The 91,229-nt window shown below is 72.4% G+C and carries 88 protein-coding genes and 1 pseudogene; 53 read left to right on the top strand and 36 right to left on the bottom strand.

Annotated elements, in window-relative coordinates:
* Window positions 1-129: 129 nt before the first annotated feature.
* The 7 genes from ABZX75_RS25285 to ABZX75_RS25315 form a co-directional block, all read right to left on the bottom strand.
* Window positions 130-1,113 (bottom strand): ABC transporter substrate-binding protein, encoded by a 984-nt coding sequence (locus tag ABZX75_RS25285; RefSeq protein WP_355414279.1) that lies wholly within the window; start codon window positions 1,111-1,113, stop codon window positions 130-132.
* Window position 1,114: 1 nt separating this feature from the next.
* Window positions 1,115-3,184: an ABC transporter permease subunit gene (locus tag ABZX75_RS25290; RefSeq protein ID WP_355414281.1), complete on the bottom strand. Its 2,070-nt coding sequence runs from the start codon at window positions 3,182-3,184 to the stop codon at window positions 1,115-1,117.
* Between the two features lie 52 nt (window positions 3,185-3,236).
* Complete coding sequence (locus tag ABZX75_RS25295; RefSeq protein WP_355414283.1) at window positions 3,237-4,403, bottom strand: glycine betaine/L-proline ABC transporter ATP-binding protein; 1,167 nt, start codon at window positions 4,401-4,403, stop codon at window positions 3,237-3,239.
* Window positions 4,400-6,013 carry a GMC oxidoreductase gene (locus ABZX75_RS25300; protein ID WP_355414285.1) on the bottom strand — a complete coding sequence of 538 codons (1,614 nt, stop codon included), beginning with the start codon at window positions 6,011-6,013 and terminating at the stop codon, window positions 4,400-4,402. The genes ABZX75_RS25295 and ABZX75_RS25300 overlap by 4 nt, the downstream gene beginning before the upstream one ends.
* A gap of 14 nt (window positions 6,014-6,027) precedes the next feature.
* Window positions 6,028-7,512 carry an aldehyde dehydrogenase family protein gene (locus ABZX75_RS25305; protein WP_355414287.1) on the bottom strand — a complete coding sequence of 495 codons (1,485 nt, stop codon included), beginning with the start codon at window positions 7,510-7,512 and terminating at the stop codon, window positions 6,028-6,030.
* A gap of 259 nt (window positions 7,513-7,771) precedes the next feature.
* Entirely contained in the window at window positions 7,772-9,226 is a 1,455-nt protein-coding gene (locus tag ABZX75_RS25310; RefSeq protein WP_355414289.1) for a glycoside hydrolase family 16 protein, read from the bottom strand.
* Window positions 9,227-9,561: 335 nt separating this feature from the next.
* Window positions 9,562-9,780 (bottom strand): hypothetical protein, encoded by a 219-nt coding sequence (locus ABZX75_RS25315; protein WP_355414291.1) that lies wholly within the window; start codon window positions 9,778-9,780, stop codon window positions 9,562-9,564.
* Between the two features lie 305 nt (window positions 9,781-10,085).
* On the opposite strand from ABZX75_RS25315, the gene ABZX75_RS25320 reads away from it, so the two are divergent.
* On the top strand, window positions 10,086-10,295 hold the full coding sequence (locus ABZX75_RS25320) for an acyl-CoA carboxylase subunit epsilon (protein WP_355414293.1): 210 nt from the start codon (window positions 10,086-10,088) through the stop codon (window positions 10,293-10,295).
* A 239-nt stretch (window positions 10,296-10,534) separates the two neighbouring features.
* Here the strand turns inward: ABZX75_RS25320 and ABZX75_RS25325 are convergent, their stop codons facing one another.
* Entirely contained in the window at window positions 10,535-12,166 is a 1,632-nt protein-coding gene (locus ABZX75_RS25325; protein WP_355414295.1) for an FAD-dependent monooxygenase, read from the bottom strand.
* Between the two features lie 289 nt (window positions 12,167-12,455).
* Here ABZX75_RS25325 and ABZX75_RS25330 point away from each other — a divergent pair, with 289 nt between their 5' ends.
* The 9 genes from ABZX75_RS25330 (at window position 12,456) to ABZX75_RS25370 (ending at window position 19,639) form a co-directional block, all read left to right on the top strand.
* Window positions 12,456-13,553 carry a SchA/CurD-like domain-containing protein gene (locus ABZX75_RS25330; protein ID WP_355414297.1) on the top strand — a complete coding sequence of 366 codons (1,098 nt, stop codon included), beginning with the start codon at window positions 12,456-12,458 and terminating at the stop codon, window positions 13,551-13,553.
* Window positions 13,554-13,720: 167 nt separating this feature from the next.
* Entirely contained in the window at window positions 13,721-14,164 is a 444-nt protein-coding gene (locus tag ABZX75_RS25335) for a cupin domain-containing protein (protein ID WP_355414299.1), read from the top strand.
* Entirely contained in the window at window positions 14,161-15,432 is a 1,272-nt protein-coding gene (locus tag ABZX75_RS25340; protein ID WP_355414301.1) for a beta-ketoacyl-[acyl-carrier-protein] synthase family protein, read from the top strand. Before ABZX75_RS25335 ends, ABZX75_RS25340 begins: the two co-directional genes overlap by 4 nt.
* Entirely contained in the window at window positions 15,429-16,667 is a 1,239-nt protein-coding gene (locus ABZX75_RS25345; RefSeq protein ID WP_355414303.1) for a beta-ketoacyl synthase N-terminal-like domain-containing protein, read from the top strand. Before ABZX75_RS25340 ends, ABZX75_RS25345 begins: the two co-directional genes overlap by 4 nt.
* A gap of 30 nt (window positions 16,668-16,697) precedes the next feature.
* The gene (locus ABZX75_RS25350) at window positions 16,698-16,952 is read left to right on the top strand and encodes an acyl carrier protein (RefSeq protein ID WP_355414305.1); all 255 of its coding nucleotides are present in this window, start codon (window positions 16,698-16,700) and stop codon (window positions 16,950-16,952) included.
* 1 nt (window position 16,953) lies between these two features.
* The gene (locus ABZX75_RS25355) at window positions 16,954-17,433 is read left to right on the top strand and encodes an SRPBCC family protein (protein ID WP_355414307.1); all 480 of its coding nucleotides are present in this window, start codon (window positions 16,954-16,956) and stop codon (window positions 17,431-17,433) included.
* A gap of 30 nt (window positions 17,434-17,463) precedes the next feature.
* Window positions 17,464-17,796 (top strand): TcmI family type II polyketide cyclase, encoded by a 333-nt coding sequence (locus ABZX75_RS25360; RefSeq protein WP_355414309.1) that lies wholly within the window; start codon window positions 17,464-17,466, stop codon window positions 17,794-17,796.
* A 204-nt stretch (window positions 17,797-18,000) separates the two neighbouring features.
* Window positions 18,001-18,939 (top strand): MurR/RpiR family transcriptional regulator, encoded by a 939-nt coding sequence (locus ABZX75_RS25365; RefSeq protein WP_355414311.1) that lies wholly within the window; start codon window positions 18,001-18,003, stop codon window positions 18,937-18,939.
* Window positions 18,940-19,252: 313 nt separating this feature from the next.
* Window positions 19,253-19,639: a hypothetical protein gene (locus ABZX75_RS25370; RefSeq protein ID WP_355414446.1), complete on the top strand. Its 387-nt coding sequence runs from the start codon at window positions 19,253-19,255 to the stop codon at window positions 19,637-19,639.
* An 18-nt stretch (window positions 19,640-19,657) separates the two neighbouring features.
* On the opposite strand, the gene ABZX75_RS25375 is transcribed toward ABZX75_RS25370, so the two are convergent.
* Entirely contained in the window at window positions 19,658-20,032 is a 375-nt protein-coding gene (locus ABZX75_RS25375) for a toxin Doc (protein WP_355414313.1), read from the bottom strand.
* A gap of 336 nt (window positions 20,033-20,368) precedes the next feature.
* On the opposite strand from ABZX75_RS25375, the gene ABZX75_RS25380 reads away from it, so the two are divergent.
* Window positions 20,369-20,878: a hypothetical protein gene (locus ABZX75_RS25380; RefSeq protein ID WP_355414315.1), complete on the top strand. Its 510-nt coding sequence runs from the start codon at window positions 20,369-20,371 to the stop codon at window positions 20,876-20,878.
* A gap of 167 nt (window positions 20,879-21,045) precedes the next feature.
* The gene (locus ABZX75_RS25385) at window positions 21,046-21,294 is read left to right on the top strand and encodes a hypothetical protein (RefSeq protein ID WP_355414317.1); all 249 of its coding nucleotides are present in this window, start codon (window positions 21,046-21,048) and stop codon (window positions 21,292-21,294) included.
* A gap of 3 nt (window positions 21,295-21,297) precedes the next feature.
* Here the strand turns inward: ABZX75_RS25385 and ABZX75_RS25390 are convergent, their stop codons facing one another.
* From ABZX75_RS25390 to ABZX75_RS25410, 5 genes are all read right to left on the bottom strand, one after another.
* A complete protein-coding gene (locus tag ABZX75_RS25390) occupies window positions 21,298-23,178 on the bottom strand; it encodes an ABC transporter ATP-binding protein (RefSeq protein ID WP_355414319.1) in 1,881 nt (626 codons plus the stop codon).
* The gene (locus ABZX75_RS25395; protein WP_355414321.1) at window positions 23,175-23,717 is read right to left on the bottom strand and encodes a hypothetical protein; all 543 of its coding nucleotides are present in this window, start codon (window positions 23,715-23,717) and stop codon (window positions 23,175-23,177) included. Before ABZX75_RS25395 ends, ABZX75_RS25390 begins: the two co-directional genes overlap by 4 nt.
* The gene (locus ABZX75_RS25400; protein WP_355414323.1) at window positions 23,705-24,274 is read right to left on the bottom strand and encodes a S26 family signal peptidase; all 570 of its coding nucleotides are present in this window, start codon (window positions 24,272-24,274) and stop codon (window positions 23,705-23,707) included. Before ABZX75_RS25400 ends, ABZX75_RS25395 begins: the two co-directional genes overlap by 13 nt.
* On the bottom strand, window positions 24,271-24,819 hold the full coding sequence (locus ABZX75_RS25405) for a MauE/DoxX family redox-associated membrane protein (protein WP_355414325.1): 549 nt from the start codon (window positions 24,817-24,819) through the stop codon (window positions 24,271-24,273). The genes ABZX75_RS25400 and ABZX75_RS25405 overlap by 4 nt, the downstream gene beginning before the upstream one ends.
* Before the next feature lie 86 nt (window positions 24,820-24,905).
* The gene (locus ABZX75_RS25410) at window positions 24,906-25,121 is read right to left on the bottom strand and encodes a hypothetical protein (RefSeq protein ID WP_355414327.1); all 216 of its coding nucleotides are present in this window, start codon (window positions 25,119-25,121) and stop codon (window positions 24,906-24,908) included.
* 330 nt (window positions 25,122-25,451) lie between these two features.
* On the opposite strand from ABZX75_RS25410, the gene ABZX75_RS25415 reads away from it, so the two are divergent.
* From ABZX75_RS25415 to ABZX75_RS25430, 4 genes are all read left to right on the top strand, one after another.
* Complete coding sequence (locus tag ABZX75_RS25415; RefSeq protein WP_355414329.1) at window positions 25,452-26,519, top strand: RICIN domain-containing protein; 1,068 nt, start codon at window positions 25,452-25,454, stop codon at window positions 26,517-26,519.
* A gap of 266 nt (window positions 26,520-26,785) precedes the next feature.
* Entirely contained in the window at window positions 26,786-27,232 is a 447-nt protein-coding gene (locus ABZX75_RS25420) for a hypothetical protein (RefSeq protein ID WP_355414331.1), read from the top strand.
* A gap of 281 nt (window positions 27,233-27,513) precedes the next feature.
* Window positions 27,514-27,708, top strand: coding sequence for a hypothetical protein (locus ABZX75_RS25425; RefSeq protein WP_355414333.1), 195 nt, complete (start codon window positions 27,514-27,516; stop codon window positions 27,706-27,708).
* A gap of 155 nt (window positions 27,709-27,863) precedes the next feature.
* Entirely contained in the window at window positions 27,864-29,012 is a 1,149-nt protein-coding gene (locus tag ABZX75_RS25430; RefSeq protein WP_355414335.1) for a hypothetical protein, read from the top strand.
* A 71-nt stretch (window positions 29,013-29,083) separates the two neighbouring features.
* On the opposite strand, the gene cutA is transcribed toward ABZX75_RS25430, so the two are convergent.
* Both cutA and ABZX75_RS25440 read right to left on the bottom strand, forming a co-directional pair.
* Complete coding sequence (gene cutA / locus ABZX75_RS25435) at window positions 29,084-29,410, bottom strand: divalent-cation tolerance protein CutA (protein WP_355414337.1); 327 nt, start codon at window positions 29,408-29,410, stop codon at window positions 29,084-29,086.
* Window positions 29,411-29,463: 53 nt separating this feature from the next.
* On the bottom strand, window positions 29,464-30,099 hold the full coding sequence (locus ABZX75_RS25440; protein WP_355414339.1) for a LysE family transporter: 636 nt from the start codon (window positions 30,097-30,099) through the stop codon (window positions 29,464-29,466).
* A gap of 414 nt (window positions 30,100-30,513) precedes the next feature.
* On the opposite strand from ABZX75_RS25440, the gene ABZX75_RS25445 reads away from it, so the two are divergent.
* Window positions 30,514-31,824, top strand: coding sequence for an SH3 domain-containing protein (locus ABZX75_RS25445; RefSeq protein WP_355414341.1), 1,311 nt, complete (start codon window positions 30,514-30,516; stop codon window positions 31,822-31,824).
* A gap of 53 nt (window positions 31,825-31,877) precedes the next feature.
* Here ABZX75_RS25445 and ABZX75_RS25450 read toward each other — a convergent pair whose 3' ends face one another.
* Window positions 31,878-33,677, bottom strand: coding sequence for a Stealth CR1 domain-containing protein (locus tag ABZX75_RS25450; protein WP_355414343.1), 1,800 nt, complete (start codon window positions 33,675-33,677; stop codon window positions 31,878-31,880).
* A 257-nt stretch (window positions 33,678-33,934) separates the two neighbouring features.
* Here ABZX75_RS25450 and ABZX75_RS25455 point away from each other — a divergent pair, with 257 nt between their 5' ends.
* A complete protein-coding gene (locus ABZX75_RS25455) occupies window positions 33,935-34,642 on the top strand; it encodes a ribonuclease H (protein ID WP_355414345.1) in 708 nt (235 codons plus the stop codon).
* Between the two features lie 31 nt (window positions 34,643-34,673).
* Here the strand turns inward: ABZX75_RS25455 and ABZX75_RS25460 are convergent, their stop codons facing one another.
* A complete protein-coding gene (locus ABZX75_RS25460) occupies window positions 34,674-35,651 on the bottom strand; it encodes an endonuclease/exonuclease/phosphatase family protein (protein ID WP_355414347.1) in 978 nt (325 codons plus the stop codon).
* A gap of 157 nt (window positions 35,652-35,808) precedes the next feature.
* Window positions 35,809-37,080: a DUF1343 domain-containing protein gene (locus ABZX75_RS25465; protein ID WP_355414349.1), complete on the bottom strand. Its 1,272-nt coding sequence runs from the start codon at window positions 37,078-37,080 to the stop codon at window positions 35,809-35,811.
* Window positions 37,081-37,314: 234 nt separating this feature from the next.
* Here ABZX75_RS25465 and ABZX75_RS25470 point away from each other — a divergent pair, with 234 nt between their 5' ends.
* From ABZX75_RS25470 to ABZX75_RS25485, 4 genes are all read left to right on the top strand, one after another.
* The gene (locus ABZX75_RS25470) at window positions 37,315-37,488 is read left to right on the top strand and encodes a hypothetical protein (protein WP_355414351.1); all 174 of its coding nucleotides are present in this window, start codon (window positions 37,315-37,317) and stop codon (window positions 37,486-37,488) included.
* Between the two features lie 38 nt (window positions 37,489-37,526).
* Window positions 37,527-38,342 carry an alpha/beta hydrolase gene (locus ABZX75_RS25475; RefSeq protein WP_355414353.1) on the top strand — a complete coding sequence of 272 codons (816 nt, stop codon included), beginning with the start codon at window positions 37,527-37,529 and terminating at the stop codon, window positions 38,340-38,342.
* Between the two features lie 52 nt (window positions 38,343-38,394).
* Complete coding sequence (locus ABZX75_RS25480) at window positions 38,395-38,520, top strand: hypothetical protein (protein WP_355414355.1); 126 nt, start codon at window positions 38,395-38,397, stop codon at window positions 38,518-38,520.
* 96 nt (window positions 38,521-38,616) lie between these two features.
* Window positions 38,617-39,621, top strand: coding sequence for an AraC family transcriptional regulator (locus tag ABZX75_RS25485; protein WP_355414357.1), 1,005 nt, complete (start codon window positions 38,617-38,619; stop codon window positions 39,619-39,621).
* Between the two features lie 344 nt (window positions 39,622-39,965).
* Here ABZX75_RS25485 and ABZX75_RS25490 read toward each other — a convergent pair whose 3' ends face one another.
* Entirely contained in the window at window positions 39,966-42,059 is a 2,094-nt protein-coding gene (locus ABZX75_RS25490) for a SpoIIE family protein phosphatase (protein WP_355414359.1), read from the bottom strand.
* 222 nt (window positions 42,060-42,281) lie between these two features.
* Here ABZX75_RS25490 and ABZX75_RS25495 point away from each other — a divergent pair, with 222 nt between their 5' ends.
* From ABZX75_RS25495 to ABZX75_RS25520, 6 genes and pseudogenes are all read left to right on the top strand, one after another.
* Window positions 42,282-43,067, top strand: a complete 786-nt coding sequence (locus ABZX75_RS25495) for a DeoR/GlpR family DNA-binding transcription regulator (RefSeq protein ID WP_355414361.1) — start codon at window positions 42,282-42,284, stop codon at window positions 43,065-43,067.
* 394 nt (window positions 43,068-43,461) lie between these two features.
* Entirely contained in the window at window positions 43,462-44,394 is a 933-nt protein-coding gene (gene bla / locus ABZX75_RS25500) for a class A beta-lactamase (protein WP_355414363.1), read from the top strand.
* A 79-nt stretch (window positions 44,395-44,473) separates the two neighbouring features.
* Complete coding sequence (locus ABZX75_RS25505; protein WP_355414365.1) at window positions 44,474-45,142, top strand: 1,4-alpha-glucan branching protein; 669 nt, start codon at window positions 44,474-44,476, stop codon at window positions 45,140-45,142.
* A gap of 217 nt (window positions 45,143-45,359) precedes the next feature.
* On the top strand, window positions 45,360-45,524 hold the full coding sequence (locus ABZX75_RS25510) for a hypothetical protein (protein ID WP_355414367.1): 165 nt from the start codon (window positions 45,360-45,362) through the stop codon (window positions 45,522-45,524).
* Window positions 45,521-46,099 carry a sigma-70 family RNA polymerase sigma factor gene (locus tag ABZX75_RS25515; protein ID WP_355414369.1) on the top strand — a complete coding sequence of 193 codons (579 nt, stop codon included), beginning with the start codon at window positions 45,521-45,523 and terminating at the stop codon, window positions 46,097-46,099. Before ABZX75_RS25510 ends, ABZX75_RS25515 begins: the two co-directional genes overlap by 4 nt.
* Before the next feature lie 920 nt (window positions 46,100-47,019).
* Window positions 47,020-47,736: pseudogene (locus tag ABZX75_RS25520) on the top strand (IclR family transcriptional regulator C-terminal domain-containing protein); the annotation flags it as partial.
* A gap of 203 nt (window positions 47,737-47,939) precedes the next feature.
* On the opposite strand, the gene ABZX75_RS25525 reads toward ABZX75_RS25520, so the two are convergent.
* The 5 genes from ABZX75_RS25525 to fusA form a co-directional block, all read right to left on the bottom strand.
* Entirely contained in the window at window positions 47,940-49,616 is a 1,677-nt protein-coding gene (locus ABZX75_RS25525) for an SDR family oxidoreductase (RefSeq protein WP_355414371.1), read from the bottom strand.
* Window positions 49,617-49,788: 172 nt separating this feature from the next.
* Complete coding sequence (locus ABZX75_RS25530; protein WP_355414373.1) at window positions 49,789-51,369, bottom strand: NAD(P)/FAD-dependent oxidoreductase; 1,581 nt, start codon at window positions 51,367-51,369, stop codon at window positions 49,789-49,791.
* Window positions 51,356-51,811 carry an SRPBCC family protein gene (locus ABZX75_RS25535; protein WP_355414376.1) on the bottom strand — a complete coding sequence of 152 codons (456 nt, stop codon included), beginning with the start codon at window positions 51,809-51,811 and terminating at the stop codon, window positions 51,356-51,358. Before ABZX75_RS25535 ends, ABZX75_RS25530 begins: the two co-directional genes overlap by 14 nt.
* Before the next feature lie 53 nt (window positions 51,812-51,864).
* Window positions 51,865-52,878, bottom strand: coding sequence for an SDR family NAD(P)-dependent oxidoreductase (locus ABZX75_RS25540; RefSeq protein WP_355414378.1), 1,014 nt, complete (start codon window positions 52,876-52,878; stop codon window positions 51,865-51,867).
* Window positions 52,879-53,030: 152 nt separating this feature from the next.
* Window positions 53,031-55,103, bottom strand: a complete 2,073-nt coding sequence (gene fusA, locus ABZX75_RS25545; RefSeq protein ID WP_355414380.1) for an elongation factor G — start codon at window positions 55,101-55,103, stop codon at window positions 53,031-53,033.
* 664 nt (window positions 55,104-55,767) lie between these two features.
* Between fusA and ABZX75_RS25550 the strand changes: the two genes are divergently transcribed.
* Both ABZX75_RS25550 and ABZX75_RS25555 read left to right on the top strand, forming a co-directional pair.
* Window positions 55,768-56,259 carry a hypothetical protein gene (locus ABZX75_RS25550; RefSeq protein ID WP_355414382.1) on the top strand — a complete coding sequence of 164 codons (492 nt, stop codon included), beginning with the start codon at window positions 55,768-55,770 and terminating at the stop codon, window positions 56,257-56,259.
* A gap of 306 nt (window positions 56,260-56,565) precedes the next feature.
* Window positions 56,566-56,751: a chaplin gene (locus ABZX75_RS25555; protein WP_355414384.1), complete on the top strand. Its 186-nt coding sequence runs from the start codon at window positions 56,566-56,568 to the stop codon at window positions 56,749-56,751.
* Between the two features lie 76 nt (window positions 56,752-56,827).
* Here the strand turns inward: ABZX75_RS25555 and ABZX75_RS25560 are convergent, their stop codons facing one another.
* A complete protein-coding gene (locus tag ABZX75_RS25560; RefSeq protein ID WP_355414386.1) occupies window positions 56,828-57,352 on the bottom strand; it encodes a GNAT family N-acetyltransferase in 525 nt (174 codons plus the stop codon).
* 225 nt (window positions 57,353-57,577) lie between these two features.
* On the opposite strand from ABZX75_RS25560, the gene ABZX75_RS25565 reads away from it, so the two are divergent.
* From ABZX75_RS25565 to ABZX75_RS25575, 3 genes are all read left to right on the top strand, one after another.
* Entirely contained in the window at window positions 57,578-58,378 is an 801-nt protein-coding gene (locus tag ABZX75_RS25565) for a UdgX family uracil-DNA binding protein (protein ID WP_355414448.1), read from the top strand.
* A 23-nt stretch (window positions 58,379-58,401) separates the two neighbouring features.
* Window positions 58,402-59,649: an FUSC family protein gene (locus ABZX75_RS25570; protein ID WP_355414388.1), complete on the top strand. Its 1,248-nt coding sequence runs from the start codon at window positions 58,402-58,404 to the stop codon at window positions 59,647-59,649.
* A gap of 248 nt (window positions 59,650-59,897) precedes the next feature.
* Entirely contained in the window at window positions 59,898-60,317 is a 420-nt protein-coding gene (locus ABZX75_RS25575; RefSeq protein WP_355414390.1) for a CBS domain-containing protein, read from the top strand.
* 73 nt (window positions 60,318-60,390) lie between these two features.
* On the opposite strand, the gene ABZX75_RS25580 is transcribed toward ABZX75_RS25575, so the two are convergent.
* A complete protein-coding gene (locus tag ABZX75_RS25580) occupies window positions 60,391-60,924 on the bottom strand; it encodes a hypothetical protein (RefSeq protein ID WP_355414392.1) in 534 nt (177 codons plus the stop codon).
* A gap of 212 nt (window positions 60,925-61,136) precedes the next feature.
* On the opposite strand from ABZX75_RS25580, the gene ABZX75_RS25585 reads away from it, so the two are divergent.
* Complete coding sequence (locus ABZX75_RS25585; protein WP_355414394.1) at window positions 61,137-61,703, top strand: hemerythrin domain-containing protein; 567 nt, start codon at window positions 61,137-61,139, stop codon at window positions 61,701-61,703.
* A gap of 126 nt (window positions 61,704-61,829) precedes the next feature.
* Here ABZX75_RS25585 and ABZX75_RS25590 read toward each other — a convergent pair whose 3' ends face one another.
* Window positions 61,830-62,342 (bottom strand): DUF6098 family protein, encoded by a 513-nt coding sequence (locus tag ABZX75_RS25590; protein WP_355414396.1) that lies wholly within the window; start codon window positions 62,340-62,342, stop codon window positions 61,830-61,832.
* A gap of 173 nt (window positions 62,343-62,515) precedes the next feature.
* Window positions 62,516-63,397: an oxygenase MpaB family protein gene (locus ABZX75_RS25595; RefSeq protein ID WP_355414398.1), complete on the bottom strand. Its 882-nt coding sequence runs from the start codon at window positions 63,395-63,397 to the stop codon at window positions 62,516-62,518.
* A gap of 98 nt (window positions 63,398-63,495) precedes the next feature.
* On the opposite strand from ABZX75_RS25595, the gene ABZX75_RS25600 reads away from it, so the two are divergent.
* From ABZX75_RS25600 to ABZX75_RS25650, 11 genes are all read left to right on the top strand, one after another.
* Complete coding sequence (locus ABZX75_RS25600) at window positions 63,496-64,344, top strand: SDR family oxidoreductase (protein WP_355414400.1); 849 nt, start codon at window positions 63,496-63,498, stop codon at window positions 64,342-64,344.
* A 291-nt stretch (window positions 64,345-64,635) separates the two neighbouring features.
* Window positions 64,636-65,598 (top strand): NAD-dependent epimerase/dehydratase family protein, encoded by a 963-nt coding sequence (locus ABZX75_RS25605; RefSeq protein ID WP_355414450.1) that lies wholly within the window; start codon window positions 64,636-64,638, stop codon window positions 65,596-65,598.
* An 85-nt stretch (window positions 65,599-65,683) separates the two neighbouring features.
* Window positions 65,684-67,348, top strand: a complete 1,665-nt coding sequence (locus ABZX75_RS25610) for a carbamoyltransferase C-terminal domain-containing protein (protein ID WP_355414402.1) — start codon at window positions 65,684-65,686, stop codon at window positions 67,346-67,348.
* Window positions 67,345-68,427 carry a glycosyltransferase gene (locus ABZX75_RS25615; RefSeq protein ID WP_355414404.1) on the top strand — a complete coding sequence of 361 codons (1,083 nt, stop codon included), beginning with the start codon at window positions 67,345-67,347 and terminating at the stop codon, window positions 68,425-68,427. Before ABZX75_RS25610 ends, ABZX75_RS25615 begins: the two co-directional genes overlap by 4 nt.
* The gene (locus ABZX75_RS25620; protein ID WP_355414406.1) at window positions 68,424-69,113 is read left to right on the top strand and encodes an HAD-IIIA family hydrolase; all 690 of its coding nucleotides are present in this window, start codon (window positions 68,424-68,426) and stop codon (window positions 69,111-69,113) included. The genes ABZX75_RS25615 and ABZX75_RS25620 overlap by 4 nt, the downstream gene beginning before the upstream one ends.
* Window positions 69,110-70,189 carry a glycosyltransferase family 9 protein gene (locus ABZX75_RS25625; RefSeq protein ID WP_355414408.1) on the top strand — a complete coding sequence of 360 codons (1,080 nt, stop codon included), beginning with the start codon at window positions 69,110-69,112 and terminating at the stop codon, window positions 70,187-70,189. The genes ABZX75_RS25620 and ABZX75_RS25625 overlap by 4 nt, the downstream gene beginning before the upstream one ends.
* On the top strand, window positions 70,186-71,151 hold the full coding sequence (locus tag ABZX75_RS25630) for a glycosyltransferase (protein ID WP_355414410.1): 966 nt from the start codon (window positions 70,186-70,188) through the stop codon (window positions 71,149-71,151). Before ABZX75_RS25625 ends, ABZX75_RS25630 begins: the two co-directional genes overlap by 4 nt.
* Window positions 71,148-72,389, top strand: a complete 1,242-nt coding sequence (locus tag ABZX75_RS25635) for a glycosyltransferase (RefSeq protein ID WP_355414412.1) — start codon at window positions 71,148-71,150, stop codon at window positions 72,387-72,389. The genes ABZX75_RS25630 and ABZX75_RS25635 overlap by 4 nt, the downstream gene beginning before the upstream one ends.
* A gap of 142 nt (window positions 72,390-72,531) precedes the next feature.
* Entirely contained in the window at window positions 72,532-73,164 is a 633-nt protein-coding gene (locus tag ABZX75_RS25640) for an SIS domain-containing protein (RefSeq protein ID WP_355414414.1), read from the top strand.
* On the top strand, window positions 73,161-74,549 hold the full coding sequence (rfaE2, locus tag ABZX75_RS25645; protein WP_355414416.1) for a D-glycero-beta-D-manno-heptose 1-phosphate adenylyltransferase: 1,389 nt from the start codon (window positions 73,161-73,163) through the stop codon (window positions 74,547-74,549). Before ABZX75_RS25640 ends, rfaE2 begins: the two co-directional genes overlap by 4 nt.
* A 35-nt stretch (window positions 74,550-74,584) precedes the next feature.
* A complete protein-coding gene (locus ABZX75_RS25650) occupies window positions 74,585-75,730 on the top strand; it encodes a glycosyltransferase family 9 protein (RefSeq protein WP_355414452.1) in 1,146 nt (381 codons plus the stop codon).
* On the opposite strand, the gene ABZX75_RS25655 is transcribed toward ABZX75_RS25650, so the two are convergent.
* Together ABZX75_RS25655 and ABZX75_RS25660 are read right to left on the bottom strand one after the other, a co-directional pair.
* Window positions 75,659-77,137 (bottom strand): MFS transporter, encoded by a 1,479-nt coding sequence (locus ABZX75_RS25655; RefSeq protein ID WP_355414418.1) that lies wholly within the window; start codon window positions 77,135-77,137, stop codon window positions 75,659-75,661. The genes ABZX75_RS25650 and ABZX75_RS25655 overlap by 72 nt on opposite strands.
* 361 nt (window positions 77,138-77,498) lie before the next feature.
* Window positions 77,499-78,626 (bottom strand): YihY/virulence factor BrkB family protein, encoded by a 1,128-nt coding sequence (locus ABZX75_RS25660; RefSeq protein WP_355414420.1) that lies wholly within the window; start codon window positions 78,624-78,626, stop codon window positions 77,499-77,501.
* A 106-nt stretch (window positions 78,627-78,732) separates the two neighbouring features.
* Here ABZX75_RS25660 and ABZX75_RS25665 point away from each other — a divergent pair, with 106 nt between their 5' ends.
* The 3 genes from ABZX75_RS25665 (at window position 78,733) to ABZX75_RS25675 (ending at window position 83,006) form a co-directional block, all read left to right on the top strand.
* Window positions 78,733-79,557, top strand: coding sequence for an NAD(P)-dependent oxidoreductase (locus ABZX75_RS25665; protein WP_355414422.1), 825 nt, complete (start codon window positions 78,733-78,735; stop codon window positions 79,555-79,557).
* A 180-nt stretch (window positions 79,558-79,737) separates the two neighbouring features.
* Window positions 79,738-81,939 (top strand): glycogen debranching N-terminal domain-containing protein, encoded by a 2,202-nt coding sequence (locus ABZX75_RS25670; protein WP_355414424.1) that lies wholly within the window; start codon window positions 79,738-79,740, stop codon window positions 81,937-81,939.
* A gap of 8 nt (window positions 81,940-81,947) precedes the next feature.
* Window positions 81,948-83,006, top strand: coding sequence for a glycosyltransferase family 4 protein (locus ABZX75_RS25675; protein WP_355414426.1), 1,059 nt, complete (start codon window positions 81,948-81,950; stop codon window positions 83,004-83,006).
* A gap of 90 nt (window positions 83,007-83,096) precedes the next feature.
* Here ABZX75_RS25675 and ABZX75_RS25680 read toward each other — a convergent pair whose 3' ends face one another.
* On the bottom strand, window positions 83,097-84,755 hold the full coding sequence (locus tag ABZX75_RS25680; RefSeq protein ID WP_355414454.1) for a catalase: 1,659 nt from the start codon (window positions 84,753-84,755) through the stop codon (window positions 83,097-83,099).
* Between the two features lie 198 nt (window positions 84,756-84,953).
* Here ABZX75_RS25680 and ABZX75_RS25685 point away from each other — a divergent pair, with 198 nt between their 5' ends.
* Both ABZX75_RS25685 and ABZX75_RS25690 read left to right on the top strand, forming a co-directional pair.
* Window positions 84,954-85,217 carry a hypothetical protein gene (locus tag ABZX75_RS25685; protein WP_355414428.1) on the top strand — a complete coding sequence of 88 codons (264 nt, stop codon included), beginning with the start codon at window positions 84,954-84,956 and terminating at the stop codon, window positions 85,215-85,217.
* A gap of 12 nt (window positions 85,218-85,229) precedes the next feature.
* Window positions 85,230-85,481 carry a hypothetical protein gene (locus tag ABZX75_RS25690; RefSeq protein WP_355414430.1) on the top strand — a complete coding sequence of 84 codons (252 nt, stop codon included), beginning with the start codon at window positions 85,230-85,232 and terminating at the stop codon, window positions 85,479-85,481.
* A 100-nt stretch (window positions 85,482-85,581) separates the two neighbouring features.
* Here ABZX75_RS25690 and ABZX75_RS25695 read toward each other — a convergent pair whose 3' ends face one another.
* The 4 genes from ABZX75_RS25695 to ABZX75_RS25710 all read right to left on the bottom strand — a co-directional run bounded on the left by ABZX75_RS25695 (window position 85,582) and on the right by ABZX75_RS25710 (window position 88,108).
* Window positions 85,582-86,253 (bottom strand): DUF3618 domain-containing protein, encoded by a 672-nt coding sequence (locus ABZX75_RS25695; protein ID WP_355414432.1) that lies wholly within the window; start codon window positions 86,251-86,253, stop codon window positions 85,582-85,584.
* Complete coding sequence (locus tag ABZX75_RS25700; protein WP_355414434.1) at window positions 86,229-86,699, bottom strand: phage holin family protein; 471 nt, start codon at window positions 86,697-86,699, stop codon at window positions 86,229-86,231. Before ABZX75_RS25700 ends, ABZX75_RS25695 begins: the two co-directional genes overlap by 25 nt.
* A gap of 3 nt (window positions 86,700-86,702) precedes the next feature.
* Window positions 86,703-87,494 carry a hypothetical protein gene (locus ABZX75_RS25705; RefSeq protein ID WP_355414436.1) on the bottom strand — a complete coding sequence of 264 codons (792 nt, stop codon included), beginning with the start codon at window positions 87,492-87,494 and terminating at the stop codon, window positions 86,703-86,705.
* Window positions 87,495-87,667: 173 nt separating this feature from the next.
* Complete coding sequence (locus ABZX75_RS25710; RefSeq protein ID WP_355414438.1) at window positions 87,668-88,108, bottom strand: DUF4383 domain-containing protein; 441 nt, start codon at window positions 88,106-88,108, stop codon at window positions 87,668-87,670.
* 280 nt (window positions 88,109-88,388) lie between these two features.
* Between ABZX75_RS25710 and ABZX75_RS25715 the strand changes: the two genes are divergently transcribed.
* The 3 genes from ABZX75_RS25715 to ABZX75_RS25725 form a co-directional block, all read left to right on the top strand.
* Complete coding sequence (locus ABZX75_RS25715) at window positions 88,389-89,477, top strand: polyprenyl synthetase family protein (RefSeq protein WP_355414440.1); 1,089 nt, start codon at window positions 88,389-88,391, stop codon at window positions 89,475-89,477.
* A gap of 110 nt (window positions 89,478-89,587) precedes the next feature.
* Window positions 89,588-90,016 carry an Hsp20/alpha crystallin family protein gene (locus ABZX75_RS25720; RefSeq protein ID WP_355414442.1) on the top strand — a complete coding sequence of 143 codons (429 nt, stop codon included), beginning with the start codon at window positions 89,588-89,590 and terminating at the stop codon, window positions 90,014-90,016.
* Window positions 90,017-90,122: 106 nt separating this feature from the next.
* Window positions 90,123-91,229: Hsp70 family protein (locus tag ABZX75_RS25725; RefSeq protein ID WP_355414444.1), on the top strand; the 1,107-nt coding region annotated here is incomplete at its 3' end.

A 91,229-nucleotide genomic window follows, 5' to 3' on the forward strand; every position in this document is an offset into this window, starting at 1 on the left:
CGCCGGCGCCAGCGCCCCACCCCCCAGACCGCGCCCCCCCCCCCACGACCGGGGGCGCCCCGCCCCATGCTGGTGCGAGCGGCCCCGGTTCTTCCGGTGCGAGCGGCAGGCGTCAGCGCGGGCGGCGGATCAGCGCGTCCACGGCTTCCACACCTGCTCGTTGCGCTCCACCCACCGCTTCGCCGCCTGCTCCGGAGGCAGCTTCTCCTCGGCGATCATCAGGGCCACCTCGTTCTGCTCCTCGACGCTCCAGTGGAACTTCTTCAGCAAGGCGGCCGCCTTGCCGCCCCGCTGCGCGAAGCGCGTGTTCAGATACTTCTGGAGCGGTGTGTGGGGATAGGCGCAGGCCACCTTCTCCGCGTCGGCGTCGCACCCCTCCCGGTACTCGGGAAGCGCCACCTCCGTCATCGGGACCCGCTCGAACAGCCACTGGGGCTTGTACCAGTAGGTCAGGAAGGGCTTGCGCTCCTTCGCGAACTGCTTGATCTGGGTGATCTGCGCAGCCTCGGAGCCCGCGAAGACCACCTCGAAGTCCAGGCCCAGGTTCTTCACCAGCGCCTTGTCGTTCGTGACGTACGAGGGGGAGCCGTCCAGCAGCTGGCCCTTGCCGCGGCTCTCGGCGGTACGCAGCTGGTCCGCGTACTTGTCGAGGTTCTTCCAGTCGGTGACGTCCGGATGCGCTTCGGCGAAGTACGTCGGCACGAACCAGCCGATGTGGCCGGTCACGCCCAGGTCGCCGCCCGGGGTGATGGTCTTCTTGTCCTGGACGTACCGCTTCTCCTGCTCCGGGTGGCCCCAGTCCTCCAGGATCGCGTCGACCCGGCCCTGGCTGAGCGCGTCCCACGCGGGGACCTCGTCCACCTGGACCGTGTCGACGCGATAGCCCAGCTCGTGTTCCAGCAGGTAGGCGGCGACGGCGGTGTTCGCCTGGGCGCCCACCCAGGACTGGACGGAGAGGGTGACGGTCTTCGCGCCCTGCGCGGCGGCGTACGGGGAGGACTGGCGGGTCATGTCGGCCGCGCCGCAGCCGCTGAGGGCGGCGAGGGAGGTCGCGGCGGCGAGCGCGGCGACGACGCGTCGGCCCCGGCCTCGCCCGTGGTGTCGTACCGGCATGTCAGGCCTCCTTCGCTGGCTGGGTGACGCGGTCGAGCATCAGGCCGAGGCACACGATCGCCGCGCCGGCCACCAGCCCCGTGGCCAGGTCGCCCTGGGCGAGGCCGAGGACGACGTCGTAGCCGAGAGCACCGCCGCCGACCAGACCGCCGATGATGACGACGGCGAGGACCAGCACCACCGCCTGGTTCACGGCGAGCAGCAACGCGGGGCGGGCGAGCGGAAGCTGGACCTGGCGCAGCTGCTGCGAGCCGGTGGCGCCGAGGGAGCGGGCCGACTCCAGGGCCGCCGGATTCACCCCGCGCAGGCCCTCGGTGGTGATGCGGACCACGGCGGGCAGCGCGTACACGACGGCGGCGGCCGCGGCCGGCCCGCGACCGACGCCGAACAGCGCGACCACCGGGATGAGATAGACGAACTGGGGCATGGTCTGGCACACGTCGAGCACCGGGCGCAGCAGATGCTGCGCGCGGGCGCTGCGGGCGGCGCCGACGGCGATCGCGAAACCCAGTACGAGGGTGACGGCGACGGCGGCCAGCACCTGCGAGAGCGTGTCGAGGGAGGGTTCCCACACGCCGAGGACACCGATGGCGGCCAGGGCGAGCACGGCGGTCAGCGCGGTACGCCAGGTGCCGGCGAGGAGACCGAGCGCGCCGACCACGATCAGGAGCAGCCACCAGGGCGTGGCCTGCAGCCCGGAGCGCAGAGGGTCGAGGACCCAGCCGGTGAAGCGGGCCGCCCAGTCGGCGGTGCCGCCGACGACGGGTACTCCGGAGTAGAGGTGGTCGGTCATCCAGGCGACCGCCCGGTTGACGGGCTCGGCGATCGGCACGGTCCAGGACTCGGGCCACAGGGAGGTGCCCGCGATCCGGCCCGCGACGGCGGCGGCGACGGCCGCGAGGACGGTGAGCACGCGCCCGTACCAGCCGGCGAACACCCGGCGCAGCACGGACCGTTCGGCCGAGGGGACCGGGGCGGCCCCCAGCCGGGTGCCTGCCGCGTCGGCGGTGCGGTCGAGGACCACCGCGAGCAGCACGATGGGGATGCCGGCGGCGAGCGCCGCACCGACGTCGACCGAGGCGAGGGCCTGGTAGACCCGGTCGCCGAGGCCGCCCGCGCCGATCACCGAGGCGATGACGGCCATGGACAGCGCCATCATGACGGCCTGGTTGACGCCGAGCAGGAGCTGCCGGCGGGCCAGCGGCAGCCGCGCGGTGAGGAGGCGCTGGCGTCCGGTCGCGCCGAGCGAGGCCGCGGCCTCCAGCACCCCCGGGTCGGCCTGGCGCAGGCCGAGCGCGGTGAGCCGGGCCATCGGCGGAGCCGCGTACACGACGGTGGCGAGGACGGCTGCTGGCACGCCGATGCCGAAGACCAGCACCATCGGCAGCAGATAGGCGAAGGCGGGCAGCACCTGCATGGTGTCGAGCACCGGGCGCAGCGCGCGGCCAGCCCGCGGCGACAGCCCGGCGGCCAGACCCAGCAGGGCGCCGAGCGCGACGGAGGCGGCGACGGCTACGACCATCAGTGCGAGGGTCTGCATCGTCGGTACCCACATGCCGAGCAGCCCGCACGCGGCGAACGCGGCGACGCAGGTCGCGGCGAGCCGCATGCCCGCCAGGCGCCAGGCGACCAGGCCGGCCAGGGCGGTGACGCCGATCCAGCCGGCGGCGAGCAGGACGAGGTACACCGCGCGGACGGACGTCACCACGACGTTGCTGACATGTCCGAAGAAGTAGAGGAAGAGAGGGTGGCCGTCGCGGTTCTCGATGATCCAGTCGCCGGCCCGGCCGAGCGGCCCGGACAGGTCGACGGTCAAGGATGCGGGCCAGGTGCCGGCGCCGGGGAAGACGACCGCGAGCGGGACGAGCAGCACGGCGGCGACGGCGAGGGGCAGGAGCCGGCGGCCGACGCGGTGGCGCAGCGGCAGGGCCTTCGGACGACGGAGGCCGGGCGAGCCGGCGGCGGCGGACCGCGGGCCCTGGGGCCGTTCACCCGCGCCTGGCCGCTCGGGCTGTTCGGGCCGGCCCCGCCGTTCGGGCTCGCGTACGGGTGTGGTGGTCGTCGTGGTCATCCGCACCACCTCCCGGTTCCGGGGACAGGGGCAGTGCGGAGGGCTCGGCGCGTCATGCCGCCACCCCCCGGCCGACCGCGGCCGGAAGGCCGGCCACGACGGCGAGCAGCCCCGCGTCGTCGACGACCCCGAGGCACCGGCCGTCGTCGACGATCCGCGCCGGGCCGCCGCTGCGGGCGACGGCCTCGATGGCTTCCACCACGGTGGCCCCGGGGGCGAGCGCCGGGCCCTGGTCGGCCTCGCCGGCCGCGGCGGGGCGCATCGCGCTGCGTACGGTGAGCACCTGCTCGCGCGGCACGTCACGGACGAAGTCCCGTACATACGCGTCGGCGGGCGAGCCCACGATCTCCTCAGGGGTGCCGAGCTGCACGATCCGGCCGTCGCGCATCAGCGCGATGCGGTCGCCGAGGCGCAGCGCCTCGGACAGGTCGTGGGTGATGAAGACCATCGTGCGGCCCTCGTCGTGGTGGAGTCGGGCCACCTCGTCCTGCATCTCGCGGCGGATCAGCGGGTCGAGTGCGCTGAAGGGCTCGTCGAACAGCAGCACTTCCGGGTCGGCCGCCAGGGCGCGGGCGAGGCCGACGCGCTGCTGCTGGCCGCCGGACAGCTGTCCTGGCCGACGGTCCTCCAGGCCTTCGAGGCCGACCTTGACGACCATCTCGGCCGCCCTGGCGCGCCGGTCGGTGCGGCTCATGCCCTGGATCTCCAGACCGTAGGCAACGTTGTCCAGAACGGTGCGGTGCGGCAGCAGTCCGAAGTGCTGGAAGACCATGGCGGCGCGGTGGCGGCGCAAGGCGCGAAGCCGGGCCGGATCCATGGCGAGCACGTCCTCGCCATCGATGGAGAGGGATCCGGCCGTGGGCTCGATGAGCCGGGTCAGGCAGCGGACCAGGGTGGACTTGCCCGAGCCGGACAGGCCCATGACGACGAAGACCTCGCCCTTGCGGACGTCGAAGGTGACGTCGCGGACGGCGGCGGTGCAGCCGGTCCGCTCGCGCAGTTCGGCGGCGGGCAACGCGGCGAGCTCGGAGCCCGGGACCCGGGCGGCCTTGCGCCGGGGGCCGAAGACCTTCCACAGGCCCTCGACGGAGAAGACAGGGGTGCCGACGGAGCCGGGGCTGCTGCCGGAGTCGGGGGTGTCGCGGGAGTCCACGGCGCCGGGGGAGCCGAGGCCGCCGCCAGGGCCGGGCATGCCGGAGACGGTGGGCGTGGCGTTCACCGGGCCTCGCCTCGCAGCAGCTCGGCGGCCTTCTCGCCGACCATGAGTACTCCGATCATCGGGTTGACCGCGGGCATCGTCGGGAAGACGGAGGCGTCGGCGATGCGCAGGCCGTCGAGACCGCGAACCTTCAAGTCCGGTGCCACAACGGCCCTTTCGTCGTCGCCGGCGCCCATCTTGCAGGTGCCGGCGGGGTGGTAGACGGTGTGCGCCACCGAACGGGCGTAGGTGCTCAGCGCCTCGTCGTCGGTGATCTCGGGGCCGGGACAGACCTCGCGCCGCAGCCATCCGGCCAGCGGCTCGGTGGCGGCGATCTCGCGGGCCAGCTTGATTCCGTCCACCAGGGTCCGGCCGTCGTAGTCGTCCTCGTCCGTGAAGTACCGGAAGTCGAGGGCGGGTTTGGCCTCCGGGTCGGCGCTGGTGAGGTAGAGGCGGCCGCGGCTGCGCGGCTTGGGGATGTTGGGGGTCATCGAGACGCCGTGGGCGGGGCGTTCGTAGCCGAGCCGCTCCGGGTTGTCCGTGAAGGGGATCTGGTAGAAGTGGAACATCAGGTCGGGCCCCGGGGAGTCGGGGTCGCGCCGGACGAACAGCCCCGCGTCGCTGTCCATCGCCGAGTTCTCGGGGATCGGGCCGTTGGTCTCCCAGACGATCACCGACTCGGGGTGGTCGAGGAGGTTCTCGCCGACCCCCGGCAGGTCGTGGACCACCGGGATGCCCAGGGCCTCCAAGTCCCGGCGAGGGCCTATGCCGGAGTGCAGCAGCAGCCGCGGGGTGTCGACCGCGCCCGCGCACAGCAGCACCTCGCGGCGGGCCCTGACCAGTGACCGCGTGCCGTCCTTGGCCCGGACGCGCACGCCGCGCGCCCGGGTGCCCTCCAGTTCCAGGCGGTACGCCCAGGTCTCCAGCAGCAGCTTCAGGTTCGGCCGCTCGTCCATGACCGGGTGGAGGTACGCCACCGAGGCCGACGAACGCTTGTTGTCCTCCGGGTGGTAGGCGAGGTCGAAGAACCCGGCGCCCTCGTGGAACGGCTTCCGGTTGAAGCCCTCGACGCGGGGCACGCCCAGCGCGCTCTGGGCCGCGTCCACGAAGTCGCGGGCGATGGCGTTGCGGTCGGCCTCGTCCACCGGCACGATGTTGTTGAGGAGCCGGTCGAAGTACGGGTCCATGGCCGCCGCGTGCCAGCCCTCGGCGCCCGCCTCCGACCACTCGTCCCAGTCGGACGGCAGCGGCTTGAAGGCGATGAGGGTGTTGTGCGAGGAGCAGCCGCCCAGTACGCGGGCCCGGCTGTGCCTGATGTGGGAATTGCCGCGCGGCTGCTCGGTGGTGGGGTAGTCGTAGTCGAGCTCCCCGCCGAGCAGGCCCATCCAGCGGCGCAGGGTGAGGACGTCGGGGCGGTCGACGTCGCTGGGCCCGCCCTCGATGACGGCGACGGTGACGTCCGGGTCCTCGGTGAGGCGGGAAGCGATCACGGAGCCGGCGGTGCCGCCGCCGACCACGACGTAGTCGTACTCCTGTGACTGCTCCGGCTCCCCGGCCTGCCCCCGGGCGGGGGCGGGGTCATGGTCGTCTGCGGTGTGCGTGGGGGTGTGATGGTGCGTGGGGGTGGTCATGTCTCTCCTGCCCCTCAGCCCGCGAACCAGCGCACGGGGCGCGGAGCGAGGTTCTGGTACACGTGCTTGGTCTCTCGGTACTCGGCCAGACCCGACGGGCCGAGCTCGCGCCCGATGCCGGACTTTCCGAAGCCGCCCCACTCCGCCTGCGGCAGGTAGGGGTGGAAGTCGTTGATCCATACGGTGCCGTGGCGCAGCCGCCCGGCTACCCGCCGGGCACGGCCCTGATCCGCCGTCCAGACGGCGCCGGCCAGCCCGTACTCGGTGTCGTTGGCGAGCGCGACGGCCTCGTCCTCGGTACGGAAGGTCTCGACGGTCAGGACCGGTCCGAAGACCTCTTCGCGCACGACCCGCATGCGGCGGTGGCAGCGGTCGAGCACGGTGGGGCGGTAGAAGTAGCCGGGGCCCGCGGGCCGTTCGCCGCCGGCCCGCAGCACGGCGCCCTCGGTGAGCGCGGAGGCGACGTACGACTCCGTCCGCGCGAGCTGGGCGGCCGAGACCAGCGGGCCGCACTCGACGCCGGGGTCGGTGCCGCGGCCGAGGCGGATCTTCTCGGCGCGCCGGGAGAGTTCGGCGACGAACCGCTCGCGCAGCGACTCCTCGATGATCAGCCGCGAACCGGCCGAGCACACCTGCCCGCTGTGCATGAAGGCGGCGTTGAGCGCCTGGTCGACGGTGGTGTCGAACCCTTCCTCGGTGGCGCAGGCGTCGGCGAACACCACGTTGGGGTTCTTGCCGCCGAGTTCGAGGGCGACCTTCTTCACCGTGTCGGCGGCCGCGCGCATGACCTTCGTACCGCTGGCGAGCCCACCGGTGAAGGAGACCAGGTCGACATCGGGGTGGGCGGCGAGGCGGGCGCCGACCGGATCGCCAGGACCGGTGACCAGATTGGCGACTCCGGCGGGTAGCCCCGCCTCCACCAGCAGCTCGACGAGGGCCACCGTGGTCAGCGGAGTGATCTCGCTCGGCTTGACGACGAAGGTGTTGCCCGCCGCCAGGGCCGGGGCGATCTTCCAGCTGGCCTGGAGCATCGGGTAGTTCCACGGGGTGATCAGGGCGCACACCCCGACCGGCTCATGGACGACGACGCTGTGGATGTCGGGGGATCCCGCGTCCACGACCCGGCCGGCGCCCTCACCGGTGACGAGGTCGGCGAAGTAGCGGAAGGCGTCGCTGACGCAGTCCACGTCCACGCGGCCCTCTTCGAGCGTCTTGCCCGCGTCCCGGCTCTCCAGGAGGCCGATGCGCTCGCGGTCACGCTGGAGCAGGTCCGCCGTGCGGCGCAGCAGTGCGGCCCGCTCGGCGACCGGGGTGCCCGGCCACTCCCCGCCGTCGAAGGCGGCGCGTGCGGCGCTGACGGCCGCGTCGGTGTCGGCGGTGCCGCCCTCGGCGACCACGGCGAGGACGGTGGCGTCCGCCGGATCCACGATCTCCCTGGTGGCTCCTGAGACCGCGGACCTCCACGTCCCGGCTGTGTGAATGGTTTGTCGCTCCGACATGACGCGCTGTACCTCCGGTTCCGCACCGCGGCGGACCCGCGGTGATCTGGCAAGGCCCGCTCATGCCCCGTCCCCCGGCACTCATGTCCCTTCCGTCACCCGAAGTGACCGGAGTCACGCGGGGCGACGGGCGGCGGCCGGTGGACGGGCCCCGCCCGGAGGTACCGGGCGGGGCCCGTCGGCGGGTCACGTCGATGAGCGCGGTGTGGAACGTCGGGGAGCGCGGTGTGGAACGTCGGTGAGCGCCCGGCCCGGTCCGTCAGTGGCCGAATGCGAACCAGTTGACGTTCACGTAGTCGGCGGGCTGGCCGCTGGTGAAGGTCAGGTAGACGTCGTGCGTGCCCGTGAGCGGGTCGATGTTGACCGGGATCGTCCGCCAGCTCTGCCAGCCGCCCGTGTCGGCGACGGAGAAGCTGCCGACCGGTGGGCCGGTCCGGCTGTCGAGCCGGACCTCGACCAGTCCGCTGACCCCGCTCGTGGCGCCGCCGGCGACGCGAGCGTAGAACTGCTTCGCGGCGCGGGGACCGAAGTCGACGCCCCTGTAGACGGCCCAGTCGCCGTTGCGGATCGCCGTCAGGTTCTGGCCGCCGCCCGTGTCCGTGGTGGTCTCCTTGGCCACCCCCGCCTGGTCGTCGTACGACTCGGCCTCGATCGCGGAGTACGCGTCACGGTTGCCGGCCGGCGGGGTGCTGGGAGGCGTCGTCGGCGGGGGAGTGGTCGGCGGACGAGTGGTGGGCGGACGAGTGGTGGGCGGGGCGGTGCCTCCGGTCGAGGTGAGTACGGACACGTAGTCGACCACCATGGGGTGGCCGGGCTGGGTGCCCGCGTCGGGTCCGCCGCCGAAGGCCGCCGGGAACTCACCGCCCATGGCGACGTTCAGGATGATGAAGTAACCGTGGTTCGTGGCATTGGCCCAGGTGGTGGCGTCCACCTGACTCGCCCGGACCGTGTGGTAGTTGAGCCCGTCGACGGAGAAGCGCATCTCCTCCACCTCGGTGGACCGGTCCCACTCCACGGCGTAGGTGTGGAAGCCGCCCTGGCAGCTGGTGCCCGGGCAGACGTGCTGACCGCCGATGCCGGACTTCTCGTTGCAGGGGCCGCCCGGGCTGGTGCCGCAGTGCATGGTGGACCAGACGTTGTTGATGCCCTGGACGTTCTCCAGGATGTCGAGCTCCCCGACAGCGGGCCAGTTCCACCAGTTGCCGCGGTACGGGGCTCCCAGCATCCAGAACGCGGGCCAGTAGCCCTTGGCCGCCGCACCCGTGACGTTCGGCATCTGGATGCGTGCCTCGGTGCGTAAGGTGCCGCCCGCAGGGGGCTGGAAGTCGGCCCGCTTGGTCTCGATGCGGCCGGAGGTCCAGTTGCCCGCGGCGTCCCGCCTCGGTGTGATGCGCAGGTTTCCCGCGCCGTCGAGCGAGACGTTGGCGGCGTCGGCGGTCATCGTCTCGATCTCGCCGGTGCCGAAGTTGGCGGGCCCGCCGGGGTAGCTCGTACCGGTGGTGTACTGCCAGTTCGCGGTGTTCACGCCGGATCCCGCCGCCCCGCTGAAGTCGTCCAGGAAGACCTGGGACCAGCCGGGCGGAACCGGGGGAGCCGCGGCGTTGGCGGGCAGGGTGACGGCCGCGGCGGCGGCCGCCACCACGGCCGCCGTGCCGAGCGCGGCCATGACGGCCCGCCGGGCGGTCTGACGTTTTGTGCCGGATGTCTCACGCATGGGTGCCCTCTCTGAGGCGCCGTGGAGCGGCGCGGTACGGGGGAAGAGCCAGTGAGTCTCACCGTCTTGAGAGCGCTCTCACGCAGCGCCGATCGACACTGTGCTCCCCACCCCCGCAGGCGTCAAGACATGGAGCCGGGAAAGGGCTGCGGGGCAGCGGGAGTTCACTCGTTGAAGGGCGGGGCGGTTCAGGTGCGGGGGTGCGGCTGCGCCGCTGCGGGTCACCCGGCCACGTGAGGGCGACCCGGGACCGCGCTGGTCACCGCGCGATGATCGGCGCCGGGCGATGATCGGCGCCGCACGCGGCTCACCCGTACGGCCCAACCTCCTGTGCTTCAACCCCGCGGGCCCAGGACCTCTTCCGCGCCGGGCAGGTCGTGGACGTCGGCCGCCGTCCCGGTCAGCGGCAACAGCCCTTCGAGCGGGCACAGTACGGGCGTCTCGTGATCGACCTCCCACTGCCCGGCCCTGTTCCGCCCGGCGTGGTCCCTGGTGCAGACCGCGTACAGGTGGCTGGAACAGCCCCGGCACACCAGGGGCCGGTGGCCGCTCACGGACGGCCCGGTGGCGGTGCGGGGGCGGAAGGGGCGCGGCAGGCCGAACCGCGCCCGCCGCCCCGCGCGGACGGAAGGCGCAGCGGCGGCCTCCCCGGAATGCCGGTTCCGCCGGGCGCTTGTAGCGTCGGTCGCGTCAGGAGTCCTGGTGACCCGACAAGGGTCCGCCGGCCGGTTCGCAGGCACGGGCCACGTCCCGTCAGCGCGCCGAGCCACCCGCGTGCAGCCCGCGTCATCGCCGCGTCGGTCCGACCCTCGCGCGATCGGGCGCATGCGGCGCAGCCCCCGTACGAGAGGCCGTGCCGATGTCGAACGATGTCCCCATAGCGAGCCTGCTGCGTGTCGAGAAGGGCGTGGCCGCCCCCGAGGAACTGGCGGCGATCGCGGTCGTGGTCGCCTGCTACGCGGGCCGGACCACCGGGAAGGCCGCCAAGGGCGCCGGTTCCGCACTCCACCGCCGACGACCCGGATGGCGTAACCCGGGCTGCTGGGCCGGTTGCTGGGCCTGCCGCTGAGTCGGCCGCTGGGCCCGCCGTTGAGCCCGCCGTTGAGCCGGCCGTTGAGCCGGCCGTTGAGCCGGCCGTTGAGCCGGCCGTTGAGCCGGCCGTTGAGCCGGCCGCTGAGCCGGCCGCTGAGTCGCCCGCTGAGTCGCCCGCTGAGTCGGCCGGTGACGCTGCGGCCGAGTCCGCCCGGCCTGCCGCTGAGTCCCTTCCGCCGGCCGCACGCACGGCCGGCGGAAGGGGTCGTGAAGCGGTCACGCCCGGCGCAGCACCGTCGAGAGGACGTCGAGGAGCACTGCCTCGGGATCGGCCACCGCGTCCTCGGACCGCCACGCCACGAATCCGTCCGGCCGTACGAGCACCGCGCCCCCGGCCGTCATCGCGTGGACCTCGGTCCAGTCGGCGTCGCCCTCCGGAATCAGGTCGGCGTCCTGGGCGCGGCCGATGGTGTAGGCGTCCAGTCGCGCCGACAGCCGCCGCGCCACCTGCCGCGCCGCCTCCTGCCACGGTGTCCCGTGGCCGCTGAGCAGTACGAACGACCGCTCGTAGAGGTCAAGCGTGGAGATCCGCGCACCGGCCCTGGTCACCCACATGTGCGGCGCCCGGGTACCGGTGTCGCCCTTCAGGCGCAGCGCCTCCGGGATGACGGGCCGCCCGGGCTCGCCGCCGAGGACCGCGCCGCGCGGGTAGCAGTAGCCCATCGCCGTGGTGAGGACCCCGCTGCCCGGGCCGCCGCCCATGGTGGGGGGCGGCACGTAGCCGGGGTGGCTGTGTTCGGCCGAACGGGCGGAAGCGCGCTCGCTCGTGGCCCGGGCCACCGGCAGCCGCTCGGCCTCGTAGGTGTCGAGCAGCTCGACTCCGGCGGAGCCGTCCAGCACGGCCGCGATCTTCCAGGCCAGGTTGTGCGCGTCCTGGATGCCGGTGTTGGAGCCGAACGCGCCGGTGGGGGCCATCTCATGGGCCGCGTCACCCACCAGGAAGACCCTGCCGACCGAGTACTGCTCGGCGACCCGCTCCGCCGCGTGCCAGGGCGCCGTGCCGCCGATCTCGACGTCCAGGTCGGGTACGCCGATCGCCTCGCGGATCTGCGCCGCGCAGCGCTCGTCGGTGAAGTCCTCCAGGGTCTCGCCCGTCTCCGGGTGCCAGGGGGCGTGGAAGACCCACTGCGTTTCGTTGTCGACGGGAAGCAGCGCCCCGTCGGCGCCCGGGCGCATCAGGTAGCAGACGATGAAGCGCAGGTCGCCCAGGAGCTCGGTGAGCCGCTCGGAGCGGAAGGTGATGCTCACGTTGTGGAACAGTTCGCCGTTGCCGGTCTGGGGAATGCGCAACGCCTCCCGGACGGGGCTGCGCGGGCCGTCGGCGGCGATCAGGAAGTCCGCGCGGACGGTGAGGTGCTCACCGGTGTCGCGGTTCTTCACCAGGGCGCTCACGCCCGTGGCGTCCTGGTCGAAACTCATCAGTTCGGTGGAGAAGCGGACGTCGGCGCCCTGCGCGCCGCTCTGCGCGGCCAGCACCGGCTCGATGTTGTTCTGGCTGCACAGGCACCAGCCGGTCGGGCTGAGCCGGGCGATCGCCCCGGACGGGTCGACCGCCTTGACGAGCCAGTTGTGCTCGCCTCCGATGAGCGACTCCGTCTGAAGAATGCCCTGATTGGCCTCAAGCGCGGAGGCTTCCTTCCGGATGGCGGGCTCGGCGCCCGCCGTCCGGAAGAGTTCCATGGTCCGGGCGTTGATTCCCCGTCCGCGAGGGTGGACGGAGGTACCGGCGTGCTTCTCGACCAGCAGGTGCCTGATGCCGTGACGGCTCAGGAACAACGAGGTGGACAGGCCCACGAGGGAGCCGCCCACGACGAGAACCGGTACGCGAACATCGGCTTTGTCTTCCATCAGCTGCGGGCTCCTGTTTCCTGTGGGGGGCAGTGCACTCTCTATGCCCCCGATCGACGACGAGGCCCGGGCGAGTCGCCCGTTGTCACCCGCTTGATCCTGACATGTAGCGGTACGTCCCCGTCCGGATGACGATGAGCGACAGCGGCTCCCCCTGAGATGCGCCGGCCTGCCGTTCCCGACCGAGGCGGCCGCCGGGCCCGGGCGGACGCCACCGATGACGGACGAGGGGTGCCGTGAGCGACGGAGCTCGCGACGGATCTCCACCCCCTCACGAAGGAGTGAGCAGATGACAACCACCCTGTCCGAACGGGTGTCGCAGTCGGCCTTCGACGGCTCCATGCTCCGGGTCGTGCTGCTGATGGACCTCCACGAGGGGACCCAGCAGCGGTTCTTCGAGGCATACGAACAACTCCGCCACGACATCGCGTCGGTCCCGGGCCACATCAGCGACCAGCTGTGCCAGTCCTTCGAGAACCCCTCGCAGTGGCTCATCACCAGCGAGTGGGAGAGCGCCCCGCAGTACCTCGCCTGGGTCAACAGCGAACACCACGCCGAACAGGTGAAGCCGCTGGGTGCCTGCGCCCGCACCATGCGCCCCCTCAAGTTCACGGTGCTGCGGGAGACCGGCCGGGGTTACGACCACGCGGCCCGCCCGTCTATGGCGCGGCTCCAGCCCTCGCCCCGCCTGGGCGCGGGCATCGTCCGCCACGCCCTGACCTTCACGGTCAAACCGGGCAGCGAGAAGGAGGTCGCGTCCATCCTCTCCAGCTACGCCTCCCCGGCGGCCAGAGTCGACGACCACACGCGGCTCTGCCGTACGTCGCTCTTCATGCACGGCAACCGGGTCGTACGGACGGTGGAGGTCCAGGGCGACCTGATGGCGGCGCTGCGCCACGTCTCCGAGCAGCCCGAAGTACGGGCCGTGGAAGAGGCCATCAACCCGTACCTGGAGCAGGACCGGAACCTGAACGACCCCGAGTCCGCCCGGATGTTCTTCATGCGCGCCGCACTCCCGGCCGTCCACCACATCGCCGCGCCGGAACCGGAATCCGACGATGTGAAGCGGCACGCGCTGTTCTACCCGGCCAGGCCCGGCTGCGGCCCCGCGCTCGCCAAGTTCCTGGCACGGCAGGACGAGGCCGCCGCGCACCGCCCGGCGAGCATCGTGCGCAGCAGCAGCATCTTCCAGCGCGACGACATCGTCGTCCGCCTCATCGACGTCCGCGGCCCGCTCGACGCGGAGCCCGCGGCGGCCTTCGGGGTCGAAGGACCGCGCAAGGCGGCGGTGCTGGAGCGGCTGATGGCCGGAGCCGGCCGACCGGCCCGCGTCGCGGACCACGCCATGAAGCTGATCACCGACCGTCGGGCACCGGCACCGTCCTGAGCTCGCACCGTCCCGAGCTCGCACCGTCGCGAGCTCGCGCTGAGCCGGCGCAGTGCTCGCACCGCGCGGCCCTGATCCGCTCCGGCACCACCCCAGCCACCCCAGCCACCCCCCAGCCACTCCACCAGCCCCGTCCAGGCTCCCCACACGCCAGGAGGAAACCCGCCATGACCCAACATCGCCCACGCATCGTGGACCTCAGCGAGACCCAGCCCAACCGCAGGCGCGGAGGCGATCTGAGGGCCGTGCTCACCCCGACCTCGGTGGGCTCCACCAGCGGTTTCATGGGTCTGGCCGTCATGGCCCCCGGTGAGTCCATCGCCGAGCACTACCACCCGTACTCCGAGGAGTTCGTGTACGTGGTCAGCGGGCGGCTGGAGGTCGACCTCGACGGCGAGGCCCACCCGCTGCGCACCGACCAGGGACTGCTGGTCCCCCTCAACGTGCGCCACCGGTTCCGCAACGTCGGGGACACCGAGGCCCGCATGGTCTTCCACCTCGGCCCGCTCGCCCCGCGGCCGGAGCTCGGCCACGTCGACACCGAAGAGGCCCCGCACCCGGAGAGCACGGGATGGGACCGGCCGCCGGACCGCACGGGGGTGGTCTCGTGACCCGCCGGCGAGTGGCGGTCACCGGAGTCGGCGTCGTCGCGCCCGGTGGGATCGGAGTCCGCGCCTTCTGGGACCTGCTGGCGAACGGCCGTACGGCGACACGCGGGATCACCCTCTTCGACCCGACGGGTTTCCGCTCCCGGATAGCCGCGGAGGTCGACTTCGACCCCGCCGCGCACGGCCTCGGCCCGGACGACACAGCCCGGGCGGACCGGTACATCCAGTTCGCCCTGGTCGCAGCCCGGGAGGCCGTACGCGACGCCGGTCTCGACCTCTCCACGGACGAGGCGTGGCGGACCGGTGTCTCCCTCGGCACGGCCGTGGGCGGTACCACCCGCCTGGAGCACGACTACGTCGCCGTGAGCCAGTCCGGCGCCTGGTGGGACGTCGACCACCGGCTCGCCGGACCGTATCTGCACCGGGCGTTCACGCCCGCCACCCTCGCCTCCGCCGTGGCGGAGCAGACGGGTGCGCGCGGCCCGGTGCAGACCGTCTCCACCGGCTGCACCTCGGGACTCGACGCCATCGGGTACGCCGCCCATTCCATCGAGGAGGGCCGGATGGACATCTGCATCGCCGGCGCCTCGGATTCACCCGTGTCGCCCATCACCGTGGCCTGCTTCGACGCCATCAAGGCGACCTCGCCGAACAACGACGACCCGGCCCACGCATCGAGGCCGTTCGACGCCGACCGGGACGGGTTCGTCCTCGGCGAGGGCGGCGCCGTCCTCGTACTCGAAGAGCTGGAACACGCCCGCGCCCGCGGTGCGACCGTCTACTGCGAGATCGGCGGCTACGCCACCTTCGGCAACGCCCACCACATGACCGGGCTGACCGCCGAGGGCCTGGAGATGGCCCGGGCCATCGAAACCGCTCTCGCCCAGGCCCGGGTCGGCGCGGACGAGATCGACTACGTCAACGCGCACGGCTCCGGGACCAAGCAGAACGACCGCCATGAGACCGCGGCGGTCAAGCGGGTCCTGGGCGAGCACGCCTACAAGACGCCGATGACCTCCATCAAGTCGATGGTGGGGCACTCCCTCGGCGCCATCGGCGCCATCGAGCTGGCGGCCTGCGTGCTCGCGATGACCCATCAGGTCGTGCCGCCGACGGCGAACTACGAGACCCCCGACCCCGAGTGCGACCTGGACTACGTCCCGCGCACCGCCCGCAGCCGCAAGCTGCGCCACGTGCTCTCGGTCGGCAGCGGCTTCGGCGGATTCCAGTCCGCCGTCGTCATGACCCGGCCGAAGGAGGAGGTCACATGACCAGCCGTACGGTCATCACGGGCATCGGGGTCGTCGCGCCCAACGGCATCGGCGCCGACGCCTTCTGGAAGGCGACCCAGTCCGGCCTCAGCGTCCTGGACCGCGTCACCCGCCCGGGCTGCGAGCATCTGCCGCTGCGCGTCGCGGGCGAGGTACGGGGCTTCGACCCGGGCACGATGGTCGAGGACCGCTTCCTCGTCCAGACGGACCGCTTCAGCCACCACGCCCTCGCCGCGGCCGACCTCGCCCTGCAAGACGCCCGGCTCGGCCGGGCCGACTACGAGGGCGACCCCTTCTCCGTGGGGGTCGTCACCGCGGCCGGATCCGGCGGCGGCGAATTCGGACAGCGCGAGCTGCAACGGCTGTGGGAACAAGGCCCCCGCTACGTCGGCCCCTACCAGTCCATCGCCTGGTTCTACGCCGCGAGCACCGGCCAGATCTCCATCCGCCGCGGGCTGAAGGGCCCGTGTGCCGTCGTCGCCAGCGACGAGGCCGGTGGCCTCGACGCCTTCGCGCACGCCGCCCGGGCGATCCGCCAGGGCAGCCGGGCGATGCTGGTCGGGGCGACGGAGGCGCCCCTCGCGCCGTACTCAGTCGTCTGCCAGCTCGGGTACGAGGGGCTGAGCACCGGGGACGACCCCGAGCGCGCCTACCGGCCCTTCACCGACAAGGCCTGCGGGTTCGTCCCCGCGGAGGGCGGCGCGATGTTCCTCGTCGAGGACGAGACCGAGGCCCACCGCCGTGGCGCCACGGTACGCGCCGTACTCGCCGGCCACACCGCCACCTTCACCGGCACCATACGGCGGGACGAGTCCGGGGAAGGGCTGGCCCACGCGATCCGCGGTGCGCTCCGGGAAGCCGGGTGCGCCCCCGAGGAGATCGACGTGGTCTTCGCCGATGCCCTCGGCACCCCGGAGTCCGACGCGGCCGAGGCGCGTGCCATCGCCGACGCCCTCGGCGGACACGGGCGGAAGGTACCGGTGACGGCGCCCAAGACCGGCACCGGCAGGGCGTACTGCGCGGCGCCCGCCCTCGACACCGCGGCGGCGGTCCTGGCACTGGAGCACGGCACCGTCCCGCCGACTCCGAACGTCTTCGACGTGTGCCATGACCTCGACGTGGTGACCGGCAGCGCCCGCTCCGCGGAGCTGCGCACCGCGCTCGTACTGAGCCGCGGCCGGATGGGCTCGAACTCCGCGCTCGTCCTGCGCAAAGGCCCCCCGGTGCCCCTGTAGCAGTCCCCTCGTAGGAAGAGAGAAGCCACCATGTCGGACCGACTGACCATGGAGGAGCTGGCCGCCCTGATGAAGAGCGCCGGCATCACCGTCGACCCCGCCGAGATGGCGAACCGTCCGGAATCCGCCTTCGACGACTACGGCCTCGATTCGCTGGGCCTGCTCGGCATCGTCGGGGAGCTGGAGAACCGGCGCGGCCGGGCACTGCCGGCCGACGCCGACCGCTGCAAGACCCCCCGAGAGTTCCTCGACCTCGTCAACAACAGCCTCATGACAGGAGCCTGAGATGCCAGGACACACCGAGAACGAGATCACCGTCAACGCGCCCGTGGACGTCGTGTGGGACATGACCAACGACCTTCCGAACTGGCCACAGCTGTTCAGTGAGTACGCGTCGGTGGAGATCCTCGCGCAGGAGGGGGACACCACCCGGTTCCGCCTGACCATGCACCCCGACGAGAACGGCACGGTGTGGAGCTGGGTCTCGGAGCGGACCACCGACCGCCCGGCCCTGACGGTACGGGCGCGGCGGGTCGAGACCGGCCCCTTCGCGCACATGGACATCCACTGGCAGTACTTCGAAGTTCCCGGCGGCACCCGGATGAAGTGGACGCAGGACTTCGCGATGAAGCCGGACGCGCCGGTCGACGACGCGTGGATGACCGACAACATCAACCGCAACTCCAAGGTCCAGATGGCCCTCATCCGGGACAAGATCGAGCAGCGCGAGCGCGAGAACCGCGCCCCCGCGGTCAGCCGTATCTGACACGAAAGGCAAGCACCCCGGAGGCACCACATGCACCGCGCTCTGATCGTCGCCCGTATGGCGCCCGGATCGGCACCGAACGTCGCCGACCTCTTCGCCGCCTCGGATGCGGGGGAGCTCCCGCACCTGGTCGGGGTCACCCGCCGCAGCCTGTTCCAGTTCGGCGACGTGTACCTCCACCTCATCGATTCCGACAGGCCACCGGGACCCGCCATCGCGCAGGTCACCGACCACCCGGCCTTCCGGGACCTCAGCGACCGGCTCACCGCGTACATCAGCCCGCACGACCCGGACACCTGGCGCAGTCCGCAGGACGCGATGGCCCACGAGTTCTACCGCTGGGAGAGGCCCGGCAAGGGGTGACCCGAGCGGCCCGGCCGGGACCCGCACACGGTGTGTGCGGGTCCCGCCGCGCGTCCGGCCCGGTGTCCGGCCCCGTGTCCGGCGCGGCATCCGGCGCGGCGTCCGGTCCGCGTTCGCGCCGCCGAGAGCGTCGCCGGACCGGCCGGTCGGCCACATGGGGTGAGCTATGTTTGAACACGAGTGACATGAGAAGGAGGCCCTCCGGTGTCATCGGGGCAGCAGGCACGCGCCCAGGCGGCCGCGATCACGCCGAGCGGGCAACCGTCGGATCCGGGCAGTGCCCCGGTCGACAAGCTCCTCGCGCCGGCCGACCGGCTCCTCGCCCTCTTCGACGGCCACCGGCTGTCCCCGGGGCAGCGGCGCATCGCCCAGTACCTGATCGACCACCTCACCGAGGCCGCGTTCCTCTCGATCACCGAGCTCGCCGAACGGGTCGGCGTGAGCCAGCCCTCCGTGACCCGCTTCGCCGCGTCCCTGGGCTTCAGCGGCTACCCGGCCCTGCGGGAGGTGCTCCAGCCGATCGCGCTGAGCGCGGTCGCCGGCTCCCCGGACAGCCGTGAGGAGATCCGCCGCAACGAGCTCCAGACGGCGGTCGACGCCGAGATCGAGAACCTGGAGAAGGTACGCCGGCTGCTCGCCGACACCAACCAGGTGCTGGACATCGGCCGCGAGCTGGCCGCCTCGGTGCCGCTGACCGTTCTCGGACTGCGCATCTCGGTCTCCCTGGCGGAGTACTTCGCCTACGCGGCCCGGCGCATCCACCCCGACGTACGCCTGGTGACCCGCGGCGGCAGCGTGGCCTACGACGCGCTGCTGCAGTCCCGGGCGGCGGGCGGCACCTGGGTCCTGGCCTTCGCCATGCCGCGGCACGCCAAGGAGACCCTGGCCGCCCTCCGAGCGGCCCGCAGTACGGGGCTGCGCGTCGTACTGATCACGGATCCGACACTCGGGCCGCTGGTCGACGAGGCGGACGTGTCGCTCACCGCGGGTACCGGCTCACGCCTCGTGTTCGACTCCTACGCGGCCCCCGGAATGCTGTCCGCGGCTCTGCTGCAGGCCATGGCCGACGCGGACCCCGAACGGACTCAGGCGCGGCTCGAGGGGTACGAGCAGGTCGCCGACCAGCACGGCTTCTTCCTGTAGGGCGGCGCTGACCCGGCCCACCGGAGGGACGCATTCAGTTTTCTCGCGCATGAAATTTTTCATGCGCTTGCGTACTGGACGGTATATATGTTTACTGGCGGCGGCGCTCCGGGTCCACCAGATGCCAGGGAGGGCGATCCCCACGCCCTCCCAGAACAGACACGCGGCGCGATGCTCCTCCTCACGTCGCGGCCGCGTGTCGAGTCCGGCTTTCGGATCCGCTGAGCGCCCATGGCGGCCTCGGTCAACCCCTGGGCCGAGGCCGCCCCAGCACGTCTCGATCAGAGTTCGACACCACTCGGAAGTGACGAGAATGCCGCAGACGGCCCCCATCACGCGCAGCCCGGACTGGCCCTTGCAGGTCAAGCCGCCCGGCACTCACGACTGGGAACGCACGGCCACGCGCTGGCTGCGGGACCTGCTCCCGGCGCGCTACGGCGGCTACTTGACGCTGACCCGCCATCACGTGCTCCTCTCCCGGCACGTACAGCTCCAGTTGCAGCACGAGATGCGGGCCGTGCGCGTGGCGTTGCAGACCAGCCGGGCCGAACTGCCCATGCTGGGCGTGGCCGAGTCCGTCATCGAGAACGCGATCAGGATGTACGCCGTGGAGCTCGAACAGCTCAGCCGCCTGGCCCGCGGCGTCCGGCTCGTCTCGGACGCGCTTCTGGCCGACACCCCGGCCCCGCGCAGGCGCTGACGCCGGCCTGGGCCGTCGCTACGCGGACCGCCAGGAGCGCAGGCGGTCCGCCACGTCGAAGACGGTGAGGCGCAGCAGGCGGATGTCGGTGATGAGCTCGCGCCACTGCTCGTAGGGCGCGTCCACGGATTGGCCGCAAGCCTCGATGTAGGCGACGGCGACTCCGTAGGCGAAGTACTCGTTGGAGGCGGGGAGCGGGCGGAGCAGGACGATCGCGTCGAGGAGGGCGGCCGCGCGCCAGTAGGCGTCGGGGTTGTCCACCTGGAGGCTGGGGGTGTTCACCCGGTGCCGCGTGACGGCGGCGGCCAGCGCGGAGTGGTCGGCCACCTCCACGTCCTTGAACAGGGCTTCCTGTCGCTCCAACAGCCAGCGGTGGTCGATGTGCAGTTCCACGCGGGCCTCACACCGCCCGGGCGCCGGTGCGCGCGGGCCCGGCCTCGTTCTGCCCAGCGGCGGCGAGCCGTTGGCGGACGTCGGTGTCGACCTCGGCGGTGGTGGTGTCAGCCATGCTCCGAGTATGCGGGCCCGCGCGCGGCCCGGGTGGCTGTTCGCCGGACCCGGGCGTGGGTGCCCGCTGTTCGGCCGGCGCGGGGGCCGCGCGTGCGGCCCGGCCCTCCCGCTCCGTGGTCCCTAGGATCACCTTCCGGTATCGCGCTGCCACAGGGGGTTCCGTAGCGGAGCCTTTGCCTCCTACGGTCTGTGCAGCACAGTTCCGGATCAGGAGGCAGCGTGACGCGGGAGCTCGACATCGATCAGCTGGTGACGGCGATGAAGGCGGTCGACGAAGCAGGCCGGCTCTTCGAGGAGGCACTCGCCGTGTACGAAGGACGCGGCCTCAAGCGCACCAACGACGACTTCAAGGTCGCGGGCGGAGCCGTCCAGACGCTCCAGGGCGCCGAGGAGATGGCACTCGGTACCCGCAGGTTCCTCGCGGAACTGGCACTGGTCGTGGGCTACGCGACCGCCGGCATAGAGGGTCGCGCGAGCGGGAAGCTGGCGATGGCCCGGTCGGGATTCATCGGCATCGCGGGCGGCGGCTCCCGGATGGCCCGCCCGCTGCTGGAGCCGACCCTGCGGGGGCTGCGTCTCCTCCTGGACGTCGACCTCTTCGAGCCCGGCTTCAAGGCGAAGATCGAGGAGGTCGTACGGGCCGAGAAGGCCACCTACCCCGATCCCTCGATGTTCCGCGTCCCGGGATCCGTCGACGCCGCCTTCCCGGTCACCGGCCGGACGCCCTGAGCTCTTGCGCACACGCGGGCCGCGGTCACAGGTCCCTGGGAACATCGGAGAACCCAGGGACCTGGTGTCACTTCGCTGACCGGACGGTTCAACGACGGCCGTGAGCGGCGGTCACGGGTACGAGCTCCCGGGGTGCCGGGTCCGCCCCCGGGGGCGAGTCTGGTGGTATGCGTCATGCGCCAGTCGTCGTGCACCGGATCTACCCGTCGGGAGGCCGGCAGGTGACCCTGCGGACCGCGAGCGGAGAGGAGTCCCTCGGTCTGGCCCACTCGGACGAGGACGTCATCGAGTTCCTGCGGCGGGCCGGGATGCCCGACCCCGACGACGTGGTCCTCGGCGACACGGCGCTGGTGGAGTGGGACACCGACGTACCTCACGTGTACATGGCCGATCCGCCGACCGACGACCTGCCGTGACGGTCACGCCCGGTATCCGCGGGCCTGCAAGGCGAACAGACGGGCGTACGTGCCGTTGCTTTCGAGGAGATCGGCGTGAGTGCCCTCCTCGACGATCCGGCCCTCGGACAGGACGACGATCCGGTCCGCTTCACGGACCGCGCCGAGGCGGTGGGAGATGAGCAGGCTGGTCCTGTCCTTGCGGTACTCCGCGAGCCGCCGGTGGATGTCGTACTCGGCCTCGGCGTCGAGGCCCGAGCTCGGCTCGTCCAGGATGAGGAGGTCCGGGTCCGTGCGCAGGAACGCCCGGGCGAGGGCGACACGCTGCCACTGCCCGCCCGACAGCAGCGCTCCCGTCTCGTCGCCGTCCTCGTGGGTGTCCGCGAAGAGCCTGCTCAGCAGCGTGTCGTAGCCCCGCGGCAGTTCCGTGAGCACGGTGTCGATGTCCGCGGTCCGGGCGGCCGCCTGCAGGCGGGGGCGGTCGTCCATGGCCCGTACGTCACCTATGGCGATGTTCTCGGCGGCGGTGAGGTCGTACTCCATGTAGTCCTGGAACACGGCGCCGAGCCGACGACGCAGCTCGGCCACGGGAACGCGGCGGATGTCCACACCGTCCCAGAGCACGGCACCGCGGGTCGGGTCGTAGAACCGGCACAGCAGTTTGACGAGGGTGCTCTTTCCCGCGCCGTTGTGCCCTACGAGGGCCACCGCCTCGCCGTGCGGAAGGCGGAGGTCGACTCCGCGCAGGACCCACGGATGGTCCTCGTCGTAGCGGAACCACACATCTCGGAACTCGATGCCGCGGCGCAGCGCGGGCAGAGCCGCCAGGGGTGCACCGGCCGGAGCGGGTGTATGGGCGGGGGCGGGTGTACCGGCCGGGGCGGGCAGATCCGGGGCGGGCAGATCCGGGGCGGCCCCGACGACCGCGATGTAGTGGCGCACGATGATCAGCAGATGGTGGAGCGAGGCCAGTGACCGGACCAGGGTGCCCAGCGAGCCCTGCACTCCGGCGACCGCCGCGACGAACAGCGCGACATCGCCGACCGTCAGCTCACCCCGCCGGGCGGCGAGCGCCGCCCACACCAGGCCGGCGCCGCAGACGACGGCGCCCAGCAGCGCCAGCCCGCCCTGGGTCAGCAGCTCGCGCCGGTCCACGGTGCGCCGCTCGGCATCGGCGGTGCGGCGCGCGGTGAGCATGCGCTCGAGCAGGAAGCCGCCCGCGCCGAAGAGCCGGAGCTCCTTCGCGGCGTCCAGGCTGGAGAGCAGCATCTCGTAGAAGCCCTCCCGCCGCGCGGCGGCGCTGGTCCGCCAGTCGCCGAGCGCCCGGCGGCGTGACAACCGCAGCTCGGCCGCGAGGAGCGGCACCACACACAGGATGAGGATCGCGGTCATCGTCGGGCTCAGTACATGCAGCGCGACGATGAAGCCGCCGGCGGTGAGCGCGCCGCCGATGATGCCGAGCAGGGCCTCCACCACACCACCGATGGCCTGGCTGCCCGCCGACTGGGCCACTCGCAGCCGGTCCTGGAAGGCGGGATTCTCCAGCCGGGACAGTCCGGCGAAGGAGTTCACCGCGGTGTAGAGGCGGCCCACGGCGGCGAAGGCCGCCGCACGGTCCAGCTGGTTGCCGACGTACGCGGTCAGCGGGGTCACCACCGCGGCGACGAGCCCCAGGGCGGCCAGCCCGACGGCGAGACCGAGCAGGGCGGCGCCGCCCGCCCCGGCCAGCCGGTTCAGGATCAGCCTGGTCAGCCAGGCCACCGCGACCGGCACGCCGGAGCCGGCCGTGGTGAGTACGGCCAGCGCCAGCATGCTGCCGGGCGCCGCGCGCCACGCGAGCGCGAGGGACGTCCGCAGCGCGGGCGGATCGTGAGGACCGGTGCGCAAGGGTGTCCGGTCGGTCACGATCCGACCTGAACGCGGTCCGTCCTGCGGGGCAGGGTGCGGCCGCTGCGCGCGACGACTCCGTCGGCCCCCATCTCGACGTAGGCGGGCAGGCCGGTCACCGCGAACGCCTCCGTCAGTTCGTCGCCGTCGCGGACCACGACCACCCGCGCCACGGGGGAGAGCCGCTCCAGGTACTCCTCCAGCGCGCCGGCGTCCTCCTTCGGGTCCTCCTCGATGACGGCCAGCAGCCGGTCGGGACCGTACGCGGCGGCCCGCTCGGCCACCAGCGGCAGCAGCTCCTCGCAGGCGGCGCACCAGGGGGCGAGGAACATGACCGTCATCCCCTCCGGCACGGCCTCCAGGGACAGCGGCCGGCCCGTCGTGTCGATCGCGCGGAACGGCGCCACCACGTCGCCCGCCTGCACGACCGTACGGACGTCGGGCCGCTTGGAAGGGGCCTCCGCCTGCCGCAGGCGCCGGATCACGCCGTAGACCAGCACCAGATCGAGCAGGCAGAGGAGCCCGACGAGTACGACTCCCGCGGTCAGATACGCCATTGCGGTACGTCCTTTCCGTGTCGGTGGATCGCGTTGCGGTCCCGGTGCTCCGGGTCCGGCTGTGAGGTGGTGCGCGGCATGCGGCGGACGACGGCGCCGACGATCTGATCGGCCCGGAAGTAGCCGCAGAACCGGGAGTCCAGGCTTTCGGCCGGGTTGTCGCCGAGAAGAACGACCCGGCCCGGGGGCACCCGTTCCTCCGGGAGACCGGCGAGGGCGGGCGCGCCCTCGCGCGGCAACGGGTCTCCGGCCACCGCCGCCGCGCGCTTGATCAGCAGGCGGTGGCCCCGTACGCGGCCGCCCCAACGTCCGTCCTGCGGCGGTACGGCGACCACCAGCCGTCCCGCCCGGATCGCGTGCAGCGGAGTACGCCGGACGAGGACGCGGTCGCCGTCGGCGAGCGTCGGGTTCATGCTGGCGCCGGCCACCGTCACGACCACGTACCTGCGGTGGAGCGTGAGGGCGACGGAGGCAGCGGCGGCCACGGCGGCGACGGCGGCGACGGCGACGGGGGCGGCGGGGGCGGCAGTGAGGCGGGTGCCACCCGGCCGGGTCATCGGGTCTCCTCGGCGGGAGCGGACGCGAAGACTCCCGCCAGCTGGTCGAGCGTGATGGTGACCAGGGCCAGCAGCGCCGCCACGCCGGCCGACAGCAGCAGGGCCGCGGCCGGATCCGCCACGGCCCGGTCGGGTGCGGCCAGGTGCGCGCAGAACCCGGTCAGCGCCACGAGGCCGAGGAGGGCGTTGCGCACCACGTGCCGGTGGGCGACGGGCCCGCTTCCGGAGCCGAAGCAGTGGCAGGAAGTGCTCACCCCGTGGCGCAGCACTCCGACGAGGCCCGCTGTGAACGCCGACAGCAGGAGGGCGCTCAGCGCGAAGCCCACCACGGCGGTCGCCGGGACGGCCAGCGCGGCCACGGTGACCGCCTCGGCCGTCACCACCGAGGCCGCCACGGGCTTGCGCAGACCCCGCAGTGCGGGGGCGAGCTGTCCCACCGCGGCGCGGAACTCCAGGAAGGCGACCCGTCCGCGCACCTTGCCGGCGAAGGAGAAGAAGAAGACGAGGCCGAGCAGAATCCGGCCCGTGTCGATCACATAGACCATCGGGAGTGCAGCCCTCTCAGCCGGGAGGTCCGTATCCGGCGCGGCGCTCGCCGCGCCGGATACGGGAGACTCGGTTCAGGGGTCGGTCAGGCGCAGGACCGACCGGAGTAGCTGCAGCTGCCCGGGCAGCAGGAGCGGAACCGGTCGTTACAGGGGTCCACCTCGTGGCGGCGGTGCCGGTTGGTCCCACAGGCGTTCTTCTGGCAGTAGTCGAACTGCCAGCAGCTGACGGCCGAGGCGGTCGCCTTGGGAGCCAGTGTGTCCAGCAGACGGTCACAGACCGACTGGAGTCGGGTACGCATACGTGTTCCTCCTCGTGGAGTGGGCGTGCGTCAAGGGGAGCGAGTGGGCCTGGCGGCGAAGGCGCCGGACCGGCCGTTCCTCACGGCACCAGACGCTTGCACGGCCACCGGGTCCTCGCGACGCGTCCGCCGTGTCCCGGACGGCACGTCCCCTGTCCCGCCTGGTCGGTGGCTGTCCGGGACACCGGCACCCGGTCCGTGAACGGCGGGACGGGAAGGGAAAACGACGAGAAAACGCGCGAGAAGGCGTAATGCGAACTTGTGAGCGGTCGGGTGGCGAGCGAGAGTTCCGCTGCGGGACTCGGGCGGGCAGGGTGCGTTGGAGGGGCGATGAGTGACGACACGGAGCGCGGGCGCGTGGTGAGACCGGGTGACGCAACCTCGGCGGCCGAGTTCGTCGAGGCGCTGCGAGGCCTCAAACAGCTCTCGGGGCTGAGTCTGCGTCAGATCGAGGAGCGGGGCGCCGAATGGGGGCTCCAGCTGTCCCGTAGCACCGTCGCCGCCGTCCTGGCTCGCGAGACGCTGCCCCGGCCGGACGTGGTCGACGCCTTCCTCAAGGTCTGCCTCGACGGGCCGCCCGAGGCGCAGGGCGTGCACGAGGCGCACGAGGAGTGGATGGCGGCGTACCGCGCCCTCGCCGCGGCCGCCCCCGAGAGCCCGGCCCACGTCGTGGCCGATCGGGAGGCCGGCCGACGACGACTCGGCCGGTGGTCCTCCGGCCGCCGGACCACCGGCCGTTGGAGCTTCACCTGGTGGCGCCGCAACGCCCGCCTGGCCGTGCCCGGGGCCGTACTCGCACTGGCCGGCGTCCTCCTCCTGGTCCAGCAGGTCGTACCGCCGCGCACCGACGCCGGTTCGCGGCTCTCCGACGTGTGGAACGGTTCCCCGACCCGTGCGGCGAGCCCGCCGGCCGGAGCCGCGGACGCCTCCGGCGCCATGAGCGGGGCGGCGGAGCAGGTTCCCCGGGGCGATGTGCGGATACGGACCGCGCGCACGGGTCTGTGCCTGTCCGAGCGGGCGGAAGGAGACGGCACCGTCTTCCTTGACGACTGCGCGGTCGCGTCACCACCGGTCGCGGTGGCCCCGGCCGCGAAGGGCACGTTCTCCGTCACAACCAAACACCCGGTCCACGGCATGGGCTGCATGGGGATCGTCAGCGCTTCGAAGGACGAAGGGGCGCGAGCCGGAAACGACTACTGCACCCCGCACGACTGGATCGAATTCCGGATCGAGCGGGCGGCGGGCGGGGGGCCGAATCGCTTCCGCATCATGCCCACCCACACCGGCATGTGCCTGACCGTCGCGGCCGAGGAGGCCCGCCTGCGCACTCCGGTCCAGCAGTCGGCCTGCCGGCCGGGAGCAGAAGAACAGATCTTCCTCATCGACCCTTCGCCGTGAGGAGTACGGGACGTCCGCCTACGCCCCGTACCCGGACGGGCTGCCGCGGCAGCTGCTCCTCACTTCGGGCGGTGTGACCGCACCCGGCCGAGCCGCAGGGCGTTCCCGGGAGCTCTGCCCGGTGAGCTTTCGCCCGACAACGAGGGAACGCCCGCCGCCCCGAGGCGTGATGGCCGCCGCCGGATCGGTACCCCCGCCGCCTGCGCCCGCAGCGCTGGCACTAGAGTCCCCTACTTGTTCGATTCACTGGTGAGGCGGGGGCATAGATGAGCGCGCAACTGCGGGAGACCGCAGACGAGTTGGCTGACGTACTGTGGCGGGAGCACACCGTGTACCGCGACCGCTCGGGCGGTGTCGTCATCCGGGGCGAACACGTCCAGCGCTGGATCAGCCTGGCCACCGGCGCCGGCCGGGACGAGGTCCTGCTGCGCGCCGGCCGGATTCTCGACGGCGGGACGACCGCCCCGGCCCGGTCGGAGGCGGTCGCCCGCCTGTCCGCCGGTACGAGCGAGCTGGCGACGGTCTGCCGCCGCCTACTCGCCGAGACCGCACCGGGGCCTTCCGCCCCGGCGCCGGCCCGGCCCAAGAGCCCGCGCCGCCGCCGCACCGCCCGCCGCACCGGCCGGCACACCAGCCTCCGCTCCTGGCTGGTCGTCGCCTGCGTCCTGGGGATCGTCGCCCTGTACGTCTCCAGCCTGGTGGGCGTGCTGTAAGGAACGTCCGCACAACGCCGCCCCGCGGCGGGCGGCTCAGTACGCGCCGTCGAGGCCGGCCGTCGCGGGGCGGGCGCGGAAGCATGGCGGAGATGACCGCGAACGTGAAGTTCGACGGTCAGGGAGAGGACCCCGCAAGATCCGCATCGGCGCGCCCCGGGGGCGGGCTCGGGTGAAAGGCGCGCCTCATGCCCTTCGGCGCGCGCCAGCAACCCGGCAGCGCCACGATGGAGGGACAGGCCGTCCCTCGCAGGCCGTGGAGATCACCATGAGCACGCACAATGGCGACGGCGGAGCCGCTGCGGACCATGGAGCCGGAGACCATCCTGTCCACGCATCTGCCTCCGGCGGCCGGCCTGACCTCGCGGTTCATCGACATGCTCGGCTCGGTGCCGGGCCTCGACCCCTTCGTGGGACCGGACCAGGAGGCGCTGGAACTGATGCTGGCGGGCTTCGAGCCGGGAGCCCCCGCGTAGTCGGAGCCGAGGAACCGAGGAACCGAGGAGCCTCCGGCCCCTGGCCGGCACTTCACCATGCGCTGCCCCACCTCCGCCGTCCGCCGCCAGCCGTCCATCCGCCTCTGCGGCAGCGTAGGTTGTCTCCTCAACGATCTTTCCGAGAGGGGAACACGATGGGGAACTTCGGTACGGGGCCGGTCAGCCGGAGGGGTCTCATACGGCTCGGCGGCGGCGCCGCGGCCGGTCTGGTGCTGGGAGGTGTCGGCGCCTCGGCGGCGCGGGCCGCCACCACTCTGACGGATGGGACCGCACTCGCGACGGCACTGCCCGTGTCGAAGGCCTTCGACCTGAGCGACGGGGCGAGTGCCCTGTTCATGCACGAGCAGGCGTGGTGTCCCACGGTGATGCAATGCGCGGGCTTCGACCACATCAACAAGCACTGGTACGTCTCCCAGGTCATGTACAACCCCGCCGACGGGGTGTCGTACGACACGCGCAAGCTTGAGGGCGACATCGCCATCACCAAGCTGAGCGAGGACGGTTCGACCAAGCTGGGGCGGATGTATCTGCGCGGGTTCGGGCACGGTGCCCAGATCGGCATCGAGGCGACGGCGGCGGGGGCCGCCCCCTACATCTGGATCGAGTACGACTCCGAGCCGAACTCGAAGAACGCGGGGTTCGGCACCAAGCTGTGCCGGATCAAGTACGCGGGAGCTCCTGCCGGCGCGTCGCCGCGCAGCTTCCACTGGGATGACGCGGCCGACCGTACGGCCATGAACTTCAAGGACCGTACGCCCGATCCGCTCAAGCTTCCGGGTGCCGGGACCACGCTGACGTCGCCGCGGCCGGTCGTCGACATGCAACACCGCCGACTGCTGGTGCGTTTTAATCGCAACGAGCAGCTCCAGTGCGCGGTCTGGGACCTGGACACCGCGGTCGGCGCCCCGCTGGGCGCGCCGCTGCACCACTTCGCCGATCTGCCGACGCCGAAGCCGGCGTACGACAGGCAGGGCTTCTGCCTGTACGGCTCCTACATGTACATGCTGGAGGGCACGGAGTACACCGACGGCGGGCCGACCGACACGACGGATGTCGGCACCACCTACATCACCCGGGTCGACCTGAACACGGGCGTCTACGAGCGCTTCCTCACGCGCGCCCTGAAGAGCCTCGTACACCGGGAGCCGGAGGGCATGAACATCATGCTGGTCCCCGCCCCGGCCCGCCCCGGGAGCTTCCTGCCCCGGCTCACCTTCGGCTTCGCCTCGGGCGTGTCGGGCGACCGCCGGGTGAACATCGCCTACAAGGACGCTCTGGTCTGAGCCGGAAACGCCGCCGGGCGCCCGGGCAGCGCAGGGGCCGCGGGTGTCCGGCGCTCCTCCCCCCATGGCGTTCAGTCCTGGACGGTTTCGGCGCTCACCCAGTCCAAGTACGCGGCGCTGCCGGTGGCCAGGGGAACGCCGACGATCTCGGGGGTGTCGTAGTCGTGGTGCTCGGTGATGAACCGCGACAGCCGGTCGGACAGACCGGCCCGGGTCTTGAAGTCGATCCGCCACTCGCTCCCGCTGCGGACCTCCCCCTCCCACCAGTACACCGAGCTGACGGGGTACACCTGCGCGCAGGCCGCCAGGCGCTCGCGCACCACGTCCGCCGCCAGCGTCCGAGCCTTCTCCTCGACGTCATGGGTCGTGGTCACCACGATGAAGTCACCGTTCGTCATGCCGCAGAGCGTAGACGCGTCGACGCCTGCGGGGACCGGACGGCCGGCCCTTCTCATGGCGCCGATACGAGCAGATGAGCGGCGAGTACGGCGATCAGCGCGCTGGAGGCCACGGCGGTGACCAGGCGTCCCCGCCTGCCGGTCAGCATCCGGCCCAGCAGCGCCCCGCCACCGGCGAGGAGCAGCTGCCAGCTGGCCGATGCGGCGAAGGCCGCCAGCACGAACACGAGCTGCTCCAGGAGGTCCGGAGCCGCCGCCGTGCTCTGGCCGCCGAGCACGAGCGCCGCGAAGTAGATCACGGTCATCGGGTTCATCATCGTGATCCCGAGCAGGGCCGCGTAGGCGCGTGCGGGGCTCGGCGGGACTTCGCCGGTCCGTTCTTCCGCCGGCCGGGCGCGGTACTGCCTGAGGGCGGTCACGCCGCCGCGGACCGCCAGCGCGATGAGCACCAGGGCCGAGACCCACCGCAGCGGAACCATGACCGGTTCGATCGCGGGGGCGAGCGTGGATCCTCCCAGCGCGGCGATCAACGCGTAGAGGCCATCTGCGGTCGCGACGCCCAGTGCGGCGCAGGCACCGATCCGCAGAGACGTCCGGGCCGTCAGGGCCACCAGGTAGGTCCCTACCGCTCCCACGGGCACGGCGATGCCGTATCCGGCCAGGAGGCCGGCGACCAGGGCGGTGATCACGAGCGCTTGAGCGTCGGCCTTCGCGGTCGGCCGGGCTGCTGCTGGACCGGCGCCGTCGAGTCGGTGGAGGTCGGCAGCGGCGCAAGGGCGGTAGTCGTGGTCATGGGCAGATCCTCCGGGCATCGCGGCTGCCCGGACAACTCAATTACGGACCGGCTGTTCGCCCGGAAACGGTGGGGCTCCCGGGTCCCTCACGGTCACCGGCGGCCCGTACGAGCAGAACTGACGCGCAGTCCGTTGCCGGCGGCGGGCGGCCGTCCCGGGCGCCGTGCCCGGCAACCGAGTGACGCTGATCGCGTGGTGCCCACCGCTGCCGCTCTTGATCGGCTTTAACTGGTGCGGACTTCTCGTCCACCGGCTGACCGCGAACCGCGGCCGCATGCCGGTTCCGCCTTCCCTTGCGGAGGAACACCCTTGCCATCATTCCGCTGCACGCCCGCGGCCCTTGTCGTCGCGGCCGTCACCGCGACCTGTCTGGTGCCTGCCGCACCGGCCCTGGCCGACTCGGCGAACATCCGGTTCTCCCAGCCCTACGTGCCCTCGATCGCGCCCGGCCGGACAGGCCGGATCATGATCGTTGCAGACAACGGGCCGGACAGGGCCATCAGCTCCACCTTCCGGGTCACCGCGCCGGAGCGGACGAGCTTTCCGGAGGCCCGCTTCTACTGGAACAGCGATCGTGCCTCCGTGGCGTGTACCCGGTCGGCCGACGCGCGTCGGCTGACCTGTGACGCCGGGACCCGCGCCGGCTTCTCCTTCCCGGCGAACGCGCAGACGCGGCTGGGAGTGACGCTGCGGGTGGACGCGGACGCGCCGGAGGGCACGACGCTGGACGGCGGCGAGTGGGCGATCGGGACCGGCCCGGTCGCGCTGTTCGCGGTCGCCACCCCGGTCACCGGCCCCAGGGGCGACGACGGCCGCCCGGGGAAGCCCGGCCACCACGGAAAGCCCGGCCGGCCCGGGCCCAAGGGCGACAAGGGAGACCGGGGCGAGAAGGGCGACCGCGGTGACCGCGGCGACCGCGGGCCCCAGGGCGAGCGCGGCGACACCGGCCCGGCGGGACCCGCAGGGCCCCGGGGTCCGCAGGGTCCGGAAGGCCCCGAGGGTCCCCAGGGCCCGTCCGGAGGTCCCAAGGGCGACAAGGGCGACCGCGGTGACCGCGGGCCCGCCGGGCCCAAGGGTGACCGCGGCGACCGCGGTCCCCGGGGCACGAAGGGCGATCGCGGACAGGTCGGACCGAGGGGCCCGCAGGGCCCCAGGGGCGACCGGGGACCCGCGGGCGGCCCGCCCGGACCCCAGGGGCCTCAGGGCCCGCGGGGACCTCAGGGTGACCGCGGACCCGCCGGCGGCCCGGCCGGACCTCAGGGGCCTCAGGGTGACCGCGGGCCCGCCGGGCCGCAGGGACCCCGTGGACCCCAGGGCCCCAAGGGAGACACCGGCACGCCGGGCGGGTGCAAGAAGTGCGGCGGCCACCACACGCCGAAGAAGGCACTGAAGGCCCGGATCCTCTCCTCGGGCCACGGCCACGGGCTGAGCATCCGCTCCGGGCCCGGCACGAACTACCAGAAGACCGGGAAGGCCAAGAACGGCACCCTGGTCCGGTTGCAGTGCAAGGTCAACGGCCAGAGCGTCGACGGCAACTCGATCTGGTACAAGCTCGCCGACGGCCGCGGCTGGATCACCGCCCGCTACGCGCAGAACCTCAACCGCGTGCCGTTCTGCTGACCCACCGCATGACGAAGGCCCCCGCAGCCGTGACGGCCGCGGGGGCCTTCGCGTCATGCGTCCGCGCCCCCGCCGAACTCCGCCCCCGCCCTCCCCTTTTCGTAGGGGGACGGCACAGGGAAGTACGCCTCCAGGAACGCGGTGACCGCGCGCTGCTGCTCCTGCGCCGAGAGCGCGGTGCCCGCGTCGTCGGCGAGGCAGAACGCGTCGGCGGCGCGTTCGTGGACCAGGTCCGGCAGCCGCTCGATCTCCTCCCTCCGATCGGTGGCGACGTACACATGGTTCAGCTCGCCCTCGACGGCCCGGCCTTCGGCGAGGGCCAGGTGGGCGGCGAGGGTGACCGGGGCGAGGTCCGTGGCGCTACGGAAGACCGAGCGCCCCGTAGCGTCGAGCCGGCCCGGCAGGCTCTCCTCGACGCGGGTGTACAGCGCGCGGCTCAGCGGGTACGGCGCGTGCGCGAGAATCCGCGGGTACGTGCGTCCGGCAGCCTCCTCGACGGCCTGCCGGGTGGTCCGCTGTGAGGCGGTGAAGACGTCGTCATCGGATTCCGGAACGCTCGGCGGCACGGCGCGCCGGTCGTGGAAGACCTTGGGCAGGCCGGAGGGCAGGAAGTAGTTCTGCGGCTGCTGCGGCCGGCCGAGGAAGATGTCGTCGTTGAAATAGAGGAAGTGCTCGGCCAGGCCCGGGATGCGGTGGAGCCGGCTCTCGATGGCGTGCGAGTTGAAGACGGGCAGGGCGCCGGGGGCGCCGAAGAGGTCCCGGTGGTCCACGACCGTGATGCGGGGATGGGCGGTGGCCAGCCAGTGCGGGGTCTGGTCGTCGGTGACGAGGAAGACGTGCCGGATCCAGGGCGCGTGCGCGGCGATGGAGCGCAGGCAGTAGCGGAGCTCGCCCCGGTCGCGGTAGCGGTGCTCCGCGCGGTCCACGGCCTGTGAGCCCGAACGGTCCACGGCGGCCGCGGCCAGGTCGCGGCGCCGACGCCAGGCCGGGTCGCTCGAATCCACCCACGTGATCACGGCGTCGATGGGGAAGTCGATGTCGTCGGGGAACCGGCCGGCGAGGGCGTCGACCACGGGATAGTCGCGCTCGCCGACGCGCTCGGTGGCGGTGGTGGCCGCGAGGGAGGGCACCCACCAGCCGTACGGTGTCTCGCGCAGAGACGCGACGCCGCCCGTCCCCGAGTCGGACGGGGCCCAGAATTCCAGGTCGCAGCCGAGCTCCGGGCCGTAGTGCAGGGTGCGGCCGGAGGTCACGACCCGCTGGTAGAGGCGGATGCCCTTGACCTTGACGTGGGCGTGCTCCTCGTCGGCCGGAGCGGCGTCCGGCCGACGCTCTGTCTCCTTGGCGGCGACGGCTTCCGGCAGCGTCTCGGCGAGTACGTCGCCCAGGTCGCCGCCGTCGCCCAGCAGCCGGGCGTAGACCGGCAGACCGGCGAAGGCGGTCGCGCACGCCTTGAGGGCGTGCCGGCGGTCGCCCGGAGCGATCGCCACCCGGTGGACAGGACCGCCGTCGGGGACGAGACCGTAGGCGATGCCGGCGGCCTCCAGCGCCTCGGCGGCCGCCCGCAGGTTCCCCTCCCGGGCACCGGCCGGCAGCAGGTCGTCCCGGACCAGGGCGAGGCGGCCGCGGTGGCGGACCACGCCGGGCAGGGTCTCCAGCAGTTCGTCCTCGCGGGACTCGCGGGACGCAACGCACCTGCGGTTCCTCGCCCGCTCGGCCGGAGCCCCCTTTTCCCGGAGCCGTTCGCTCTGCGGCGGTCCCGGTTGCGACGGCACCCCGGAGGGGCGGTGGAGCGCGGCGCGGGCCATGCGGCGCAGTGCGGCGGGAAGCGGGATGCGGGAAAGACGCGGCATGCTGTCTGTCACCTCACGAGACGGTGCCGTGCTGAGGCACCCGGGTGACGGAACACAGGTGTGACCCGGTGGGCAGGGTGCGGATGCCGATTTTCACCCTAGCCTTGCCTGCCGTTCATCTCCCACGTAAGTGTGCGACGTCACCGGATCGAGGGAAGGCATGATCGAGGGCATCGACGGCGCGGGGGCTCCTCGGAGGGCGCCGCGAGGTGGCGGCCGGGGGATCCGGGCACGGTTTCGTGGGGCATGATCGGGGGATGTCAGAACGCATCATTGCCGCCTGTGACGGAGCGGCGAAGGGTAACCCGGGCCCGGCCGGATGGGCGTGGGTCATCGCCGATTCCGAGGGACGTCCCGAGCGTTGGGAAGCCGGTCCGCTGGGACGGGCCACCAACAACGTCGGGGAGCTGACCGCTCTCCAGCGCCTGCTGGAGGCGGTCGCTCCCGGGACGGCCATGCAGGTACGGATGGACTCCCAGTACGCGATGAAGGCCGTCACGCAATGGCTTCCCAACTGGAAGCGCAACGGATGGAAGACCGCCTCCGGACAGCCCGTCGCCAACCGGGAACTCGTCGAGGGGATCGACCGACTGCTGACGGAGCGCGAAGTGACGTTCCTCTACGTCCCGGCACACCGCGAGGACGGCGACCACCTGAACGCCATCGCCGACCAGGCCGCCAGCGACGCCGCCCTCACCCAGCAGCCCGCCGGCACGGCCCTGGGGACCCCGGAGATTCCGGTACCGGCCCCGGTCCGCAGCGCGCCGTCGCGCCAGAAGTCCGGTACGCGGGGGAAGGCGGCGTCCGGGGCGCCGGCCGGCGGTGCCCGAGCCATCAAGGCGAAGTTCCCCGGCACCTGCCCGTGCGGTCAGGCGTACGCGGCCGGTGACTTGATCACCAAGAACGGGAACCGCTGGGGTCACCAGGCCTGCGCGGCCTCCGTGCCCGAGGTCCCCGCGACGTAGCGGCGGCCGGGGCTCGCACCGTGAGCGGCGTTCATGAGGAGCCGAACCGGATGCGGGCCACGATCGGCAGGTGGTCGCTGCCGGTGGCGGGCAGGGTCCGGACGTCGCCGACGGTCGCCGCGCGGGTCATGATCTGGTCGATCCGGGAGACGGGGAAGGCCGCGGGCCAACTGAAGGCGAAACCCCGTTCCGGCGAGTTCAGCCGCGAGGTGAGCGGAGCCAGCCCGCGGTCGTCCACCGTGCTGTTGAGGTCCCCCAGCAGGATCACCCGGTCCACCTTCTCGGCAGCGATGGCGGCGCCCAGGAGCCCGGCGCTTTCGTCCCGCCAAGCGGAATCGAAGCCGCTCCACCGGATGCGGACCGAGGGCAGGTGGGCGACGTACACCGCGATCTCACCCCGTGGCGCAAGCACGCCGGCCCGCAGCCCGCGGCTCCAGCCCGCGCCGATCCCTTCCGGCTTGATGTCCAGCCGCCGGACGTCCGTCAGCGGATGTTTCGACCAGAGTCCGACCGTGCCTTCGACCGCGTGGTACGGGTAGTCCGCGGCCAGGGTCGTCTCGTAGACGGGCAGCGCTGAGGGTGTGAGCTCCTCCAGTGCGAGGAGTTCCGGTGCGGCTTCGATCAGGGCACGCGCGGTGCCGGCGGGGTCGGCGTTCTCGTCACTGACGTTGTGCTGGAGCGCGGTCACGTCGTGTGGGCCGCGTCCGTCCGGGAGGAGCAGCCCGCCGAAGACGTACGCCCAGACGGCGGCCGGCAGCAGCAGGGCCACCAGCGCGGTGCGCGAGCGGCGTACCAGGGCCAGGACGAGCAGGACCGGGACGGCGAGGCCGAGCCAGGGCAGGAAGGCCTCCAGCAGGCTGCCGAGGCGGCCCGCGGTGTTGGGCACGGCGGAGTGGAACGCCAGCAGGCACGCGGTGAGCACGGCCGACGACGCGAGTACCCGCCCCCGTGCCCAGCCGGACCACCCGCTCCTCGGCTCCCGCGCGGCATCGCCGTTCTCCCGCTCCATCCCGCCCCACCCATCTGTCTCGGACCCGTCCTCGTCCCGCAGACATGAGCACGACGCTGTCCGATACGACGCACGACAGGGTGGTCGGGTTCCCTCCCGGGAGCCCGGGACCGGGAGGAACACGCTGCCGCCCCGGACCGCGTCGGCCTCCCGCCCGTCAGCCGTAGAGGAGGTGCGCGCGGCGGACGGTGTCGAAGGCGGCCAGCTCGTCCTGCCAGGAAGCGGTGATGTCGTCGAGGCCGGCGCCCTTGTCGATCATGGTGCGCAGGCGGTCGGATCCCGAGAGTTTGTCGATGAAGTGGTCGGGCCGCCAGGCGAAGTCCTTCCAGGTCGCCTTGGCGGTGACGAGGAGGGCGACGGCGGTGCGTACGGGGTCGTAGGCGGTGCGGTCGTGGACGTGGATCTGGAGTCCGCCGACGATCTTGCCGCTGTACTTGGAGAAGGTGGGCTTGTAGTACGCCTCGCGGAAGTGTGCCCCGGGAAGGCCGAGGCTGTTGGCGGCGGCGGCCCAGCGGCCGTCGACGCCCGGGGCGCCGAGGAGTTCGAAGGGCTGGACGGTGCCGCGGCCCTCGGACATGTTGGTGCCTTCGAAGAGACAGGTCCCCGAGTAGACGAGGGCGGTCGCGGGGGTGGCCATGTTCGGGCTCGGCGGGACCCACGGCAGGCCGGTGGAATCGTAGAAGTCGCGGCGCCGCCAGCCCGTGAGGGGCACGACCTCCAGCTCGACGCGGCGGCCGGCGGCGCCGGGGAGGAACTGCTCGTTGAAGAGCAGCGCGAGCTCGCCGGGCGTCATCCCGTGGGCTTGCGCGATCGGTTCGCGGCCGACGAAGGTGGCGTACTTCTTGTTCAGGACCGGGCCCAGGGCGCGCAGACCGGCGACGGGGTTGGGCCGGTCGAGGACGACGAACCGGCGTCCGGCCATCGCGGCCGCGACCATGGCGTCGTAGAGGGTCCACGTGCAGGTGTAGAAACGGGCCCCGCAGTCCTGGAAGTCGTAGACGACCGTGTCGACCCCCGACCGCTCGATCACCTCCGCCAGCACCTTGCCGCTGCGCAGGTACGTGTCGAAAACGGGCAGACCGGTGGGTGCGTCGGTGGTGTCGCCTTCGGAGAGACCGGCCTGCGGGGTGCCGCGGTAGCCGTGCTCGCCGGTGAAGATGGCGGTCACCTTCACCCGCTCGTCGCCGTGCATCACGTCGACGATCCCCTTGCAGTCGCGGGTGACGCCGCTCATGTTCGTCAACACACCGACCCGCTGGCCCGCCAGGGCGCGGTACCCGTCCGCGGCGAGCCGCTCGAAGCCCGGACGCACCGGTGTAGCCGCCCGGTGATGGCCGGCCGGATCGGCGGCGGCCGCCGGTGCCGCGGGCAGCGCTGCGGCGACGGTGGCCGCGGCAGAGGTGGTGAGGAAAGCCCTCCGAGAAGTCATGAGTACGCAACGTAGCCACTGCGTACGGTGTGTCGTCGCGGTGACACGCCAGCCGTCGCGCCGTCGCGCCGACGCCGGGCCGCGCGTGCCCGGACCTGCCGGACCGTGTCGTGGTCGGCGGGAAGAGGGCATGGTCTGGTGTGTACTTGCGGGTACTGCAGCCGGATGGTGCCGGATTTGATAGTTCTGGACTATCTGGTGTGCGAACGCTTCCTGGAGAAAAGGACACCGGCCATGTTTGATCTCTTCCGGTCGGAGACCGTCATCTGCTCCTTCTGCAAAGCCAGACCCGAGGACGGAGGCGTCCGGACCCTCTGGGTCGAACAGGGTTCGGTCTCGGTCACCTGGCACACCGCGGCCTGCCCGCATTCCATCGCCGACCGGATCCTGGCCCAGGACAAGACCTGAAGGGGTCCGCGCACGGGTGCCGAGAGGAGCGCGCGGCCATGAGGACCCTGGGCACGCACGCCGTCGTGGAAGGCCGCTTCCGCCATCGCCGGGCCGAGCTGGTGTACGACGACGCCGGTGCGGGGCCCCTCGCCCTGTACGCGCACGGCGGGTTCGTCAGCCAGGCCGCCGAGGACCGGATGGGCCTGTTCGACTGGGCGCCGGTCCTGGACGCGGGGCGGCGCCTGGTCCGCTACGACGCCCGGGCGCACGGCCGGTCCACCGGCGAGCCCGTGGACACCGACTACACGTACGGCTCACTCGCCGACGATCTGCTGGCCCTCCTCGATCACCTGGGCGCCGTCGCGCCCGTCGACGCGATGGGTGCGTCGATGGGATGCGGCACCGTCCTGCACGCCGCCGTCCGGGCGCCCGACCGGTTCTCCCGGCTGGTCCTGCTCATCCCGCCCACGGCGTGGACGACGCGCGGAGCGTACGCGCGGACCAACAGGGCGTCAGCTGACACCATCGAACGAGAAGGAGCCGGCGCCTGGCTTGCCGCCAAGGGGAAGCAGCCGCCCCCCGCGGTCGTGGCCGATGTCCCGCCGGTCCCGCCGACGCCCCCCGAGCGGGTCCTCCCGTCCCTCCTGCGCGGCCTGGCACGCTCCGACCTGCCCCCGCCCGCCGAGATCGCCGCGCTGCGCCGGCCCGCGTTGATCCTGGCGTGGCCGGATGACCCGGGCCACCCCCTGTCGACGGCTGCCACGCTGGCCGAGTCGCTGCCGGACGCCGAGTTGCACGTCTCGCGCACGCGCGCCGACATCCTCACGTGGGGGGAACGCATCGCGCGGTTCGTGACCCGGCCCGGGTCCTGACGACCACGGCAACCGATTTGCGGTGCGTCAACACAGTAGGATAAGCAAGGGCGTGCGAGGAGATGGCCACGGCCGCGCCGTACGGATGCCCGTCCCACGGGACGATCCGCTCGCCACACTCGCGGCCCCGCACGAACGGCTTGCCGACCACCGCGAGACGGCCCGCGACGCGTTCTGACGAGGACGAGACCGGGACCCGGATGCTCGGGAGATGGGCTCGGCTCTCGACATGCTCGGTCCGAAGAAGCCGTAGCCCGGCGTGAGGTACATGCACATGTCTGACACCAGCACAGTCGGTCCGCAGGAGGCGACGGGGGACCGGGGCCTCCTCTTCCGGGGCAGCGACGTCGAAGAGCTGCACCACCTGATCAGCACGCGGTTCGCCCCTAACCGGCTGTCGGTCCTGGCCGACCACGCGCTCAACGGCCGGTTCCGCTGCTCCCATGAAGGGGCGCTCGGCCTGTACGAGTTGGGGTACGGCGCCGAGGTCGAAGTCATGCCCGGCGCGCCGCTGGATTTCTACAACATCCATGTTCCGCTCGCGGGCGACGGCGCCGTCACCGTGAACGGCAAGACGCTCTCCTCCCCGCTCAGCATCGTGGGACCGGGGCAGCAGCTGTCGATGCGCTGGAACGAGGACAGTGTGAACCGGGTCCTCGTCATTCCGCGCCGGTTGGTCGACGAGGCCCTTTCCGTCCGGCTCGGCGACGTGCCGCGAAGGCCCCTGGACTTCGCCCCCGTCCTCGATGGCCGGGCGGAGCCGGTGAAGGCGTGGCTGGGTGTGGTGAAGCACTTCGCCGAGTTCGCCGGCTCCGGCCTCGCCGCCTGTTCACCGCTGGCGGTACGGCACTTCGAGCAGCTCGTCGTCAACGGCCTGCTGGACGCACAACCCCACGTACTCAGCGACGCGGTGGCAGGCCACGGCCCCGCGGCCCTGCCGGCCGCCGTACGCCGCGCCGCGGACTTCTGCGCCGAACACGCCGGGGAACCCATATCGGTAGCCGATATGGCGCAGGCCGCCCGGGTGAGCGTACGGAGCCTGAGAGAGGGCTTCCGCTCACACCTGAACACCACGCCCTTGGCGTATCTGCGCGGTGTGCGGCTCGACCGCGCCCGCCGTGACCTCCTCGCGACCGCCGACGGCCGTACGTCGCAGACCGTCACCGATGTCGCCCTGCGCTGGGGCTTCACCCACCTGGGCCGATTCACCGGCCATTACAGCGAGGCCTACGGGGAGACCCCCTCGCAGACGATGCGCAACGCCCGCCGAGACCAGTGAAGCCGAAGCCCCGGCCGCCCCGCTATCCGGAAAAGGGTCCGCACTCCGCCGAAAATGGATAGCCGCAGGGCTCACGTCGAGGACATGCTGTGGTCCGGCCGGCCCGGAACGTCCGCCGAGAGCGCGCACGCGCCGAGCGGCGGCCCGGATTCCGGGCGGCGACGCCGGCAGGATCGCATGGCGGGCAGCCACGGGGGTGCCTCCCGCAGCGGTCCCGGGTCCGAGGACCCTCGGCGTACGCGAGGGTCGACGGGCCGGCCACGTCGTCGGCCCCCGACGCACCCTCCCGCGGACCACGTACGACCGTGGCCCGCCGGGAGGGGCCGGGCGGCGGCCCGGGGACCTCAGGGTTCGTCCCGCGCATGGGCGCGGGCGATGAGAAGGGCTACGTCGTCGTGGGTGTCGGGGCGGCGCAGCGCGGCCAGCAGGAGCTCGCAGGTGTCCTCGAGCGTGCGGCTCGGTCCGGCCAGCAGGTCGGTGAGGGTCTCCAGGCGCGTGTCGATGTCCTGGTCGCGGGTTTCGATCAGGCCGTCCGTGTAGAGGACGAGGTCGTCGCCGAGGCCGAGGGTGAAGGTCGTGGTGGTGAACGGGCCGCCCACGCCCAGCGGCGTACCGGTGGGCAGGTCCAGGAGCTGGGGGTGATGGCCCGGGCGGACGAGGACGGGCGGCATGTGACCGGCCAGCGAGATCCGGCAGTGGCGGGTGTGCGGATCGTAGAGGGCGTACACACAGGTGGCCATGGCATCGCCGAGGTCGGCGGTGGCCGTGTCGAGATGGGTCAGGACGGTTGCCGGTTCGAGGTCGAGACGGGCCAGGGCGCGGACGGTGGCGCGCAACTGCCCCATGGTGGCGGCGGCGTTGATGCCGCTGCCCATCACGTCGCCGACGACGAGCACGGTGCGGTCACCGTCCAGGGGGATGACGTCGAACCAGTCGCCTCCGGCCTCGTCGTCTCCGGTGGCCGGCTGGTAGCGGTAGGCGATGTCCATGCCGGCGGTGGCGGCCGGCTGCTGCGGCAGAAGGTGGCGCTGCAGGGTCACCGCCGACTGGCGCTGCTTCTGGTACCAGCGCGCGTTGTCGATGCAGACGGCGGCGCGCGCGGCGAGTTCGGAGGCGAGCAGGACGTCGTCACGGTTGAAGGGCGCCTGGTTGCGGGCGCGTTTGAGGTCGAGGGTGCCCAGGACCTCGCCGCGCGCGATCAGGGGGACGGCGAGGTACGAGTGGACGCCGGCTTCGAGGAGCAGGCGCGCGGCCTCGTCGTCGCGGGCGATCCGGGGGAGGTCCTCGGGGCGTACGTGGGAGAGGCGGACGGGTACGGCTGAACGGGCGCACTGGGTGACCAGGCGCGTCGGTCCGTACATGGCGACCTCGCCCACGGGGTCCGCGGCCTGCTCGGCAGGTGTGCGGTAGGCCGCCTTGACCGCAAGCGCACGGAAGCGCACCGCGCCGCCATCCGTGTTCTCACCGGGTCTGGGGCCGGCCAGGACGGTGTCGAGGACGTCGACGGCCGCGATGTCGGCGACTTCGGGGACCGCGATGTCGGCGAGTTCCCGGGCGGTGACGTAGAGATCGAGCGTGGTGCCGATCCGGACCGAGGCGTCCGCGATCAGGGACAGGCGCCTGCGCGCCTGCGCGGCGGAGAGGGCCGCGTGGTGCTGCTCGGTGACGTCCACGACGGAGACGGCCAGCCCGATGACGTGGTGGGCCTGGTCCTCCAGTCGGTACAGCGAGACGAGCCAGGCATGGTCTCGGTCGGCGCTCGCGTGCGTGCGGCCGGTCGTGAACGTGTCCAGGGCGGGCTCGCCGGTGGTCAGGACCTCGTGCATCCGCGCCTCGATGCCGGCGCTGTCCAGGAAGGGCAGGACTTCGCCGATCCTGTGGCCGAGGTGCTGCTCGGCGGGCACGCCGTTGATGCGCTCCAGAGCCGGATTGACCAGGATGTAGCGCAGCTCCGTGTCGAGGACCGCGAGACCGATCGGTGACTGGTCCACCAGGCGCATCGACAGGGCGAGGTCACGCTCGACGCGCCGTAGCGTGGCCTCCTCGGACGCCAGGCCAAGGGCGAACTGGCGACCGTTCTCGGCCTCCAGTCGCATGTTGCGGAACTCCACGGACACGGTTCGGCCGTCCCGGTGCCGGACCGGGAACACCCCCGCCCAGGTCTCGCCGCCGGACATCACCTGGGAGAACAGCCTCAGGACCACATCGCGGTGCTCGTCGCTGACCAGCAGAGAGGCCGCGTAGCGGCCCAGCGCCTCCCGGGAGGTGTAGCCGAAGAGCTGCTGGGCCTGGGGGCTCCACAACCGGATGCTGCCCTCGGCGTCCAGGACGACCGCCGCCACCCCCAGCACATCGAGCAGGCCACCGGCCTGAACCGAGGGATCCACCGGCCCGACCGGTGCCCCTGCCGCGGCTCGGAATGCCTCCGCATCCGCCATCCCTGGCCCTCCTGCACAGTCACCGCGTGTGAGCAGCCGGCCCACACCGGGCCGGACCGACCGACGCCTCCCCTCATCGTCTGCCCAGGACACCGTCACGTCGACATGACAGGCCCGAAGGTCGCACCCCGGGGCCGGGACCGGGGGACGGCGCGAGACTTCACGACTCCCTTACTTCACATGAATCTGTTCATTCGAACAGTGATGTGTTAGAAATCGGGTATGGGAGTAGCGAATCGTCTCGATCTCACGCTGCGGCTGGTGCAGGGCCCCGGCCGCGTTTCCGTGGCCGAGCTGGCGCGGCGGCTCGGTGTGTCGGAGATGACGGTGCGGCGTGATCTTGACGAGCTGGAGCGCCAAGGCGTGGTGAAACGGGTACGGGGCGGCGCCGTCGCCACGCGATCGCGCGAGGAGGAAGCCGGGTTCGCGGTGCGCGTGGGATGGCAGGCGGCCACGAAGGACCGCCTGGGCCGCGCCGTCGCCGAGTTGGTGGAGCCAGGGTCGACCGTGCTGCTCGACGCGGGCACCACGACGCTGGCCGTGGCCGAGCATCTGGTGGCCCGTGCACCGTTGACGGTGGCGGTCCTCAGTTTGCAGTGCGCCGTGCGGCTGGCCGACCGGCCCGGGATCCGGCTGCTGGTGGTCGGCGGTCAAACCCGCTCCGGCGAGGGGTCCCTGGTCGGACCGCTGACCGCGCGGACGCTGGAGGCCATGGCGTTCGACGTGTACGTCATGTCGATCGGAGGCGTCCAGGCCCAGCACGGATGGTCGGAATTCTCCCTGGACGACGGTGCGGTGAAGCAGTTGGGCATCGCCCAGTCCTCACGGACGATCGCGGTGGCCGACGCCACCAAACTCGGGGTGCGCGCCTTCAGCCAGGTCGCCGGACTGGGAGCCGTGGACACCTTCGTCACCGACACCGCGGCCGACGACAGCGGTACGCACCCCAGTGGGCCGGAGACGTTGTCGGCCCTGCGCGATGCCGGCGTCGACATCGTCCTGACCTGAGCCTGAGCCTGAGCCTGAGCCTGAGCCTGAGCCTGGGCCTGGGCCTGGGCCTGGGCGTGAGACCGAGCCTGAGACCGAGCCCTCGTACGGAGTGATCTTGTGCATGCTGTCCCGCACCCGCCCTCCTCGGCGACCACGTCGCGGACGTCTGCGCCGCAGGGGGACCCGCTCCACGATGCCTACGTGGCGAAGATCAATGCGGCGGTCGCCGCCGGCCGGGACGACCTCGTCGCCGAACTCGCCGCCGCTTATGAGCGCGAGGCCGGCGGACGCACCCGGCCGCCGTAGGCCTCGGTGTGTCGTAAACGTCCTAGGCCAGCACCGTTCGAGTGAACCGACCGGACCGTGTCGTGCGTCTTCGGCCGCGTACACCCCGACGACGAGGAGAGAGATCTTGAAGACCGCAGGAGTACGCCACACCCGCCGCGCCGTCCTGGCCATCGGCGCCGCAGCGGCTGTGACCGCTGCCGCACCGGGGGCCGCGTCAGCGGCGTCAGCGGGCGCAGTGGGCTCAGCGCCGGGCGCGGGCGACATCGCCGGTCGGCTGGCGGCCCTCGAAAGGGAACACGCCGCCCGCGTCGGGGTGTTCGCCCTCGACACGGCGACCGGCCGCACGCTGCTCCACCGGGCGGACGAGCGCTTTCCGATGTGCTCCGTGTTCAAGACGCTCGCGGCGGCAGCGGTCCTGCGCGACCTCGACCACGACGGCGAGTTCCTCGCCCGGCGCATCCGGTACAGCGAAAAGACCGTCAAGCGCTCGGGCTACGCCCCGATGGCCGGCCTGCCCGAGAACCTCGCACACGGGATGACCGTCGCGGAACTGTGCTCGGCCGCCATCTCCTACAGTGACAACGCCGCGGCGAACCTGCTGCTGCGGGAGTTGGGAGGCCCGACGTCCATCACCGCGTTCTGCCGCTCGATCGGGGACGGCGCCACCCGCCTCGACCGGTGGGAGCCCAAGCTGAACTCCGCGGAACCGGAACGGGAGACCGACACCACGAACCCCCGCGCCATCGGCCAGACCTACGCCCGGCTCGTCCTCGGAGACGTACTGGAACCGGGGGACCGGGACCGGCTGACGGGGTGGCTGCTGGCCAACACCACCAGCGACGAGAGGCTCCGCAAGGGCCTTCCGGCGGACTGGAGCGTCGCGGACAAGACCGGCGGCGGGTCGTACGGAACCAATAACAACGTGGGCATCGCCTGGCCACCCCACCGCCCGCCGATCGTGCTGGCCGTCCTGACGACCAAGTACGTCCCCGACGCGGCGGCGGACGACCCGCTGGTCGCGGAAACCGCCCGGCTCGTGGCGGCGGCGCTGACCTGACCGCGACTGTTCACCGGGGGCGGGGCAACGCGGGTCGGGCGCACGGGAATCGATGGCCGGCCCCGTAGGTTCACCAGGCATGGCAGTCATCCACGCGACCACAATGACCCCCGGCAAGCTGGAACTCCTCGCCTCGTGGCTCCCCACGCAGCCGTGGTACCTCGGCGCCGGACGCGCACCGGAATTGAGCAGGGCCGGCGGTTTCCGGCTCGACGACCCGGAGGGGGAGGTGGGAATCGAGTTCATGGTGATCGTGGACGCGGCGGGCGGACAACCGGTCGTCTACCACGTACCGCTCACCTACCGCGCGGCCCCGCTCGACGCGGCGGAGCACGCCCTGGTCGGCACGAGCGAGCACGGCGTGCTCGGTCGCCGCTGGGTGTACGACGGGGCCCACGACCCGATTCTCGTCGCCCAGTTGCTCGCTCTGGTCCAGGGCCGCGCCGAGCCGCAGGACCAGAGTGCGACCGACACCCCCGACCCCTCGGTGACCGCTCACTTCGCCGGGCCCGGCCTCGCGCCCTTCACCGGATCCGAGGCTGTCGGCAACGGGCCGGACGGCACCGACCTCGTCGTGGACACCGCGGCGCCGGAGGGCCCGCAGACCCTCACGGTGACACGCGTCCTGCGGCCGGACCCGCAAGGCGGCGGCGCGTCCCGCCCGGCCGGGACGCGGGGGCACGTGGCCGCCGGCTGGCGCTCTCCGGACGGTGCGCACCACCGCGCCGCGTTCGCGGTCTTGAGGTAGACCGCTTCCGTCCTTTCCAACCTGGTGTGTGTGGGTATGAGGGGGGCGCGCGGAAACGTGAGTGCGCCTCTTCCGGAAGATTTTCGGGGACGGGCGTGCACGTTGGGGCGCTTTTTTCGATGGGGTGGTGCTGAGGAGCGCTCGGCGCTCCACGGCTGCCGGACCTGGGGCAGGCACGCGCTGTACGCACACACCAGTTGGAAGGTCTTTCGCCGACGTGAATGTTGCCGAGAATGTCGCCCTCGCGCTGATAGCCGCCACCACCGCGATCCGCGGCTGCGCCGTTGACGCGCTCAAGGAGGCCACCCGCCCGGCCCGCCCGCGTGACGTGCCCGCCGCCGCCCCCGCGGGCGGAGCCGAGCAGCAGTGGGGGAGCGCATGAGCGAGGGAGAGTTCGACCCGTCGGGGGACCAAGCGGTCTCCAGCGAGCTGGCGGGTGTCCTGCCCGTGGACTTCACCGCCTTCCACTCCCAGCACCACCGCGCCTACTTGCGCTACGCCCACTTACAACTGGGCACGCCCAAAGACGCCGAGGAGGTCGTCGACGACGTCTTCACCTTCCTGCTGACGGTCTGGCCCCACGTCCTCCGGGAAGAGAGCCTGCACGCCTTCGCCTGGGCCGCCCTGCGCGAGCACGTAGAGCGGAGGCTGGCGGTGCTGGACCGGTCGGTGGCCATGGTGGAGACGGCATGGTTCGCGGCGCTGCGCCGGTCCTCGCGGGAACGGCTGGAGCTGCTGGAGTCGAAGCTCGGCCTGTACGCGGCGATCGCGGAGCTGTCCGAGCGGCACTACGACGTGGTGCTGCTGGCCTTCCTGCTGGGCAACGACTACGAAACGGTCGCCCGGATGATGGGGATCGCCCCCGCGACGGTCCGCTCGCACATCCGCGGCGCACGCCGCACCCTGTCCCGCAAGCTCGGGGTGGACTGGACCCCCGGAGAGGAGAAGGACCAGTGAGCGACATGACACGCGAGGGCGACATGCCGCTGTGCGAGCTGGACGCGGCGCTGGAGGACGCGACGGTGCTGGCGGAGGAGTACGCCGGATACGACGAGTACGCGGCCCGCCGCCGGATCGCCCGCCGCGTGGTGGCCGACCGCGCCCGCTCGACGACGACCACGACCTCCAGGACCGCGTTGCCGGTGCCGGGCCAGAGAGTGCCGGCAGCCTCCGATCACCTGGTGCTGGACGCCGCGTGCCACGTACGGGCGGCCAGGAGCCTGGACGACACGGCCCGGTGCCTGGTGGAGAGCAGGGCCTTCGCCCGGCTGGCCCTGGGCGCGGGTTCGTGGCCCCACAGCATGCGATCGGCGTTGCTGTTCGCCAGTCTCCTGCACCTCGCCGGGAAGATGGAGAGCGCACAGTTCTGGTTCCAGTACGCGGCCGGAGCCGACTCGCGGACCGCCGCCCGCTGCCTCTACCTCCACCATCTCGCCCGCGCGGAGATCTCCACCGCCCGGCACTGGAATCGCCAGGCCCGGCTGCTGCCCCCGGATGACGGCCTGCCGGCCCTGCCGGAGATTCCGGAGGACCTCGAAGAAGCCCTCGGCGCCTCCGTCATCTGGACGACCCCACCCCTCACCACCCAGGACCTCACCACCCTCGCGGGCGGCCCCGGCCGGTCCGGGCGCACCGACTACCGGCTTCCCGCGCCGCTGCACCGTGCCGTCACCGCGCGGCTCTCGACGGCAGACCCGGATGTGGGAGAGGTCTTCTGCCCGGGCCCGCAGGTCGCGGTCGCCGTCGCCCAGCACGCACGGCTCAACCCACTGCACCTCACGGAGGAGGCCAACCCATGGGCGCTCAAAGCACTCAAGCCGCCTCACCTGACCCACGCGGCCCGCAGGTCGCCCGAGGGGCAGCCGGCCCCGGCCGCCCTGGAACCCGTACACCAGGCCTTGCGCGTACTGGAGATCATCAACCGCCACTCGGGCGGCGTGAGCCTGACGCAGATCGCCCGTGAGACGAAGCTGCCGCAGCTGGTGCTGGCCCGGGTGATGGAGCAGCTGATCCGGGCCGACCTGGCCACCGCGATCGGGCCGGACGCCTACGTCGCCGGCACGGCCCTGCTGCTGACCGAAGCGGTGAACGAGCACGGGCGCGGGCAGCTTCACGAAGCCCTCGCCTGGGTGAGGGACGCCGTCGGCGCCGCCGTCTACGTCGCCCGGTACACCGACGGAGAGGTTTCCATCACCCAGTACGCGGACGGCCCGGCGACACCGCTGGTGGAGGAGTGGGTGGACTTCCGAGCCGCGGCCCACGCCTCGGCCGTCGGCAAGGCGCTCCTGACCCAGCTCGACTACGACGGCCGCAGGGACCACTTGTCCCGCCACCGGACCGCCCGCCTCACCTCCCACACCATCACCAGTCAGCAGGCCCTCTTCCACCAACTCGACGAACGCCGGCCCAACGCCCCCCTGCTGGACTTGCAGGAGTACGCGCTGGGCACGGTCTGCGCGGCGGTCCCGATCACCGCGGGCCCGAACGCCGAATGCCTGGCCCTGTCCATCCCGGCCCCGGACCCGCACCGCCTCAAGCAGGCCGCCCGGATCCTGCAGAGCGAAGCCGCCGCCGTCCTCCTCGCCCTGGTCGTCGCCGGCAGCCCGAGCACACCACGAAAGGAAGGAACCGTCGAAACGGGCGCCCCACAGCGGGACGAACCCCCGCGGGCCGATGCCACCGGACCGGGAAACGGCATCCTGACCACGACCGCCTAGCACCCGCCACCGGCACCCGCCACGGCTCCCGCGCGCGGGGCGGCGAGTGCGGCGAGCGGTGTACAGGGCCACCGCGACGTTCATGGCCGCCGCTCCGCGGCGGTCGGGTCCGCGGGGTACGGGGCCGTGGAGCGCGCGCCGGCCTCCTGGTCCAGGCGTTCGGCGGCGCGGGCGATGTTGCGGGCCATACCGCCGAAGACCACGGCGTGGAAGGGTGACACGCTCCACCAGTACAGATGCCCGAGCAGGCCGTGGGGGTGGAACAGCGCCCGCTGCCGGTAGCGCGCGCGGGGGCGCGGCTCCGCGACCGTGCCGGTGGCCGGGGCGGGAGCCCGCTCCTGGCCGTGCTCCCGGCCGCCGCCGGGACCCCGGTCCGCACCGGGGTCGGGGTCTTTGCCCGGGCTCCGGTCCCGGCCGCGCTCCGGGTCCGGCTCCGGGTCCGTGTACATCTCCAGCCAGGCCAGGCCCGGCAGCCGCATTTCGGCGCGCAGGCGCAGCAGGCGGCCCGGCTGGATCTCCTCCACCCGCCAGAAGTCCAGTGCATCCCCCACCCGCAGCCGCGCCGCGTCCCGGCGGCCGCGGCGGATGCCGGCACCGCCGACCAGCCGGTCGAGCCAGCCGCGCACGGCCCAGGCCAGCGGGAAGGAGTACCACCCGCTATCCCCGCCGATGCCCTCCACCACCTGCCACAGCGCCGCGGGCGAGGCATCGACGGTCAGCGCGCGCCGGTCGGTGTACAGGCTGCCGCCCGCCCAGTCGGGGTCGGTGGGCAGCGGGTCGCTGGGCGCGCCCGGCAGGGAGGCCGAGGACCAGCGCGTGGTCACCTTCGCCTCCCGCACCCGCTGGAGGGCGAGGGTGAGTGCCTGGTCGAAGCCGAGAGGAGCACCGGGCGGATCGGCCGCGTACCGTGCGATGTCGTGCTCCGCGCAGACCACCTCGTGCCGCAGGGATTCCGCGAGCGGCCGGGCCAGGGACCGGGGTACGGGGGTGACCAGGCCGATCCAGAGACTCGACAGCCGGGGGGTGAGCATCGGGACGCGCAGGATGAGCCGGTGCGGCAGCTGCGCCACGACGGCGTACCGGCGCATCATCTCCTCGTACGTGAGCACGTCCGGCCCGCCGATGTCGAAGGCCCGGTCGACCTCGGGAGGCATGGTCGCGCTTGCGACCAGGTAGCGCAGCACGTCCCGGACGGCGATGGGCTGGCAGCGGGTCCCGACCCAGCTGGGCGTGATCATGACGGGCAGCCGTTCGGTGAGATAGCGCAGCATCTCGAAGGAGGCGGAGCCGGAACCGATGATGACGGCGGCGCGCAGGACGGTGGCCGGCACGGCGCCCGCGAGGAGGATCTCGCCGACCTCGGCGCGGGAGCGCAGGTGCGGGGAGAGGTCCCGGACGGGGATGCCGGCGGGGGTGAGGCCGCCGAGGTAGACGATGCGGCGGACTCCGGCGGCGTGGGCCTGTTCGGCGAAGATGCGGGCGGCGGTGCGATCGCGTTCCTCGAAGCCGGAGCCGGCGCCGAGGGCATGGACGAGGTAGTAGGCGACGTCGATGCCGCGCAGGGCCTCCGCCACCGACCGCGCGTCGGTGGCGTCGCCGCGTACGACGTCGGCGCGCCCGGCCCAGAGGTGGTCGCGCAGCTTCTCGGGCGAGCGGGCCAGGCAGCGGACGCGGTGCCCCGCGGCGAGCAGCTCGGGCACCAGCCGGCCGCCGATGTAGCCGGTGGCTCCGGTGACCAGGCAGTGCAGGCCGGTCATGGCTGTCTCCGCTCCTCGTGGCCCTGTCCGAGACTCCTGTGGGACCCGACGAAGCGGGTCCTCGGTCTCATGGCTCCACGCCCGGCCGGACCGTGCGCGCAGGCGACACCGGCATCCTCATCGCCCGGCCGGCGCGCGGGCCGCCCGAGCGCCGGATCCCCGGTGGCCGGTCTCACGGGCGGCGGCGCGGCGGGCGGAGCGAGCGCAGGGCCGTACGCGCGGCGTTGGCGCCCGGCGCCCCGTGGACCCCGCCTCCCGGGTGCGCCGTGGCGGAGGCCAGGTAGAGGCCGCGTACGGGCGTCTGCGGCCGGCCGGTGCCGGGAAGCGGGCGGAACAGCAACTGCTGGTGCAGGCTGGTGGTGCCCTGGTTGACCGCTCCGCCGGTGAGGGCGGGGTTGAGCCGTTCCAGATCGGGCGGGGCCAGTACGCGCCGCGCCCGGATCGCGCTGCGGAAACCGGGGGCGAGCCGCTCGATCCGGGTCTCCACCCGGGCGGCGATCGCGTCCTTCTCCCGCTCGTCCCACAGCCCGGTGATGCCGTCCTCGCCGGCGTCGCCGAGGATCCTCTGGGGGACGTGCGTGTAGGACCAGGCGGACTCCGTACCGGACGGCGAACGGCTCGGGTCGGCCGTCGTCATCTGGCCGAGGATGACGAAGGGCACATCGGGCACCTTGCTCATGGCCAGCTGCCCCGCGAACCGGGTCAGATCGTCCATCCCGTCCGCCAGGTGAAGGGTTCCGGCACCGTGCGCGCCCTCGGCGTTCCACGGGATCGGGCGCGAGAGGGCCCAATCGATCTTGACGGTCGCCAAGTCCCACTGGAAGCGCCGCAGGTCCGCCCGCACCAAGGGCGGCAGGTGCTCCTCGCCGACGAGACGCTCGTACAGGAGCGGAGCCGGTACGTCGGCCAGTACGGCCCGGCGTACGGGTATCTCGGCCCCGTCCTGGGTCCGCACCGCTACCGCACGGCCGCCCCGGACCACCACCCGGGTCGCCGCCCGGCCGCAGTACAGGACGCCGCCGCGGGCCTCCAGCCGCCGGACGAGCGCCGCGGAGAGCTGTCCCGCACCGCCGACGGGCACGGGGAAGCCGTGCTCCTGCCCGAGCATGCACATGAGCCATCCGAAGCCGCCGCCGAGGGCGGATTCGGGACCGAGGTCCGCGTGGAGCGCATTGCCCGCGATGAGGAGCCGGGCGCCTTCGCCGGCGAACTGCTCCTCGCCGAAGCGGCGCGCGGGCAGCAGCATCGTCCGCGCGAGGCGCAGCCCTTCGGCGGCCCGCAGCCGGGCCGCGAGCCGCAGCCCCGCCCGGACCGGCGGGAACGGCGTGAACAGACACCCGGTCAGGTCGTCGCCGATCCGCCGCCAGAGGCGGTAGAGGCGCTCCCACGCCGCGCCGTCGCCCCGGGCGAAGCGCTCGACCGAAGCGGCCGTGTCCCGGGGATCGCCGGCGAGGACCGCGCACCGTCCGTCGGGCAGCGGGTGGGCGACGACGGCCGGGGCGCGGCTCCACCGCAGCCCCTCGTCCTCCAGCCGGAGCTTCCGGATGACCGGCGAGGCCGCGGCCAGCGGGTAGAACGCGCTGAACAGGTCGTGGACGAAGTCGGGGTCGAGGCCCCGGTCGCTGCGTACGGCTCCTCCCGGTTCGTCCCGGGCTTCCAGGACGACGACGTGCCAGCCCGCGTCGCACAGGATGTTGGCCGCCACCAGACCGTTCGGCCCGGCGCCGACCACGACGGCGTCAGGCGCCGTCACGAGAGCTGTCCTTCCCGGACTCGACCAGGCGGGCGAGACGCGACAGCATGTTGCGGTGGCGCAGCTGGAGGAGGGCGTCGAGCGCGGCGGTGTGCAACGCGGCCGCCGGTCCCCGCAAGGGGTGTTCGTCGACGATGACGAGGGTGTCCTCACCCCAGGGCTTCACCTCGATGGCGATCCGGGCGCTGCCGGCCTTTCCGCTCATGGCCTCCAGCTCCAGACGCCGGCCGGGCTCCAGGATGCGGGCGATGGTACGGCCGGTATAGGTCCACGGCCCGAACTTCAGCTGGTACTTCAACGCGGACCCCTCGCGTGGCCAGCCCCCGTCGTCCTCCCACGAGGCATGGGTCCCGACCACCCAGTCGGCGTACCGTTGGCCGTCGCACAGCACCGCCCACACGTCAGCCGGGGGGCGGCGGATGAGCCGGTGGCGTTCTGCCATGAGAATCTCCCTGTCAGCGGTCCTGTCCTCGATGGGTCTGTACCGGGGGGCGGCTAGCGGCGGCCCCTGCCCTGCGGCAGCCCGGGGGAACGCGCGGTCGCCCGTACGACGAGGGCCGTGGCGCCCCCCGCGGCGGCCGCGGCCGCGCCACGGCGCAGAGCCGTGCGCCAGCCGCTTCCGCGTCCGCCCCGCACCGCCGCATTGCGCGCGGACGGCGTGTACAGCGTTCCGGTGGTCTGCGGCGCGGTGCCCGGGGCGCCGAAGTAGGCGTGCTCGGTGCGCCAGGTGACGGCGCTTCGGACGAGCCGGGGGGCGAGCGCGTAGGCGAGCGCCAGCAAGCGGGTGTACGGGCCGACCAGTACGCGCCGCCTCGGGCGGCGTACCGCGCCGACGACGGCTCGTGCGACCCGCTCCGGAGTGGCGACCGGCGGCATGGAGCGCAGGCGGCGGCCGGTGTGGTTGGCCGCGTTGTGGAAGAAGGGCGTGTCGACCGCGCCCGGCAGCATGCTGCACACCGTGATGCCGTGCGCGCCGATCAGAGACAGTTCCTGGCGCAGCACGTGGTCGAAGGTGGTCAGGGCCGCCTTGGACATCGCGTAGCCCGACATGTACGGAGCCTGGACGGCGCCGCCCAGCATGGAGGCGATGTCGATGAGCAGGCCATGCCCCTGACGGTGCATGACCGGGATGGCGGCGCGGGCCCCGTGCACGGCTCCCAGCAGGTTGACGTCGAGCAGACGGCGCAGCTCGGCGGGGGGCATCTGGTCGAAGCGTCCCAGGATGCCCACGGCTGCCGAGTTCACCCAGACGTCGATCCGGCCGTACCGCGACGTCGCCGCCGCGGCGAGTGCGTGCACGGCCGCGACATCGGTCACGTCGGTGGGCACGGCGAAGCCCTCGGCCTCGCGGTGGGCGGCGCTGCACTGGGCGGCCACGGCGCGCAGCGACTCCTCGCTGCGCGCGGCCAGGACGACCCTCGCTCCGCGCCGCGCGCACGCCAGTGCGGTGGCACGGCCGATCCCGCTCGACGCGCCGGTGATCACGACGACCAGTCCACGCATCCTCATGCGTGGCGTCTCACCTCGATTCCCGACTTCATGCCTGCGAGCGGGGTCGGCTGTGTCCCCGAACCGTCCGGGTGACCGCTCCGCCCCGGCGGACCGGGGCGGAGCGGGGCCGGAACAGGGCCGGAACGGGCCGCGGGGCCGCGGCCCCGCGGCTAGCGCGTCAGCAGTGCGGCCGCCACCGACGGCGGTACCGGTGCGAGCCCCGTCGGCCGGGTCGTGAAGGTGCCCCGGCCCTGGGTCCGGCCGCGCAGCCGGGACGCGTAGCCGAAGAGCTCGGCCAGCGGCACGGCTGCCGTGACCACCGTGGTCCCGGCCTGGGCCGTCGAGCCCGAGACCCGGCCGCGGCGAGCCGCGAGATCACCGAGAACCGCTCCGACACCGTCTTCGGGGACGGTCACCGTGACCTCCACGACCGGCTCCAGAAGCTCCACGGTGCTTGCGCGCAGCGCCTCGCGCAGCGCGAACCGGCCCGCCGCCCGGAACGCAAGCTCCGAGGAGTCCTTGGAGTGGGTCGCCCCGTCGGTGAGCGTGACCCGCAGCCCGGTCACCGGGAAGCCGCCGAGCGGGCCCTCGGTGAGAGCGTCGCGGCAGCCAGCCTCCACGGCGCGTGCGTACTCCTGGGGCACCCGGCCGCCGACCACCGTCGACCGGAACTCGAAGCCCCCCTCCGCCAGTGGCTCGACGTCGAGGACGACGTGCGCGAACTGCCCCGCGCCACCGTCCTGTTTGACATGGCGGTAGACCAGGCCGTTCACACCGCGTACGACGGTCTCCCGGTAGGAGACCTGCGGCCGGCCGACCACGACCTCCAGCCCCTGGGCACGGCGGATCTTCTCCACCGCCACCTCAAGGTGGAGTTCGCCCATCCCCGACAGCACCGTCTGGCCGGTTTCCGCGTCGGACCGCACCGTCAGCGAGGGGTCCTCCTCGGCCAGCCGCGCCAGCGCCGACGCGAGCCGGCCCGTGTCGGTGCCGCGGCGGGCCTCGACCGCCACCGACACCACCGGTTCGGCCACCGACGGCGGTTCGAGCACCAGCGGCGCACCCGGCGCGCACAGGGTCGTGCCCGCCCGGGCGGCCTTCAGCCCGATCACGGCGACGATGTCACCGGCGACCGCCTCCTCCCGTTCCTCGTGCCGGTCGGCCTGCACCCGCAGGATCCGGCCGACCCGCTCCGTACGGCCCGTGCCGGCGTCCAGTACGGTCGCCCCCTTGCGCAGGGTGCCCGCGTAGACCCGCAGGTAGGTGAGGCGCCCCGTCGCCGTCGCCGTCACCTTGAAGGCGAGGGCCGCGAACGGCTCCGCCGGGTCGGGCGCGCGCTCCTGCTCCGCGCCGCCGGCCACCCCGCGTACCGGCGGCATGTCGGCGGGCGACGGCAGGTACGCCAGGACCGCGTCCAGCAGCGGTTCGATCCCGCGGTTGCGATACGCCGAACCGCACAGCACCACCAGGCCGTCCCCGCGCAGGGTCAGCTCCCGCAGGGCGCGGACCAGGGTCCGCCCACTCAGCGCCGACGTCGCGCAGAACTCCTCCAGTGCGTCCGGATGGAGCTCGGCCACCGTCTCCTCCAGGAGCCGGCGGCGCCGGTCCGCCTCGTCCCGCAGCGGCTCCGGGACCGGCCCCGTCTCGTACGTGTCGGAGCCGGCGTGCCACAGCAGCGAACGCATCCCCAGCAGGTCGACGACGCCGGTGAAGCCGTCCTCCCTTCCGACGGGCAGCTGGACCACGAGGGGGACGGCGCCCAGCCGCTCCCGGATCGACGCGACGGCCGTGTCGAGATCGGCGCCCGCACGGTCCAGCTTGTTGACGAAGGCGATCCGCGGGACCCCGTGCCGGTCGGCCTGCCGCCACACCGACTCGCTCTGCGGCTCGACCCCGGCCACGGCATCGAACACCGCGACCGCCCCGTCGAGCACCCGCAGGGACCGCTCGACCTCGTCGGAGAAGTCGACGTGGCCGGGGGTGTCGATCAGGTTGACGCGATGTCCGCCCCACGAGCAGCTCACGGCCGCGGCGAAGATGGTGATGCCGCGGTCGCGTTCCTGGGTGTCGAAGTCGGTGACGGTCGTTCCGTCGTGGACCTCGCCCCGCCGGTGGATGGCACCGGTCGCGAACAGGACGCGTTCGGTGATCGTGGTCTTGCCCGCGTCGACATGGGCGAGGATGCCCAGATTGCGGACGGCGGTGGGGGACGTGGTGGCGAGCGGTCGCTCGTTGGCGCGCATGGCCCGAGGCCTTTCGAGTGCTGAGGAGGAGGGCAGCGCGATTCCCGGGACGGCAGGCCCGCCCGCCCGCCCCGCTCCGCCCTGAGCGGCAGAAGGCCCGGGCAGGCGGCGTACGGGAGCGGAAGGGACGAAACCTACGGAAGGGACGAAACCTCAAGGTGCGTCACAAGGTGCGTCACGGGCCTACGGTGACGGCCGCGCAGCCGGCACCGCACGCGGTGAGACACGGGGATCACGTCGTACCGGGACGGGGGAACGAAGGCGTCGGTGCGGTGGATGCGCATGGCCCGGTTCCCCTTCTCTTCACTCGGCGTCAGGTGCGCGGTGCTCTGTCGGCAGCGCGCTCGGCGAGTCTATGAGCGCGGTCGGCCGGGGGCACGCGATTTTCGGCAGCCGGGGCGGAAGGAGGCCCGACAGCGGCGCGACTGATGGTCTCTCAGACGTCCCGGACGACTTCCGGGAGGCCCCGCCAAGGAGAGGGAAGCGCGACGTGCGCCCCCGTCCGCGACGCCCCTACCGGTGGGAAGCGTCGCGGTCCCGCAGGCCGGAGCCGAACGCCGGGCGACGGTAGGGGAGACGGCTGCTCCCGGGCCGCGCGGATTGAGTACGGTTCGTTCGTGCCCGGCCGGACTGACCACCGTGCTGCTCGATCTCGCCGCGGACAGTGCCGCGTGGCCGTTGCTGCGGGAGTACGGCAGCCTGTCGCGCGTCCCCGTCCCCGTTCCCGTTCCCGTTCCCCTCGCCGTCCCCGGCCCGCGCCGTACGCCCGGCCGCCGCGGCACAGGACCCGCGTCCGCGCATCCACGCGCTGGCCACCTCCGGCCGGCACCTGGAGGCGGCCACGCTCGCGCAGGCGTGGGAGCAGCACGCCCTGCAGCCCTACGGGTACACCTCACCGGAGGCGAGCCACTGGGTGGAGATCCGCGCCGACCTCGCACGGATGGCGGGCGACTTCCGGCTCGCGACCCGGTTGTGGACCGGCGCGGGCCTCACCGGTCTGGCACAGCAGCCACCGGACGTCCCGGAGGTCCAGACCGCAGAAGCCGGCGCCCTGTACTGCTGGAGCCGGCTCAAGGACCAGGCCGCCGCCCTCGAGGCCGGCCCAGAACTCATCCGCCTCCCGCGCGCGCCGCCGTCCCTCGATCCGCCGACTTGAAACTGGCGCAACAGCGACTGGAGTTCCCGCACCGCGCACCGAGCCGGCGTTGAACCGCACCCCGCGCGGGCGCCCCTCACCGCAACCGCACACGGATACCTCCGAATAGAGGAGTCAGCGGCACGCCTTCGGGGGAACCCGCTCGTCCGACCCGAACCCTCCCGGCCTCAGCTGCCGAATGAAAGGGGTGGCGGCCCCTCCCGGGGCCGCGCGGTGATTCACTGCCGCTGCCGTAATGCGAGGAGATGTCACGTGTCGCGTGTTTGGAAGAGTGCGGGTCTTGCCGTGGCGGTCGCCCTGGCGGTCATGAGCGGAGCTTCCGCGGCGTCGGCCGACTCCGGCGCCACGGGGGCCGCGGCCAGCTCCCCGGGTGTCCTGTCGGGCAACCTGCTCCAGGTCCCGATCCACATTCCGATCAACGCCTGCGGAAACAGCGCGAACCTGGGCGGGGCCGGGAACCCGGCCGCCGGCAACATCTGCGTCAACGCCTGAGGCTGAGTCCCGCCTCGTCCCGGACAACGGCCTGACCGGGACGAGGCGACCCCTCCGGGTGGAGCCCCGCGCCCGGCTAGAGGTCGATCCAGTAACGCCGCTTGGGACCGATCAGGGTCTCGCGGACATCCTCCAGTACGCCGCCGCCGCGTTCGATCGTGCGTACCGATGCCTTGTTGTCCGGGGCGCAGGTCAGGAGGACCCTGTCCATTCCCATGACCCGTGCCTCGTGCAGAACCGCGGTCAGGGCCCAGGTGGCCAGCCCGCGCCGGCGCGCCGAGGGCCGGACGCTGTAGCCGATGTGGCCGCCCGCGTCGAGCAGGAACGCGTTCAGGTAGTGCCGCAGGTCGATCGCGCCCAGATACGTGTCACCCTCGGCGATCCACCAGTACGTCGCGTGGACCCGCCCCTGCTCCACCGGCCGCGTACGGTCCGCGTACCCGCGCAGCCGCTCCACCCAGGCAGCGAACCCCTCCGGGCTGTCCACGTCGTCGTGGGAGCCGAGGCCGGCTCCGTCCATGTGGGCGTCGGAACCCCATTCCTCGCGGGAGGCGAGCCAGGAGGCCTGGAGCCGGGGGGTGGGTGTGATGAGCTCGGGCATACGCCGGACGATAACAGCCGGGTCATCCGGCCGGCCGGGTGCCGGCCTGGAGGCATGCGCATCGAGCCGCCTCCTCCATCGGCGCGGTGACCACCGAGGCCACCCGCTCCTGCGAGAAGTCCGCCCGGTGCCGCCCGGTGCCCGCGGCCAGGGAGAACGGGCGGCCACCGCGATTACTTCCCCACCCGGCGGGCAGGCGGAGGGAGCGCCGTGCGTCCACGGTCGATGCCGGGCGGGAAGGAACCTCCGCGGGAATGCCCGGGCACCGGCCGGAACGGCGGCGCGCTCACGAAGGGCACGGAGGAGAGGGTGGTATCGATGGACGCACGCGCGGACACCAACGGTGATCGCCCGGCCTCCGCGCCCACGGAGTACGACGCCGAACCCTTCGTGCCCCGCGGAGGTGGAATGGAGAACCTCCGGCGAGCCGCCGCTTCGTGCCGCGGCTGCCCGCTGTTCGCGGACGCGACACAGACGGTCTTCGGAGCGGGCCCGGCCGGGGCCCGCCTCGTTCTCGTCGGGGAGCAGCCCGGAGACCAGGAGGACCGCCGGGGCGAACCCTTCGTCGGGCCTGCCGGAGCGCTCCTGCACAAGGCGCTGAGCGAGGCGGGCATCGATGACGAGCCCGTGTACTTCACCAACGCCGTCAAGCATTTCAAGCACACGGTCGCCGAACGCGGCAAACGCCGCATCCACAAGACGCCGAGCCTGCGCGAGATGAAAGCCTGCCGGCCCTGGCTCGCCGCGGAACTCCGGGTCATCGACCCCGATCTGGTCGTCGCCCTCGGCGGCACGGCCGGAAAGGCGCTCCTGGGAAGCTCCTTCCGGGTGAACGAGCAGCGCGGCGTACTGCTGCCCATGCCCGCGCCGGACGCCCTGGGCGGGACCACGGCCGCGACCGAGCCGGGACACGCGCAACTGCTCGCGACCGTGCATCCCTCCGCCGTCCTGCGCGCTCCCGACCGGGAGTCTGCCTATCAGGGCCTGCTCGCGGACCTGCGCGTCGCCGCGACGGCGCTGACTTGAGCCGCATGCTTTCGGGAGGCGGCGTGGGTGAACGATCGCGGGCTCTGCGCCATTTCGTGCGCCGGCATCGGGAGCCCGCCGTCGCCCAGGCGATCCGGTCCACGGCCGCCGCCGTCGTCTCGTACGTCGTCGCGCTCCAACTGAGCAGCGAGCCCGCTCCCCTCACCGCTCCCCTCACCGCCCTGCTCGTGGTGCAGGTGACGCTGTACACCACGCTCACCACGAGTGTCCGGCGCGTCAACTCGGTGGTCGCCGGAGTCCTGCTCGCGATCGGTTTCAGTGCCCTGGTGGGGCTGACCTGGTGGAGCCTGGGCCTGATCATCCTCGCCTCCCTGGTGATCGGCCGGGTCGTGAAGGCGGGCGAGTTCGTCCCCGAAGTCGCGATCAGCGCGATGCTGGTGCTCGGCGTGACCAGAGTGGCGGACACGGCGTGGGACCGGGTACTGGAGACGCTGATCGGCGCCGCGGTCGGTCTTCTGTTCAACGTGCTGTTCGTTCCGCCCGTCTGGGTGCAGCCCGCCAGCGATGCCATCACCGACCTCGCCGAGCGCATGCAGACCCTGCTGCTGCACATCAGCACCGCACTGGGCGGCCGTACGACGGTCGAGGAGGCGGCCGCCCGGCTGCACGAGGCACGCCGGCTCGACAACGACATCGCCCAGGTCGACGGCGCGCTTCGACAGGCGGAGGACAGCCTGCGCCTCAATCCCCGGGTGCGCGAGGGCACCCTGTTCCGTCTGGTGCTGCGCACGGGGCTCGACACCTTGGAGATCTGCGCCGTGGTCCTGCGGGTGTCCTGCCGGACGCTGACCGATCTGGCGAAAGTGCGGGCGGAGGAGGAGCCTCTCCTGCCCCACCCGGTCACCAGTGCCCTGCAGGACCTCTACGGACATACGGCCATCGCCGTCGAGTCCTTCGCCGAACTGATCACCGCGCAGGTCAGCGCCAACGCCGAAGAGGCCGAAGCCCGGCTGACCGAGGAACTGCACACGGCGCGCGTGAGCCGCAACCGCCTCGCCGACCTGCTCCTGGAGCAGGTACGGGACCACCCGGGGGAGTGGCATCTGTACGGGGCGCTGCTCGCCGAAGCGGACCGCGTCCTGGACGAGCTGGGCGTGGAGAAGCGTTCCGAACGGCTGCTGGAGGAGCTCGACCGGCACTCCCGCACGCAGCGCGAACGCTATCCGCGACTGCACCGCATGGGCGAGCGCGTGCGCCGCACGCCCGTCGTGGCGCGTGCCTCGGGCGGGAAGAAGGCCGGGCGCTGGTGAGGTCTGCCCGGGGCCGGCCCGTACTCCGCCAAGCACAGCCTCCGCCAAGCACAGCGCTCCCGTCGGCTTCCGCCGCATGATCCAGGAGCGGGCCGAACGCGAACGCCATCGCGTCGCGCCGCGCCGCGTCGCAGTGCAACCCTCCCACGGGCTGCCTGAATAGGGCGCCGGGGCAGGGGAAGGGGCGCAGTGCGGACGGTGGGCGGCCGCCCGCGGCCGAAGTCCGCCCTCACCTCAAGGAGAACACCATGGCTCAGAAGATTCGAGAGATCATGACCGAGCGTCTGGTCACCGTCGGCGAGGGGACCTCCGTCCACGATGCCGCACGCCGTATGCGCGACGAGGACATCGGCGACGTGCTGGTCACCGACGACGGCCGGCTGCGCGGTCTGGTCACCGACCGGGACCTGGTCGTTCGCGCCCTCGCCGAAGGCAAGGACCCCGAGAACACGACCGTCGGCGAGATCTGCAGCGCGGAGATCGTCAGCGTCGGCCCCGACGACGACGTGGGCCGGGCCGTCGACCTGATGCGCGACCACTCGCTGCGCAGGCTGCCCGTCGTCGAGAAGGACCGCGCCGTCGGCATCGTCTCCATCGGTGACCTCGCCATCGAGCGCGACGAGACGTCCGCGCTCGCGGACATCAGCGCCGCCGAATCCAACACCTGACCTGTTGGCCCGGGTCGGCTGCCCTGTGGCGCGGGCCGTAGCGCCGGCACCGTGCCGCAGGGCAGGAGTGGGGTCAGGACGGTGAGGAGGCCGTCCCCTGGAGGAGCTCCCGGAGCTGCTCGTGGTGGAGGTCGGCCACGGGAGCGAGGAGGTCGGGGTGGCGGAGCAGTGCGGCCGCCTGCCAGTCGTTCTCGTTCGGATGGGTCAGGCGGCGGAAGTCGACCGGTTCACCCGTCGCGCGCTCCGTCTTCGGGAGGGCCGTCAGGGCCGCGGTCACCAGGGCGGGCGTGCCCAGCAGGCAAGCGGCCCAGCTCGCGACGACCTCGTCGACCCAGCTGCGCCACGGGTGCAGGTGCGGGTCGTCCGAGCCCTCGGCCTCAGAGCCGGTGATCCAGTCGAGCCGCGCGGAGCCGCCGGGCCCTGAGAGGCTCACCAGCTGCGCGTCCAGCTCCGTGGGGTACCGCAGCCACGCGGCGACGGTGACGGCCTGGCGGGCTTGCGCCTCCGCCAGGCCGCGCTGGAGCGCGCCACCGGCGGAGGGATAGGCGTGGGTGAGCCACTGGGCCGTCGCGGCTATGAGCGAGGAGAGGGACGAGTCTGCGGACACGGTGGCCAATTCGGAGTAAGAGGGAGGGGCGAATGGGGGAGGACGGGACTCTATCGCCTCAGGGCCATTCGCGGAATGGGCCAGGTCACAGTGGGTGGAGAACGGCGGGGAAGCCGACACGCTGGGTGGAGGAGAAGCACGCTGCGTATGCGTCGCGGGTTTCACTGAGACCGCAGCATTTCGGAACACATTTCGGAGAAGGGATTCCCCCCATGGGGCACGGCGGCGACGTGATCGCGGAATTGATGACCGACCACCAAGAGGTCGAGGAGCTTTTCGCCAATATCGAGGAACTGCCCTCCGGTGATCCCCGGCGAAAGCAGTACGCGGACCAGGTGACCATGGAACTCGTCCGGCACTCGGTCGCCGAGGAGGCGTACCTGTATCCCGCCGCACGCGAGCACCTCGCGAACGGCGACAGCATCGCGGACAAGGAACTGGAAGACCACGCCGCGGCAGAGCGCACCATGAAGGAACTCGAAGGGTGCGAGGCCGACGACCCCCGGTTCGATGAGCTCGTCATGCAGCTCATGACGGAGATCCGGGCGCACGTGGCCGACGAGGAGAACGATCTCTTCCCGCGTTTGCGGGGCGCGTGTTCCCCCGAAGTGCTGGAGAGTCTCGGAGACAAGGTGCGCCAGGCGAAGAAGACGGCGCCCACGCGTCCGCACCCGTCCGCTCCGGACAAGCCGCCGGCCAACAAGCTCCTGGCCCCGGGGGTCGGGCTCGTGGACCGCCTGCGTGACGCGATGACCGGCCGGGGCAAAGAGCCTTCCTGATCAGACGGCCCCCACGACGGCGGGCGGCTTCGAGTCTTCTTCGTGTCTTCGACGGGAGGGTGGCACCCGCGGAACGGGTGTCACCGCCTGTCTCTCCCGTCAGGAGGTGGGAGGCCGCGTCACCCGTCAGGGGGTGCGCTGGATGGGACCCCACCGGCCCGGCTGTCTCGTGATCTCCCTGGTGGCTTCCTCGATGACGCTGAGCTCGATCCAGGCGAGGGGTTCCACGTCACTGACGAGGGGCTCGTTGTCCGGGCCTCGGCCCACCTCGGTGCCCTTCAGCAGCCACGGCCGCACGTCGTTCCCGCGGAGCCGGGGGAGATGGCTGTAGTCGTGCAGACGCCGCGCGACCCAGATCCGGACCGGTCGGTGTCCCCACCAGGGTTCCACGGCGAGGGGGTTGGCCGAGAGGCCGGGCAGCGGGGTGCCGGTGAGTTCGTCCGAACTGGAAGCCGTACGCGATGGCGTACCCGAGCCCCTGCCCGAGTCCCTGCCGGAGACCGAGTCGGTGTCCGAAGCCATGCCGAGGTCGGTATGGGGGCCGCGTGACCAGCGTACGTACACCTGTGCGGTGTCGGTCAGCTGTTCGGCGACCTCGTCCAGGCTCCTGAGAGTCGGGAGCGGCGCGTCCCCATCCACCTGGTCCTCCTGGGTAGTGCTTCGAGCCTGCCGGAAGGGCATCTCGCGGCGCGTGGCGTCAGCGGGCGCCTGCCCATGCGGGCCGCGCTCCTAACGTCGGCAGTCTGCCGCGGTCCCCTTCGGAGCGTCACCGTTCATGGGTTCGGCTCCGAGGTCCGGTTCAGGGATCCGGTTCAGGGGTCCCGGGTCGGGGCAGGCGTGCCCATGGCCCAGCGGATGGTCGCGGTCATCGCGTGGCCCGCGGGCCGCACGCACACCTTCTCCACGGCCGGCAGCCAGGGCAGCCCGAGCTCCGAGCGGGCCCAGGGGGGAAGCATGCCGACCGCGTTCGCGGCGAGGACGGCATAGGGCGCGCGAGCGACGAGGGGGAGGGGCGGGTGGAGCAGGATGAAGTGCGCGGCGGCCCGCGCTTCGGGTGTGCCGCGCAGTTCCGGCCGGTACGCGGCCAGCCGCTCGGCGAGATCCGCCCGGTCGAGGGGCGGATCCGGCACACCGAGAGCGGCGGCCACCCGAGCGGTGTCGGCGATGTACGCGTCACAGCCGGCTCCGTCGAGCGGATGGGCGCCGAACCGCTGGTGGGCCCGCAGGAAACTGTCGATCTCGGCGATGTGGACCCAGGCCAGAAGGTGCGGGTCACCGGCGTGGTAGGGCTCCCCGGTGGCGGTGGTACCGCGTACACGGTCGTGAACGGCCCGTACGTGATCGACCGCCTGCTGGGCGTGCTCGGCGGTCCCGTACGTCGTGACGGCGAGGAAGGTACTCGTGCGGTGCAGCCGCCCCCACGGGTCCCCGCGGTAGCCGGAGTGGGCCGACACCGCGGCCATGGCCAGCGGGTGCAGGGACTGGAGCAGCAGCGCCCGCAGTCCTCCGATGAACATCGAGGCGTCGCCGTGGACGCGGCGGACGGGCCGCTCGGGGCCGAACCAGCGCGGCCCGGCAGTGCCGTGGATGCGGGCCCGGTTGGCCGGCCCCGCATCCCCGGCGACGCGATGGAACAGACTGCGGCCGAGTTGTTCCCGCAGCCCGGCCAGCACAGGTGCGGACGACGCTGCCATCCCTCCATTGTGGTCTGCGGCCCGGCTCCTGTCAGCAGTGCGAGGTGCCGGACGGTCGGTCCGCGGGGGCGGCCTACGGCGCAGTGGCGTAACCCGGCGTGCCCGCCCGCGCCGGGGTCCTCACAGTGGAGGGCAAGAGCGGCGGCACCGCAGTGGAGCACTGCGCCGGCCACCGCCGGACCGAGGAAAGGCACAGCGGCATGGGCGGCGCGGTATATGGGAACCTCCACGGCAAGCAGGCACTGGTGACCGGTGGAGCGCGGGGCCTGGGCGCCGCCATCTCGCGGAGGCTGGCCGACGCCGGCGCCTCCGTTCTGGTGGCGGACGTACGGGAGGACCTGGCGGAGGAGCTGTGTGCCGGGCTGATGGCAGCCGGAGGCAAGGCGCGCTTCGTCGCGATGGACGTCTGCGACGCGGGGGCGGTCGCCGCCGTCCTGCGGGAGATCGAGGAGGACGGCCAGAGGGTGGACATCCTCGTCAACAACGCGGCCGTCGACGTCTCCAAGTCGGTCGAGCACCTGACGGCCGAGGAAGTCACACGGGTGGTGACCACGAACCTCCTGGGACCGATGTACCTGTGCCTGGAGACCTACCGCCGGATGATCCGCCAGGGCGGAGGCCACATCGTCAACATCCTGTCGACGGCCGCGAACCGGACGTGGACCGAGGCCGGTCCCTACTCGGCGAGCAAATCGGGACTGCGAGCCTTCACGCACACCCTGTTCAAGGAGGCGCAGCGGGACTGCCCGGGCATCGGCGTCACGGGCATCATCGCCGGCGGCATGGAGACGGCGTTCATCCTCGAACGCTTTCCCGACGCCGACGTCTCCATGCTGCAGAGCCCCGAGATCGTGGCGGACACGGTGCTGTACGCCCTCTCCGTGCCGGCGGGCAGCGCGGTGTCCGAACTGGTGGTCGTCCCCCGGCGGGAGCCGTCCTGGCCCTGAAACCGCCACCGCCACCATCCGGCGGTCTCACGCTCCGTGATTCACCGCAATGCCGTATCCCCGCGTGCCGCGGGGAGCGGGCCGACGGAGGCTGAGCGCATCCAAAGCTCCGCTCACCGCTCTTCGCCCCCGTAGGCACCACCCGTAGCACCACCCGTAGACACCACCCCGTAGGCACCACCCCGCAGACACCCCCCGCAGGCACCACCTCGGGCGGCTCCACCGGCGGACGGGCACGCCGGAGCGGGAAGGAACGGTCATCCGATGCCCGACCTGTCAGAGGAGATCCCCATGGACAGAACAGCCCCACGCCGCTGGGAGCACGCGGTCGTCACCGGCGGTGCCGGTTTCGTCGGCTCCCACCTGTGCACCGCCCTGATGGACGCGGGTACGGACGTCACCTGCCTGGACGACTTCAGCACCGGTCGCCCGGAGAACATCGCGGCCCTGCTGGACCGGCCGGGCTTCGTCTTCCACGAGGCCGACGTCTCCCAGCCCTTCACGGTCGAGCGGCCGCCCGATCTCGTACTGCACTTCGCCTCGCCGGCCTCACCCGCCGACTATCTGCGGCTGCCCCTGCACACGCTGGAGACGGGCAGCCTCGGTACCCGCAACGCGCTGTCGCTGGCCCACAAAGCAGGCGCCCGCTTCATACTCGCGTCCACGTCCGAGGTGTACGGCGACCCGCACGAGCACCCGCAGAACGAACGCTACTGGGGCAACGTCAACCCGGTCGGCCCGCGCAGCGTGTACGACGAGGCGAAGCGCTTCGGTGAGGCGCTGACCACGGCCGACGCCGGCGCGCACGGTACCGACACCGGCATCGTGCGCCTGTTCAACACCTATGGTCCGCGGATGCGCGGCTACGACGGCCGTGCCGTGCCGACCTTCATCCGGCAGGCACTGGCCGGCGAGCCCCTCACCGTCACCGGCGACGGCCTCCAGACCCGATCGCTGTGCTACGTCGACGACACGGTACGCGGCATCCTCGCCGCGGCGGCCCACGGGATGCGCGGCCCCGTCAACATCGGCAACCCGAACGAGATCACGATGCTGGAACTGGCCCGATGGGTCATCGACCTGACCGGTTCCCGTTCCGAGATCCGTTTCGTCGAGCGGCCGACGGACGACCCGGCGGTGCGCTGTCCGGACATCACGCTGGCGCACGACAAGCTCCAGTGGGAACCGACGGTGACGGCCGAAGAGGGACTGCGGCGGACCATCGCCTGGTTCCGCGCGCACCCGGACAGCTGATCCACGGCTGTCACGGCCGAACGCCCTCGCGGTGCCCGCCGGCACCCGCAGGGCCTGGCGCGCTCCTCATCGAAAGGCTGTCATCATGCGCATTCTCGGGATCAACGCCCTCTTCCACGACCCCGCCGCCGCGGTCGTCGTCGACGGGCGTACCGTCGCCGCCGCCGAGGAGGAACGGTTCTCGCGCCGCAAGCACGGCAAGCGTCCGGTGCCGTTCTCCGCGTGGGAACTGCCCGAACAGGCCGCGGCCTGGTGCCTGAAACGGGCCGGCCTGCGTCCCCAGGACCTCGACGCCGTCGCCTACTCCTTCGACCCCGACCTCGCGCGGCCCGCCGATGCCATGGGCCTGGACGACCCCTGGGACCACCTGCGGCTGACGTACGCGCGCCAGGCCCCGGGGTTCCTCGCGACAGCGCTTCCCGGCCTGGACCCGGGCATCGTCCGCTTCGTCCCGCACCACATGGCCCACGCCGCTTCCGGCGCCTTCGCCGCGGACGGCGCCGAGACCTCGTCCGTCCTGGTCCTCGACGGGCGCGGCGAGCGCGCCTCCCACCTGGCGGCGCGGCGGATCGGTGACCGGCTGGAGCCGCTGCACGCCCAGGACCTGCCGCACTCGCTGGGCCTCGTCTACGAGGAACTCACGGGCCACCTGGGATTCCTGCGGTCCTCGGACGAGTTCAAGGTGATGGCCCTGGCCTCGCACGGCAGGCCCCGCATGCTGGCGGAACTGCGCCGCTACGTCCACCCCACCGGCGACGGAGGCTTCCGCGCCACCGGCGTCCCCTGGCACGAACTGTGCGCCCCTCGCGACCCCGAGGAGCCCTGGACCCAGGACCACGCGGACGTGGCGGCCAGCGCGCAGGCCGTACTGGAGGAGACACTGCTGGACCTCGCGCGCTGGCTCCACGGCCAGACGCACGACCAGGTGCTCACTCTCGCCGGGGGCGTCGCGCTCAACTGCGTCGCCAACTCCCGTATCGCGCGGGAAGGGCCCTTCTCCCGGGTCTGGGTGCAGCCCGCCGCGGGCGACGCAGGCACCGCACTGGGCGGCGCCCTGCTCCTCGCCGCCGGTCTGGGGGACGAGCCGGAGCCCATGGCCGGAGCCGACCTGGGGCGCGAATGGTCCGACGCCGACCTCGGCGCCCTCCTCAAGACCGCCGCCGTGCCGTTCGAACGCCCGCCGGACATCGCGGCGACCGTGGCGCGCGCACTGGCCGACAACGCCATCGTCGCCTGGTTCCAGGGACGCTCCGAGTACGGGCCGCGGGCACTGGGCCACCGCTCGCTGCTGGCCCACCCCGGCCACGCGGGCAATCTCGAACGCCTCAACGACGTCAAGGGCCGCGAGCAGTTCCGGCCGGTCGCTCCCATGGTTCTCGCCGACCGGGCGGCGGACATCTTCGACGGGCCGATTCCCAGCCCCTACATGCTCTTCGTCCACGACGTGGCACCGCAATGGCGGGAGCGGATCCCCGCCGTCGTACACGTCGACGGAACAGCCCGCATCCAGACCGTGGACCCGGCGTCCGAACCGCTGGTCGCCCGCATGCTCAGCGAGTTCGAGCAGCTCACCGGCCTTCCCGTCGTGGTCAACACCAGCCTCAACACGGCGGGCCGGCCCATGGTCGACGACCCCCGGGAAGCGCTGGAATGCTTCGGCTCCTCACCGGTCGACCTCCTCGCCATCGGCCCGTACGCGGTCCGGCGCGGCACCTTCTTCGGCTCGGGCGACGACGGGTGGTCGCGATGACCGGCGCACCCGGCCACGGCACCGTGCGGGCGGATCCCGCGTACGCGGTCGTCATCCCCACACTCGGCCGCCCCAGCCTGACCACCTGCCTCACCGCGCTGGCGCACGCCCGCGGGCCCCGGCCGGTCCGGGTGGTACTCGTCGACGACCGGCGGGCCGCTCGCGGCCCGGGGCCGCACGCCCAGATCCCCGAGGCGCTGCGAGCGATCACCACCGTGGTGACCAGCGGTGGCCGCGGGCCGGCCGCGGCGCGGAACGCGGGTTGGCGGGCGGCCGGCACCGCGGGGTGGATCGTCTTCCTCGACGACGACGTGGTTCCCGCTCACGACTGGTGCGAGCGACTGGCCCGCGACCTGTCGACCGCGTCGGACCGCACCGCGGGCGTGACCGCCCGCATCACCGTGCCGCTGCCCGCCGACCGCCGGCCCACCGACTGGGAGCGCAACACGGCGGGGCTGGCGACCGCCCGATGGATCACCGCGGACATGGCCTACCGCCGGGAGGCCCTGGACAACGTCGGCGGATTCGACGAGCGCTTCCGGCGGGCCTTCCGCGAGGACGCTGATCTGGCGCTGCGCGTCCTCGACGCCGGCTGGACCCTCGCGGCGGGCAGCCGCCGCACCACCCACCCCGTCCGCCCGGCCGACCGCTGGATCTCCGTACGCCAGCAGGCCGGCAACGCCGACGACGTGCTGATGACCCGACTGCACGGCCGGGACTGGTGGAGCCGCGCCGAGGCACCGCGCGGACGTCTCCCACGGCACCTCCTGGTGACCGGCGCGGCGGTGGCGGCGCTGTCCTGCGCCGTTCTGCGCCGGCCCGGTGCCGCCGCGCTGTGCGCCGCCGGATGGCTGGCCGGGACCGCCGAGTTCGCAGCGGCCCGGATCGCGCCGGGTCCGCGTACCCGCGAGGAGACCGCCGCCATGGCGATAACCAGCGCACTCATCCCTCCCACCGCCAGCTGGCACTGGTTGCGGGGCCTGGCCGCTCATCGCCGCGCCCGCCCCCTGGCGTCCCACAGGCCCGCGGCCGCCGCCGCGGCGCCCCAGGAACGGGCCGTCACGCAGGTACGGGCATGAACGGCCGTCCCCCACCGCCGGGTCCGGCGCACGAGGCACCCGCCGCCGAGGGCCACTGGCTGTTCGGCGACGCGCTCCCCTCCGCGCCCGGCCGCGGCCGGGCGGCTCCCGCCGGCGCCGCGGGGGACCCCACCCTCCCCGCGGCGGTCCTCTTCGACCGCGACGGCACGCTCGTCGTCGACGTCCCCTACAACGGCGACCCCCGACGCGTCCTGCCGATGCCCTCGGCCAGGGAGGCCGTCGCAGCGGTGACCGCCCTCGGCATCCCGGTCGGCGTGGTCAGCAACCAGTCGGGCGTGGCCCGCGGGCTGCTGACCCGCCACCAGGTGCAGGCGGTGCGGCAGCGCGTGGACGCCCTCATCGGGCCGTTCGCCGTATGGGCGGTCTGCCCGCACGGACCGGGCGACGGATGCGACTGCCGCAAGCCGGCTCCCGGACTGGTGCTCGCCGCCTGCGCGCGGCTGCGTGTACCGGCCGACCGCACCGTCCTCATCGGCGACATCGGCGCCGACATGGAAGCGGCCCGCGCCGCCGGGGCCCGCGGGGTGCTGGTGCCCACCGCCCTCACCCGGCCCGAGGAGATCCGCCGGGCCCGGGAGACGGCCCCCGACCTGCTGGCGGCCGTCCGCCTGGTCCTGAACACCCGAGCCGATGACACCGTGCGCACCCCGAGCGGTGTGCGATGACCGCGCCGCGCACGCTCGTCGTCCGGCTGGACAGCGCGGGCGACGTCATCCTGGCCGGACCCGCGCTGCGCGCCGTCGCACACGGGTCCTCGTACACCGCGCTCCTGTGCGGTCCGCAGGGCGCGCCGGCGGCCCGGCTGCTGCCCGGCGTCGACGACGTGCTCGTCTACGAAGCCCCCTGGGTCGGTCTTGAGCCCGCGCCGGTGGCGAACGGCCCGTGGCTCGACCTGATCGCCTCCGTGTCCCGCGGCCGATTCGACCGTGCCCTGATCCTCGTCTCCTACCACCAGAGTCCGCTTCCGGCCGCGCTGCTGCTCAAACTCGCCGGCGTCGGATGGACGGCGGCCGACTGCGAGGACTATCCCGGCGCACTCCTCGACCTGCGCCACCACAGACGTCCTGACCGCCACGAAGCCCAGGCCGCCCTGGACCTCGCGGAAGACGCCGGCTACGCGCTGCCGCAAGGCGATGACGGGGCCCTGCGCGTCGGCGAACCGCCCGACTGCACGCATCTGACCGGGCGGGACCCGTACGTGGTGCTGCACCCGGGTGCGGCGGTGACGGCGCGCGCCTGGAGTCCGGCGCGCGCCGCACGGGCATGCGCGGCCCTGGACACCGCCGGGTACCGGGTCGTCGTGACCGGAGGCCCGGCGGAGCGGGCGCTGACCGCCGAGGTCGCGGGCCGACACGCCCTCGACCTCGGCGGCGTCACCGGGGACCTGCGCCACCTCGCGGGGGTCCTGGCCGGGGCCGATGCCGTACTGGTCGGCAACACCGGGCCCGCGCACCTCGCCGCCGCGGTCGGTACACCGGTGGCCTGCCTGTTCTCCCCCGTGGTGCCGGCCGAGCGCTGGCGCCCGTACGGCGTTCCGCACGTGCTGCTGGGGGACCAGAGCGCACCGTGCCGCGGAAGCAGGGCACGCCATTGCCCGGTCCGCGGCCATCCCTGTCTGGACGACATCCGTGACGCGGAGGTACTCGCGGCAGTGGCCCGCCTCGGCGGCCGACCGGCGCGCCGCACAGGGTCTGCGGGTGCGCAGGACTCATCGGAAATGGAGCGAGGAGCGACCGTATGAACATCTTGCTGTGGCATGTACACGGATCGTGGACGACGGCATTCGTTCAGGGGCCGCACACCTACCTCGTTCCCGTGACCCCCGGACGGGATCCGGACGGCCTGGGACGGGCGCGGACCTTCTCCTGGCCCGATTCGGTGCGCGAGATCACGCCCGAGGAACTCCGTGAGGCACCGGTGGACCTCGTGATCCTCCAGCGTCCCCACGAGATGGAGCTCGCCGCGCGATGGCTGGGCGGCCGGCGGCCGGGACGGGACCTGCCGGCCGTCTACCTGGAGCACAACGCCCCGGACGGCAACGTCCCCACGACCAGGCACCCGTTCGCGGACCGCGGCGACCTGACGCTGGTACACGTCACCCACTTCAACCGGTTGTTCTGGGACAACGGCACCACCCGCTCCGAGGTGATCGAGCACGGCATCGTCGACCCCGGCCATCTGTACACCGGCCGGATCCCCCACGCGGCGGTCGTGGTCAACGACCCCGTACGCCGTGGCCGTTACACCGGAACCGACCTCCTGCCCGCCCTGGCCGAGGCTGCTCCGCTGGACGTGTTCGGCATGCGCAGCGCGGGACTCGCCGCACACCTGGGCGTGCCCCCCGACCGCTGCCGCACCGCCGACCTCCCGCAGAGCGAGCTGCACGCGGCCATGGCGCAGCGCCGGTTCTACCTGCACCCCGTGCGCTGGACCTCCCTGGGCCTGTCCCTGCTGGAGGCCATGCACCTCGGCATGCCCGTGGTGGCCCTCGCCACCACGGAGGCGGTGGAGGCCGTCCCGCCCGGCACCGGGACCCTGTCGACCCGCCCCGAGGTCCTGGCGCGGGCCGCCCGCCGCTATCTGGAGGACCCCGGGGCCGCAGCCGAGGACGGGGCCCGGGCACGTCAGGCGGCCCTCGAACGGTACGGACTCAAGCGCTTCCTGGCCGACTGGGAGCGTGTGATGGCGGAGGTGCGCTCATGACGTCCAGCCCCTTCGACGCGGGACGGCTGTCGATCGCCCTCGTCTCGGAGCACGCCAGCCCCCTCGCCGCCCTGGGCGGCGTCGACGCCGGAGGCCAGAACGTCCATGTCGCGTGCCTCGCCGGAGCCCTCGCCGACCGTGGACACCGCGTCACGGTCTACACCCGCAAGGACGCGCGTCACCTGCCGGACCGCACCCGCATGCGGGCGGGCGTGGAGGTGCACCACGTGCCCGCCGGGCCCGCGCAGCAGATCCCCAAGGACGAACTGCTCCCGCACATGACCGCCTTCGGCCACTATCTGACGCGGGAATGGCAGCGGCAGGCCCCCGACCTGGTGCACTCGCACTTCTGGATGTCGGGGATGGCCTCGTTGATGGCCACCCGGGAACTGCGGCTGCCGCTGCTGCACACCTACCACGCCCTGGGCACCGTCAAGCGGCGCCACCAGGGGCACGCGGACACCAGCCCGCCGGCGCGGATCGCTTGCGAGAGGGAGATCGGCCTGCACGGCGACCGGGTGGTCGCCACCTGCCGTGACGAGGTCGCCGAGCTGGCGCGGATGGGCATCCCGCCCGACCGGGTCGACATCGTGCCCTGTGGAGTGGACCCCGAGGTCTTCACCCCGCAGGGGCCGACCCTCGAACGGGGCCCCCACCGCCACCGGCTCGTCCAACTGGGCCGCCTCGTGCCGCGCAAGGGCACCGCCGTCTCCATCCGGGCCCTCGCCTTCCTGCCCGATACGGAACTGGTCGTGGTGGGCGGGCCGACCGCGGACCGCCTCGGGGAGGACCCGGAAGTCCGCCGGCTGCGTGCCGTCGCCAGGCGAGCGGGAGTCGCCGACCGGGTGCGCTTCACGGGGGCGGTGCCCAGCGCGGAGGTCCCCGCGGTGCTCCGCGGCGCCGACGTGGTGCTGTGCCCGGCGGACTACGAACCCTTCGGCATCGTGCCGCTGGAGGCGATGGCCTGCGGCAGGCCCGTCGTCGCGAGCGCGGTCGGCGGCCAACTGGACACCATCGCCGACTTCGTCACCGGCAGGCTCGTACCGCCCGGCGACCCGGCGGCCCTCGCCGCGGCCGTCGCCCCGCTCCTGGCCGACTACGCCCGGAGGCTGAGCTGCGGAGCGGCGGGCCGCAGGCGCGTACTGAGCCGGTACAGCTGGGCGAGCGTCGCGGAGGCCACCGAGGCGGTGTACCGCTCGGTGCTCGCGTCACGGCCCGCCATGACGGGAGCGATCTGATCGCGTATCCGGGATCACGGATCCGTGATCCCGGATCCGGATCACCGACCCGAACCCTTCGCGCAGTACCGATCAACGAGGGAGGCACGGACACGGACGCCTTTGACCCGCGACCTGTCCGACCATCATGAGCGAAGACCCTGTGACCGAAGGCCCTGTGACCGAAGACGCGCACCAGCACTGCCAGTCCCTGCAAGACGCGCTGGAGCGATTGCGCCGGGACGGCATCGGCCGCCTGGCGGACTGGGGCGGGCGGCTGGCCGGCATCCTGACCGGAGGCGGCCGCCTGCTGGCCGCGGGCAACGGCGGCAGCGCCGCCCAGGCACAGCACCTGACCGCCGAACTGGTGGGCCGCTACCGCGAGGAGCGGCCCGCCTACTCGGCCATAGCCCTCCACGCGGAGACCTCAAGCCTCACCGCCATCGGCAACGACTACGGCTTCGACCACGTCTTCGCGCGGCAGGTGTCCGCGCACGGCCGACCGGGAGACGTTCTCCTGCTGCTGTCGACCTCCGGCCGCAGCGCCAACCTGATCGCGGCGGCGGCGACGGCCCGGACCACCGGACTACAGGTCTGGGCCATGACCGGCCCCGGACCCAACCCGCTGGCCGAGATCGCCGACGAGACGCTGTGCATCGACGCGCCGCGGACCGCAACCGTCCAGGAAGCCCATCTCGTGGCCGTCCATCTGCTGTGCGAGAGCTTCGACGCGGCCGCCTCGGTCAAGACCTCCAAGGTCCGCCGCTCCGTGACCGTCTCACCGGGCCTGCGATGAGTGCCCCCGGGCCCTTGGTGGTCGTCGGGGACGCCCTGCTGGACCAGGACATCAGCGGCGTCGCCACGCGACTCTCACCCGACGCCCCGGCCCCGGTCGTCGACGTCACCGCGGAACTGTGCCGTCCGGGCGGCGCCGGCCTCGCGGCGGTCCTGGCCGCGCGCGGAGGCCGCGAGGTGGTCCTGGTCGCGGCCCTGGGCGACGATCAAGCCAGCGAATCCGTACGCCGCGCGCTGCACGGCCGGGTCACCCTGGTCGAACTGCCCCTGGACGGCTCGCTCCCGGTCAAGACACGGGTCCTGGCGGACGGCCGGCCGCTCGTACGGATCGACCGCGGCGGCGGCCGGCCGGGCGCACCGGACCGAGCCGTACGTGACGCGCTGGCCTGCGCGGGCGCCGTCCTCGTCGCCGATTACGGACGCCACACCGCCCAGGCCGTACGGGCCCACCTCGCGGACGCCGCCCGCCGTGCGCCCCTCGTCTGGGACCCCCACCCCAAGGGCGACACGCCCGTACCCGGGGCGCGACTGGTGACACCGAACCTGGCCGAGGCACGCACCCTGTGCCCCGGTGAGAGCACCAGCCTGCGCGCCGACGCCCGGCGTGGCGCCGAGCTCGCGGAGCGCTGGGCGGCCGCTTCGGTCGCCGTGACACTCGGCGAGCGCGGGGTGCTGCTGACGCGTCCGGGCGAGGACACCCCGATGCTCGTGCCGCCGCCCTACCGGGCCGAGGGGGACCCGTGCGGAGCGGGTGACTGCTTCGCCGCCGCCACGGCGGCCGCCCTGGCGGACGGAGCCCTGCCCGAAGAGGCCGTGGAGCGGGCGGTGGCCGACGCCTGCGCCTTCGTGGCGGCAGGAGGCGCGGGCAACCCCGCGCTGTGGCGGGCGGAGGCCGCCGAAGAACAGAGCCCTCCCTCGGACGCCTTCGCCCTCGCCCGGAGCGTACGGGCCCGGGGCGGGACGGTCGTCGCGACCGGCGGCTGCTTCGACCTGATCCACGCGGGTCACGTCGGACTGCTGGAAAGTGCCCGCCGCATCGGCGACTGCCTGATCGTGTGCGTCAACACGGACGCGTCCCTCACCCGGCGCAAGGGCCCCGGACGCCCGCTCAACCCACTGGCCGACCGGATGCGCGTACTGAGCGCGCTGGGCAGCGTCGACGCCGTGGTGGCCTTCGAGGAGGACACACCGGCCGCACTCCTCGACGCGTTGCGACCGGACATCTGGGTCAAGGGGGGCGACTACGCGGTCGAGGACCTTCCCGAGGCGGCCGTGCTGCGGCAATGGGGAGGCCAGGCCGTGGTCCTGCCGTACCTGGCCGGCCGTTCCACCACCCTGCTGACCGACCGGGCGGCGCGGGCGGCCGCCGTACCGCCGGGATCCTGATACCCGTACCGCCGGAAGGCAGTGGACACATGACGATGAAGGCGGAGCCGCGAAGCGCACCCGGTGGGTCCGGCGCGGAGGGAGCGGCTGCCCCGCAGCCTCGCGTCCTGGTGCTGCGGGCCCTGGGACTGGGCGACCTGCTGACGGTGGTGCCCTGTCTGCGGGCCCTGCGGCGGAGCCTGTCCGGGCACGAGATCGTGCTGGCCGCGCCGCAACGGCTGGCGGCCGCCGCGGCCGCCACCGGACTGGTCGACCGTACGCTCGCGGCCGAGGCATCCGGACGTCAGGTACCCGCCGACATCGCCTGGCACGGCCCGCCGCCCGACATCGCCGTCGACCTGCACGGCAACGGGCCGCCGAGCCACCTGCTCCTGCAGCGGCTCGGGCCCGGCCGGATGCTGGCCTACCGCCACCCGCAGACCCCCGGCATCCGGGGCCCGTTCTGGCGCGCCGACGAGCACGAGCGGGACCGCTGGTGCCGGCTCCTGCGCTGGTACGGCATTCCCGCGGAGCCCGGCGACCTGAGCATCCCGCCGCCGCAGGAGCCCTCACCGGCGCCCGGCGCGGTCGTCATTCACCCGGGCGCGGACGCGGGGGCGCGGCGGTGGCCGCCGGAGCGGTTCTCGGCCGTGGCGGCGGCGCTGCGTCGTGCGGGACACCGGGTCGTGGTGACCGCGGGCGCGGCTGAAGGCAGATTGGCCCACTCCGTGGCCGCCGAGGCGGGGCTACCGCCCGGGGCCGTGCTGGGCGGGGCGGCCGACGTACCGTTCTCGCAGATCAGCGCACTCATCGCGGGGGCGCGGTGCGTGGTGGTGGGGGACACCGGAGTCGCCCACCTCGCCTCCGCGCTGGGAACGCCCTCCGTGATCCTGTTCGGCCCTGTCTCGCCCCGCCTCTGGGGCCCGCCGGCCCTCGAACGGCATCGGGTGCTGTGGCACCCCGAACCGGGCGACGACCCGCTGCGCCCCGGAGACGCGCACGGAAGCCTGCCCGACCGGCGGCTGCTGCGGATCACGGTCGAGGAGGTGATCGACGCCGTGGACGACCTGCTGGGCCCGTCCCCGTCCCCGTCACCGTCCCCCTCCGAGGCCGGGGACCGGCCGAACGGCCTACGCGGCGGTGCCCAGGCCCGGACGCACCGGCGCCGTGCCGCGCTTGGCCAGGAACAGAACCTGGGGTGAGGTACGGCGGCCGCGGAGCAGGAAGCCCGCTCCGATGGCGCCCGCGGCCACGAGGCCGCCGATCACCAGTGCGCCTCGGACCCCGGCCAACTCCATGAGCAGCCCCAGCCCGGGCGGCGCCGCGAGGCCCCACAGCGTGCGGACACTGCTCCAGACACCCAGGACGCGGCCGCGCAGGTGAGCGGGCGGGTCGGTCTGGAGGACTGTCGTTCCGGCGGTTTCGGAGACGGACTCGGCGACCGCCATCGGCAGTACGAGCACGAGCAGCACGGCCAGTGAGGGCGAAAGCCCCGCCATCACCTGGAGGAGGGATCCCGCGGCGGCCAGCATGCCGACCGTGCGTACGCTCGGCTTGCGCAGCCGGGCGCCCAGCACCGCCCCGATGATGCCCCCGGCGGCCAGGACGGTGGACACCGTGCCGAAGGCGGCGGCGTCGCCCGCGAGGGGGCCCGTCACCAGCACGACGAGGGTGAGCCCGTAGTTCCGTCCGAAGAGGGCGCTGACGCCGCTGATGGCGGCCAGCGCGACCAGCCGGGGCCGGCTCATGAAGAAGGCGAGGCCCTGACGCACGCTCAGGTCGGCATCCGCCGCGCCGGCCGTCTTGACCTCGGCCGTCTCGACCTGGGTCGGCTTGGCCTCGGCCGTCTTGACCTGGGTCGGCTTCGGCCGCTCGGCGGTGCGAGGCGCGGGGACGGAGACCTTCGCGGCCTTCTCGGCCCTCTCGGCGTTCTCCGCCCGCCCAGCCCGCTGCCGGGCGGGCTTCAGGAACGGAATGACGGCGGCGACGAAGAGGAAGGAGAGGCCGTTGGCCCCGTAAGCGGCCGCCGTACCGAGGAAAGCGACCGTCACTCCGCCGAGGGCGGCGCCGACGAGCCGGCCCGCGTTGTAGATCAGCGAGCCCACACCGATGGCGGAGGGCACGTCCTGCGGACGGACCAGATCGTTGCCGAGGAGAGCACAGGCGGGTCCGTCGACCGTGGCGATGAGACCGGTCACCGCGGCCAGCACCATCAGCACACCGAAGTCGAGCCGGCCGACCGCAACGAGGACGGCGGTCAGGAAGGCGACGGCTCCCAGCAGGACCTGGCTCACGGCCGCGGTCACCTTGCGGTTCCACCGGTCCACCGCCGCACCGCCGACCAGGCCCATCAACAGGCCCGGAGCCGCCTGGACGGAGATGGACAGACCCGTCGCGGCGGCGGAGCCGGTGATCTGCAGCACGAGCAGGTTCTGGACCGTCAGCTGCATCCACGTCCCCGTGTTGGAGACGAAGTGGGCTACGGACCACCAGCGCATGCTGCGGTAGCGCAGAGAGCGCCAGGGGGAGCGGTCGGGAGTGGTCGAAAGCGGCGTGGTGGCAGGGGAGGGCGGCAAAGAAGACACAGTGGGGTACCTGAAAGAGCGCATGGCTCGGCTGGTGGCGGGGCGAAACCGGGGACGGGACGACCGACGGTGCTCCGGCACGTCCACCGCTGTGGCGATCGATCGGCTGGCAGGCTCACTGGGTCCCGGCGAACCATCCTGACAGACCAGGATTCGCCGCGGCCGTCCGGACGCGTGCGGCGGACGGCTCGGAGGGCGAAATCGCTTGCGGGGGCAGGGGTCCGGGGGCCCGGGTGTGCTTGCTCACAGGAACCGCTACGGGCCCTTTCCGGGCCGCTGAACGGTCGGGATCACCTGGCCGTGGCCGCCGGCCACCAACGACCACGGGCGGCGCGCCCCGCCCGTGGTTCCGTCGCCCGTGGGGCGGGCGCGCGCCGCCGCCTTCTCAGGTCTTCGGGCCGTCCGGCTGCTCGCGGTCATGGTCGTCCGCCTGCCGGCCGCCCGCCATGCGCGCCTGGTCCTCCTCGCTCCACGCGCGGGTGTCGCGGGGCTCGACGTACGGCTCTTCGTCCGTCGGGTGTCCGCCTGCGATGGCCCGCTGGCGCGACATCTCGGCATCGAATTCGAGGCCCAGGAGGATCGCCAGGTTGGTGATCCACAGCCACACCAGGAAGACGATGACACCGGCGAGGGTGCCGTAGGTCTTGTTGTAGGAGGCGAAGTTCGCCACGTAGAACGCGAAGCCGGCCGAGGCGAGCATCCATATCACCAGGGCGAGGAAACTGCCCGGGGTGATCCACTTGAAGCCGCGGCCCTTCGCGTTCGGCGCCGCCCAGTACAACAGGGCGATCATGATGGTGACGAGGAGGACCAGGACCGGCCACTTGGCGATCGACCACACCGTCAGCGCCGTGTCACCGATACCCAGGACGTCCCCGGCCTGGCGGGCCAGACCGCCGGTGAACACGACGATCAGCGCGCTCACACACGCCATGACCATCAGGGTGACGGTCAGACCGAGGCGCAGAGGCAGGACCTTCCACACGGGCCGGCCCTCCGGCATGTCGTAGACGGCGTTGGAGGCGCGGATGAACGCCGCCACGTACCCGGACGCGGACCACACCGCTATGGCGACGCCCACGAGGGCCATGATCGACCCGATGCCGCTGTTGCCCTGCAACTGCTGCACGGCGCTGGTGATGATGTCGCGCGCGGCCCCCGGAGCGAGCGTCTGCAGGTTGTCGAGCACCTGCTGGGTCACCGACCGGCCGGCGAGACCGAGGATGGACACCAGCACCAGCAGGGCCGGGAAGAGGGCCAGAATGCCGTAATAGGTCAATGCCGCGGCCCGGTCGCCCAGCTCGTCGTCCTTGAACTCCTTCAGCGTGCCCTTCAGTACCTGGCCCCAGGCCCGTTTGGGCATGTCGGTCGGTCCGTCGGGCGCATGGCGCTCCACCTGCTCGTCCGGCCCCGTTCTGTCCGCGGCCACCCGCTCCGTGCGCCCGTCGGGTGCGGGGCTCAGGCCGCCGCTCCGGTTCTGCTCGTGACGCCTGCGTTGCCATAGTGCTGCCATACGGGGCGACTTTCCGGAAAACGCGGCTCCAATCGCGCCCCGCCACACCGGCGCCGGAAGAGGCCGCGGTCGGCGAAACCGAGACCGGAGGGGGGACGATGGACGCATGACGGATCATCGCGTTCTGATCACGGGTGCCTCCGGGGTCGTCGGCGGCTTGGTGTGTCCCCGCTTGCGGCGGCCGGGGCGTGTGCTCCGCCTCATGGATGTGGTCCCTCCCGGCGACGCGCTGCTCGCGGGGCCGGCCGAGGTGGTGGTCGGGTCGGTCACGGACCCCTCGGCCATGCGGGAGGCGTGTGCCGGCGTGGACGCGGTCATCCACTTGGCGGGCCTGAGCAGGGAGGACACCTGGGAGGAGATCCTGGAGGCCAACGTCGTGGGCACGCGCGTGGTGCTGGAAGCGGCTCGGTCGGCGGGCGTCGGGCGGGTGGTGCTGGCTTCCAGCGGCCATGCGGTGGGTTTCCGCACCACGGAGGAAGCCGGAGCCGAAGGACTCCCCGCCGACAGCAGCGCGCGTCCGGACACGTACTACGGGTTCAGCAAGGCGGCCATGGAGGCCTTGGGCAGCCTCTACCACTCCCGGTTCGGCATGGACGTGATCTGCGTGCGGATCGGTTCCTGTTTTTCGCGTCCGCCGGGCCCGCACGGACTGAGGACGTGGCTGTCCCCGGACGATGCGGGACGCCTCTTCGAGGCGTGTCTGACCGCCGAGAGTCCCGGTTTCCGCATCGTGTGGGGGGTGTCGAGGAACACCCGGAACATCTACTCCCTGCGCGAGGCCGAGGAGCTGGGATACAGGCCGGCCGACGACGCGGAGGTGTTCGCCGCCGACCTGCTGGCCGGCCTCGATCCGCAGGAGCGGGCGGATGAGGTGTACGTCGGCGGCCGGTACTTCACCGTGACCGCCGAGCTCGGTGTGCCGATGGCGTAGCGAACCGGTGCCCGTCCGTCACGGGGACCTTGCCGTCCGGTCCGGTGCGTAGCGACCCGACGCCCGGGTAGCCGCCCCGGGGGAGACGCTCCGAAGCTCCGACCCGGGGGGAACCGGGCAGCTGGGGAACCGGCCGGCTGACGGCTGGGCGCCCGCACCGGCAACGGCACCGGAGGACGTATGAGTGAGGTATTCGATTCGATCGTCGAGAGCGAGCCCGCGGTGCACGGGGCGCCCACGGTGACGCTGGTCGAAGGGCCGACCTTCTGTGTGTCGGGAACCGCGGGCGACATGGACGCGGAGTGGCCCCAAGGGCTGTTCTTCCGGGACACCCGCATCATCTCCGACTGGCAGCTCCGGGTGGACGACCGGCTCCCTCAGCAGCTCACGGTCCTGTCCCGTGATCCGTACAGCACGACCTTCGTCGCCCGCGTCCCCCCGCGCGGCTCGCAGACCGAACTGCTGCTGGAACGCAGGCGTTACGTCGGCGACGGAATGCGCGAGGACCTCCATCTGCGCAACCTGGGCAACCTGACGGTGTCGGCGACGCTTTCCCTGCGGATCAGCGCCGACTTCGCCGATCTGTTCGAGGTGAAGGAAAACCGGGTGCGGCCCCACGGCGAGGTCTCCTCCAGCCCCGAGGGCTCCTGCCTGACCATCGCCTTCCGGGCCGGTCGGGCGCACCGCGGCGTACGGGTGGAGGCAGCCGGCGCCTGGGCGCGGCACGACCGCCTCGACTTCCAGGTCGACCTGGAGCCGCGCGGCGAGTGGCGTACGACCGTCCTGGTCCAGCCGAGCATCGACGGCCGGCAGATCGCCGGCACCTTCCCGGCGGGATCCGAGGTGGGCGAGTCCCAGCCCGCCCTGCGCATGCGGGCGTGGCGCGAGGCGACCCCGCACATCACCGAGATCGAGGACCCGGAGCTGCACCGGACCCTGCGACGCAGCCTGGAGGACCTGGGGGCGCTGCGCATCTTCGACCCGGAGCACCCCGAGAACGTGGCGGTCGCCGCGGGCGCGCCTTGGTTCATGGCGCTGTTCGGGCGGGACTCGCTGCTGTCCTCGTACATGGCGCTGCCGCTGGATCCGACCCTGGCCCTGGGCACCCTGCAGACCCTGGCCCGCGCCCAGGGCACGACCACCGACCCCCGCACCGAGGAACAGCCCGGGCGGATCCTGCACGAGACGCGCTTCGGCCTCGACTTCCCCCTCGCCCGCGGCGGCGGCAGCGTCTACTACGGCACGGCGGACGCGACCCCGCTGTTCGTGGTGATGCTGGGCGAGCTACGCCGCTGGGGCATCGCCCCCGAGGCGGTCGAGGCGCTGCTCCCGAACGCGGACCGCGCGCTGGCGTGGATCGAGGAGTACGGGGACCGGGACGGCGACGGTTTCGTGGAGTACCAGCGGATGACCGACGACGGTCTGCTCAACCAGGGCTGGAAGGACTCCTACGACGGCGTCAACTTCGCCGACGGCCGCATGGCCGAGCCGCCGATCGCCCTGTGCGAGGTGCAGAGCTACGTCTACGCCGCCTACGTGGTGCGGTCCCACTTCGCCCACGAGGCCGGAGACATGGAGGGCGTGGACCACTGGGGGACGCGGGCAGCCGCGCTGAAGGAAGCCTTCAACGAGCGGTTCTGGCTGCCCGACCGCGGCTGGTTCGCCATCGGCCTGGACGGGGAGAAACGACCGATCGACGCCCTGGCCTCGAACATGGGGCACTGCCTGTGGACGGGGATCGTCGACGAGGACAAAGCGGCCCGGGTGGCGGAGCGGCTGCTGTCGCCCGAGATGTTCACCGGCTGGGGAGTACGCACCCTCGCCTCCTCGATGGGCGCCTACAACCCGATGAGCTACCACAACGGATCGGTGTGGCCGCACGACAACGCGCTGGTGGCCACCGGCCTGATGCGGTACGGCTTCGTGGAGGAGGCCCAGCGGGTGGCGACCGGGATCCTCGACGCGGCGGAGGCCTTCGGAGGCAGGCTCCCGGAGCTCTTCTGCGGCTTCGACCGCGGCGAGTACGACGCGCCGCTGCCCTATCCCACCTCCTGCTCACCGCAGGCCTGGGCGGCCGCCACCCCGGTGCAGCTGGTACGCGCGCTGCTGCGGATGGACCCGTGGATGTCACACCGCCAGGTGTGGCTCGCGCCCGCGTGGCCGCAGCGCTACGGACGCCTCAGCGTCCACAACCTTCCGCTCGCCGGATGCCGCGCCGAGCTCCGCGTCGACGGCGAGTCGACCCGTCTCGAAGGCCTGCCCGAGGACGTGGAGGTCATCGAGCAGCCCCGCAGACCGCTCACCGCCGCCCCGAGCCATCGGCAGCCGTCCGGGCCGCCGCCACGCCCGCGCGACATACGGCCGGGAAGGCCGGGAAGGTGAGGAGCGACATGTCCGGCAGCCGTCCCCTCGACATCGCCATGGTCTCCACACCCTGGTACGAACTGCCGCCCGTCGCCTACGGGGGGATCGAGTCGATGTGCGCGGCCCTGGTGGACGGCCTGGTGGAGCGGGGGCACCAGGTGACCGTCATCGGCGTCGGCAGCAACGGGACCAAGGGCCGGTTCGTCGCCGTCGACGACACACCCAGAGGCGAACAGCTGGGAAGCGCGGGCCCGGAAGTCCTGCATGCCGCGCGGGTCGCCCGGATACTGCGCGGCCTTCACCCGGACGTCATCCACGACCACAGCACGGCCGGGCCGCTCCAGGCCGGCCAGCGCCCGGCCCCCACCGTGATGACCGCCCACGGGCCCGTTTCCGGAGAGACCGGCGACTACTACCGAGCTCTGGGCGACACCGTGCACTTGGTGGCGATCTCGCACGCGCAGCGGGAACAGGCGCCGGACATTCCGTGGTCCGGTCAGGTCCACAACGCGGTGCGCACCCTCGACCACCCCTTCCGCGAGCACAAGGGGGACCGGGCCCTCTTCCTGGGCCGGATCGCCGCCGACAAGGGCGTCCACCTGGCCATCGACGCCGCCCGCCGGGCGGGCGTGCCCATCACCGTCGCGGGCAGGTGCAACGGCCCCGAAGAGCGGCTCTACCTCGAGCGGGAGATCCTGCCCCGCCTGGGCGAGGACGCTCATTGGGTGGGCGAGGCGGACCTCCGCGTCAAACTCGACCTCCTCGCGCGGGCGCGCTGCCTGCTCTTCCCCATCTGCTGGGAAGAACCCTTCGGCATGGTGATGATCGAGGCCATGGCGTGCGGCACACCCGTCGTGGCGCTCCGCCGGGGATCGGTGCCCGAGATCGTCGAGCACGGCGTGACCGGGTACATCTGCGATCACCCCGCCGAACTGGCCGACGCGGTGCGTTGCGTCGACCGCCTGTCCCCCCGAGCCTGCCGCAGGCGGGTGCTGGAGCATTTCGACACCGCGCAGATGACCTCGGGCTACGCATCGCTCTACCAGCTCCTGGCCGAGCGGCAGCGGCTCCGGGCGGCGGCCTGACTCCGTGAGCCGGGCCGCGGCCGGGTGCGGGGCTGTGCGCCGGGCGAGGATCGGACGATGATCGGCCGTCCGACGAGGATCGGACGAGGGTCAGCGGGTCACCACATGCCGCTCGTCGGGGACGCAGTGGGTCATGGTGAGGCCCGTCACGTCGCGCGGCGGATTGCTGCCGAGGTTCTCCAGCCTCTTGCGGTCGTCGTCCGTCAGGGTCTGGCCGGCCAGTGGCTCCAGGTGGGAGACATCGGACGGGCCGATGCCCAGTCCGTCCCCGACGCGCAGGCCGAGCTCGTTCTCCACCAGGAGCAGATGCCACACCATGCGTTCCTGGACGGCCCGGTCGCACTGGGCGATCAGCGTGACGAAGTTGTGGACCAGGTCGTCGCGCTCCCAGTCCTCCATCAGCAGATACCGCTGCCCGGCCTGCAGGTAGTCGTTGGTGCGCGGGATGCGCTTGCGCGTCAGCCGGCCCTGGATCTCCGGCCCCTGCTCGTCATGCGTCGGATACTGCGCCTCCCGCAGCCCGCCGGTGATCGACGGCTCGTAGTTGACCTCGGGATTCTCCCCCGCGCCGTCGACTTGGTAGGCCATCATGCCGTCGCGCTGGTTGGTTCGTACATCGGCCTGCTTGGCCTGGTTCACCGGCAGCTGGAGGTAGTTCGGGCCCACCCGGTGCCGCTGCGTGTCGCTGTACGAGAACGTACGGCCGACCAGCATCTTGTCGTCGGAGAAGTCCAGACCGTCGACGAGTACGCCCGTGCCGAAGGCGATCTGCTCGTTCTCGGCGAAATAGTTGTCCACCGTGCGGTTGAGGACCATCCTGCCGACCGGCTTGGGCGGGAACTCCTGCTCGGGCCAGGTCTTGGTGTCGTCGAGCGGGTCGAAGTCCAGCTCCGCGTGCTCGTGGTCCTCCATCATCTGGACCAGCAGTTCCCATTCGGGGTAGTCGCCGCGCCGGATCGCCTCGTACAGGTCCTTGGTGGCGTGGCCCAGGTTCTCGGCCTGGACGTTGGCCGCGTCCTCCTCGGTCATACTGCGCACGCCCTGCTTGGGCATCCAGTGGTACTTGACCAGGACGGTCCGGCCCTCGGCGTTCACCCACTTGTAGGTGTTCACTCCGAAGCCCTGCATGTGCCGGTAGTCGGCCGGGATGCCACGCGGGCTGAACAGGTTCACCAGCATGTGCATCGACTCCGGAGTCTGCGACATGAAGTCGAAGATCCGGGCTGGCTTCTGCTCGTGCGAGACGGGGTCCGGCTTGAGGGAGTGGATGACGTCGGGGAACTTCACGGCGTCCCGGATGAAGAACACGCCGAGGTTGTTGCCGACGAGGTCCCAGTTGCCGTCCTCGGTGTAGAACTTCACGGCGAAACCCCGCGGGTCACGGGCGGCCTCGGAGGAGTCCCGCCCGCCGATGACCGTGGAGAACCGCACGGCGACGTCCGTCCGCTTGCCGCGTTCCTGGAACAGCTTGGCCCGCGTGTACCGGCTGACCGGCTCGTCACCCCAGGCTCCGTAGGACTCGAAGTAGCCGTACGTGGTCACGCCGCGGGCGTGGACCACACGCTCGGGGATGCGCTCCCGGTCGAAGTGGCTGATCTTGTCGAGGAAGTGGTAGTTCTCCAAGGTGGCCGGGCCGCGAACGCCGACCGTGCGCTGGTTCTGGTTGTCGTAGATCGGGTGACCCTGTCGGTCGGTGAGCACCGGACGGGGGTCGTCGGGGGCGGATCCCATGCTCGATACGTCGGTCACGGCCGGCTCCTCCTGGATGTTGGCGTGTGTCATGAGGCCGCCTCGGCCCATGGCCGTGCGGCGCGACTGCCTGCTAGTACCCGCACCATCGATCCTCACGCAACGACCGGCGTCCCGCGCGCGCTGTTTTGCCCCGGTTTTCGCGGGCAGGCCCTCCGAAGGGGTCAGCGGGGGGTCAGCGCGGCGGAAGGACATGAGATGACTGAGCACACACCCGACGCCCCGGAGCCCGACCGTCTCGCGCGGGCCCGCAGCGACGAGGAACCGGGAGCGCATTCCGGCTCCGAGAGCCAGGCGCAGGAACGCGTCGTCCCCGGCACGGCAAGCGCCCGGGAGGGCTACCACCAAGCGGGCACCGGCAGCGGGGAGCCCCTCGCGGGTGTCGAAGCCGAATCCGAGGACGAAGCCGAGGAGCCCTCCCCGACCGGCTCGGACGACTCGGGCGACTCGGAGAGTGCGTGAAGGGCGGACCCGATGGCAGTCACACGCGAACAGGTCCGCGCCCTTCTCGATCAATCCGGTGAGAACCACTCTCTCGTGATGATCGAGGGCCGAACGGAGGTCGTCCCGGCGGCCAGACTCGCCTCGGACCACTACGCCGGCGCCGTCGAGGTCGCCTCCGGCCGCGACCTGGCCGCGGCGCTCGCGCCCGGCCCACCGACCGAACAAGACCTCGACGCCCTCGCGTCCCGCCTCGATACCGCGATCGCCGAACTCGGCGCCTGACCGGGCACCGTGCCGGGTGACCCGGCCCGGTGCCAGGTGAGTGAGCCGGCACGTGGAGGGCCTGCGCCGACGGCGCAGGCCCTCCACCCGCTCCTCGTCCCTACCTACCGCGCTGCGACGGGTCTCCGTCCTGGCCCCGGACCTCGCGGACGGTGTCCTGACCGACCTCCCGCATACCCTCCGCCGTCTCCCGGCCGGCGGTTTGAGCCTGCTCCTTCGTGCTCTGGGCCGCCTCCTGAGCACTCGACTTCACCGCTTCGACCGCCTGGGCAGCCGGCTCGCGCAGCTCGTCCTGCACCTCTCGGACAGCGCCCATGGCCGTTTGCTTGACCGGTTCCACCAGCTCGTCCGAGTGCTCACGCAGCTGCTGCCCCAAGCGTTCCTCCGCTTCCGTCGTCGGCAGCAGGGCAGCGGCCAGCATGCCTGCGCCGAACGCCATCAGACCTGCTCCGAGCGGGCTGCCCTGCGTCTGCCGCTTGAGCTGGGCCGGGGCGTTCTGCACGGCCTCGCCGATCTGGCCCGCGGTGTCCTTGGCCGTCTCCGTCACGCTGCCGGTCGCCTGCGCCGCACTGTCGGCAACGCCGTGGGCGGTCTCTTGGGCTGTACCCATCACCTGCTCCTTCATCGTGGTCAGCCGATGGCGGGCGTTGCCCGCCTTGCGCCGTGCCACCTTGCGAGGAGTCACTCGGTCCGTCAGGAGGTCGACGTTGCGGGCCAAGTGGGCTCGACGGTATTCGAGGTCGTTCCTCAGCTCTTCAGGTGTCGCGCCCATTGGGCATCCTCCTTCAAGGTCTCCACCGTCTGCTCCGGTTTGAGGTTCACCGTGCGCAGCTGCTTGCGGCCGATGTAGTACAGGACGGCGCCGACCACGGCCCACACGCCCGTCACGATCAGAGCGGCCCAAGCGAGGTCCATGACGTTGGCGAGAGCGAATACGACGGTGAGGCTGGCCATCAGCATCACCAGGTGTCCTGCGTAGCCGGCTCCGCCGAGCATCCCAACGGCCTTGCCGGCCTTGGCCGACTCCTGCTTGATCTCCGCCTTCGCGAGCTCGACCTCGTCGCGGACCAGCTGCGACAGATCAGTGCTGATCGCGCTGATCAGGTCGCCTATCGAAGACTCGGCGACGGCGGGGCCGGGAGGCGGCACGGGCACGGGCCCGGGCGCGGGGCGGCGGGTGTCCGCCGCCGCTGTTCGTTCGGAATAGGACGTGGCCATGTTTCAGCTCCCTTGCCCCGGTCGCTGCCCGGCCGACGACGGGTCGGTCGCGGTAGGCGGCGGGTAGGCGGGCGGCGGCGGGGTTGCGGATCCGGCCCCGGGGCCGGTGGCTCCGTAGCCAGGCGTGACGTGTGGGGGCTGCGACTGGCCGTAGGTGTCCAGCGGGTCCGCGTACCCTGTGCCGGCGTCGGGATCCAGCTGAGAGCTGGGGAAAGAGGCCTGGCCACCAGGCGTGGGCATGCCTTCGCGCGAGGGCGCGGCAGCGCGGGGAGCACCATCGGCGGAGGCCGAGCCTGCCGCGCTGACCCCCTTGCCGGCGCGCGCGACCGCGAACCCGGCCAGCGCCGCCCCCGCGAGGAACACGCCCGGGCGACGCCGTGCGAAGTTCTGCAGGTCGGACACCAGGCCGTCGGGACCCCGGTGCTCCAGGCGGTCAGCCACCTGACGGCCGCTGTCGGCTATCTGGCGCGCCACACCCGCGGCGGTGGAATCGGGCTTGGCACCGCCCTCACTCATCTCCCTGAGCTCGTCGGCGAGCCGACGCACGTTCTCCGCCAGGCGCTGAGTCTGCGACTGTGCCTGGCCCTGGAGCTGCTCGCGCACCTGGCCGGCCAGGTTCCGGGCCTGCGCCGTGGCCTCGCCTGCCACGTGGCTCATCTCTTGCTTGGCGGTGCCGGCCACCTCAGCGGCCTTGTCACCGACCAGGGCGGCGCTTTCTCCCGCCTTCTCCTGAGCCGTCTGTGCTACTGCCGACGACTTCTGGTCTGTGCGGTTCGAGCCATCGAAGTCACTCAAGGCTCCTCCAAGTGAGTCAAAGTGGCCTTTTCCGTCTTACGGGCTTTTCCGTCTTACTTCGGGTCTCTCTTACATCGGGGCGCATACCCCGGGTCCGGCCAGGCATCCGCCCCGTTCGAAACCAGCCGAACCACGGTGCCGCGCACGGCCGGGCGCCTCGGCCACAGGCCGGATCACCGGGGGCGCCGACCGAGGAGTACGCCCAGGGCGATCATGCCGAGGCCCAGGCCGAGGTGAAGCCAGTTGTCCGCGTCGTTGACCGGCACGAAGTTGGCGGAGCTGTCGTGGTCGATGAGGAGGCCGTAGAGCCACAGCACGAGGTAGACCGCTCCGCCACCGATCAGGAAAGCGCGCGCGCCCCGCCACGTCCCCGACATCACCAGTCCGGCGACGCCGAACAGGAAATGGATGATGTTGTGCAGGACGGAGACCTGGAACACTCCCAGCAGCTTGGCCTCGGAGTGGTGCTCGGCGAACGCCATGGAGTCGTAGTCGGTGGTGATGCCGGGAATGAAGCCGAGCACGCCGACCAGCAGGAACACCGCACCCACCAGGAGCGCGGCCTGCTGAAGCGGAGTACGCCCGGCCACTGCCGAGTGGTGACGTGTGGCCATCGGAAGACCTCGTTTCGCACGTGGATGGACGTGGATGGACGTGGACGTGGACGCGGTGGGGCGACCGGACCGGACCGACCGGGCCCCTGCCCGGGCGGCGCCGGTGTCGACGCGGCCTCACCGGCTCGCTGCGCCTGTCCACCCGGTCCGTGGCCGAAACCTGGAACACGCGGACCAGTCGGCGTCCTGACCGTGCGCGCAGCGGCCGACACCCGGGGCACGGCGCCTGCCGGCGGTCTGCGACCGTGGCCCCAACGCCGCACCCAGCAGGAGACTTCCCGTGCCCGACACGACCGCCCTCACCGAACAGATCCAGGTCCGCCTCGCCGGATACGAGCGCCGGTTCACCACACTCTTCGAGGCGTACTTCCACAACCTGGGCCACGCCTTCGACGCACCCTCGTTCAGCCGGTTCACACCCGACTGCCTCGGCCTCCTGCGGGATCTGTCCTTGCGCGGAGGCAAGCGGATGAGGGTGGCGTTGCTCCACGAAGCCGCCCGTCTGGTGACCACCGAGCCCGTCGAGGGGCTGGACGACGCGGCGCTGAGCATCGAACTGCTGCAGACGCACGGCCTGATCCACGACGACATCATCGACGACAGCCCCACCCGCCGGGGCGGCCCCTCCACCCATTACGCCTACCGTGAGAAGTTCCCCGACCACCCGCAGGCCGCCCTCGGGCTCGCCCTCCTCGCGGGCGACCTCGCGCTCGCGCTGTCCCTCCAGGCGCTCCTCGACTCGAAGGCCCCCCTTCCGGTCCGCCAGGCCATGGTCGAGGTACAGACGAGGGCGGCATCAGCCACGTTCGTGGGACAGATCATCGACCTGGAGCGCGACTTCACCCCGGTCCCGGACGAGGAAGTCCTGCACTGCGTGGCCGACTACAAGTCCGCCCGGTACTCGGCTCTGGCACCGATGCAACTGGGACTCCTGGCCGCGGGCGGGCAGCCGGCCCACTTCGAGAAGGAACTGCGCCGCTACGCCCGCCTCGTGGGAATCTCCGAGCAGATGCGCGACGACTACCAGGACCTCTTCGGCGACGCGAAGGCCATGGGCAAGCCCACGGGGACCGACATCCGGGACGGGCGGCGCAACTACACCGTCCGAGCCGTCCTGACGGCCGCCACCGACTCCGAGCGGGCCATGGTCGAGTCCGGCCTCGGTGACCCCGACTGCACCGAGGAGACCATCGCCGCCATCCGCGAGGTCGCCGAGCGCCACGGCGTCCCGCAGAAACTGCGGTCGGACATGCAGCGCCATGCGGAGCTGGCCGGCGCCGAAGCCGCGGCCTGGCGACCGAGGTGGCGGGAAGAGGCGGTCGCGTTCTTCGAACGTCTTCCGGTGTGGAGCGTGGAACGGGTCGTGTGATCGCAGTGGAGAAAATCCCTTGAGTGGGTCCTTGTCAAGTTTATTGAGGAGCGATATATAGGTGGTGTCGCCATGTGCATCCCTGACCAAAGGGAGAGGAGTGAACCACGATGCTCATGCGAACCGACCCCTTCCGCGAGTTCGACCGGCTGACGCAGCAGGTTCTCGGTACGGCCGCCCGGCCGGCGGCCATGCCCATGGACGCCTTCCGTGAGGGCGAGGCCTTCGTCGTCGAGCTGGACCTGCCCGGTGTCGACCCCCGGTCCATCGATCTCGACGTCGAGCAGAACGTCCTCAACGTGAAGGCGGAACGACGGACCACCGCCGCCGGAAGCGGTGGCGAGGTGCTGATCGCGGAACGCCCCTCCGGCACCTTCAGCCGCCAGCTGTTCCTCGGTGAGACGCTGGACACCGACCGTATCGAGGCTTCCTACGAGGCCGGCGTGCTGCGACTGAGCATTCCGGTCGCCGAGAAGGCCAAGCCGCGGAAGATTGAAATCAGCGCCGGGAACGACACGCGCAAGGAGATCAACGCCTGACGGGCGTACGGCACACAGCGTGGAGGGCGGGATCCTCACCTCCCCCTCGGCCCGCCCTCCACTCCCGCCATGACGCCGGCGGCCGAGAGTCGGAGAGGAGCGAGTAATGGCACGGGCAGTGGGGATCGACCTGGGCACGACCAACTCCGTCGTCGCCGTCCTTGAAGGCGGTGAGCCCACGGTCATCACGAACACCGAAGGGAACAGGACGACACCCTCCGTGGTGGCGTTCGCCAAGGGCGGCGAGGTATTGGTCGGTGAGATCGCCAAGCGGCAATCGGTGACCAACGTGGATCTGACCGCCCGGTCGGTGAAGCGGCACATCGGAGAGGCCGATTGGCGCTTCCCCGAGTCCGGCGGCGTCGAAGGCAAGCGGTACACGGCGCAGGAGATCTCGGCGCGGGTGCTGCAGAAGCTCAAGAGGGACGCGGAGGCGTATCTCGGCGAGGACGTGACCGACGCCGTGATCACCGTCCCGGCGTACTTCAACGACGCCCAGCGCACCGCGACGAAGGAAGCCGGCGAGATCGCGGGCCTGAAGGTGCTGCGCATCATCAACGAACCGACCGCGGCTGCCCTGGCCTACGGTCTCGACAAGGACAACGACCAGACGATCCTCGTCTTCGACCTGGGCGGCGGCACCTTCGACGTGTCGCTCCTGGAGATCGGCGAAGGGCTGGTGGAGGTCAAGGCGACCAACGGTGACACCCACCTCGGCGGTGACGACTGGGACCAGCGGATCGTCGACCATCTGGTGAAGCAGTTCAAGAACGGTTACGGCGTCGACCTGTCCAAGGACAAGATGGCGCTCCAGCGCCTGCGCGAGGCCTCCGAGAAGGCGAAGATCGAACTCTCGGCCGCCACCGAGACGACCATCAACCTGCCCTACATCTCCGCCTCGGCCGAGGGCCCGCTGCACCTGGACGAGAAGCTCACGCGCTCCCAGTTCGAGCAGCTGACCGCCGACCTGCTGGAGCGCTGCAAGGCGCCGTTCCACAACGCGATCAAAGACGCCAAGATCAAGCTGTCGGACATCGACCACGTCATCCTCGTGGGCGGCTCGACCCGCATGCCCGCGGTAACGGCGCTCGTCAGGGAGCTGACCGGCAAGGACCCGCACAAGGGCGTCAACCCGGACGAGGTCGTCGCCATCGGCGCCACCCTCCAGGCCGGTGTGCTCAAGGGTGAGGTCAAGGACGTCCTGCTCCTCGAC

It is taken from the genome of Streptomyces sp. NPDC003038, from assembly GCF_040611115.1.
In the GTDB taxonomy this organism is placed as follows: domain Bacteria; phylum Actinomycetota; class Actinomycetes; order Streptomycetales; family Streptomycetaceae; genus Streptomyces.

Bases quoted from the DNA above. Each gene is read 5' to 3' on its own strand.
- ABZX75_RS25535 (WP_355414376.1), bottom strand. From the start codon at position 51,811: ATGGCAGAACGCCACCGGCTCATCCGCCGCCCCCCGGCTGACGTGTGG.
- ABZX75_RS25505 (WP_355414365.1), top strand. From the start codon at position 44,474: ATGGCAGTCATCCACGCGACCACAATGACCCCCGGCAAGCTGGAACTC.
- ABZX75_RS25305 (WP_355414287.1), bottom strand. From the start codon at position 7,512: ATGTCGGAGCGACAAACCATTCACACAGCCGGGACGTGGAGGTCCGCG.
- ABZX75_RS25345 (WP_355414303.1), top strand. From the start codon at position 15,429: ATGACCAGCCGTACGGTCATCACGGGCATCGGGGTCGTCGCGCCCAAC.
- ABZX75_RS25415 (WP_355414329.1), top strand. From the start codon at position 25,452: ATGAGTGACGACACGGAGCGCGGGCGCGTGGTGAGACCGGGTGACGCA.
- ABZX75_RS25525 (WP_355414371.1), bottom strand. From the start codon at position 49,616: ATGACCGGCCTGCACTGCCTGGTCACCGGAGCCACCGGCTACATCGGC.
- ABZX75_RS25455 (WP_355414345.1), top strand. From the start codon at position 33,935: ATGTCAGAACGCATCATTGCCGCCTGTGACGGAGCGGCGAAGGGTAAC.
- rfaE2 (WP_355414416.1), top strand. From the start codon at position 73,161: ATGAGTGCCCCCGGGCCCTTGGTGGTCGTCGGGGACGCCCTGCTGGAC.
- ABZX75_RS25540 (WP_355414378.1), bottom strand. From the start codon at position 52,878: ATGAGGATGCGTGGACTGGTCGTCGTGATCACCGGCGCGTCGAGCGGG.
- ABZX75_RS25555 (WP_355414384.1), top strand. From the start codon at position 56,566: ATGAGCGGAGCTTCCGCGGCGTCGGCCGACTCCGGCGCCACGGGGGCC.
- ABZX75_RS25385 (WP_355414317.1), top strand. From the start codon at position 21,046: ATGCGTCATGCGCCAGTCGTCGTGCACCGGATCTACCCGTCGGGAGGC.
- ABZX75_RS25485 (WP_355414357.1), top strand. From the start codon at position 38,617: ATGTCTGACACCAGCACAGTCGGTCCGCAGGAGGCGACGGGGGACCGG.
- ABZX75_RS25560 (WP_355414386.1), bottom strand. From the start codon at position 57,352: ATGCCCGAGCTCATCACACCCACCCCCCGGCTCCAGGCCTCCTGGCTC.
- ABZX75_RS25360 (WP_355414309.1), top strand. From the start codon at position 17,464: ATGCACCGCGCTCTGATCGTCGCCCGTATGGCGCCCGGATCGGCACCG.
- ABZX75_RS25685 (WP_355414428.1), top strand. From the start codon at position 84,954: ATGACTGAGCACACACCCGACGCCCCGGAGCCCGACCGTCTCGCGCGG.
- ABZX75_RS25335 (WP_355414299.1), top strand. From the start codon at position 13,721: ATGACCCAACATCGCCCACGCATCGTGGACCTCAGCGAGACCCAGCCC.
- ABZX75_RS25355 (WP_355414307.1), top strand. From the start codon at position 16,954: ATGCCAGGACACACCGAGAACGAGATCACCGTCAACGCGCCCGTGGAC.
- ABZX75_RS25575 (WP_355414390.1), top strand. From the start codon at position 59,898: ATGGCTCAGAAGATTCGAGAGATCATGACCGAGCGTCTGGTCACCGTC.
- ABZX75_RS25495 (WP_355414361.1), top strand. From the start codon at position 42,282: ATGGGAGTAGCGAATCGTCTCGATCTCACGCTGCGGCTGGTGCAGGGC.
- ABZX75_RS25290 (WP_355414281.1), bottom strand. From the start codon at position 3,184: ATGACCACGACGACCACCACACCCGTACGCGAGCCCGAACGGCGGGGC.
- ABZX75_RS25465 (WP_355414349.1), bottom strand. From the start codon at position 37,080: ATGACTTCTCGGAGGGCTTTCCTCACCACCTCTGCCGCGGCCACCGTC.
- ABZX75_RS25650 (WP_355414452.1), top strand. From the start codon at position 74,585: ATGAAGGCGGAGCCGCGAAGCGCACCCGGTGGGTCCGGCGCGGAGGGA.
- ABZX75_RS25405 (WP_355414325.1), bottom strand. From the start codon at position 24,819: ATGGTCTATGTGATCGACACGGGCCGGATTCTGCTCGGCCTCGTCTTC.
- ABZX75_RS25450 (WP_355414343.1), bottom strand. From the start codon at position 33,677: ATGCCGCGTCTTTCCCGCATCCCGCTTCCCGCCGCACTGCGCCGCATG.
- ABZX75_RS25320 (WP_355414293.1), top strand. From the start codon at position 10,086: ATGTCGAACGATGTCCCCATAGCGAGCCTGCTGCGTGTCGAGAAGGGC.
- ABZX75_RS25635 (WP_355414412.1), top strand. From the start codon at position 71,148: ATGACGTCCAGCCCCTTCGACGCGGGACGGCTGTCGATCGCCCTCGTC.
- ABZX75_RS25710 (WP_355414438.1), bottom strand. From the start codon at position 88,108: ATGGCCACACGTCACCACTCGGCAGTGGCCGGGCGTACTCCGCTTCAG.
- ABZX75_RS25475 (WP_355414353.1), top strand. From the start codon at position 37,527: ATGAGGACCCTGGGCACGCACGCCGTCGTGGAAGGCCGCTTCCGCCAT.
- ABZX75_RS25430 (WP_355414335.1), top strand. From the start codon at position 27,864: ATGGGGAACTTCGGTACGGGGCCGGTCAGCCGGAGGGGTCTCATACGG.
- ABZX75_RS25700 (WP_355414434.1), bottom strand. From the start codon at position 86,699: ATGGCCACGTCCTATTCCGAACGAACAGCGGCGGCGGACACCCGCCGC.
- ABZX75_RS25300 (WP_355414285.1), bottom strand. From the start codon at position 6,013: ATGACCACCCCCACGCACCATCACACCCCCACGCACACCGCAGACGAC.
- ABZX75_RS25395 (WP_355414321.1), bottom strand. From the start codon at position 23,717: ATGGCGTATCTGACCGCGGGAGTCGTACTCGTCGGGCTCCTCTGCCTG.
- fusA (WP_355414380.1), bottom strand. From the start codon at position 55,103: ATGCGCGCCAACGAGCGACCGCTCGCCACCACGTCCCCCACCGCCGTC.
- ABZX75_RS25325 (WP_355414295.1), bottom strand. From the start codon at position 12,166: ATGGAAGACAAAGCCGATGTTCGCGTACCGGTTCTCGTCGTGGGCGGC.
- ABZX75_RS25610 (WP_355414402.1), top strand. From the start codon at position 65,684: ATGCGCATTCTCGGGATCAACGCCCTCTTCCACGACCCCGCCGCCGCG.
- ABZX75_RS25595 (WP_355414398.1), bottom strand. From the start codon at position 63,397: ATGGCAGCGTCGTCCGCACCTGTGCTGGCCGGGCTGCGGGAACAACTC.
- ABZX75_RS25655 (WP_355414418.1), bottom strand. From the start codon at position 77,137: ATGCGCTCTTTCAGGTACCCCACTGTGTCTTCTTTGCCGCCCTCCCCT.
- ABZX75_RS25670 (WP_355414424.1), top strand. From the start codon at position 79,738: ATGAGTGAGGTATTCGATTCGATCGTCGAGAGCGAGCCCGCGGTGCAC.
- ABZX75_RS25330 (WP_355414297.1), top strand. From the start codon at position 12,456: ATGACAACCACCCTGTCCGAACGGGTGTCGCAGTCGGCCTTCGACGGC.
- ABZX75_RS25625 (WP_355414408.1), top strand. From the start codon at position 69,110: ATGACCGCGCCGCGCACGCTCGTCGTCCGGCTGGACAGCGCGGGCGAC.
- ABZX75_RS25470 (WP_355414351.1), top strand. From the start codon at position 37,315: ATGTTTGATCTCTTCCGGTCGGAGACCGTCATCTGCTCCTTCTGCAAA.
- ABZX75_RS25690 (WP_355414430.1), top strand. From the start codon at position 85,230: ATGGCAGTCACACGCGAACAGGTCCGCGCCCTTCTCGATCAATCCGGT.
- ABZX75_RS25675 (WP_355414426.1), top strand. From the start codon at position 81,948: ATGTCCGGCAGCCGTCCCCTCGACATCGCCATGGTCTCCACACCCTGG.
- ABZX75_RS25370 (WP_355414446.1), top strand. From the start codon at position 19,253: ATGCCGCAGACGGCCCCCATCACGCGCAGCCCGGACTGGCCCTTGCAG.
- ABZX75_RS25420 (WP_355414331.1), top strand. From the start codon at position 26,786: ATGAGCGCGCAACTGCGGGAGACCGCAGACGAGTTGGCTGACGTACTG.
- ABZX75_RS25310 (WP_355414289.1), bottom strand. From the start codon at position 9,226: ATGCGTGAGACATCCGGCACAAAACGTCAGACCGCCCGGCGGGCCGTC.
- ABZX75_RS25425 (WP_355414333.1), top strand. From the start codon at position 27,514: ATGGCGACGGCGGAGCCGCTGCGGACCATGGAGCCGGAGACCATCCTG.
- ABZX75_RS25410 (WP_355414327.1), bottom strand. From the start codon at position 25,121: ATGCGTACCCGACTCCAGTCGGTCTGTGACCGTCTGCTGGACACACTG.
- ABZX75_RS25720 (WP_355414442.1), top strand. From the start codon at position 89,588: ATGCTCATGCGAACCGACCCCTTCCGCGAGTTCGACCGGCTGACGCAG.
- ABZX75_RS25400 (WP_355414323.1), bottom strand. From the start codon at position 24,274: ATGACCCGGCCGGGTGGCACCCGCCTCACTGCCGCCCCCGCCGCCCCC.
- ABZX75_RS25605 (WP_355414450.1), top strand. From the start codon at position 64,636: ATGGACAGAACAGCCCCACGCCGCTGGGAGCACGCGGTCGTCACCGGC.
- ABZX75_RS25630 (WP_355414410.1), top strand. From the start codon at position 70,186: ATGAACATCTTGCTGTGGCATGTACACGGATCGTGGACGACGGCATTC.
- ABZX75_RS25285 (WP_355414279.1), bottom strand. From the start codon at position 1,113: ATGCCGGTACGACACCACGGGCGAGGCCGGGGCCGACGCGTCGTCGCC.
- ABZX75_RS25660 (WP_355414420.1), bottom strand. From the start codon at position 78,626: ATGGCAGCACTATGGCAACGCAGGCGTCACGAGCAGAACCGGAGCGGC.
- ABZX75_RS25490 (WP_355414359.1), bottom strand. From the start codon at position 42,059: ATGGCGGATGCGGAGGCATTCCGAGCCGCGGCAGGGGCACCGGTCGGG.
- ABZX75_RS25695 (WP_355414432.1), bottom strand. From the start codon at position 86,253: ATGGGCGCGACACCTGAAGAGCTGAGGAACGACCTCGAATACCGTCGA.
- ABZX75_RS25350 (WP_355414305.1), top strand. From the start codon at position 16,698: ATGTCGGACCGACTGACCATGGAGGAGCTGGCCGCCCTGATGAAGAGC.
- ABZX75_RS25460 (WP_355414347.1), bottom strand. From the start codon at position 35,651: ATGGAGCGGGAGAACGGCGATGCCGCGCGGGAGCCGAGGAGCGGGTGG.
- ABZX75_RS25615 (WP_355414404.1), top strand. From the start codon at position 67,345: ATGACCGGCGCACCCGGCCACGGCACCGTGCGGGCGGATCCCGCGTAC.
- ABZX75_RS25515 (WP_355414369.1), top strand. From the start codon at position 45,521: ATGAGCGAGGGAGAGTTCGACCCGTCGGGGGACCAAGCGGTCTCCAGC.
- ABZX75_RS25565 (WP_355414448.1), top strand. From the start codon at position 57,578: ATGCCGGGCGGGAAGGAACCTCCGCGGGAATGCCCGGGCACCGGCCGG.
- ABZX75_RS25665 (WP_355414422.1), top strand. From the start codon at position 78,733: ATGACGGATCATCGCGTTCTGATCACGGGTGCCTCCGGGGTCGTCGGC.
- ABZX75_RS25620 (WP_355414406.1), top strand. From the start codon at position 68,424: ATGAACGGCCGTCCCCCACCGCCGGGTCCGGCGCACGAGGCACCCGCC.
- ABZX75_RS25585 (WP_355414394.1), top strand. From the start codon at position 61,137: ATGGGGCACGGCGGCGACGTGATCGCGGAATTGATGACCGACCACCAA.
- cutA (WP_355414337.1), bottom strand. From the start codon at position 29,410: ATGACGAACGGTGACTTCATCGTGGTGACCACGACCCATGACGTCGAG.